Source organism: Cupriavidus sp. YR651, assembly GCF_900101625.1.
Taxonomy (GTDB): Bacteria; Pseudomonadota; Gammaproteobacteria; order Burkholderiales; family Burkholderiaceae; genus Cupriavidus.
Window position 1 is genome coordinate 112,672 of sequence record NZ_FMYZ01000002.1, and the last position, 112,706, is coordinate 225,377.

The 112,706-nt window shown below is 65.9% G+C and carries 108 protein-coding genes and 1 tRNA gene (2 of these 109 only partly in view); 74 read left to right on the forward strand and 35 right to left on the reverse strand.

Translation table 11 applies throughout. The features are described 5' to 3' along the window. Positions 1–718, forward strand: the 3' portion of a protein-coding gene (locus tag BLR29_RS06620) for a multifunctional CCA addition/repair protein (RefSeq protein WP_092135646.1). 515 nt of this gene lie to the left of the window's left edge; only the last 718 of its 1,233 coding nucleotides appear in the window; its start codon lies beyond the left edge, outside the window; the stop codon is at positions 716–718. Between the two features lie 27 nt (positions 719–745). Here BLR29_RS06620 and BLR29_RS06625 read toward each other — a convergent pair whose 3' ends face one another. Next, a complete protein-coding gene (locus tag BLR29_RS06625; protein ID WP_092135648.1) occupies positions 746–1,183 on the reverse strand; it encodes a universal stress protein in 438 nt (145 codons plus the stop codon). Positions 1,184–1,647: 464 nt separating this feature from the next. Between BLR29_RS06625 and BLR29_RS06630 the strand changes: the two genes are divergently transcribed. The 4 genes from BLR29_RS06630 to BLR29_RS06645 are packed head-to-tail and all read left to right on the forward strand — an operon-like array spanning position 1,648 to position 5,703. Beyond that, positions 1,648–2,841 (forward strand): ABC transporter substrate-binding protein, encoded by a 1,194-nt coding sequence (locus BLR29_RS06630; protein WP_255371126.1) that lies wholly within the window; start codon positions 1,648–1,650, stop codon positions 2,839–2,841. 33 nt (positions 2,842–2,874) lie between these two features. Next, on the forward strand, positions 2,875–3,903 hold the full coding sequence (locus BLR29_RS06635) for an ABC transporter ATP-binding protein (RefSeq protein WP_092135649.1): 1,029 nt from the start codon (positions 2,875–2,877) through the stop codon (positions 3,901–3,903). A gap of 38 nt (positions 3,904–3,941) precedes the next feature. Beyond that, the gene (locus BLR29_RS06640; protein WP_369804575.1) at positions 3,942–4,847 is read left to right on the forward strand and encodes a carbohydrate ABC transporter permease; all 906 of its coding nucleotides are present in this window, start codon (positions 3,942–3,944) and stop codon (positions 4,845–4,847) included. 1 nt (position 4,848) lies between these two features. Then, the gene (locus BLR29_RS06645) at positions 4,849–5,703 is read left to right on the forward strand and encodes a carbohydrate ABC transporter permease (RefSeq protein WP_092135651.1); all 855 of its coding nucleotides are present in this window, start codon (positions 4,849–4,851) and stop codon (positions 5,701–5,703) included. A 7-nt stretch (positions 5,704–5,710) separates the two neighbouring features. Here BLR29_RS06645 and BLR29_RS06650 read toward each other — a convergent pair whose 3' ends face one another. Both BLR29_RS06650 and BLR29_RS06655 read right to left on the reverse strand, forming a co-directional pair. Further along, the gene (locus BLR29_RS06650) at positions 5,711–5,905 is read right to left on the reverse strand and encodes a DUF2905 domain-containing protein (protein ID WP_092135652.1); all 195 of its coding nucleotides are present in this window, start codon (positions 5,903–5,905) and stop codon (positions 5,711–5,713) included. Between the two features lie 6 nt (positions 5,906–5,911). Further along, positions 5,912–7,108 (reverse strand): class I SAM-dependent methyltransferase, encoded by a 1,197-nt coding sequence (locus tag BLR29_RS06655; RefSeq protein ID WP_092135654.1) that lies wholly within the window; start codon positions 7,106–7,108, stop codon positions 5,912–5,914. A 16-nt stretch (positions 7,109–7,124) separates the two neighbouring features. Between BLR29_RS06655 and BLR29_RS06660 the strand changes: the two genes are divergently transcribed. The 3 genes from BLR29_RS06660 to ttcA all read left to right on the forward strand — a co-directional run bounded on the left by BLR29_RS06660 (position 7,125) and on the right by ttcA (position 9,462). After that, on the forward strand, positions 7,125–7,943 hold the full coding sequence (locus BLR29_RS06660) for an SDR family oxidoreductase (RefSeq protein ID WP_092135655.1): 819 nt from the start codon (positions 7,125–7,127) through the stop codon (positions 7,941–7,943). Between the two features lie 89 nt (positions 7,944–8,032). Beyond that, positions 8,033–8,431: a dihydroneopterin aldolase gene (locus BLR29_RS06665; protein ID WP_092135657.1), complete on the forward strand. Its 399-nt coding sequence runs from the start codon at positions 8,033–8,035 to the stop codon at positions 8,429–8,431. Positions 8,432–8,517: 86 nt separating this feature from the next. After that, the gene (gene ttcA, locus BLR29_RS06670; protein WP_092135658.1) at positions 8,518–9,462 is read left to right on the forward strand and encodes a tRNA 2-thiocytidine(32) synthetase TtcA; all 945 of its coding nucleotides are present in this window, start codon (positions 8,518–8,520) and stop codon (positions 9,460–9,462) included. A 200-nt stretch (positions 9,463–9,662) separates the two neighbouring features. Here the strand turns inward: ttcA and BLR29_RS06675 are convergent, their stop codons facing one another. Next, a complete protein-coding gene (locus BLR29_RS06675) occupies positions 9,663–10,484 on the reverse strand; it encodes a DUF6279 family lipoprotein (protein ID WP_092136615.1) in 822 nt (273 codons plus the stop codon). Between the two features lie 326 nt (positions 10,485–10,810). On the opposite strand from BLR29_RS06675, the gene glmU reads away from it, so the two are divergent. From glmU to BLR29_RS06725, 9 genes are all read left to right on the forward strand, one after another. Next, on the forward strand, positions 10,811–12,175 hold the full coding sequence (gene glmU, locus BLR29_RS06680) for a bifunctional UDP-N-acetylglucosamine diphosphorylase/glucosamine-1-phosphate N-acetyltransferase GlmU (RefSeq protein WP_092135660.1): 1,365 nt from the start codon (positions 10,811–10,813) through the stop codon (positions 12,173–12,175). A 96-nt stretch (positions 12,176–12,271) separates the two neighbouring features. After that, positions 12,272–14,110 carry a glutamine--fructose-6-phosphate transaminase (isomerizing) gene (gene glmS / locus BLR29_RS06685; RefSeq protein WP_092135661.1) on the forward strand — a complete coding sequence of 613 codons (1,839 nt, stop codon included), beginning with the start codon at positions 12,272–12,274 and terminating at the stop codon, positions 14,108–14,110. A 476-nt stretch (positions 14,111–14,586) separates the two neighbouring features. After that, positions 14,587–15,183, forward strand: a complete 597-nt coding sequence (gene ribA / locus BLR29_RS06695) for a GTP cyclohydrolase II (RefSeq protein WP_092135664.1) — start codon at positions 14,587–14,589, stop codon at positions 15,181–15,183. Positions 15,184–15,383: 200 nt separating this feature from the next. Then, positions 15,384–15,839: a PA2169 family four-helix-bundle protein gene (locus BLR29_RS06700; RefSeq protein WP_092135666.1), complete on the forward strand. Its 456-nt coding sequence runs from the start codon at positions 15,384–15,386 to the stop codon at positions 15,837–15,839. A 32-nt stretch (positions 15,840–15,871) separates the two neighbouring features. After that, positions 15,872–16,105 carry a hypothetical protein gene (locus tag BLR29_RS06705; protein WP_092135667.1) on the forward strand — a complete coding sequence of 78 codons (234 nt, stop codon included), beginning with the start codon at positions 15,872–15,874 and terminating at the stop codon, positions 16,103–16,105. A gap of 91 nt (positions 16,106–16,196) precedes the next feature. Beyond that, positions 16,197–16,673 carry a bacterioferritin gene (gene bfr, locus BLR29_RS06710; protein ID WP_092135669.1) on the forward strand — a complete coding sequence of 159 codons (477 nt, stop codon included), beginning with the start codon at positions 16,197–16,199 and terminating at the stop codon, positions 16,671–16,673. Positions 16,674–16,762: 89 nt separating this feature from the next. Further along, positions 16,763–16,837: transfer RNA gene (locus BLR29_RS06715), tRNA-Cys, on the forward strand. Between the two features lie 317 nt (positions 16,838–17,154). After that, entirely contained in the window at positions 17,155–17,595 is a 441-nt protein-coding gene (locus BLR29_RS06720; protein WP_092135670.1) for a GNAT family N-acetyltransferase, read from the forward strand. 74 nt (positions 17,596–17,669) lie between these two features. After that, positions 17,670–18,653 (forward strand): quinone oxidoreductase family protein, encoded by a 984-nt coding sequence (locus BLR29_RS06725; protein ID WP_092135672.1) that lies wholly within the window; start codon positions 17,670–17,672, stop codon positions 18,651–18,653. A gap of 69 nt (positions 18,654–18,722) precedes the next feature. On the opposite strand, the gene dmeF is transcribed toward BLR29_RS06725, so the two are convergent. Together dmeF and BLR29_RS06735 are read right to left on the reverse strand one after the other, a co-directional pair. Next, a complete protein-coding gene (gene dmeF, locus BLR29_RS06730) occupies positions 18,723–19,697 on the reverse strand; it encodes a CDF family Co(II)/Ni(II) efflux transporter DmeF (protein WP_092136617.1) in 975 nt (324 codons plus the stop codon). Between the two features lie 191 nt (positions 19,698–19,888). Next, positions 19,889–20,806, reverse strand: a complete 918-nt coding sequence (locus BLR29_RS06735) for a LysR family transcriptional regulator (protein ID WP_092135673.1) — start codon at positions 20,804–20,806, stop codon at positions 19,889–19,891. A gap of 140 nt (positions 20,807–20,946) precedes the next feature. On the opposite strand from BLR29_RS06735, the gene leuC reads away from it, so the two are divergent. The 4 genes from leuC to BLR29_RS06755 all read left to right on the forward strand — a co-directional run bounded on the left by leuC (position 20,947) and on the right by BLR29_RS06755 (position 25,091). Next, positions 20,947–22,365, forward strand: a complete 1,419-nt coding sequence (leuC, locus tag BLR29_RS06740; RefSeq protein ID WP_092135675.1) for a 3-isopropylmalate dehydratase large subunit — start codon at positions 20,947–20,949, stop codon at positions 22,363–22,365. Beyond that, on the forward strand, positions 22,358–23,020 hold the full coding sequence (leuD, locus tag BLR29_RS06745) for a 3-isopropylmalate dehydratase small subunit (protein WP_092135677.1): 663 nt from the start codon (positions 22,358–22,360) through the stop codon (positions 23,018–23,020). The genes leuC and leuD overlap by 8 nt, the downstream gene beginning before the upstream one ends. Before the next feature lie 12 nt (positions 23,021–23,032). Then, positions 23,033–23,911 carry an alpha/beta fold hydrolase gene (locus BLR29_RS06750; protein WP_092136619.1) on the forward strand — a complete coding sequence of 293 codons (879 nt, stop codon included), beginning with the start codon at positions 23,033–23,035 and terminating at the stop codon, positions 23,909–23,911. A 595-nt stretch (positions 23,912–24,506) separates the two neighbouring features. Next, entirely contained in the window at positions 24,507–25,091 is a 585-nt protein-coding gene (locus BLR29_RS06755) for an acyloxyacyl hydrolase (RefSeq protein ID WP_255371127.1), read from the forward strand. 26 nt (positions 25,092–25,117) lie between these two features. Here BLR29_RS06755 and BLR29_RS06760 read toward each other — a convergent pair whose 3' ends face one another. Then, the gene (locus BLR29_RS06760) at positions 25,118–26,572 is read right to left on the reverse strand and encodes an aminotransferase-like domain-containing protein (RefSeq protein WP_092135680.1); all 1,455 of its coding nucleotides are present in this window, start codon (positions 26,570–26,572) and stop codon (positions 25,118–25,120) included. Between the two features lie 300 nt (positions 26,573–26,872). Between BLR29_RS06760 and BLR29_RS06765 the strand changes: the two genes are divergently transcribed. Together BLR29_RS06765 and BLR29_RS06770 are read left to right on the forward strand one after the other, a co-directional pair. Further along, complete coding sequence (locus BLR29_RS06765; protein WP_092135682.1) at positions 26,873–28,204, forward strand: omega-aminotransferase AptA; 1,332 nt, start codon at positions 26,873–26,875, stop codon at positions 28,202–28,204. 40 nt (positions 28,205–28,244) lie between these two features. Then, positions 28,245–29,762: a CoA-acylating methylmalonate-semialdehyde dehydrogenase gene (locus BLR29_RS06770; RefSeq protein WP_092135683.1), complete on the forward strand. Its 1,518-nt coding sequence runs from the start codon at positions 28,245–28,247 to the stop codon at positions 29,760–29,762. 73 nt (positions 29,763–29,835) lie between these two features. Here BLR29_RS06770 and BLR29_RS06775 read toward each other — a convergent pair whose 3' ends face one another. Beyond that, complete coding sequence (locus BLR29_RS06775; RefSeq protein WP_092135685.1) at positions 29,836–30,393, reverse strand: Lrp/AsnC family transcriptional regulator; 558 nt, start codon at positions 30,391–30,393, stop codon at positions 29,836–29,838. Positions 30,394–30,532: 139 nt separating this feature from the next. Here BLR29_RS06775 and glmS (BLR29_RS06780) point away from each other — a divergent pair, with 139 nt between their 5' ends. After that, positions 30,533–32,362 carry a glutamine--fructose-6-phosphate transaminase (isomerizing) gene (glmS, locus tag BLR29_RS06780; protein WP_092135687.1) on the forward strand — a complete coding sequence of 610 codons (1,830 nt, stop codon included), beginning with the start codon at positions 30,533–30,535 and terminating at the stop codon, positions 32,360–32,362. Between the two features lie 146 nt (positions 32,363–32,508). After that, positions 32,509–33,918 carry an amino acid permease gene (locus BLR29_RS06785; RefSeq protein WP_092135689.1) on the forward strand — a complete coding sequence of 470 codons (1,410 nt, stop codon included), beginning with the start codon at positions 32,509–32,511 and terminating at the stop codon, positions 33,916–33,918. On the opposite strand, the gene BLR29_RS06790 is transcribed toward BLR29_RS06785, so the two are convergent. Next, positions 33,915–35,321, reverse strand: a complete 1,407-nt coding sequence (locus BLR29_RS06790) for an aminotransferase-like domain-containing protein (RefSeq protein WP_092135690.1) — start codon at positions 35,319–35,321, stop codon at positions 33,915–33,917. The genes BLR29_RS06785 and BLR29_RS06790 overlap by 4 nt on opposite strands. 158 nt (positions 35,322–35,479) lie before the next feature. Between BLR29_RS06790 and BLR29_RS06795 the strand changes: the two genes are divergently transcribed. From BLR29_RS06795 to BLR29_RS06810, 4 genes are all read left to right on the forward strand, one after another. Continuing rightward, on the forward strand, positions 35,480–35,818 hold the full coding sequence (locus BLR29_RS06795) for a DUF2917 domain-containing protein (protein WP_092135692.1): 339 nt from the start codon (positions 35,480–35,482) through the stop codon (positions 35,816–35,818). Between the two features lie 308 nt (positions 35,819–36,126). Continuing rightward, a complete protein-coding gene (gene icmF / locus BLR29_RS06800; RefSeq protein ID WP_092135693.1) occupies positions 36,127–39,426 on the forward strand; it encodes a fused isobutyryl-CoA mutase/GTPase IcmF in 3,300 nt (1,099 codons plus the stop codon). 80 nt (positions 39,427–39,506) lie between these two features. Next, entirely contained in the window at positions 39,507–39,944 is a 438-nt protein-coding gene (locus BLR29_RS06805; RefSeq protein WP_092135695.1) for an HIT family protein, read from the forward strand. Between the two features lie 60 nt (positions 39,945–40,004). Next, positions 40,005–40,859 carry a 3-hydroxybutyryl-CoA dehydrogenase gene (locus BLR29_RS06810; protein WP_092135696.1) on the forward strand — a complete coding sequence of 285 codons (855 nt, stop codon included), beginning with the start codon at positions 40,005–40,007 and terminating at the stop codon, positions 40,857–40,859. 94 nt (positions 40,860–40,953) lie between these two features. On the opposite strand, the gene BLR29_RS06815 is transcribed toward BLR29_RS06810, so the two are convergent. Further along, complete coding sequence (locus tag BLR29_RS06815) at positions 40,954–41,622, reverse strand: Crp/Fnr family transcriptional regulator (protein ID WP_092136621.1); 669 nt, start codon at positions 41,620–41,622, stop codon at positions 40,954–40,956. Positions 41,623–41,870: 248 nt separating this feature from the next. Here BLR29_RS06815 and BLR29_RS06820 point away from each other — a divergent pair, with 248 nt between their 5' ends. The 7 genes from BLR29_RS06820 to BLR29_RS06850 all read left to right on the forward strand — a co-directional run bounded on the left by BLR29_RS06820 (position 41,871) and on the right by BLR29_RS06850 (position 50,537). Further along, a complete protein-coding gene (locus BLR29_RS06820) occupies positions 41,871–43,835 on the forward strand; it encodes an AMP-dependent synthetase/ligase (protein WP_092135698.1) in 1,965 nt (654 codons plus the stop codon). After that, positions 43,832–44,821, forward strand: coding sequence for an ABC transporter ATP-binding protein (locus tag BLR29_RS06825; RefSeq protein WP_369804565.1), 990 nt, complete (start codon positions 43,832–43,834; stop codon positions 44,819–44,821). The genes BLR29_RS06820 and BLR29_RS06825 overlap by 4 nt, the downstream gene beginning before the upstream one ends. 21 nt (positions 44,822–44,842) lie before the next feature. Beyond that, entirely contained in the window at positions 44,843–45,757 is a 915-nt protein-coding gene (locus BLR29_RS06830) for a branched-chain amino acid ABC transporter permease (protein WP_092135701.1), read from the forward strand. Positions 45,758–45,772: 15 nt separating this feature from the next. Next, positions 45,773–46,849, forward strand: coding sequence for a branched-chain amino acid ABC transporter permease (locus tag BLR29_RS06835; RefSeq protein ID WP_092135702.1), 1,077 nt, complete (start codon positions 45,773–45,775; stop codon positions 46,847–46,849). Positions 46,850–47,037: 188 nt separating this feature from the next. Next, a complete protein-coding gene (locus tag BLR29_RS06840; protein WP_092135704.1) occupies positions 47,038–48,381 on the forward strand; it encodes an ABC transporter substrate-binding protein in 1,344 nt (447 codons plus the stop codon). Positions 48,382–48,458: 77 nt separating this feature from the next. After that, positions 48,459–49,274 (forward strand): ABC transporter ATP-binding protein, encoded by an 816-nt coding sequence (locus BLR29_RS06845; protein ID WP_092135705.1) that lies wholly within the window; start codon positions 48,459–48,461, stop codon positions 49,272–49,274. A gap of 12 nt (positions 49,275–49,286) precedes the next feature. Continuing rightward, positions 49,287–50,537, forward strand: coding sequence for a phenylacetate--CoA ligase family protein (locus BLR29_RS06850; protein WP_092135707.1), 1,251 nt, complete (start codon positions 49,287–49,289; stop codon positions 50,535–50,537). 13 nt (positions 50,538–50,550) lie between these two features. On the opposite strand, the gene BLR29_RS06855 is transcribed toward BLR29_RS06850, so the two are convergent. From BLR29_RS06855 to BLR29_RS06885, 7 genes are all read right to left on the reverse strand, one after another. Then, on the reverse strand, positions 50,551–51,015 hold the full coding sequence (locus BLR29_RS06855) for a YbaN family protein (RefSeq protein ID WP_092135709.1): 465 nt from the start codon (positions 51,013–51,015) through the stop codon (positions 50,551–50,553). Between the two features lie 29 nt (positions 51,016–51,044). Next, positions 51,045–52,022, reverse strand: a complete 978-nt coding sequence (locus BLR29_RS06860; protein ID WP_092135711.1) for an NAD(P)H-dependent flavin oxidoreductase — start codon at positions 52,020–52,022, stop codon at positions 51,045–51,047. 347 nt (positions 52,023–52,369) lie between these two features. After that, positions 52,370–53,563: a class I SAM-dependent rRNA methyltransferase gene (locus BLR29_RS06865; protein ID WP_092135712.1), complete on the reverse strand. Its 1,194-nt coding sequence runs from the start codon at positions 53,561–53,563 to the stop codon at positions 52,370–52,372. Between the two features lie 4 nt (positions 53,564–53,567). Next, positions 53,568–53,873, reverse strand: a complete 306-nt coding sequence (locus BLR29_RS06870; RefSeq protein WP_092135714.1) for a YbeD family protein — start codon at positions 53,871–53,873, stop codon at positions 53,568–53,570. Positions 53,874–53,895: 22 nt separating this feature from the next. Then, positions 53,896–55,101 (reverse strand): D-alanyl-D-alanine carboxypeptidase family protein, encoded by a 1,206-nt coding sequence (locus BLR29_RS06875; protein ID WP_092135715.1) that lies wholly within the window; start codon positions 55,099–55,101, stop codon positions 53,896–53,898. Positions 55,102–55,145: 44 nt separating this feature from the next. Further along, entirely contained in the window at positions 55,146–55,790 is a 645-nt protein-coding gene (locus BLR29_RS06880; protein WP_092135717.1) for an alpha/beta hydrolase, read from the reverse strand. A gap of 148 nt (positions 55,791–55,938) precedes the next feature. Continuing rightward, on the reverse strand, positions 55,939–56,259 hold the full coding sequence (locus BLR29_RS06885) for a (2Fe-2S) ferredoxin domain-containing protein (RefSeq protein WP_092135718.1): 321 nt from the start codon (positions 56,257–56,259) through the stop codon (positions 55,939–55,941). Positions 56,260–56,757: 498 nt separating this feature from the next. Here BLR29_RS06885 and BLR29_RS06890 point away from each other — a divergent pair, with 498 nt between their 5' ends. From BLR29_RS06890 to cmdF, 4 genes are all read left to right on the forward strand, one after another. After that, a complete protein-coding gene (locus BLR29_RS06890; RefSeq protein ID WP_092135720.1) occupies positions 56,758–58,050 on the forward strand; it encodes a dicarboxylate/amino acid:cation symporter in 1,293 nt (430 codons plus the stop codon). Positions 58,051–58,177: 127 nt separating this feature from the next. Then, positions 58,178–60,265, forward strand: a complete 2,088-nt coding sequence (locus tag BLR29_RS06895; protein ID WP_092136623.1) for a sensor histidine kinase — start codon at positions 58,178–58,180, stop codon at positions 60,263–60,265. Between the two features lie 5 nt (positions 60,266–60,270). Next, the gene (locus tag BLR29_RS06900) at positions 60,271–61,596 is read left to right on the forward strand and encodes a sigma-54-dependent transcriptional regulator (protein WP_092136625.1); all 1,326 of its coding nucleotides are present in this window, start codon (positions 60,271–60,273) and stop codon (positions 61,594–61,596) included. 326 nt (positions 61,597–61,922) lie between these two features. Beyond that, positions 61,923–63,539 (forward strand): tyrosine 2,3-aminomutase, encoded by a 1,617-nt coding sequence (gene cmdF, locus BLR29_RS06905; RefSeq protein WP_092135721.1) that lies wholly within the window; start codon positions 61,923–61,925, stop codon positions 63,537–63,539. A gap of 249 nt (positions 63,540–63,788) precedes the next feature. Here the strand turns inward: cmdF and BLR29_RS06915 are convergent, their stop codons facing one another. The 3 genes from BLR29_RS06915 to BLR29_RS06925 all read right to left on the reverse strand — a co-directional run bounded on the left by BLR29_RS06915 (position 63,789) and on the right by BLR29_RS06925 (position 67,292). After that, the gene (locus tag BLR29_RS06915) at positions 63,789–65,918 is read right to left on the reverse strand and encodes an ATP-dependent helicase (RefSeq protein WP_369804576.1); all 2,130 of its coding nucleotides are present in this window, start codon (positions 65,916–65,918) and stop codon (positions 63,789–63,791) included. A 144-nt stretch (positions 65,919–66,062) separates the two neighbouring features. Further along, complete coding sequence (locus BLR29_RS06920; RefSeq protein WP_092136628.1) at positions 66,063–66,596, reverse strand: TlpA disulfide reductase family protein; 534 nt, start codon at positions 66,594–66,596, stop codon at positions 66,063–66,065. A gap of 186 nt (positions 66,597–66,782) precedes the next feature. Further along, positions 66,783–67,292: a SoxW family protein gene (locus BLR29_RS06925; RefSeq protein ID WP_092135723.1), complete on the reverse strand. Its 510-nt coding sequence runs from the start codon at positions 67,290–67,292 to the stop codon at positions 66,783–66,785. A gap of 181 nt (positions 67,293–67,473) precedes the next feature. Between BLR29_RS06925 and BLR29_RS06930 the strand changes: the two genes are divergently transcribed. Continuing rightward, positions 67,474–68,076: a hypothetical protein gene (locus BLR29_RS06930; protein WP_369804566.1), complete on the forward strand. Its 603-nt coding sequence runs from the start codon at positions 67,474–67,476 to the stop codon at positions 68,074–68,076. Positions 68,077–68,133: 57 nt separating this feature from the next. After that, entirely contained in the window at positions 68,134–68,778 is a 645-nt protein-coding gene (locus BLR29_RS06935; RefSeq protein WP_092135725.1) for a LysE family transporter, read from the forward strand. A 318-nt stretch (positions 68,779–69,096) separates the two neighbouring features. Here the strand turns inward: BLR29_RS06935 and BLR29_RS06940 are convergent, their stop codons facing one another. Then, positions 69,097–70,635 carry a YifB family Mg chelatase-like AAA ATPase gene (locus tag BLR29_RS06940; RefSeq protein ID WP_092135727.1) on the reverse strand — a complete coding sequence of 513 codons (1,539 nt, stop codon included), beginning with the start codon at positions 70,633–70,635 and terminating at the stop codon, positions 69,097–69,099. Positions 70,636–70,724: 89 nt separating this feature from the next. Beyond that, complete coding sequence (locus BLR29_RS06945; protein WP_092135728.1) at positions 70,725–71,000, reverse strand: accessory factor UbiK family protein; 276 nt, start codon at positions 70,998–71,000, stop codon at positions 70,725–70,727. A 541-nt stretch (positions 71,001–71,541) separates the two neighbouring features. Between BLR29_RS06945 and BLR29_RS06950 the strand changes: the two genes are divergently transcribed. The 10 genes from BLR29_RS06950 to bfr (BLR29_RS06995) all read left to right on the forward strand — a co-directional run bounded on the left by BLR29_RS06950 (position 71,542) and on the right by bfr (BLR29_RS06995) (position 80,897). After that, positions 71,542–72,345 carry a TorF family putative porin gene (locus BLR29_RS06950; protein WP_092135730.1) on the forward strand — a complete coding sequence of 268 codons (804 nt, stop codon included), beginning with the start codon at positions 71,542–71,544 and terminating at the stop codon, positions 72,343–72,345. 54 nt (positions 72,346–72,399) lie between these two features. Next, the gene (locus BLR29_RS06955) at positions 72,400–72,738 is read left to right on the forward strand and encodes a P-II family nitrogen regulator (protein ID WP_011296481.1); all 339 of its coding nucleotides are present in this window, start codon (positions 72,400–72,402) and stop codon (positions 72,736–72,738) included. A 32-nt stretch (positions 72,739–72,770) separates the two neighbouring features. Then, entirely contained in the window at positions 72,771–74,315 is a 1,545-nt protein-coding gene (locus BLR29_RS06960; RefSeq protein ID WP_092135731.1) for an ammonium transporter, read from the forward strand. A gap of 499 nt (positions 74,316–74,814) precedes the next feature. Continuing rightward, positions 74,815–76,110 carry a glutamate--cysteine ligase gene (gene gshA, locus BLR29_RS06965; protein ID WP_092136632.1) on the forward strand — a complete coding sequence of 432 codons (1,296 nt, stop codon included), beginning with the start codon at positions 74,815–74,817 and terminating at the stop codon, positions 76,108–76,110. A 78-nt stretch (positions 76,111–76,188) separates the two neighbouring features. Further along, a complete protein-coding gene (gene gshB, locus BLR29_RS06970) occupies positions 76,189–77,142 on the forward strand; it encodes a glutathione synthase (RefSeq protein WP_092135733.1) in 954 nt (317 codons plus the stop codon). Positions 77,143–77,231: 89 nt separating this feature from the next. After that, positions 77,232–77,687: a PTS sugar transporter subunit IIA gene (locus BLR29_RS06975; RefSeq protein WP_092135734.1), complete on the forward strand. Its 456-nt coding sequence runs from the start codon at positions 77,232–77,234 to the stop codon at positions 77,685–77,687. Continuing rightward, entirely contained in the window at positions 77,656–77,925 is a 270-nt protein-coding gene (locus tag BLR29_RS06980; RefSeq protein WP_092135736.1) for an HPr family phosphocarrier protein, read from the forward strand. The genes BLR29_RS06975 and BLR29_RS06980 overlap by 32 nt, the downstream gene beginning before the upstream one ends. 49 nt (positions 77,926–77,974) lie before the next feature. Beyond that, positions 77,975–79,732, forward strand: a complete 1,758-nt coding sequence (gene ptsP, locus BLR29_RS06985; protein WP_092135737.1) for a phosphoenolpyruvate--protein phosphotransferase — start codon at positions 77,975–77,977, stop codon at positions 79,730–79,732. Between the two features lie 226 nt (positions 79,733–79,958). Further along, on the forward strand, positions 79,959–80,264 hold the full coding sequence (locus BLR29_RS06990; protein ID WP_092135739.1) for a (2Fe-2S)-binding protein: 306 nt from the start codon (positions 79,959–79,961) through the stop codon (positions 80,262–80,264). Positions 80,265–80,417: 153 nt separating this feature from the next. After that, the gene (gene bfr, locus BLR29_RS06995) at positions 80,418–80,897 is read left to right on the forward strand and encodes a bacterioferritin (protein ID WP_092135741.1); all 480 of its coding nucleotides are present in this window, start codon (positions 80,418–80,420) and stop codon (positions 80,895–80,897) included. Positions 80,898–81,214: 317 nt separating this feature from the next. On the opposite strand, the gene BLR29_RS07000 is transcribed toward bfr (BLR29_RS06995), so the two are convergent. The 3 genes from BLR29_RS07000 to gpmA all read right to left on the reverse strand — a co-directional run bounded on the left by BLR29_RS07000 (position 81,215) and on the right by gpmA (position 84,592). After that, complete coding sequence (locus BLR29_RS07000; protein WP_092135742.1) at positions 81,215–81,964, reverse strand: HesA/MoeB/ThiF family protein; 750 nt, start codon at positions 81,962–81,964, stop codon at positions 81,215–81,217. Positions 81,965–82,038: 74 nt separating this feature from the next. Beyond that, a complete protein-coding gene (locus tag BLR29_RS07005; protein WP_092135744.1) occupies positions 82,039–83,640 on the reverse strand; it encodes a S41 family peptidase in 1,602 nt (533 codons plus the stop codon). 205 nt (positions 83,641–83,845) lie between these two features. Continuing rightward, positions 83,846–84,592 carry a 2,3-diphosphoglycerate-dependent phosphoglycerate mutase gene (gpmA, locus tag BLR29_RS07010; protein WP_092135745.1) on the reverse strand — a complete coding sequence of 249 codons (747 nt, stop codon included), beginning with the start codon at positions 84,590–84,592 and terminating at the stop codon, positions 83,846–83,848. Between the two features lie 129 nt (positions 84,593–84,721). Between gpmA and BLR29_RS07015 the strand changes: the two genes are divergently transcribed. The 5 genes from BLR29_RS07015 to BLR29_RS07035 all read left to right on the forward strand — a co-directional run bounded on the left by BLR29_RS07015 (position 84,722) and on the right by BLR29_RS07035 (position 88,348). Further along, the gene (locus tag BLR29_RS07015; protein WP_092135747.1) at positions 84,722–85,135 is read left to right on the forward strand and encodes a rhodanese-like domain-containing protein; all 414 of its coding nucleotides are present in this window, start codon (positions 84,722–84,724) and stop codon (positions 85,133–85,135) included. A gap of 91 nt (positions 85,136–85,226) precedes the next feature. Beyond that, the gene (gene grxC / locus BLR29_RS07020; protein WP_092135749.1) at positions 85,227–85,484 is read left to right on the forward strand and encodes a glutaredoxin 3; all 258 of its coding nucleotides are present in this window, start codon (positions 85,227–85,229) and stop codon (positions 85,482–85,484) included. A 218-nt stretch (positions 85,485–85,702) separates the two neighbouring features. After that, complete coding sequence (secB, locus tag BLR29_RS07025; RefSeq protein WP_092135750.1) at positions 85,703–86,218, forward strand: protein-export chaperone SecB; 516 nt, start codon at positions 85,703–85,705, stop codon at positions 86,216–86,218. Between the two features lie 106 nt (positions 86,219–86,324). Continuing rightward, positions 86,325–87,344 carry an NAD(P)H-dependent glycerol-3-phosphate dehydrogenase gene (locus BLR29_RS07030; RefSeq protein WP_092135752.1) on the forward strand — a complete coding sequence of 340 codons (1,020 nt, stop codon included), beginning with the start codon at positions 86,325–86,327 and terminating at the stop codon, positions 87,342–87,344. Between the two features lie 11 nt (positions 87,345–87,355). Next, positions 87,356–88,348 carry a Bug family tripartite tricarboxylate transporter substrate binding protein gene (locus BLR29_RS07035; protein WP_092135754.1) on the forward strand — a complete coding sequence of 331 codons (993 nt, stop codon included), beginning with the start codon at positions 87,356–87,358 and terminating at the stop codon, positions 88,346–88,348. A gap of 13 nt (positions 88,349–88,361) precedes the next feature. On the opposite strand, the gene trmL is transcribed toward BLR29_RS07035, so the two are convergent. Together trmL and BLR29_RS07045 are read right to left on the reverse strand one after the other, a co-directional pair. Then, positions 88,362–88,832 carry a tRNA (uridine(34)/cytosine(34)/5-carboxymethylaminomethyluridine(34)-2'-O)-methyltransferase TrmL gene (trmL, locus tag BLR29_RS07040; RefSeq protein ID WP_092135755.1) on the reverse strand — a complete coding sequence of 157 codons (471 nt, stop codon included), beginning with the start codon at positions 88,830–88,832 and terminating at the stop codon, positions 88,362–88,364. A 114-nt stretch (positions 88,833–88,946) separates the two neighbouring features. After that, positions 88,947–89,816 (reverse strand): ComF family protein, encoded by an 870-nt coding sequence (locus BLR29_RS07045; protein WP_143018419.1) that lies wholly within the window; start codon positions 89,814–89,816, stop codon positions 88,947–88,949. Here BLR29_RS07045 and BLR29_RS07050 point away from each other — a divergent pair. The 8 genes from BLR29_RS07050 to BLR29_RS07085 all read left to right on the forward strand — a co-directional run bounded on the left by BLR29_RS07050 (position 89,805) and on the right by BLR29_RS07085 (position 96,572). Next, positions 89,805–90,743 (forward strand): methyltransferase domain-containing protein, encoded by a 939-nt coding sequence (locus tag BLR29_RS07050; protein ID WP_092136634.1) that lies wholly within the window; start codon positions 89,805–89,807, stop codon positions 90,741–90,743. The two genes, BLR29_RS07045 and BLR29_RS07050, sit on opposite strands and share 12 nt — an antisense overlap. 249 nt (positions 90,744–90,992) lie before the next feature. Then, positions 90,993–91,508, forward strand: coding sequence for a DUF2244 domain-containing protein (locus BLR29_RS07055; RefSeq protein ID WP_092135757.1), 516 nt, complete (start codon positions 90,993–90,995; stop codon positions 91,506–91,508). 61 nt (positions 91,509–91,569) lie between these two features. Next, positions 91,570–92,847 carry a cytochrome c oxidase subunit II gene (gene coxB / locus BLR29_RS07060; RefSeq protein WP_092135758.1) on the forward strand — a complete coding sequence of 426 codons (1,278 nt, stop codon included), beginning with the start codon at positions 91,570–91,572 and terminating at the stop codon, positions 92,845–92,847. A 41-nt stretch (positions 92,848–92,888) separates the two neighbouring features. Beyond that, positions 92,889–94,496 carry a cytochrome c oxidase subunit I gene (ctaD, locus tag BLR29_RS07065; RefSeq protein ID WP_092135760.1) on the forward strand — a complete coding sequence of 536 codons (1,608 nt, stop codon included), beginning with the start codon at positions 92,889–92,891 and terminating at the stop codon, positions 94,494–94,496. Between the two features lie 90 nt (positions 94,497–94,586). Continuing rightward, a complete protein-coding gene (locus BLR29_RS32385) occupies positions 94,587–94,733 on the forward strand; it encodes a cytochrome oxidase small assembly protein (protein WP_176860894.1) in 147 nt (48 codons plus the stop codon). A 39-nt stretch (positions 94,734–94,772) separates the two neighbouring features. After that, positions 94,773–95,366, forward strand: a complete 594-nt coding sequence (locus BLR29_RS07075) for a cytochrome c oxidase assembly protein (protein WP_092135763.1) — start codon at positions 94,773–94,775, stop codon at positions 95,364–95,366. A gap of 10 nt (positions 95,367–95,376) precedes the next feature. Next, the gene (locus BLR29_RS07080; RefSeq protein WP_092135764.1) at positions 95,377–95,580 is read left to right on the forward strand and encodes a DUF2970 domain-containing protein; all 204 of its coding nucleotides are present in this window, start codon (positions 95,377–95,379) and stop codon (positions 95,578–95,580) included. 131 nt (positions 95,581–95,711) lie between these two features. Then, positions 95,712–96,572, forward strand: coding sequence for a cytochrome c oxidase subunit 3 (locus BLR29_RS07085; RefSeq protein WP_092135766.1), 861 nt, complete (start codon positions 95,712–95,714; stop codon positions 96,570–96,572). A 138-nt stretch (positions 96,573–96,710) separates the two neighbouring features. Here BLR29_RS07085 and BLR29_RS07090 read toward each other — a convergent pair whose 3' ends face one another. Further along, entirely contained in the window at positions 96,711–96,920 is a 210-nt protein-coding gene (locus BLR29_RS07090; RefSeq protein WP_092135767.1) for a twin transmembrane helix small protein, read from the reverse strand. 108 nt (positions 96,921–97,028) lie between these two features. Between BLR29_RS07090 and BLR29_RS07095 the strand changes: the two genes are divergently transcribed. From BLR29_RS07095 to BLR29_RS07115, 5 genes are all read left to right on the forward strand, one after another. Next, complete coding sequence (locus BLR29_RS07095; RefSeq protein ID WP_092135769.1) at positions 97,029–97,733, forward strand: SURF1 family protein; 705 nt, start codon at positions 97,029–97,031, stop codon at positions 97,731–97,733. Between the two features lie 10 nt (positions 97,734–97,743). Further along, positions 97,744–98,400 (forward strand): SCO family protein, encoded by a 657-nt coding sequence (locus BLR29_RS07100; RefSeq protein WP_092135770.1) that lies wholly within the window; start codon positions 97,744–97,746, stop codon positions 98,398–98,400. A gap of 6 nt (positions 98,401–98,406) precedes the next feature. After that, on the forward strand, positions 98,407–99,510 hold the full coding sequence (locus tag BLR29_RS07105; RefSeq protein ID WP_092135772.1) for a COX15/CtaA family protein: 1,104 nt from the start codon (positions 98,407–98,409) through the stop codon (positions 99,508–99,510). An 8-nt stretch (positions 99,511–99,518) separates the two neighbouring features. After that, complete coding sequence (gene cyoE / locus BLR29_RS07110; RefSeq protein ID WP_176860911.1) at positions 99,519–100,445, forward strand: heme o synthase; 927 nt, start codon at positions 99,519–99,521, stop codon at positions 100,443–100,445. 103 nt (positions 100,446–100,548) lie between these two features. Continuing rightward, positions 100,549–101,163 (forward strand): SCO family protein, encoded by a 615-nt coding sequence (locus tag BLR29_RS07115; protein ID WP_092135775.1) that lies wholly within the window; start codon positions 100,549–100,551, stop codon positions 101,161–101,163. Positions 101,164–101,248: 85 nt separating this feature from the next. Here BLR29_RS07115 and rpoH read toward each other — a convergent pair whose 3' ends face one another. Then, positions 101,249–102,184: an RNA polymerase sigma factor RpoH gene (gene rpoH, locus BLR29_RS07120; protein ID WP_092135777.1), complete on the reverse strand. Its 936-nt coding sequence runs from the start codon at positions 102,182–102,184 to the stop codon at positions 101,249–101,251. Between the two features lie 361 nt (positions 102,185–102,545). Here rpoH and BLR29_RS07125 point away from each other — a divergent pair, with 361 nt between their 5' ends. Continuing rightward, positions 102,546–103,421 carry a pirin family protein gene (locus BLR29_RS07125; RefSeq protein WP_092135778.1) on the forward strand — a complete coding sequence of 292 codons (876 nt, stop codon included), beginning with the start codon at positions 102,546–102,548 and terminating at the stop codon, positions 103,419–103,421. A 19-nt stretch (positions 103,422–103,440) separates the two neighbouring features. Here the strand turns inward: BLR29_RS07125 and ybiB are convergent, their stop codons facing one another. The 5 genes from ybiB to BLR29_RS07150 form a co-directional block, all read right to left on the reverse strand. Beyond that, positions 103,441–104,451 carry a DNA-binding protein YbiB gene (gene ybiB / locus BLR29_RS07130; protein WP_092135780.1) on the reverse strand — a complete coding sequence of 337 codons (1,011 nt, stop codon included), beginning with the start codon at positions 104,449–104,451 and terminating at the stop codon, positions 103,441–103,443. A gap of 118 nt (positions 104,452–104,569) precedes the next feature. Continuing rightward, entirely contained in the window at positions 104,570–105,373 is an 804-nt protein-coding gene (locus BLR29_RS07135; RefSeq protein WP_092135781.1) for an ABC transporter ATP-binding protein, read from the reverse strand. A gap of 15 nt (positions 105,374–105,388) precedes the next feature. Beyond that, positions 105,389–106,300 (reverse strand): nitrate ABC transporter permease, encoded by a 912-nt coding sequence (ntrB, locus tag BLR29_RS07140; RefSeq protein WP_092135783.1) that lies wholly within the window; start codon positions 106,298–106,300, stop codon positions 105,389–105,391. A 76-nt stretch (positions 106,301–106,376) separates the two neighbouring features. Continuing rightward, positions 106,377–107,684 carry a CmpA/NrtA family ABC transporter substrate-binding protein gene (locus tag BLR29_RS07145; RefSeq protein ID WP_092135784.1) on the reverse strand — a complete coding sequence of 436 codons (1,308 nt, stop codon included), beginning with the start codon at positions 107,682–107,684 and terminating at the stop codon, positions 106,377–106,379. A gap of 394 nt (positions 107,685–108,078) precedes the next feature. Continuing rightward, positions 108,079–108,714, reverse strand: coding sequence for an ANTAR domain-containing response regulator (locus BLR29_RS07150; RefSeq protein WP_092136638.1), 636 nt, complete (start codon positions 108,712–108,714; stop codon positions 108,079–108,081). Between the two features lie 190 nt (positions 108,715–108,904). On the opposite strand from BLR29_RS07150, the gene BLR29_RS07155 reads away from it, so the two are divergent. Continuing rightward, complete coding sequence (locus BLR29_RS07155; RefSeq protein WP_092135786.1) at positions 108,905–109,606, forward strand: fumarylacetoacetate hydrolase family protein; 702 nt, start codon at positions 108,905–108,907, stop codon at positions 109,604–109,606. Positions 109,607–109,610: 4 nt separating this feature from the next. Next, positions 109,611–110,258 carry a maleylacetoacetate isomerase gene (gene maiA / locus BLR29_RS07160; protein ID WP_092135787.1) on the forward strand — a complete coding sequence of 216 codons (648 nt, stop codon included), beginning with the start codon at positions 109,611–109,613 and terminating at the stop codon, positions 110,256–110,258. A 99-nt stretch (positions 110,259–110,357) separates the two neighbouring features. On the opposite strand, the gene ftsY is transcribed toward maiA, so the two are convergent. Beyond that, positions 110,358–111,659, reverse strand: a complete 1,302-nt coding sequence (gene ftsY, locus BLR29_RS07165) for a signal recognition particle-docking protein FtsY (RefSeq protein WP_176860895.1) — start codon at positions 111,657–111,659, stop codon at positions 110,358–110,360. Positions 111,660–111,719: 60 nt separating this feature from the next. On the opposite strand from ftsY, the gene BLR29_RS07170 reads away from it, so the two are divergent. Beyond that, positions 111,720–112,706 carry the 5' portion of a M16 family metallopeptidase gene (locus tag BLR29_RS07170; RefSeq protein ID WP_092135789.1) on the forward strand. Its footprint extends 567 nt past the window's final position, so 987 of the gene's 1,554 nt are visible here — the first part of the coding sequence; its start codon is at positions 111,720–111,722; its stop codon lies beyond the right edge, outside the window.

The window sequence follows — 112,706 nt, forward strand, 5'->3', positions numbered from 1 at the left end:
GGTCGATGCGCTGGTGCCCGAGCGCGTGTGGCAGGAAATCGCACGCGGCCTGATGGAGGCCAAGCCCTCGCGCATGTTTGAGGTGTTGCGCGAGTGCGGGGCGCTGGCGCGGCTGCTGCCGGAACTCGACAGGCTCTGGGGCGTGCCGCAGCGGGCCGACTATCACCCGGAGGTCGACACGGGCGTGCACGTCATGATGGTGATCGACTACGCGGCGAGCGTGGGCGCGGCGTTGCCCGTGCGGTTTGCCGCGCTCGTGCACGACCTGGGCAAGGGCACCACGCCCGAGGACGTGCTGCCGCGTCATATCGGGCATGAGCAGCGCAGTGTCGATCTGCTAGAGGCGGTTTGCCAGCGCCTGCGCGTGCCGAACGATTGCCGCGAACTGGCCGTGCTGGTGGCATGCGAGCACGGCAACATCCACCGTTCCACCGAATTCGGCGCCGCCGCGCTGACGCGCCTGATCGAACGCAGCGACGCCTTGCGCAAGCCGGCCCGTTTTGCCGAGGCCTTGCAGGCCTGCGAGGCCGATGCGCGTGGCCGGCTGGGTTTCGAGGATCGGGAATATCCGCAGACGGCACGCTTGCTGACGGCGCTCGAAGCCGCCGCATCCATTGACGCTGGCGCCATCGCACGGGCCTGCGGCGATGTCGCCCAGATCAGGGACCGCGTTCACGCGGCGCGCGTGGCGGCCGTCGCGGAGCGGCTCGGACTGTAGGCACTCCGGCGCAACGCCGGGCCGTGTCTACCGATAGACCAGCACCGGAATCGTTGTATGCGTCAGCACCTTTTGCGTTTCGCTGCCGATCAGCATCGCCTGCACGCCTCGCCGTCCGTGTGAAGCCATGACGATCAGGTCGCAGCGCCTGGCGCCGGCCTCGTCGACGATGGCCTGGAAGATGTGGTCCCGCGTGATGCAGGCGGTGTCGCATGCCACGCCCGCGGCGGCGGCTTCCTGCGCAATGGTCGCCAGATAGGCTTCGGCCTGCCGATAGGCCTCATGCATGTAGCGGTCCCTGCTTTCCGCCAGGATGGCGGTCTGCAGGCGCATCGTATCGAAATGTGGCACGACCTGGATTGCCGTGATGCGGGCGTGGATGGATCGCGCCAGTGCGATGGTCTTGCGGTAGGCCGCGTCGGACAAGTCTGAGCCGTCGACCGCTACCAGCAGATGCTTGAACATGTCAGTCTCCTTGCCAACCGGCGCCGGATGCCTTGCATGGATCCTCACCATTCCCAGCTTAGGACTCATTTTGGAAAGGGACAGGGAAGGGGGCGGCATGTATTCATTCCCGCACTTGCCGATGCGTGCCGTATTTCCTATTCCTCAAATGAGACCTACCCTTAAGACGACCGGGAGCCAACCGCTTTCTCGACGGGAGAAATGCCATGGCCAATTCAACGCATCCAGGTTCCGGCCGGGTCGGCGCCATCCGTAAGGCGGCGCGGGTCGCAACCCCTGACGCAATCCCTAGCGTAACCCCTAGCGCAACCCCCAACGCAACCGCTGGCGCGGACACTGACACCAACCGCCGCAGATTCATACAGGCCGCGGGCGGCGTTGGCCTTGCCGCTGGTCTCGGCGCCTTCCTTCCTCGCGCCCACGCAGCCAGGCGCACGCTGAAGATCCTGCAGTGGAACCACTTTGTGCCGGGTTACGACAAGTGGTTCGACGACGTCTATGTGAAGCAGTGGGGGCAGAAGAACGATACCGAGGTGGTGGTGGACCACGTCGGCATTCCCGCGCTGGCCACGCGCGCGGCGGCCGAGGTCTCCGCGCAGAAGGGGCATGACCTGTTCATGTTCCTGTCGCCTCCGCCGGTCTACGAGGATCAGGTCATCGACCATCGCGAGATCTATGAGGAATGCCAGCGCAAGCACGGCAAGCCGGTCGAGCTGGCGATCAAGAGCACGTACAACCCGAAGACGAAGAAGTACTTCGCGTTCTCCGACAGCTTCGTCCCCGATCCGATCAACTATCGCAAGGACCTCTGGGACGAGGCCGGCATGAAGCCGCCCGATACCTGGCTCGATGTCCTCGCCGCGGGCCGCAAGATCAAGGCCGGGCGTGGCATTCCAATCGGCGTCGGCCTGTCGGCGGAACTCGATACCGCGATGGCGGTGCGCGCCATCCTGTACGCCTTTGGCGGCTCGGTCCAGGATGACCGGCACACCGTGGTGCTGAACTCAAGGCAGACGGTGGAAGCCGTGAAGTTCGTCAGGGCGCTGTACCAGGAGACCATGACGCCGGAAGTGCTGGCATGGGACCCGTCGTCCAACAATCGCGCGATGCTGGCGGGCAAGATCTCGCTCTGCCTGAACGCCATCTCCATCACCCGCGAGGCCGAAAACAAGAACCTGCCGATCGCGCGCGACATCTGGCTCACGCAGGCCTTGCAGGGCCCGGTGCGACGCATCGCGCTGGAGCACGTGATGGACTGCTACGTGATCTGGAAGTTCGCCGAGAACATCGGCGGCGCGAAGCAGTTCCTGGTCGACTATATCGACAACTTCCGGCAAGGCTTCCTGGGCAGCGAGTTCTACAATTTTCCCTGCTTCCTCAGCACCGTTCCCGATCTGCAGAAGCTCATTGCCGACGACCCCAAGGCCACGCCGCATGACAAGTACAAGGTGCTCGGCGCACTGATGAACCAGGCGACCAACGTCGGCTATCCCGGCTATGCCAATGCCGCCGTCGACGAGATCTTCAATACCTGGGTGCTCAACACCATGTTCGCCAAGGCGGCCACGGGCGACGAGACGCCGGAAAACGCGGTCAGGATCGCCGACGCGACGTGCAAGCGCATCTTCGCCAAGTGGCGCGACAAGGGCATGGTGTAGCGGGCGTGGCGTAGCGCGGATGGAACGTGGCCCATGGCCTCCATAGAGGTTCGCTCGCTCACCAAGCATTTCGATGGCACCAACGCGGTGGACAACGTCGACCTGGGTGCCCGGGATGCGGAATTCCTGGTCCTGCTGGGGCCCTCCGGCTCCGGCAAGACCACCTTGCTGCGCCTGATTGCCGGGCTCGAGACGCCCACCCGGGGCGATATCCTGGTCGACGGGCGCGTTGTCACGGCGCTGCCCCCGAGGCTGCGCAACATGGCAATGGTGTTCCAGAGCTACGCCTTGTACCCGCATCTGAATGTCTTCGAGAACATCGCGTTTCCGCTGCGGGCCAGGGGTATCGCGCGCGGGCAGGTCAATGGCAAGGTGGACTGGGCTGCGCAGCTGTTCGGCATCGCGCATCTGCTGAAGCGCAAGCCGCGTCAGCTGTCCGGCGGGGAGCGGCAGCGGGTGGCACTGGCGCGCGCGGTGGTGCGCGAGCCGATCGCGTTCCTGCTCGATGAGCCGCTGTCCAATCTCGATGCGAAACTCAGGACTTCCGCACGCGACGAGCTGCAGCGGTTCCAGCGCCGGCTCGCCACCACCACCATCTACGTCACCCACGACCAGATCGAAGCGCTGGGCCTGGGCGACCGCATTGCCATCCTCGATCATGGCAAGATTCACCAGCTCGGCACGCCGCAGCAGGTCTATGAGCAGCCTGCCGACCTCTTCGTCGCTACCTTCATCGGCTCGCCGCCGATGAATCTGCTCGAGGCCGATGGCGTGGTGACAGGTTTCCGGCCCGAGCACTTCCTGCCTCGCGGGGCCTATGCCGCGGACGACGCGGTGCGGCCCTTTGTCCTGCGTGTCACGCGCATCGAGAACCTGGGCTCCGACCGCCTCGTGTACGGAGCGCTGGAGGCGCCGCTGCCGCAGGTCAGCGTGGTGTCGCGCATTCCCTGCACGGTGACGATCCCGATCGCGGCCGGCGATGCCTGCCCGTTCGCGGTGCGCGAGCGTGACCTGCATCGCTTCGACCTGAAATCCGGCGCGAATCTCGGGGCCGTATCGTGAAGCGCACATCCATTCTCACGGGGCAGCCGGCGCAGCAACTGGGAGAACAGCCGGCGCGCCGGCTGGCCGACGACGATCGCTGGCTGGGCCGCGCCATGCTGGCACCGGCGGTGATCTACATCGCGTTGCTGGTTGGCTTTCCGTTTGCGCTGTCGATCTACTACAGCCTCTCGGACGCCACGGTGGGCAGTCAGGTGCTGCACTTCGTCGGCCTCCGAAACTTCATCCGCGTGCTGGAGAACCCTACCTTCTGGCGCTCGCTGGGCAACGCGCTGGTCTTCACGCTGGTGTCGCAGGCCCTGGTGGTGGTGCTGGCAAAGATCCTGGCGATGGCCCTGTATCGGGACTTCCGAGGCAAATGGCTGGTGCGCTTGCTGATCCTGCTGCCGTGGGTGGCGCCGATCTCGCTCGGCACCATCGGCTGGCTGTGGATCTTCGACCCGGTCTACAGCGTCATCAACTGGATCCTGCGTGCGGCCGGCGTGCTGGGCCCGCACGTCTGGCCCGTGTGGCTCGGCCAGCCGAGCCTGGCGATGGCGTCGGTGATCCTGGTGGATGTCTGGCGCCTGCTGCCGCTGGCCACGGTGATCATCCTCGCCGGCCTCAGCGGCATTCCCCAGGACATCCATGATGCGGCCGCGATGGACGGCGCCGGCTTCTGGCGGCACCTGTTCCGCATCAACATCCCGCTGGTGATGCCGATCATGCTGGTGGCGCTGCTGTTCGGCATCGTGTTCACGTTCACCGACATGATCATCATCTATGTGCTGACCCGCGGCGGCCCCTATGACACCACCCAGGTGGTGGCCAGCCTGGCGTTCTTCACCGGCATCCAGGGCGGCGACCTCGCGGAAGGCGCCGCCATCTCGCTGTTCCTGTTTCCGGTGCTGGTTGCGGTCGTGATCGTGCTGCTGACCATCGCCCGCCGTACGGAGGTGACCTGAAATGGAATACGCCGCCATTGCCTTCCGACGCTGGGCCGCGCGCGGCGCCCATTTCGGGTGTATCGCCGCGTTCGTCGCGTTCTGCGCGTTTCCGTTCTACTGGATGCTGATCACCACCTTCAAGGATGTCCATGACCTGATCGACACCGCCAACAATCCGTTTCTCTTCAACCTGCCGCCCACGCTGGAGAACCTGCGGGTTCTGTTTGGCGAGACCCGCTACGTGCGCTGGGTGTTCAATACGCTGGTCGTCGGCGTGGGCGTGGTGGTGATCACGCTGTTGCTCGCGGTGCCCGCCGGCTACAGCCTGGCGCGCCTGTCGGGGCGGTGGGGGCGGCAGTGGGCCATTGGCATCTTCCTGACCTACCTCGTTCCCCCCACCATCCTGTTCATCCCGTTCTCGCGCATCATCGGGGCGCTGGGCCTGCAGGACTCGCTCTGGTCACTGGTGCTTGTGTATCCCAGCTTCACGGTGCCGTTCTGCAGCTGGCTGATGATGGGGTTCTTCAAGGCGGTGCCGCGCGATATCGAGGAAGCCGCCATGATGGACGGCCTGAGTCGCTTCGGCGCGTTCATGAAAGTGGTGGTGCCGTTATCGTCGAGCGGGATACTGACGGTGGTCATCTTCGCCATGACCCTGGCGATGCAGGAATTCGTCTACGCGCTGACCTTCATCACCACGTCTTCGCAATACACGGTAAGCGTCGGCGTGCCGACCTTCCTGGTGCGGGGTGACGTCTACTTCTGGGGCTCGCTGATGGGTGCGTGCCTGATCGTCAGCGTGCCGGTGGCCATGCTCTACAACGCCTTCGTCGACCGCTTCGTCGCCGGGTTTACCGTCGGAGCCGTGAAATAGCGCGGGGCTACAGCAGCTTGCCGATCAGCAGCGCGGCCAGCGACAGGATGATCGTCGAGGCGAATGGCAGCACGTAGTCGCGGCCGAACAGCCGGAATCGCACATCGCCCGGCAGGCGTCCAAGACCGATCTTCTGCAGCCACGGCAACGCGGCAGACAGCACGATCACGCAGAGAAAGATGGTGAAGGTCCAGCGCAGCATGATGCGTTACAGCGCGTGACTGCGGTCGCCGCGCGCGAACCCGGCGAGCGGCAGGGCGGCGTCGATCCCGCGCGCGAGGGCGATGACCTTGAACAGTTCGCCCATCTCGGCCTCCGACAACAGCTTCTGCACCGCATTGGCTTGCGGCAGGAAGGCGCGTGCATCGGACGGGTCCAGCTCCATCAGCAGGTCCGTGATACCCGCGTTCATCAGGAACCGCGCCTGGGACGCAAATCCGCTCACCTCCAGCCCCGCGTCCACGGCCGCATGCGCGATGCTGCTGAAGTTCACGTGTGCCGTAATGTCCTGCAGCCCGGGATACAGGAACGGATCGGGATGCGCGTGGTGGCGGTAGTGGCACATCAGCGTACCGCCCGCGCGCTGCGGATGGTAGTACTCCGCCGCCGGGAAGCCGTAGTCGATGAAGAACGCCGCGCCGCGCGCGAGCATCGCGCCCACCGCCCGGGCAAATCCTTCGGCTTCGGCATGCGTTTCGGTGACCACATCATGGTCGCCGGGGATCGCGTGCAGCGCCTCGGGCACGGCGTGGTCGGGCACCAGCCGGTCTTCATACCTGAACGCATGGGCGCCCTCGCTGCCGGCCACGCTGTGGGCCACGCCGCGCTCGTGCCAGCGACCGCCCGTGCGGGCAAACAGGCGCACCGGCATCGCGTCCAGCACCTCGTTGCCGACGATCACGCCTTCGAAGTGCTCGGGCAGCGCATCGAGCCAGGTTACGCGGCCGGCGAGGTGCGGCGCTCGCGCGGTCAGCGTTTCCTGCTGGCGCACCCGCAGTTCTCCGGACAGTTCGACGATGCAGTACTCGTCGGGCAGGGCGCCCTCGGCTTCCAGCGCCAGCAGCAAGTCGGCCGCCAGGCGACCGGTGCCGGCGCCGAATTCCAGCAGCCGGGGCAGGTTCATGGCGACCAGCGGCGCAATCTGGCGTGCCAGCGTGCGGGCGAAGAATGGGGTCAGTTCGGGGGCGGTGATGAAGTCGCTGCCGTCGCGGACATCGCGGCCAAACTTGGCCGAGCCGCCGCTGTAGTAGCCCAGCCGCGGGGCGTAGAGCGCCAGCGACATGTACCGGTCAAAGCCGATCCAGCCGCCGGCCGCATCGATGGCGTCGCCGATAGAGGTGGAAAGTGCCCTGGAGGCGGCCAGCGCGTCCGCGGGGGGAAGGGGTAGACTAGCGACTTTCTGCATACCGCGAATTGTAGCAATGCCAGACTCTTTGACTCCCGGTGCCGTCGGCGCCAAATCCGGCGCCTCGCGCGGCGTGGCGCTGGTCACCGGCGCGGCGCGTCGCCTGGGCCGTGCCATCGCCCTGGAGCTTGCCACGCAAGGCTGGGACGTGGCCGTCCACTGCAACCGGTCGCGCGAGGAAGCCGACGCGCTCGCCGTGCAGATCCGTGGCCTGGGGCGCCGCGCCGCGGTGCTGCAGGCGGACCTGTCCGACGAAGCCGCCACCGGGCGCCTGATCGCCGCCTGTGTCGAGGCGCTGGGCGTGCCGACCTGCCTGGTCAATAATGCGTCGCTGTTCCAGTACGACGTGGCGACCAGCTTCTCGTATGCCTCGCTCGATACCCATATGCGCACCAACGTGGCCGCCCCTTTGCTGCTGGCGCGTGAGATGCACAAGGCGCTTGGCGCCGATGGCAACGAGACCGACCAGCGTGGCGTGGTGATCAACCTGCTGGACCAGAAGCTGGACAACCTGAACCCGGATTTCCTGTCCTACACGCTGTCCAAGGCGGCGTTGCAGACGGCCACGCTGCAACTGGCGCAGGCACTTGCGCCGCGCCTGCGCGTGGTGGGCGTGGCACCGGGCATCACGCTGGTGTCCGGCGACCAGACCGATCCGGGCTTCGTGCGCGCCCATGGGATGACCCCGCTGGGCAAGTCCTCCACACCGGACGATATCGCCCAGGCCGTGGCCTACCTGGCCATCGCCCGGGCCGTGACCGGCACCACGCTGTACGTCGACGGTGGCCAGCATCTGATGCCGCTGGCCCGCGACGTGATGTTCCTGACCGAGTAAGCCGCGCGCGGGCCTTGTTCCAGGCCGCGCGCGTTTTGATCGTTGTTCGATTGCCGTTTGTTTCCGATTCCCCTGTCTGACGCGCTGCCATGACCTTTGCCGCCCTTTCCCATCCCAGCCTGCAAAACTGCCGCCGCATGTTCCTGCGCAACTACGAAGTGCAGATCAACATCGGCGTGCACGAATTCGAAAAGAAGGGCGAGCAGCGCGTGCTGGTCAATATCGACCTGTTCGTGCCGCTGGCCCAGAGCACGCCCCAGGCCGACAAGCTCGAAGAAGTCGTGGACTACGACTTCATGCGCAACACCGTGGCTGCGCGCATGGCCCAGGGCCACATCCACCTTCAGGAAACGCTCTGCGACGACGTGGCACGCGCGATGCTCCAGCATCCGAAGGTGCGTGCCGTGCGCGTGTCCACGGAAAAGCCGGACGTCTACCCGGATTGCGATTCGGTCGGCGTGGAGGTTTTCCACGTCAAGCAGGCCTGAGGGCGCCTCAAGTAGAATAACGGCCCGTTCTTCGGGTCCGCGCCGGGTCCGTTTTTGAGGCCCGCCTCTTGCATCAGGTATCTCCCATGAGTCACTCCGCTAACTTCTATCGCCTCGAAACCCGCTTGCAGTCGTTGACCGGCAAGGCTATTGGCGACTTCGGCATGATCGAGGACGGCGATACCGTGCTGGTCTGCATGAGCGGCGGCAAGGACTCCTACACGATGCTGTCGGTCCTGATGGCGCTACAGAAGCGCGCGCCCATCCAGTTCAAGCTGATCGCGATGAACCTGGACCAGAAACAGCCTGGTTTTCCGGAACACATCCTGCCGGAGTACCTGAAGTCGGTGGGCGTGGAGTACGTGATCGTGGAGGCGGACACCTATTCGATCGTCAAGGAGAAGGTGCCGGAGGGCAAGACCACGTGCTCGCTGTGCTCGCGCCTGCGTCGCGGAGTGATCTACCGTACGGCCAAGGAGCTGGGCGCCAACAAGATCGCGCTGGGCCATCATCGCGACGACATCGTCCAGACCTTCTTCCTGAACATGTTCTTCGGCGGCAAGATGAAGGCGATGCCGCCCAAGCTGTCGACCGACGATGGCCAGCACATCGTGATCCGCCCGCTGGCCTATTGCGCGGAGAAGGACATTGCGTCGTACGCGCGCGCCATGGAATACCCGATCATTCCGTGCAACCTGTGCGGATCGCAGGAAAACCTGCAGCGCAAGAAAGTCAGCGAGATGTTGCAGGGCTGGGAGCGCGAGAACCCCGGCCGTATCGACAATATCTTTGCGTCGCTGCGCAACGTCGTGCCGTCCCACCTGGCCGATACCGAGCTGTTCCCGTTCACGGGGCTGGCCACCGGCCTGGCCAAGATCGACGAGGCATCGCTGTTCGGCGAAACCACCTACAGCCAGCAGGCGCTGACGTTCACCGGCAGCACCGAGGCCAATCGCATGGAGTTCGTGCGATTCGATCGCCCGGCCAAGGCGCCGGCCAGTCCGGAGCAGGCACAGGCCGGCGCGGATTGAGTTCGAAGCCAGGACTTCACCAGCGCGATCCCGCCGGCCGTCAAGGCCGCATCCGCAAGACAGAACGCCCGCATGCAAGCGGGCGTTTTGCTTTTTGCCGTGCCGGCGATCACATCCGGCCCTGGCTGAAGGCCTTCGACTGAGGCCTACGACTGATGGCCTTCATTTCCCGCTGTCCATTGGGGCACCCCTTCCGTTCGTCACTTCGATGCCTGTGACGAGGCGCCGTTGCCCTCGCGCATCAGCGACCGCATATCGTCGATCCACTTCTGGAAGCGGGTTGCCGCATGGACCTTCTGCTCCGGTGTGGTCAGGTTGGCGATCGTCACCGTCAGCGCCACGCCGGCCTGGCTGGCGGCCTGGTACGGCTGGGCGCGTTCGGCCGGCGGGCGCTGCCAGTGGTCGGCGTACTTGCGCAGCCGGTCTTCCACCTGCGGCTTGGGCGGATGCGTGGTTGACACCTCGCGGGCCAGCGCGACCCATTCCTGCTGGCGCTTCACGCGCTCGGCATAGCGCGTTTCCGCGCCCTGCATGTACGGCCCCATCGCGTCACGGATTGCCCGCTCCTGATCGTCGGAGAACCGCCCATAGACCAGCCTGGCGTAGTCCATGATCTTGTCGAAACGAGCCTCCGTGCGCGCCCCCGGGTCGGACTTGAGGTATTCCTTGCGATACTTCGCGTTGCTTTCCGCAAACTTCGATTCCATGCGCCTGATCTGGTCGGGCGCCAGCGTCAGCATCAGGTCGGCGAGGTCAGGCACCGCGTTCTCGAAGGCCTGGCGGCCCAGCCGCTGGGTGTCCTGCTGGATCTGGCGGACCATCGCCGCGTCCACCGGGCCGGTCACTTCGCCCTTGACCCGTGTGAGTACGGTGGCGATCTCGGGCAACTGGGCCTGGCGGTGCCAGGCAAAGAACCGGGCGATGGCGTCCCGGGTCGGTGGTTCCTGGACGTCGGAGACATCCACATAGCGATCCACCCACCAGTAGGCGAGCCGGTCACCCTGCTGGTAGCCCAGTTTCATGGCGTTGCAGCCACTCAGCGCCCCCACCAGCGTCGCGGCGATGGTAAATGCTGCAAACCATGCAAAAACGCGCTTCGGCCAAATGTGAACATAAGAAACGGCCTGCCGTCGGGTGCAAGTCACCATGCTAAAATCGGCGCGCATGTTTTCCGTCGTGCCGGATCGCCCGCCAGCCCAGTCCTGGCAATGGCTTTGCGGGTTTGGTCGCAGCGCCGGCAGCCATCGGGCGCGCCAGGGCCGGAGGGCCCCGCGCAATGCCGGGCGCCTGGCATCGTGGCACGGAAATTCCAGCTTCTTCTCAGACACACTCACTTACGGACCTCCTTGTGAATATCGTCATTCTTGCCGCGGGCATGGGCAAACGGATGAACTCCGCACTCCCCAAGGTCCTGCACCCGGTCGCCGGACAGCCGATGCTGTCGCACGTGCTGGACACCGCCCGTACCCTGTCGCCCACGCGACTCGTGGTGGTGGTCGGTCACGGTGCCGAGCGGGTCCGCGAAGCCGTTGGCGCGCAAGACGTCGCCTTTGCCGAACAGGCCCAGCAGCTGGGCACCGGGCACGCCGTCATGCAGGCACTGCCGTTGCTCGACGACAGCCAGCCCACGCTGGTCCTGTACGGCGATGTGCCCCTCACCACGGCGGCCACGTTGCGGAGCCTGGTCCACGCTGCCGGCAGCGAGCGCATGGGCGTGCTCACCGTCGAGATGCCCGATCCTACCGGATATGGCCGCATCGTACGGGACGCCGCCGGGAACATCGTACGCATTGTCGAGCAGAAGGATGCCAGCGATGAAGTCCGCGCCATCCGCGAGATCAACACCGGCATCATCGTCTGCCCCACCGGCCACCTGCGCCGCTGGCTGAGCACGCTGCGCAACGACAACGCGCAAGGTGAGTACTACCTCACCGACACCATCGAACGCGCCGCCACGGAAGGGGTGGAGGTTGTGTCGGCCCAGCCGGCCGCGCTGTGGGAGACGCTGGGCGTCAACAGCAAGGTCCAGCTGGCCGAGGTCGAGCGCATCCACCAGCGCAACCTGGCGCAGCAACTGCTGGAAGCCGGCGTGACGCTGACGGACCCCGCGCGCATCGACGTGCGCGGCCAGCTGACCTGCGGGCGCGACGTGACCATCGACGTGGGCTGCGTGTTCGAAGGCCGCGTGCACCTGGAGGATGGCGTGCACATCGGGGCGAATTGCGTGATCCGCAACGCCACCGTCGGCGCCGGCACACGTATGCAACCGTTCTGCCACATCGAGGAAGCAAAGATCGGGCCGGCCGGCCGGATCGGGCCGTATGCGCGCCTGCGTCCCGGTACGGAGCTGGGCGAGGATGTGCATATCGGCAACTTCGTCGAGGTCAAGAACAGCCAGATCGCCGACCACAGCAAGGCCAATCACCTGGCCTACGTGGGCGATTCCACGGTGGGCCAGCGCGTCAATATCGGCGCGGGTACCATTACCTGCAACTACGATGGCGTCAACAAGCACCGTACCGTGATCGAGGACGACGTGTTTATCGGTTCCGACACGCAGCTGGTGGCGCCCGTGACGGTGCGCCGTGGCGCGACGATCGGCGCGGGCACGACGCTGACCAAGGAAGCCCCGGCGGACAAGCTGACGCTGTCGCGTTCGAAGCAGATGACCGTGGACGCGTGGCAACGCCCGGTGAAGCAGCCCAAGCCATAAACGCGATTCCATCGCGAAGCGGGCCCGGCGTCGGGCCCGACAATCATTCAGTGACAGGGCGCGCGGGACGTGCGCGCCAAATCGGGGGGTCCCAGCATGTGTGGCATCGTCGGCGCGGTTTCCAACCGCAATATTGTTCCGGTCCTGATCGAGGGCCTGCGTCGCCTCGAGTACCGTGGCTATGATTCCTGCGGCGTGGCCGTGGTGCGCGATGACATGCTCGAGCGTGCCCGTACCGTGTCGCGCGTGGCCGATCTCGACACCCAGACGCAATCGTCCGGCCTGGCAGGCCATCTGGGCATCGCCCACACGCGCTGGGCGACGCACGGCAAGCCCGATACGATCAACGCCCACCCGCATTTCTCGGACGAAACCATCGCGCTGGTGCACAACGGCATCATCGAGAACTACGAGCCGCTGCGCGACGAACTGCGCGCGGTGGGCTACGGCTTCGAGTCGCAGACCGATACCGAGGTGGTGGCCCACCTGGTTCACCAGGCCTACACCTATCCGAGCAGCGCCACGCGTGGCGACCTGTTCGGCTCCGTCCGCGCGGTCACCAAGCGCCTGCATGGCGCCTACGCCATTGCCGTAGTGGCCAAGGACCAGCCCGACGTCGTGGTGGGCGCCCGCGCCGGGTCGCCGCTGGTGGTGGCGCTGGGCGAGGGCGAGTCGTTCCTCGCATCCGATGCGCTGGCCGTGGCCGGCACCGCCAACCGGATCATTTATCTGGAAGAGGGCGATGTGGTGGAACTCACGCGCGCCGGCGCCACGATCCACGACGCAAACGACATCGAAGTCCAGCGCGAGGCGCGCGTGGTGGAAACCCACGCCGCCGCGGTGGAACTGGGTCCGTATCGCCATTTCATGCAGAAGGAAATCTTCGAGCAGCCGCGTGCGCTGGGCGATACGCTGGAAGGCATCGCCGCCATCACGCCGGACCTGTTCGGCGAGACCGCCGCGTCTGTGTTCGCGGGGATCGACAGCGTGCTGATCCTGGCCTGCGGCACCAGCTACTACTCGGGCTGCACGGCCAAGTACTGGCTGGAGTCCGTGGCGAAGATCCCGACGCAGGTGGAAGTGGCCAGCGAGTACCGCTACCGCGACACCGTGCCGAACCCGCGCGCGCTGGTGGTGGTGATCTCGCAATCGGGCGAGACCGCCGATACGATGGCCGCGCTGCGCCACGCCCGTTCGCTGGGTCATGCGCATACGCTGGCCGTCTGCAACGTGGCGACGAGCGCCATGGTGCGCGAGACGGAACTGCGCTTCCTGACGCGCGCCGGCACCGAGATCGGCGTGGCATCGACCAAGGCCTTCACCACGCAACTGGCAGCGCTCTACATGCTGACGCTGGCACTGGCGAAGGTGCGTGGCCACCTGACGGAAGAGCAGGAGTCGGCGGCGCTGACCAACCTGCGCCACCTGCCGTCCGCGCTGCATGGCGTGCTGGCGCTGGAACCGCAGATCATCGCGTGGTCGGAAGAATTCGCCCGTCGCGAGAACGCGCTGTTCCTGGGCCGTGGCCTGCACTACCCGATCGCCCTGGAAGGCGCGCTCAAGCTCAAGGAAATCTCGTACATCCACGCCGAAGCCTATCCGGCCGGCGAGCTCAAGCACGGCCCGCTGGCGCTGGTGACGGAGGCGATGCCAGTAGTGACGGTGGCGCCGAACGATGCGCTGCTGGAAAAGCTCAAGTCCAACATCCAGGAAGTGCGCGCGCGTGGCGGCCGCCTGTATGTATTTGCCGATGCCGACACGCATATCCAGTCGTCGGACGGCATCCAGGTGATCCGCATGCCGGAGCACTATGGCGCGCTCTCGCCGATTCTGCACGTGGTGCCGCTGCAACTGCTGGCGTATCACACGGCCTGCGCCCGGGGTACGGATGTGGACAAACCGCGCAATTTGGCGAAGTCCGTGACGGTGGAATAAGAGAGGTCGCTTCAAAAAGATCCTGGCGTCGTTGCGCGGCCTGGCCGTACCAGTTGTACTGTCTGCGGCCGCGCCCTTGCAGGGCGCGCATGCGCCAGCAGGCGCATGCCGCTACGCAGGCGGATCGCGTGCGATCCGAAACCCCTGCTTCGCCCTAGCCAGGACCGCTCCGCTTCATTTTGAAGCAACCTCCAAGCGCTCTCCATTACGGGGAGCGCCGGGGCGGCGCAGCCGGTGCATCGTTCGCCACTACGACTTTCACGCGCTCGGTAGTGGTGGCAAGTTTCGCAAGCGGCGGTAAATGCCCGCCGCGCCGTCCCACGCATCCTCCCCATTCCCGATAGGGTTGGCGGTTTCGGGGTATCCTTGCCGGCATGCCGCGCGCACGCCTCCCCGGGTGGCGCGCAGTGCGCCTGTCCCGGTGCCGCATCTTGCCGCCCCGGGCCCCACGGCGCTCCCAGCGATTCCACAGAAATATGAAAGACCTAGAAAGTGAGCTGATCGGCTCCGCCCGGCTGCCGACCCGCTATGGCGACTTCACGGCGCATGCCTTCCAGGGCGCCGACACCGGCACCGAACACCTGGCGCTCTCGATCGGCGATATCTCCGGCGAAAACGTATTGGTCCGGCTGCATTCGGAGTGCCTGACCGGCGACGTGTTCGGGTCCTGCCGCTGCGACTGCGGCGAGCAACTCGACCTGGCCATGCAGAAGATCGCCGAGGAAGGGCGCGGCATCCTGCTGTACCTGCGCGGCCATGAGGGCCGCGGCATCGGCTTGTCGAACAAGATTCGCGCCTACGCACTGCAGGACGGCGGGCTCGATACCGTCGACGCCAACCTCGCCCTCGGGCAAGCCATCGACGCACGTACCTATGCGTTCGCCGCCGACATGCTCCAGCAATGGGGCGTCAAGTCCGTCCGCCTGATGAGCAACAATCCGGTCAAGATCAAGGCGCTTGAAGATGCCGGCATCGCCGTGACCGAGCAGATGCGTCACATCGTGCCGCCGAACGCCGAGAACGAAAAGTACCTGGCGACCAAGCGGTCTCGCATGGGTCACCTGCTGGACTGATCCGCTGCCTCTCGCGCCGCCCGGCGCGGGGCATGTAGGCATCGACCGACAACCGCTTGCGAGGCCACCCGACAGCCTGCGCAGGGTCACTCCCCTATCTTGGAATCAAGGCCGCGCCATCTCTTGCTGAATGGCGCGGAATGTTCCATGACGCGTTGCGCTGGTTTCTCAGGCGGCGCGCTCGATGAGAGGAGCCCACTATGGCTGACAACAACGTTTCCGTGTTGAACGACCTGATCGAGGTTTCGCGCGATGGCGAGGAAGGTTTCCGCAAGGCGGCGGAGGATGCAAAGAATCCGGAACTGAAGACGCTGTTCTCCAGCCGTGCCACGGAAATCGGTGCCGCCGTGCGTGAGTTGCAGGGCCGGGTGACGGCGCTGGGCAGCAAGCCGGAAGAAAGCGGCAGCGTGGCCGGCGCACTGCATCGCGGCTGGGTCAGCCTGCGCACCGCCGTCGCCGACCGCTCCGACCTGGCCATTCTCGAAGACACCGAGAAGGGCGAGGACGTGGCCAAGAAGAAGTACGCCGACGCGCTGCAGGAGACCGACCTCAGCTTCGATATCCGCGCATTGATCGAACGCCAGTATCAGGGCGTGCTGCGCAATCACGACATGATCCGCGACCTGCGTAATCGCTACCGCGCCAGCGGTGAATGATTGCAAATCGGGATTGTCGATTGCCGATAGCCATGAGCGCTTCCTTCGGGAAGCGCTTTTTTTTTGGCGGGCGATTAATGGTCGAGGTCCGGAATGCCAGGCCTGTAACTGGCCTGCAACAGGGCTGCAACGATATGCGCTTCCCTTGTGCATCGTGCGAAATCGGAATCGCAATCATGCGCAAAATCATGTCCAAAATCATGCGCATTACCGCGAATGCCGCGTCGGATAACGCTTTCGTCCAGCACGCAGCCATTATCGTATAAGCCTTGACCTTCTGGCCATGGGAATTACCATGAAAATCTCCGGCGCTTTGTTTTCGACGCCAGTTTCGATGCGGTCACGGGAAACGATGTCATGAAAAGCGACAAGAAGGTAATTCAATTGCTCAACGGTCAGCTCAAGCACGAACTGACGGCCATCAATCAATATTTCCTGCATGCCCGCATGTATCGCCACTGGGGGCTCACCGCGCTCGGCAAGCACGAGTACGAAGAATCGATCGAAGAGATGAAGCACGCGGACAAGCTGATCGAGCGCATCCTGCTGCTCGACGGCCTGCCCAACCTGCAGGACCTGGACAAGCTGCTGCTGGGCGAGAACACCGAGGAGATGCTCGGCTGCGACCTCAAGCTGGAACTGGTGTCGCAAGCCAGCTGCAAGGAAGCGATCAAGTACTTCGAATCGGTGGGCGACTACGTGTCGCGCGAGGTCGTCAGCCATATCCTCGAAGACACCGAGAACCACATCGACTGGCTGCAGACGCAGCTGGAACTCGTGAACAAGGTCGGCCTGCAGAACTACCTGCAATCGGCGATGGGCGAGCCCGAGTGAGGGCCGACTGATGGGCCGTCTGCAGACTTGATCGACTTCGGCTACACTGCGCCCCGCAACATCGATTGTCCGCAAGGACGTCATTCCGGGGCGGGGTGGCAGAGTGGTGATGCGACGGCCTGCAAAGCCGTGTACGACGGTTCGATTCCGTATCCCCGCCTCCATTCCCCTCTGACTGTTCTGTCATCTTTCCCGGATATGCTTTTGGCCTGACCCCTTATCGGTCGGCTGGCGCATTTCATGCTCCGTTTTGCCCAGGCATGGCAAACGTCGCATTCGGTGAATCCCCTCTGGAAACTCCGCCCCGATTGCGATAATGTGGGGCCGCGCGTGCACCAACTGTCAGCATCTCACCGCTCCCGTGGCACGCGTCGTCGTACGACTTCCGATATTTCCCATCGGTGATCGACGACACAGTTCCACCATGCAGGGCTTCCATGGCATTTCCGTCTCAACGTGATGAGAAAAACAGAGGCTCCCGATGATTAAAGATCTGCGAGTCCGCGCGGCGCAGCCGTCGGATGCGCCCGCCATCGAGGCCGTTCTAGAGCGGTGCGGCCTTCCGGTGGACGATTTGCCGCGGCTCGTGGGGGGATTCCACGTCGCCCTGCTTGAATCCCAGCTGGTTGGATGTGCCTGCGCCGAGCTCTTCGGCGATACGGCCATCGTCCGCTCGGTGGCGGTGCTGCGCGAATGGCGCGACCAGGGCATTGCCAGCCACCTCGTCAACGCCGTGATGATGCGGGCCCGCGCCAACGGCAGCCGCCGCGCCGTGCTGCTGACCTCCAGTTGCCCGAGCTACTTCGCGCGCTACGGTTTCTCGCTGATCCATGCCTCCAAGTTGCCGAACGAGGTGCTGGAGAGCAAGGAGTTCCAGCGCCTGCGCAACACCAGCGCGCTGTGCATGAGCGCCGAGCTTTAACCGTCCTTCTGCAAGGTTTTACAAAAGCGTAAATAATCGGGTTCCCAAATTTGCGCTTGCAAGCAGGAGACAACATGCCGACGACCGTCCGCGCCGTACGCCTTCACGAGTTTGGTCCGCCGCAGGTCATGCGCCTCGAGCCCGTCGAGTTGCCGCCGCCGGCTGCCGGCGAGGCTCGCGTGCGGCACACCGCGATTGGCTTCAACTTCATCGACGTCTACCAGCGCAAGGGCACCTATCCGCTGCCGGTCGGCACGGGCCTTGGCCATGAGGCGGCCGGCGTGGTGGAAGCGGTCGGGGAGGGCGTGCGCGACGTCGCGGTGGGCGACCGCGTTGCGTACATGAATGCCGGCCTGGGCGCCTATGCCGAAGGCCGCAACGTGGCCGCCGACAAGCTGGTGAAGCTGCCCGACGGGCTCGGCGACGAGCAGGCCGCGGCCGTGATCTTCAAGGGCATGACCGCGCAGTATCTGGTGCGCCATACCCATGCGGTGAAGCCGGGCGACACGGTGCTGGTGCATGCGGCGGCCGGCGGCGTGGGCCAGATTCTCAGTGGGTGGGCGAAGGCACTCGGCGCGCGGGTAATCGGCACGGCCGGCTCCGCCGCAAAGTGCGAACGGGCGAGGGCGGCGGGCTGTGACGTCGCCATCGACTATAGCCAGGGCGACTGGGTGCAGCAGGTGCGCGCCGCCACGGATGGCCGCGGGGTGACCGTGGTGTACGACGCCGTGGGCAAGGACACCTTCCTGGGCTCGCTCGACTGCGCGCAGACATTCGGCATGGTGGTGCTGTACGGTGGGGCATCGGGTCCCGCGCCGGCCATCGAGCCCGAATTGCTCAACAAGAAGGGTTGCCTGTTCCTGACGCGTCCGTCGGTATTCCCGCACAACGCCGATCCGGCGCGTTTCCGCGCCAATGCGAAAGACCTGTTCGACGCCATTGCCGCGGGCCATGTGAAGGTGGAGATCGGTGCGCGCTTTCCGCTTGCCGATGTCGCCCGCGCGCACGAGGCCGCGGAGCGGCGGGAGACGACGGGAGCCATCCTGCTGTTGCCCTGAGACCACGCCGCGCTGACGCCATGCATGCATCCGGCGTCGCGCGGATCGGATCGCCCCCGGTAGGGCGTCCTACTGGTGCGGCGCCCCGTCGCAGAAACTGATCTCGACGCTCACGTGCACGAGTTCCTCGTGCACGGACAAGGCCTGCCGCACGCGCTGCGGTGTGAGCGTGGTGTCATGGGTGACCAGGCTGGCGATGCAGGCAAACTGCTCGCGGCCCACGCGCCAGATGTGCAAGTCCGCCACGCGCGTGCCGTCTTCGCCCCGATCGAATCCGGCCAGGACTTCGCGCACTTCCTCCACGACCGGATGGTCCATCTCGCGGTCCAGCAGGACCCTGCCGCTCTGGCGCATCAGGCCGATCGCCCATCGGCCGACCAGTACAGCGCCGACCAGCCCCATCACAGGGTCCAGCCAGCTCCAGCCCAGCCACCACCCGCCAGCGAGTGCCACGATGGCCAGCACCGAGGTGGCGGCATCGGCCAGCACGTGCACGTAGGCCGAACGCAGGTTGATGTCATGGTGATGGTGCCCGTGGTCGTGCCCGTGCGCATGGTCGTGATGATGGGCGTGATCGTGGTCGTGGGAATGCGCGCCGCCAAGGATCAGCGCGCTGACCAGATTCACCAGCAGGCCGAAGGCGGTGATGGCCAGGGCTTGCTGGTAGTGGATCGACTGCGGGCTGAACAGGCGTTCGACCGAGGCGAACACCATCAGCGCGGCCACGCCGAACAGGAATACTGCACTGGCAAAGGCGGCCAGCACTTCGATCTTCCAGGTGCCGAACGTAAACCGGGCGTCGCCGGCCAGCTTTCGTGCCGCCGCGTAGGCAAAGGCGGAGGCGCCGATGGCGACGGCGTGCGAGCTCATATGCCAGCCGTCGGCCAGCAGGGCCATGGAGTTGAACCAGAGGCCGGCCGTGATCTCGATGGCCATGGTGGCCAGCGTGATCCACATGACCAGGCGCGTGCTGCGTTCGGCGGCCTGGTTGCCGGTATCGAAGACGTGGGAATGGGTCCACGCGGACAGGTCGTGCGTGTGCATGGTGAAATCGGAATCCGTCGTGTTGAAGGGCGCACACGAAGCGTAGCAGCAATGCCGCGCCGCAGCGCGCTCGCCCATGCGGCCGGGATGGGGTTGGCCGCGCCTGTTCGATAACCCTGGCGCGCCAGTGGCGCATCGGCATGCCGCCCACGTGCCATCAACCGGTGGCTCGTTCCCCGTCTGCCAGACGCCTACCACCCATGATAGGGCGCCGACGCGTCGTAGGCGCCGAAGCGCTCGGCCAGGAAGTCGACAAACGCGCGGACGCGCGCGGACAGCTTGTCGCGCGACAGATACACCGCGTAGATATCCGCAGGCGGCGCCGCCCATTCGGTCAGCACCTGCCGCAGACGCCCGGAGCGCAGCAGCGGCGCCACTTCCCATTCCGATCGCAGCAGGATTCCATGCCCCTGCAGCGCCCAGCCGACCGCCACTTCGCCGTCGTTGGTCGCCGCCGGGCCACGTACCTTGACGGTCTCCTGCCGGCCCGCGGCGTGCAGGTGCCACGTGCCGTAGGCCGACTCGCTTTCGCGGATCACGATGCAGCGATGCTGCTGCAAGGCACGCGGCGATGCCGGCTCGCCATGCCGTGCGAGGTAGGCCGGGGATGCGCACAGCAGCCGGTTGTTGGGCGCGAGCCTGCGCGCGTTCAGCCGGGCATCGGGCAGGTCGCCGACGAGGATGCCCACGTCATAGCCTTCCTCGGCCAGGTTCATCGCCCGGTCGGTGAGCTGGAGCTGGATTTCCACGTCGGGAAACGCCTGCAGGAAATCTCCCACGGCCGGCGCAAGATGGCGCCGCCCGAATCCCAGCGTGGCGTTGACGCGCAGCAGCCCGCGCGGGGCCACGCGGCTGCCGCCCAGGCCTTGCTCCAGTTCTTCCAGTTCCGACAGGATTCGCCCGCCCTGCGCCAGATAGGCCTCGCCTTCGGGCGTCACCGACAGCCGGCGCGTGGTCCGGTTGAGCAGCCGCACGCCCAGGCGCGCCTCCAGCGCGGCCAGCCGCTTGCTGGCCGCGGACGGCGTGATGCCAAGCTGTTGCGCGGTGCCGGCCAGACTGCCGCGCTTGACCAGCAACACGAAGAAGGCGAGATCGGAAAAGGCGTCCATGCGGGGAAAAGTGGCGAATCTGGCGCTCTGGGGAATCGTGAATCCAGGGCATGAATGTCAGTCGATTCGCGAAATTATAGCGATGGATTCCGTGATTACACTGCCGCCATTCCCCCACTCAAGCAGGCAGAGCATTTCTCATGGCCGGTCTTACCCTCTATCGCAAACTGGTGGATTCGCACACCGTCGTCGCGCTCGATGCGGACAACGTGTTGCTCTATGCGGATCTGCACATCATGAACGAGTACACCAGTCCGCAGGCGTTTGCCGGGCTGGCCGAACACGGTCGCAAGGTGCCCGTGCCCGGGCAGCAACTGGCGGTGGTGGACCACATCATCCCCACGCATGCGGAAACGCCGCGCGTGATCCGGGACCCGGCGTCGGCGCTGCAGGCGCGCAACCTGAAGCGCAACTGTGATCTCCACGGGATTCCGCTGTTCGACACCAACGACCCGTTGCAGGGGATCGAGCACGTCATTACGCCGGAGCACGGCATGATCCGCCCCGGCATGGTCGTGCTCTGCGGCGACAGCCATACCACGACGTACGGCGCGTTCGGTGCGCTGGGGTTTGGCATCGGCACGTCCGAGGTGGAGCACGTGCTGGCCACGCAGACGCTGGTTTATCGCGTGGCGCGCGACATGCGCATTCGTGTGGATGGCCTGTTGCCGCACGGGACGACGTCGAAGGACCTGATTCTCCATATCATCGCCCGCATCAGCGCGCAGGGCGCGCGTGGCTATGCGGTGGAGTTCACGGGCGAGGCGATTCGCGCGCTGTCGATGGAAGCACGCATGACCTTGTGCAACATGACGGTGGAGGCCGGCGCACGCGGCGCGCTGATTGCGCCCGATGCCACCTCGATCGCCTACGTGCTGGATCGCGCGCCGGACATCGACGCCGCCATGGCGCAGCGCGCCCGCGCGGCGTGGGCGGAGCTGGTTTCCGATGACGACGCCCGATTCGATGCCGAACTCGTGTTCGATGCCGCCGTCGTCGAGCCGTACGTGACCTGGGGCACCAGCCCGGACCAGGCCATCCCCGTCGGCGCACGCGTGCCGCATCCCGCGGATGCCGCCGATGCGATTGCCCGAGCCTCCGCCGAGCGCGCGCTCGGGTATATCGGGCTCGCGGCCGGTGCGTCGCTGCAGGGCCTGCCCGTGCAACGCGTGTTCATCGGGTCCTGCACCAATGGCCGCATCGAGGACCTGCGCGCCGTGGCGGACGTCGTGCGTGGCCGCAAGGTGGCGCCGGGCGTGCGGGCGATGGTGGTCCCGGGTTCGGGGGCCGTGCGCGATCAGGCCGAAGCCGAGGGCATCGCCGCGCAGCTGAGGGCGGCGGGCTTCGAATGGCGCAAGCCGGGTTGCTCGATGTGCCTGGCCATGAACGACGACGTGCTGACGCCGGGCGAGCGCTGCGCGTCCACCACCAATCGCAATTTCGAGGGACGCCAGGGACGCGCGGGACGCACGCACCTGATGAGTCCCGCCATGGCCGCCGCCGCGGCCGTCACCGGCTACATCACCGACGTGCGCCGCCTGGAGATCCAACATGTCTGACTACACGCTGATCGAAGGCACCGGCGCACCGTTGCCGCTGCCGAACCTGGATACCGACCAGATCATGCCCAAGCAGTTCCTGCGCGGCATCGACAAGGCCGGCCTGGACAAGGGTCTGCTGTATGACATGCGCTTTGACGAGGCCGGCGGCCCGCGCGCGGATTTCGTACTGAACCAGCCGGCGTATCGCAATACGCGGGTGCTGGTGGCCGGGCCCAACTTCGGGTGCGGGTCCAGCCGCGAACATGCGGTCTGGGGGCTGCAGCAATATGGCATCCAGGCGGTGATCGCACCGAGCTTCGGCGAGATCTTCTACTCCAACGCGATGAACAACCGGCTGCTGCTGGTGATGCTGCCGCAAGCGGATGTGGACCGGTTGATGGCGGCCGTGTCGGACCCGGTGGCGCCGGCCACGCTCCGCATCGACCTGCGCGCCATGACGGTCAGCGCGGGCGATTTCAGCGTCGGCTTCACGCTGTCCCCGCGCCATCTGGACATGTTCCGGCTGGGGCTGGACATCATCGGACTGTCTCTGACCCATGCCGATGCGATCGCGGCGTTCGCCCGCGGCCATTACGCCGCCAGTCCCTGGCTGCGCGACGTGGCGGCCGTTACCATGGCAAGACTCAACGGCCAGCCAGTCGCCAACCGCTAAAGGAGCCACATGATGTTCGAGGGATTCACGGAGCGCCGCATCGACGCCAACGGCGTCGCCATCCATGCCGTCGTGGGTGGTCAGGGCCCGGCGCTGCTGCTGTTGCATGGTCACCCCCAGACGCATGTGATCTGGCACAAGGTGGCGGGCGAGCTGGCGCGCCATTTCACCGTGGTCGCGACGGACCTGCGCGGCTATGGTGACAGTGACAAGCCCGCCGGCGTGGCGGACCACAGCAACTACAGCAAGCGCGCGATGGCCGCCGACCAGCTCGCAGTCATGCGCGCGCTGGGCTTCGAGCGCTTCCGCGTGCTGGCGCACGACCGTGGCGCGCGCGTGGCGCACCGGCTCGCGGTGGACTATCCCGATGCGGTGGAAAAGCTGGTCACGCTGGATATCGCCCCGACGCTGGCGATGTATGCCCAGACCAACGAAGCCTTTGCGCGGGCGTACTACCACTGGTTCTTCCTGATCCGCCCGGCGCCGTTCCCGGAAACGCTGATCGAGGCCGATCCCGAGCTTTACATCCGCCAGACGATGGGCGGCCGCAGCGCGGGCCTGGCGCCGTTCACCGAGGCGGCGCTGGCCGAATATCTGCGTTGCCTGAAGACCCCCGGCGCCGCACATGGGCTGTGCGAGGACTATCGGGCCAGCGCGGGGATCGATCTGGAACACGATCGCGCGGACATCGCGGCGGGCCGCATGGTGGAGTGCGAGATGCTGGCGCTCTGGGGAGCCGACGGCGCGGTCGGCAAGTGCTTCCAGCCGCTGGAAGAGTGGCGCAAGGTGGCGCGCCGCGTCACGGGCCACGCGCTGCCGTGCGGCCACTACATCGCCGAGGAAGTGCCCGATCAGTTGCTCGAAGAAGCGTTGCCCTTCCTGAAGGGCTGAATCCCCCAGCGGCGCGGCGTGGGCTTGACCCCGCCGCGCCCGTCATCGCCCATTCGCCTCCTCATTCGCCTCACTCGCCTCATTCCCCGCTTCTGCCCGCTCGCGCCGACGGCGCATCCCCCGCACGTCCGACGCCGCCGCAGCGCCAATTTTTTTGAAACAACCATTTAATCATCGCTGTGCAGAGTGATCCGCACACTGGCATGATGGCGAACTGGTGGATTTCTGATGTGTCTGACGTTGCCATGCCACCGGCATTGGCAATTGCGCGCTAAACATACATACATGTATGGATGTATAATGCGACCCGTCCGAAAGCCCCCACGTAGTTAATTTTCATCATGACGTACCGATTTATTGCAGGCTGTCTCGCCGTCTGGCTCGGCATTTGTGTTGCTGCGAGCTGGCTCGTCGAGCGGCTTTGGGCCTGACTTGCCGGGAAATCCGGAAGGGGCCGGGTGCGACGCGCACCAGACGCGTTGCAAACGACACTTCACCGTGTGCCAGGCAGGTCAGGCTCGTTGCATTTCCGTTGCCGAGCCACTCTCTCTTCGTCGAAGCCTTCCATATGAAGAAAGAACAACAAGACCGCCGCATGCCCTCCTTTGCATTTCTCCGCAAGCGCTTTTCCTTCCCTATCGTCGCCGCGTCGTTGCTTGCCATCGCCAGTTCGGCCGTCAGTGCCGAAGAGCTGGTGGGCTGGAGCCATCCGGCCGTGCACGTGGCGTATGGCCGCGATACCAGCCATGACGTCAACAAGTACGAGCTTGGCGTCAACTTCAACACCCCCATCCAGTACGGCAACCCGCAAGGCTGGCTGTTCCGGCTCCAGGCGGAAGTCAACGTGGCCGGCTGGGACGCCCGCGGCGGCACCAACCAGCAGAACCTGTTCGAATTCGGCATCTCGCCGATCCTGCGCGTGGAAAAGCGCGGCAGCTACTTCGTGCCGTTCGCCGAGGCGTCGGTGGGCCTGCGCGTGCTGAGCCACACGGGCACGTCCGACGAACACCGCATGGGCAGCGCATTCCAGTTCTCCGACATGCTTGGCGTGGGCGTGGGCTTTGGCAAGAACGCCAATACGGAAGTGGGCTTCCGCTTCCAGCACATCTCGAATGCCGGGATCAAGGAACCGAACCCGGGCAGCAACTACTACACGGGCTACGTGCGTTATCGCTTCTGAGCGGTTTCCGGGCGCAGCGGCCGGATCTAGGCGGCGCGAGCGATCGCCGTCCGGCCGCTGCGCACCGCATCGAAGAACGTCCACAGCTCACCGGCGTCGCTGGTCGCCACATTGAAGCGGATCCACGGCGAATCCGTTTCGTCCGGTTCGAAGTAAGACCCGGGCGCCAGCCAGATGCCGTGCTCCAGCGCCAGCGTGGCCAGCTGGTTGCCGGTCAGGACGACACTGTCTTCCCCCGGCGCCAGTCGCGCCCACGCAAACATCCCGCCTTCGGGGCGCAGCAATACCTCCAGCCCGTGCGCTTCCATCTTTTCCGTCACACGATCCTGCTGCGCGCGTAGCCGCTCGGCGAGCGCCCCAACGTGTCGCCCGTAGTGGCCGCTGGTCAGCACCGAATAGACCAGCCGCTCGGTGACCTCCGATGACGTCAGACCCACCGCCATCTTCGTTCGCGCGAAAGCCTTGGCCAGGTCCGGGCTGGCCGCCAGATAACCCACGCGCAGCGACGGCGCGATGGTCTTCGAAAAGCCGTTCACATAGACCACCTGCGACAGGCCATCCATCGCCGCCAGCATCGGCGATCCGGCGGGCGCCAGCTCGCGGTAGATGTCGTCTTCCACCACCAGCAGCCGATGCTGCTCGGCCAGTTGCAGCACGCGGAACGCGTTCATGCTGGTCAGGCTGGCGCCGGTGGGGTTCTGCAGCACGGTGTTGATGAACAACGCACGCGGCGCGTGCTGGCGGATCGCGTCCTCGAGCGCATCGGTATCCAGCCCCGCCGCAGTGCGCGCCACGCCGATCACGCGCAGCCCCGCCAGTCGCAGGATCTGCAGCAGGTTGCAGTAGCAGGGGGCTTCCACGAGCACGGTATCGCCAGGCCGCAGAAGCGTGCGCACCACCAGGTCCAGCGCTTGCGTGGCGCCCTGTGTGAGCACGACCTGCTGGGCCTGCACGGGCATGCCGTACTGGCTCAGGTGCGTGGCGATGTGTTCGCGCAACACGCCGAATCCGTACGGATGGCCATAGCCGGAGACCTGCGCGGCCGGCACGCGCGCCGCGCTACGCATGGCCTGGTGCAGACCCTCCTCATTGAGCCAGTCCCCCGGCAGCCAGCCGGCACCGGCCTTGATCGGCACCGAATGGTCGGCGAATACGTCGGACAGCAGCCACGCCGCGTTCAGGCCGGGGGCCTCCCAGTGCGAGGCGCGCGCGTGCCCGGACGGTGCGTGGCGATGCGCCACGGTGTAGCCCGACCCCGGTCGCGCCGCCAGGTAGCCGAGCGCGGTCAGCCGGCCATAGGCCTCCGCCACGGTAAACGTGCTGACGTTGTGTTGTTGCGCAAAGCGCCGCACCGAGGGCAGCGCGGCGCCGGCGCGCAACGCGCGGCGGTCCACCAGGCCGGCAATAGCGGCGACGATCTGTTCGGTCAGGGTTTCGCCGCCACGACGGCTGCGGGCAAGATTCAGGTTCAGGTTAAGCATGCAGCACTCTGCGGATTGCAAGACCTGTACAGTTTAACGACATACGACACACCGATCGGCAGAGTTTTAAAATGGTGCGCCGCAGCGCGAACCCGCGTAGACAAGCCGATGGAAGCCTGACACCGGTTGTCCGGTGCGCCGCGCGCCTGCTCGCCATCCTGTACGGTTGTCGCAGCCTAAACTGTACGGTGAGGTGGCGTTTTGCCGACCGTATATTTTGTCGGCCCAACCCCGCCGGTAGAGTTGCCGGAATCCGTGGCGTGTCGCCGCCACTCCTCCCCCATTGCCTCAGGAGAATGTATGGACGCCGCCAAGACCGTGATCCCCGATATGGAAGCCCTGTGGATGCCGTTCACCGCCAACCGCCAGTACAAGGCCGCTCCGCGCCTGCTGGCATCGGCCAGCGGCATGTACTACACGACCCACGACGGCCGCAAGATCCTGGACGGCTGTGCCGGTCTCTGGTGCGTGGCCGCGGGCCATGCGCGCAAGGAGATTGTCGAGGCGATCGCGCAACAGGCGGCCACGCTTGACTACGCCCCACCGTTCCAGATGGGCCATCCGCTGGAATTCGAAGCCGCCACCAAGGTGGCGTCGCTCATGCCACAAGGGCTGGACCGCATCTTCTTCACGAACTCAGGTTCGGAATCCGTGGATACCGCCCTGAAGATCGCGCTGGCGTACCACCGCGCGCGTGGCGAAGGCCAGCGCACGCGCATCATCGGCCGCGAGCGCGGCTACCACGGCGTGGGCTTTGGCGGGCTGGCGGTGGGCGGCATTGGCCCGAACCGCAAGATGTGGTCGGCCAACGTGATGCCGGGCGCCGATCATCTCCCGGCCACGCTGAACATTGCCGAGGCCGCGTACTCGAAGGGCCAGCCGCAATGGGGCGCCCATCTGGCCGATGAACTCGAACGCATCATCGCGCTGCATGACGCCTCGAACATCGCCGCCGTGATCGTCGAGCCGCTGGCCGGCTCCGCCGGCGTGCTGGTGCCGCCGGTGGGCTATCTGGAAAAACTGCGCGCCATCACCAGCAAGCACGGCATCCTGCTGATCTTCGACGAGGTGATCACGGCCTTTGGCCGCCTGGGCGCGGCCACTGCCGCCGAACGCCTGAACGTCACGCCGGACCTGATCACGATGGCCAAGGCCATCAACAATGCCGCCGTGCCGATGGGCGCCGTGGCGGTGCGTCGCGAAGTGCATGACGCCGTGATCAACGCCACGGCCCAGGGCGGCATCGAACTGCCGCACGGCTACACCTATTCGGGCCACCCGCTGGCGATGGCGGCCTGCATCGCCACGCTCGACATCTACCAGCGCGACAAGCTGTTCGCGCGTGCCGCCGAGCTGTCGCCGAAGTTCGAAGCCGCCGTGCATGGCCTGCGCGGCGCGCCGCATGTGAAGGACATCCGCAACCTGGGCCTGGTGGCCGGCGTGGAACTGGAATCGCGCCCCGGCGCACCGGGCGCCCGCGCCTACGAGGCCTTCCTCAAGTGCCTGGAGCGCGGCGTGCTGGTGCGTTACACCGGCGATATCCTGGCGTTCTCGCCGCCGCTGATTATTTCGGAGGCCGAGATCGACCAGTTGTTCGATACCGTGAAGCAGGCGCTGCAGGACGTGCAGTAAGACCTGCGCCCACGCCAAAGAGACTGAGAGGAAGACCGCAGTGAACATCGCAGAAAACCGGCAGATCGCCGAGATCCACCACTACATCGGCGGCGCCATGCGCAATGGCGGCGCGGGCCGCTTCGCCGATGTCTTCAACCCGGCTACGGGCGAGGTCGCCGCGCGCGTGGCGCTGGGCTCCGCCGAGGACGTGGCCAGCGCCGTTGCCGCGGCCCGCGCGGCATTTCCGGCGTGGGCCGAACTGGCGCCGCTGCGCCGCGCGCGCATCCTGTTCAAGTTCAAGGAGCTGCTGGACAAGCATCATGACGACCTGGCTGCGCTGATCACGCGCGAGCACGGCAAGGTGTTCTCGGACGCCAAGGGCGAGGTCACGCGCGGGATCGAGGTGGTGGAGTTCGCCTGCGGCATCCCCAACCTGCTCAAGACCGATTTCACTGACAACATCGGCGGCGGCATCGACAACTGGAACCTGCGCCAGCCGCTGGGCGTGGTGGCCGGCATTACGCCGTTCAACTTCCCGGTGATGGTGCCGATGTGGATGTTCCCGGTGGCGCTGGCCTGCGGCAACACGTTCGTGCTCAAGCCGTCCGAGCGTGACCCGTCGCCCAGCCTGCTGATCGCCGATCTGCTCAAGCAGGCCGGCCTGCCCGATGGCGTGTTCAACGTCGTGCAGGGCGACAAGGTGGCCGTCGACGCGCTGCTAGCGCACCCGGACGTGCAGGCGCTGTCGTTTGTCGGCTCCACGCCGATCGCCGAGTACATCTACACGGAAGGCACGAAGCACGGCAAGCGCGTGCAGGCGCTGGGCGGCGCGAAGAACCACCTCGTGGTGATGCCTGACGCCGACCTCGATCAGGCCGTCGACGCGCTGGTGGGCGCGGCCTACGGATCGGCGGGAGAGCGCTGCATGGCGATCTCGGTGGCGGTGGCCGTGGGCGATGTGGCCGACAAGCTCGTGCCGCGCCTGGCCGAACGTGCCGCGTCGCTCAAGATCCGCAACGGCATGGATGCCGACGCCGAAATGGGTCCGCTGGTGACGGGCGTCCACAAGGCGAAGGTGGAGGGCTATATCGCCAAGGGCGTGACCGAGGGCGCGACGCTGGTGACCGACGGACGCGGCCACAAGGTGGAAGGCCATGACAACGGCTTCTTCGTCGGCGGCACGCTGTTCGACAACGTCAAGCCGGACATGACGATCTACAAGGAAGAGATCTTCGGCCCGGTGCTGTCGGTGGTGCGCGTGCATGATTTTGCCGAGGCCGTGGACCTGATCAACCGCCATGAGTTCGGCAACGGCGTGTCGTGCTACACCAGCGACGGCGGCATCGCGCGCGCGTTCTCGCGTCAGATCCAGGTGGGCATGGTCGGTATCAACGTGCCGATTCCCGTGCCGATGGCGTGGCATTCGTTCGGTGGCTGGAAGCGCTCGCTGTTCGGCGATCACCACGCCTATGGCGAAGAGGGCGTGCGCTTCTACACGCGCTACAAGAGCATCATGCAGCGCTGGCCGGACAGCATCGGCAAGGGCGCGGAATTCACGATGCCGGTGGCGAAGTAACGCTGCATTGGCCTGCGGGCTTTACCGCCCGTTCGCCCTGTCACGCTTGAGCGCCCCTTCGCGGGGCGCTTTTTCATGGCCGTGTGGCGGAGCTCGCGCTGGCCCCGCCGGGCGCGTGCGTCGGGCTGGCATCCTGCGCGCCGCCGACCGGCGCATTGGCTTCGAACTTCGCGCGATGTGTGGAAAAGAACGTGCGGACATTGCGCACGTTGGAGGCACCCGTGAAAAGCCGGCGCGCGAAGGCGTCGTAGGCGGCCATGTCGGGCATCTCCGTGAGGACGACAAAGTCCGGCCCCGGTGACACGCGATAGCACTGGGTGACGACGCTCTCGCCGCAGACGTACGCCTCGAACGCGTCGTAGTCCTCGGCGGTCTGCCGGTCCAGCGTGATCTCGATGATCGCCGTCAGCCGCACGCCGAGCCTGGCGGGGTCGAGGATGGCGATTTCGCGCTGGATCACGCCCGACTCCCGCAGCCTGCGCACACGGCGCAGGCAAGTCGGTGCCGAGGCGAACACCTGCGCGGCAAGCGCGGCATTCGACAGCGACGCATCCGCCTGCAGTGCGCGGAGAATGCGGCGGTCGAGATCGTCCAGTTCGACGTCGATCACGGGGCGACTCCTGCGCCGCATGGTGTGAAAGAAAATTTCATCACGATAGGAATGACTCCTGTGATTTCATAAAGGCGGAAAATCTGAAAGAAAATTTCACGGGAGCAACTCTACCATCGCAGCCATCGGTTCATACGAACCCATCAAACGGAGCGGCGACATGTGTGGAATTGTTGGGGCGGTGGCGCAACGAAACATCCTGCCTGACCTGGTGGATGGCCTGAAACGGCTGGAGTATCGCGGCTACGACTCGTGCGGCGTGGCGCTGCACCTGGACCGCCGGCTGGTGCGGGCGCGCAGTGTCGATCGCGTGGCGCGGCTTGCCGAGGATATCGCCGCGCAGGCGCTGTCCGGCTACACCGGGATTGCCCACACGCGCTGGGCCACGCATGGCATGCCCGTCACGGCCAACGCCCATCCGCACTTCTCGCCCAGCGACGCCGCGCCGCGCATCGCGCTGTCCCACAACGGCATCATCGAAAACCATGAGGCGCTGCGCGAGGAACTCGAGCGCCACGGCTACGTGTTTGCCAGCCAGACCGACAGCGAGGTCATCGCCCATCTGGTCGATCACCTCTACAACGGCGACCTGTTCGAAGCCGTGCGCCAAGCCGTGGCCCGCCTGCGCGGCAGCTACGCGATCGCGGTGCTGTGCCGCGACGAACCCCATCGCCTGGTCGGTGCGCGCAGCGGCATGCCGCTGGTGATCGGCGTGGGCCAGGGCGAGAACTTCCTCGCCTCCGATGCGATTGCACTGGCGAACGTGACCGACCAGATCGTCTACCTGGAAGATGGCGATGTGGTGGACGTGCAGCTGCATCGCTACTGGATTGTCGATGGCGACGGCCAGCGCGCCGAACGTCGCGTCCACACCGTTGCCGCCCACAGCGCCGCCGCCGACCTCGGGCTGTATCGCCACTACATGCAGAAGGAGATCTTCGAGCAGCCCCGCGCGGTGGCGGATACGCTCCAGGACATCACGTCGATCATGCCGGAGCTGTTCGGCGATGGCGCGTGGCGCGCGCTCAATGGCGTGGAGGATGTGCTGGTGCTGGCGTGTGGCGGCAGCTATCACGCGGCGCTGACCGCCGGCTACTGGATCGAAGGCCTCGCGAACCTGCCGGTGCGGGTGGAGATTGCGAGCGAATACCGCTATCGCGACTCGGTGGTCAATCCCAATACGCTGGTCGTGGCGGTGTCGCAGAGCGGGGAAACCGCCGACGTGCTCGGCGCGGTGCAGGTGGCGAAGCAACGCGGCATGACCCGGACGCTGGCGATCTGCAACGTCGCCACCAGCGCACTGGTCCGCGAATGCGCCTTGCACTTCATCACGCGTGCGGGCGTGGAGATCGGCGTGGCATCGACCAAGGCGTTCACGACGCAACTGGTGGCGCTGTTCCTGCTGGCGCTGACGCTCGCAAAGATGCGCGGTCGCCTCTCCGACCAGGAGGAACAGGAGCACCTGCGCGCGCTGCGTCACCTCCCTGACGCGATGAGCCGCGTGCTGGCGCTGGAGCCGCATATCATCGGCTGGGCGGAGCAGCTGACCCGTAAGGAGAACATCCTGTTCCTCGGTCGCGGCATGCACTATCCGATCGCACTCGAAGGCGCGCTGAAGATGAAGGAAATTTCCTACATTCACGCGGAAGGCTATGCCGCCGGAGAACTGAAGCATGGACCGCTGGCGCTGATCAGCGACGAGATGCCCGTGGTGGCCGTGGCTCCCAGCGACCGTCTGCTCGAAAAGCTGAAGTCCAACATGCACGAGGTCAGCGCGCGCGGCGGCCGGCTCTTCGTCTTCGCGGACATGGATGGCGCGCTGTCGTCGGCAAACGGCGTGGAGATCATCCGGCTCACCGAACACCATGGCCTGATGTCTCCGATCCTTCATACGATTCCGATGCAGTTGCTGGCCTACCATGCCGCGCTGGCGCGCGGGACAGACATCGACAAGCCGCGAAATCTTGCAAAATCGGTGACGGTCGAATAGTTCCAGATCTGTCGCAGTTCGACCCGCTTCGCTCCGCATGCGCACCTCGCTTGCGTTATCGCAATCGGCTCTCGTCGATTCCGCTATCGCATTCGGCCGGCAAGTACAACAATAGTCGTCTTGACTGGATTCCGGCCGGAGCACCCATGAGCCTCTTTCGTACCAAGAACATCGAAGCCATGCTGGAGGTCAGCGAGCATGACGGGTTGCGCAAGGTGCTCGGGCCCGTCGATCTGGTGCTGATGGGCATCGGCGCCATCATCGGCACCGGCATCTTCGTACTGACCGGGACCGGTGCGCTGACGGCCGGCCCGGCGCTGACAGTCTCCTTCGTGATCGCGGCCATGGCGTGCGGGTTTGCCGCGCTCTGCTACGCGGAGTTCGCTTCCGCGATTCCGGTGTCCGGATCGATCTATACCTATAGCTACGCCACGCTGGGCGAGATCGTGGCGTGGATGATCGGCTGGGACCTGTTGCTGGAGTATGGGCTGGCGACGTCGGCGGTGTCGGTCGGGTGGTCGGGATACTTCCAGTCGCTGATCGCCGGATTCGGTTTTCACCTGCCCGTGGCACTGACCGCTGCGCCGGGTTCGGTGCCGGGTGCCGAGACGATCCTGAACCTGCCGGCCTGCCTGATCATGCTGGCGATCACCTGGGTGGTGTCGTACGGCGTGCGCGAGTCCACGCGGCTGAACAACGTCATGGTGGCGATCAAGATCAGCGTGGTGCTGTTGTTCATCGTCGTGGGTGTCTGGCATGTGCAGCCGCAGAACTGGCAGCCGTTCGCGCCGTTCGGTTTCGACGGCGTCTTCAACGCCGCGGCGCTGGTGTTCTTCGCGTTCATTGGTTTCGATGCCGTGACGTCCGCCGCCGAAGAAGTGCGCAACCCGCGCCGGGACCTGCCGATCGGCATCATCGGATCCCTGGCCGTCTGCACCATCCTCTATGTCACCGTGGCGGCGATCATGACCGGCATCGTGCCGTACATGAAGTTCGAAGGGGTCGATCACCCGGTCTCGCTGGCCTTGCAATATGCGGGGCAGAACTGGGTGGCGGGGTTTGTCGACCTCGGCGCGATCCTCGGCATGACCACGGTGATCCTGGTCATGACCTACGGGCAGACCCGCATCATCTTTGCAATGTCGCGCGACGGCCTGCTGCCCGAGCGGCTGTCAGCCGTGCATCCGGTCCACGCCACGCCTTTCGTCGCCACGTGGACGGTCGGGCTGGTGTTCGCCGCGATCGCGGCGTTCGTGCCGCTGAACGTGCTGGCCGAGCTGATCAACATCGGCACGCTGGCGGCCTTCACGCTGATCTCGATTGCGATCCTGGTGCTGCGGCGCACGCGGCCGAATCTGCCGCGCGCGTTCCGCTGCCCGGGCGTGCCGGTGATTCCGTTGCTGGCGGTGGTGTTCTGCCTGTTCCTGATGGCACACCTGCAGGCGCTGACGTGGATTGCCTTCCTGTGCTGGCTGGCGCTGGGGCTGGTGATCTACTTCGCGTATTCGCGCCGCAACGCCGTGTTGCATAACCACGGCGGCGACGCCGAAGGCTAGCCGCCGCGCGACCCCGCATCCTGCAGGAACGCCCGCGAGCGGGGTTCGCCCGCGTAGGCGGAGTTGATGCGCACCCACGGCGTGGTGTCGCCGCCCGGCCGGAAGAAATGGCCGGGTGCCAGCGCGATCCCGTATTGCTCGCCCAGTGTCACCAGTTCGCGGGAATCCTCGATGCCGCGCGGGCGCGCCCACAGGAAATTGCCACCGGCGGGTTCGCAGAACACGTCCCATCCGCTCTGGCCGAGGATCTTGACCGCATCGGCGGTCACCTCGCGCGTGCGCACGCGCAGCCGCTCCACGTATTTGCGATAGGCGCCGCGCTCCAGCATCGTCGCCGTCACGGCCTCCGCGAAGTGCGATCCGGCTACGCTGGTCAGCACTTTCACGTCGATCAGGTCCTTGATGAGCGTCTTGTCGGCGACGAGGTAGCCCACGCGCAGCGCCGCCGACACCGTCTTCGAGAATCCGCCGATATAGATCACGTGCTCGAGCTGGTCGAGCGTGGCGAGCCGGTCGGTGAAGTGGAGCTGGAAGTCGGAAAAGATGTCGTCCTCGACGAAGCGGAAGTTGTGCTTGCGCGCGAGTTCGAGCAGGCGGAATGCGACCGGCGGCGACAGCGTCGAGCCGGTGGGATTCTGCAGGATGCTGTTGGTGAAGAACAGCTTGGGCTTGTGGTCGCGCAGCAGCCGCTCGCAGGCCTCGGGATCGGGCCCGTTCGGCGTGTGCGGCACACCCACCAGCTGCACGCCATGCATGCGCAGGAGCCCGAACAGGTTGTAGTAGCCGGGGTCCTCGACAAACACGGTGTCGCCGGGCTTGAGCAGGTGGCGGACCACGAGGTCCAGCGCCTGGCTGGCGCCCGAGGTGATCAGCACCTGCGACAGTTCCGCCTGGATGCCGACCTGCCGCACGCGCATCAATACCTGCTTGCGCAGCTCGGGATGCCCCAGCGGGGTGGCGTAGTGGATCACGCTGTCGATGTCGTGACGCGCGATATGGCGAATGGCCTGGGTCAGTCCCTCCACGTCGCGCCATTCCTCGGGGACGAAGCCACCCGCCAGCTTCAGCGCGCCGCTCGGATGGTGGAACTGGTCGATGATGTGGAGCGACAGGTCCTCGGCCAGGCTCGGGTCCGACCAGCCGCGCCCGCTGCGCCCGGCGAGCGGGCTATCCGCCACGTAGAAGCCCGACCCCTGCCGCGAGTCGACCAGCCCCTGCGACACCAGCCGGTCATAGGCCTCGATCACCGGGAAGCGGCTGATCTTGTGCTCGGCCGCCATTTGCCGGATCGACGGCAGGCGTGCCCCCGGCGTCGCCTCGCGCGAACTGATCCACGATTTGACGGCAAGGACGATCTGCTCCGTCAGGGGCACACCGGTGGAGGGGTCGAGCATCAGTTTCATGGGGGCGGGGGCGGCAAGTGTCAGTAAAAACTACTGAACAGTTCAACGAAAACTGTTCGGAACTGTGCATGGGATTGTAGTCCGCGCCATGAATAATGGAAGCGTGGCGGAGGCGCCCCCAGGATCGCCGCTCCGCCGGGCATGACGAGGAGACACCGATGCGTGAACTCAAGACCTTTGAACTCGATGAACCCGGGTTGCCAGTCAGCTGGCGCGCCCCGCATGGGCAGAGCGTGACCGTGCTGGAGGGCCGGCTGTGGCTGACCGTGGAAGGCCAGATCGCGGACATGTGGCTGCGTCCGGGCGATGTCGTGGCGTTGCCGGAAGGTACGCGGGTCTGGCTGTCGGGCGAATCGCCCGTCGCCCGCTTCCGTCTGGCCGAGAGCGCGGCGCCGCTGTCGCTCCGGCGCATCGCCGCCATCGCGTGCCAGCTGGCCCGCCGCTGGGCGGAGCGCAAGACCGACGCCTTTGGCGACTGCCCCCAGATCAGCGCCTAATTCCACGCCCTGACCTCGCTGCACCGACCGGATGCCCGCCTGACCGGGCGTCCAGTACATCCGGCCTATCCGGCCTTCCCCTTTCGGCCAACGCACCACCCGGGCGCCGGCCACGCCACTCCGCGCCAGCCCGTCTGGCCCGAAACTCCCCGCTATGCGACGATGCCGTGATGGCGCGTGCAGGCATACTGTCTGCGCCCCTTGCCTTACGTTAACGTAAACGTCATATAATCGTCCGGCCCTCGTCAGTGCGATCGTCAGAATCGCCGGCGTGCGGCAGCCAGCCACATATCAGAGCGGTGGAGACAATGACTGATCTTTCCGATGTGAGCAGGACTGCGGCCGCTACGCCGCAGACGGCCGCGAGCCGGACCCCTGTCAACAAGGTGCGGTTCGTGACGGCGGCATCGCTGTTCGACGGCCACGACGCATCCATCAACATCATGCGGCGCATCCTCCAGTCCCACGGCTGCGAGGTCATCCATCTGGGCCACAACCGCTCCGTGCAGGAAGTGGTCACGGCCGCGCTGCAGGAAGATGCCCAGGGCATCGCCATCTCCAGTTACCAGGGTGGGCACGTCGAGTACTTCAAGTACATGATCGACCTGCTGCGCGAGAACGGCGGTGAGCACATCCAGGTGTTCGGCGGCGGGGGCGGCGTGATCGTGCCCGATGAGATCCGCGAACTGCAGGCCTACGGCGTGGCACGCATCTACAGTCCCGAGGACGGCCAGCGCATGGGGCTGGCCGGGATGATCGCGGACATGGTCCAGCGTTGCGACATCGACCTCACGCGCTATGCGCCGGCCACGCTCGATGCCGTGGCTGCGGGCGACCGCCGCGCGCTCGCGCAACTGATTACCGCACTTGAAAACGGCAAGGCCGACGCATCCCTGGTCAGTGCGCTCCACGCGCAGGCCAAGGCCGTGAAGACGCCGGTACTCGGCATCACCGGCACGGGCGGCGCGGGCAAGTCGTCGCTGACCGATGAACTGATCCGCCGCTTCCGCCTTGACCAGCAGGATGCGCTGTCGATCGCCGTGATTTCGATCGACCCGTCGCGCCGCAAGTCTGGCGGTGCGCTGCTGGGCGACCGCATCCGCATGAACGCGATCAACCACCCGAATATCTTCATGCGGTCGCTGGCCACGCGCGAAGCGGGATCGGAGATTTCGCAGGCGTTGCCCGACGTGATCGCCGCATGCAAGGCGGCGCGCTTCGACATGGTGATCGTGGAAACCTCCGGCATCGGCCAGGGCGACGCCGCCATCGTGCCGCACGTGGATCTCTCGCTGTATGTAATGACGCCCGAATTCGGCGCGGCCAGCCAACTCGAGAAGATCGACATGCTCGACTTCGCCGACTTCGTCGCCATCAACAAGTTCGACCGGAAGGGCGCGCAGGACGCGTGGCGCGATGTGGCCAAGCAGGTCCAGCGCAACCGCGAGCAGTGGCACAGCAAGCCGGACGAGATGCCGGTCTACGGCACGCAGGCGTCCCGCTTCAATGACGATGGCGTGACCATGCTCTATCAGGGCCTCAGTGCCGCGCTGGCGGAACGGGGTCTGCAGCTCAAGCCCGGTGTGCTGCCGGCGCCGGCCGGGCGGATCTCCACCGGCCAGAACGTGATCGTGCCGCCCGCGCGCAGCCGCTATCTGGCCGAGCTGGCCGATACGGTGCGCGCCTACCATCGCCGCGTGGCCGAACAGAGCAAGCTGGCGCGCGAACGTCAGCAGCTGCGTGCCGCGCGCGCGATGCTGCAGGCTGCTGGTGTGGACGGCAACGCGACGGCCGATGGTGCCGCGCTCGAAACGCTCGCCGCCGAACGAGATACCGCGCTGGGCAGCGTGGAGCGCAAGCTGCTGTCGATGTGGCCGCAGATGCAGCAGGCCTATAGCGGCGACGAATACGTCGTGAAGATCCGCGACAAGGAGATCCGCACCGGACTGGTGACCACCACGCTATCCGGCACCAAGATCCGCAAGGTGGTGCTGCCGCGCTTCGAGGATGACGGCGAAGTACTCAAGTGGCTGATGCGCGAGAACGTACCGGGCAGCTTCCCCTACACCGCCGGCGTGTTCGCCTTCAAGCGCGAAGGCGAGGACCCCACGCGGATGTTCGCAGGGGAGGGCGACGCGTTCCGCACCAACCGGCGTTTCAAGCTGGTCTCCGAGGGTATGGACGCCAAGCGACTGTCGACCGCGTTCGATTCGGTGACGCTCTATGGCGAAGATCCGCACGTGCGTCCCGACATCTACGGCAAGGTCGGCAACTCGGGCGTGTCGATCGCCACGCTCGACGACATGAAGGTGCTCTACGACGGCTTTGACCTGACCAGCCCGAGCACGTCGGTGTCGATGACGATCAACGGCCCGGCACCCACGCTGCTGGCGATGTTCATGAACACCGCCATCGACCAGCAACTCGACAAGTTCCGCACCGACAACCGTCGCGAACCCACCGCCGACGAGGAATCGAAGATCCGCGCCTGGGTGCTCCAGAACGTGCGCGGCACCGTGCAGGCGGACATCCTCAAGGAAGACCAGGGCCAGAACACCTGCATCTTCTCCACGGAGTTTTCGCTCAAGGTCATGGGGGACATCCAGGAGTACTTCGTCCACCATCAGGTGCGCAATTTCTACTCGGTGTCGATTTCGGGCTATCACATCGCCGAGGCCGGCGCGAATCCGATCTCGCAGCTGGCGTTCACGTTGTCGAATGGCTTTACGTATGTCGAGGCCTACCTGGCGCGCGGCATGCACATCGACGACTTCGCGCCGAACCTGTCGTTCTTCTTCTCCAACGGCATGGACCCGGAATACAGCGTGCTGGGCCGCGTGGCACGCCGCATCTGGGCCGTGACGATGCGTGACAAGTACGGCGCCAACGAGCGCAGCCAGAAGCTGAAGTACCACATCCAGACGTCCGGGCGGTCGCTGCATGCGCAGGAGATCGACTTCAACGACATCCGCACCACGTTGCAGGCGCTGATCGCGATCTACGACAACTGCAATTCGCTGCACACCAACGCGTATGACGAGGCGATCACCACGCCGACTGGAGAATCGGTGCGGCGCGCGCTGGCCATCCAGCTGATCATCAACCGCGAGTGGGGCGTCGCCAAGTGCGAGAACCCCAACCAGGGCAGCTTCCTGATCGAGGAGCTGACCGACCTCGTGGAAGAAGCCGTGCTGCAGGAGTTCGAGCGCATCGCCGAGCGTGGCGGCGTGCTTGGCGCGATGGAGACCGGCTACCAGCGCGGCAAGATCCAGGAGGAGTCGCTCTACTACGAGCAACTCAAGCATGACGGCACGTTGCCGATCATCGGCGTGAACACCTTCCGCAACCCGGATGGCGATCCGATTCCGCAGACGCTGGAACTGGCCCGTTCGAGCGAGGAGGAAAAGCAGAGTCAGCTGAACCGCCTGGCGGAATTCCAGCAGACCTGTGCGGGTGACGCGCCGGCCATGCTGGAACGCCTGCGGCTGGCCGTGATCGCCAACGAGAACGTGTTCGCGGTGCTGATGGATGCGGTGCGCGTGTGCTCGCTGGGGCAGATCACGCATGCCTTGTTCGAAGTCGGCGGGCAGTATCGTCGAAACATGTAGGGGAGGAGGTTCGCCGCGGAGGAGCGCTGCGTTACACTCAACGCTCCTCCGCCGCGAGGCGAGTTTTCTCCGAGACAGTCATGCAAGCCGAGTACGACAGCAACAATATCTTCGCCCGCATCCTGCGCGGCGAACTCCCGTGTTTCAAGATCTACGAGGACGCCGACAACATCGCGTTCCTTGACATCATGCCGCAGTCCGATGGCCACGCGCTCGTCGTGCCGAAGGAGCCAGCGGTGGACTTCTTCGGCCTGTCCGAAGCCGGCGCCGCGGCGGCGATCCGCGCGACCCAGCGCGTGGCGCGTGGTGTGCGCGAGGCGTTCCAGCCCGATGGCGTGGTGATCACCCAGTTCAACGGCGCCGCCGCCGGGCAGACCGTGCCGCACATCCACTTCCATATCGTGCCGCGCTACGTGGACCAGACGCTGCGCGGCCACGCGCGCGAGAAGCAGAGCATGGATGTGCTCCGGGAACACGCCGATCGCGTGATTGCCGCGCTGGCAAAACTGCCGGCCTGAGCGGAGTCCACCGGCTCTCGCTCCGAATGATTCTGAATCCCTGACCAAGCAAGGAAGTACATGGCAATCAAGACAGTAGGCATCGTCGGTGCCGGCACGATGGGCAACGGCATTGCGCAGGCATGCGCGGTGGTCGGCCTGGACGTCATCATGGTGGATATCAGCGACGCCGCCGTGCAGAAGGGCATCGCCACCGTGGCGGGCAGCCTGGACCGCCTGATCAAGAAGGACAAGGCCACCGAGGCCGACAAGGCCGCCGCGCTGGCGCACATCCACGGCAGCACGTCCTATGACGATCTGAAGCGCGCCGACATCGTGATCGAGGCCGCCACCGAAAACTACGAACTGAAGCTGAAGATCCTCAAGCAGATCGACAGCATCGTGGGGCCGGACGTGATCGTGGCGTCGAACACCTCGTCGATCTCGATCACCAAGCTGGCCGCCGCCACGTCGCGCGCGGATCGCTTCATCGGCATGCACTTCTTCAATCCGGTGCCGATGATGGCGCTGGTGGAGCTGATTCGCGGCTTGCAGACCAGCGACGCGACGCATGCCGATGTGGAGGACCTCTCCAGGCGCCTGGGCAAGTACCCGATCACGGTGAAGAACAGCCCGGGCTTCGTGGTCAACCGCATTCTCTGCCCGATGATCAATGAGGCCTTCTGCGTGCTGGGCGAGGGCCTGGCATCGCCGGAAGAAATCGACGAGGGCATGAAACTGGGCTGCAATCATCCGATCGGCCCGCTGGCGCTGGCGGACATGATCGGCCTGGACACGATGCTCGCCGTGATGGAAGTGCTCTACACCGAGTTCGCCGATCCGAAGTACCGTCCGGCCATGCTGATGCGCGAGATGGTGGCCGCCGGCTACCTTGGCCGCAAGACGGGCCGCGGCGTGTACGTGTACAGCAAGTAAGCTGTCGCAGCGACACCATCAACGCCGGCTACATGCCGGCGTTTTGCTTTCCTCGGTCCCACTCAGCCCGTTTCACACCCGTCGTCACCCGGCGTCACTCTCCGTACTGCCGCAGGCTCTCTAGATCGAGTACCTCGATCACGCCGTAGTCCACGCGGACCAGTCCCTGCTGTTCCAGCACCTTCAGCGCCTGGTTGGCGCGCTGGCGCGAGATGCCTGCCAGCAGGCCGATCTCTTCCTGTGAAATTTCCAGCGTATTGCCGAGGGCCGGATACAGGTGCTCGTTGAACAGCGACGACACGGCGCGTGCCACGCGGGAATCGATGTCGAGCAGGCGCTCATATTCCACCGCCGCGATGAACTGTCCGAGCCGCTCGTTGAACTGCATCAGCAGGAAGCGCGTGAACGGCAGGCTGGTATCCAGCAACCACTGAAAAGTGTCGCGCGGGATGAAGGCGATGCGCGAGCGCCGCAGCGACATCACGTCGTATTTGCGGATTTCCGACTTCAGCACCGCGCCTTCGCCAAACCAGCCGCCTGTCGGCACGCCGGTGAAGGTGACCGACTTGCCGGACGGCGATACCGTGGTGATCTTGACGATGCCTTCGACCACGCCAAGCCAGTGCTCCGCCCGGTCCCCCTTGTGGCAGACGTAGTCGCCCTGGGCGTACTCGCGCACGGTCGTCACGCGTTTGACACGCTCGCGCTGCTCGGGGCTCAGGTCGACGGCCCAGGCGCAACGGTCGATGAAATCGTTGGAAATCGCGTTAGACATCGCCAGTCTGTTCTCCCGTAGGGATTAACCCGGAATTGTCACCGGCGTGACAACCGGGGGGGTGGGCATCGGCTATCTTACGATCACGACGGAACCGCCCCAGCCAGATTCCACAAGGCATGGCGGGCTTGGTGCGGTGCGGTAACGCACGCTTCGCGCAAAGGCCCAGTATAGCGACCGGTCTGGCGGCTTGATACCCGGCGTGGCCCCTACGCCATCAGGGACAGGAGACAGCGATGCAGGAATCGTCGGCGACGACCTTTCCGCGATGGCTACTGGCGCATGCCAGTCAGCGCCCGGATCATCCGGCCTATCGCGAGAAGGATCTGGGTATCTGGCAGACATACAGCTGGTCGCAGGCCGCTCGCGAGGTACGCGCGCTGGCATGCGGGCTGGCCGCGCTCGGCTTCCGGCGCGGCATGAACCTGGCCGTGGTGGGTGACAACCGCCCGCGCCTTTACTGGGCCATGACCGCCGCGCAGGCGCTGGGTGGCGTTCCGGTGCCCCTCTATCAGGACGCCATCGCCAACGAGATGGTGTATGTGCTGGACGATGCCGAGATCGACTTCGCCATCGTCGAGGACCAGGAGCAGGTGGACAAACTGCTCGAAGTGGAAGCGCAGCTCGCCACGCGCGGTCGCGCCGTGCGCCATGTCATCTACGAAGACCCGCGCGGCCTGCGCGACTATGATCATCCGTCGCTGCTGTCGTATGAGCGCCTGCAGGAAATCGGCCGTGAGTACGACCAGGCGCATCCGGGTTTCTTTGACGCAGCCGTCGAGGCTGGCGCGCCCGACGACACCGCGATCATCCTCTATACGTCCGGCACCACGGGCAAGCCGAAGGGCGTCTGCCACGCGCACAGCGGGCTGATTGGCGCGGCCCGCAACGGCTGCCAGTTCGATGGGCTGGGCCCCGACGACGACGTGCTGTCCTACCTGCCGATGGCGTGGGTGGGCGACAACCTGTTTTCCTACGCGCAGGCCATGGTGGCCGGCTTCACCGTGAATTGCCCGGAATCGCGCGAAACCGTGATGACGGACCTGCGTGAGATCGGCCCCACGTATTACTTTGCCCCGCCACGGATCTACGAAGGCTTGCTCACGCAGGTCATGATCCGCATGGAAGACGCCGGCTGGATCAAGCGCAAGATGTTCCACTGGGCGATGGACGTGGCGCGCCGCTGTGGCGCCGACATCCTGGACAAGCGACCGGTGGCGCTGGGCGATCGCCTGCGCTACGCGCTGGGTGAAATGCTGATCTACGGCCCGCTGCGCAACGTGCTGGGCATGAGCCGGATTCGCGTGGGCTACACGGCCGGCGAGGCGATTGGCCCGGACCTGTTCCGCTTCTATCGCTCGATCGGCGTCAACCTGAAGCAGTTCTATGGCCAGACCGAGACCTGCGCCTACGTGTGCCTGCAACCGGACGGCCAGGTCAAGTTCGACTCGGTCGGGCCGGCGGCACCGGGCATGGAGATCCGCATCGCGGATAACGGCGAGGTGCTGGTGCGCGGCGTGGGGCTGCTCAAGTCTTACTACAAGCGCGAGGACGCTACCCGCGAGGCCATCAACGACGAGGGCTACTTCATGACCGGCGACGCCGGCGTGATCGATGCGGACGGCCACCTGAAGATCATCGACCGCGCCAAGGACGTCGGCAAGCTGGCGGACGGGTCGATGTTCGCGCCCAAGTACATCGAGAACAAGCTCAAGTTCTTTCCGTACATCAAGGAAGCCGTGGCGTTCGGCACGGACCGCGAGAGTGTCTGCGCGTTCATCAATGTCGACTTCGACGCCGTGGGCAACTGGGCCGAGCGCCGGCATCTGCCCTATGCGGGCTACGTCGACCTGGCCGCGCAGCCAGATGTGATCGCGATGATCGCCGAGTGCGTGGAACAGGTGAATGCGGATCTGGCGAACGATGCGATGCTGGCCGGATCGCAGGTCGCGCGCTTCCTGATTCTCCACAAGGAGCTGGATCCGGACGACGACGAGCTGACCCGCACGCGCAAGGTGCGACGCGGCTTCATCGCCGAGAAATACGCGGTGCTGGTGGACGCGCTGTACGCGGGCAAGCCAGAGCAGTTCATCGAGACGCGCGTGAAGTTCGAGGACGGGCGCGAGGGCAGTGTCTCCGCGACGCTGAAGCTGGTGGACGTCAAACGCTTTCCGCCCGCGGGCGGTGCGCGCGCGGCATGAACAGGGGCGATGGCATGACGCAAAGGGCTTGGCAAGGAGCGACCCGGCAGGCTGATGGCCGGCCGGCCTGGAGCGGCACGGCGCGCGTGGACGCCACCGGCACGATTGCGCCGGCTGGCCCGATTACCCCGTCCGGTCACGCCGAAGGGGTGCAAGGCGAGACGCTGCGTACCGGCGATGCGTGGCAGGCCGATTCCACGGCGCATGTCCACACGCGCGGCGATGTGATCCTGGATCTTCAGAACATCTCGCTGGCGTTTGGCGGCGTCAAGGCGCTGACCGACATCTCGTTCGATGTCTGCGAGCACGAGATCCGCGCGATCATCGGCCCCAACGGCGCGGGCAAGAGTTCGATGCTGAACGTGATCAACGGCGTGTACCACCCGCAGCACGGCCGCATCATCTTCCGTGGCGAGGAACGCCGCCAGATGCATCCGACCGCCGCTGCGCGGCAGGGCATCGCGCGCACGTTCCAGAATATCGCGCTGTTCAAGGGCATGACCGTGCTCGACAACATCATGACCGGTCGCAACACGCAGTTCCGCACCGGCCTGTTCGCCCATGCGCTCTGGTGGGGACCGGCCCGCGCCGAAGAGATGCGCCACCGCCGCAAGGTGGAAGAGGTGATCGACTTCCTGGAGATCCAGGCGATCCGCAAGACGCCGGTGGGCCGGCTGCCGTATGGCCTGCAGAAGCGCGTGGAGCTGGCGCGCGCGCTGGCCGCCGAGCCGTCGATGCTGTTGCTGGATGAGCCGATGGCCGGCATGAATGTGGAAGAGAAGCAGGACATGTGCCGCTTCATCCTCGATGTGAATCACCAGTTCGGCACCACGATCGTGCTGATCGAGCACGACATGGGCGTGGTGATGGACATCTCCGACCGCGTGGTGGTGCTGGACTACGGCAAGAAAATTGGCGACGGCACGCCTGAAGAGGTGAAGTCGAATCCCGATGTGATCCGCGCCTATCTGGGCACCTCTCACTAGCGCACAAGGCAGAGACCCATCATGACGTTTTTCATCGAAATCCTCATCGGCGGGCTGTTGTCCGGGCTGATGTATTCGCTGGTGGCGCTTGGCTTCGTGCTGATCTACAAGGCGTCCGGCGTGTTCAACTTCGCGCAGGGCGCGATGGTCTACTTTGCCGCGCTGGCGGTGGTGGGGCTGATGGACAAGGGCCTGCCGATGTGGGCGGCCGTGATCGGCGCGTTCGTCGTGATGATCATCGTCGGCATGAGCACCGAGCGCTTCGTGCTGCGCAAGCTGGTGAACCAGCCACCGATCACGCTCTTCATGGCGACCATCGGTCTGTCGTTCTTCCTGGAAGGGCTGGGGCCGCTGCTGTTCGGCAACGAGGTGCGCCCGATCAACCTCGGCATCGTCGACGAGCCGATCGAGTCGATCATGACGCGCTTCAATATCGTCCTGTCGAAGTTCGACCTGGCGGCCGCGGCCATCGCGGGGATCCTGGTGGGTTCGCTCGCGCTGTTCTTCCAGTACACGAAGGTGGGCCGCGCGCTGCGCGCCGTGGCGGACGATCACCAGGCGGCCTTGTCGCTCGGCATTCCGCTGCAGAACATCTGGGCCATTGTCTGGGGCGTGGCCGGCTTTGTCGCACTGGTGGCCGGCATGCTCTGGGGATCGCGCAACGGCGTGCAGTTCGCGCTGACGCTGACCGCGCTGAAGGCGCTGCCGGTACTGATTCTCGGCGGCTTCACCTCGGTGCCGGGCGCCATCGTCGGCGGGCTGATCATCGGTGCATCGGAGAAGCTGGCGGAGATCTACATCCCGCCCGTGTTCCAGTCGATGTTCGGCGGCAATTTCGGGGGCATCGAAGGCTGGTTCCCCTATGTGTTTGCGTTGTTGTTTCTGCTCGTACGGCCCGAAGGGCTGTTCGGGGAAAAACACATCGACCGCGTGTAACCGGAGGACCGAACGATGCTCTACCGCGAATCCGGCCAGTTCAAGACCAGCTACGTCGCCGACAGCCAGATCTTCCCCATCCGCCAGGACCGTATCGGCTTCGGGGTCCTGATGGCGGTGGCCTTCATCGGCATTCCGCTGGTCGGCTCCGAGTACTGGTTCACCGCCATCCTGACGCCCTTCCTGATTCTCGCGCTGGCGGCGCTGGGGCTGAATATCCTGACCGGCTACGCCGGGCAGTTGTCGCTGGGCACCGCCGCCTTCATGGCCGTGGGCGCGTATGCGGCCTACAACTTCCAGCTTCGCATCGAGGGCATTCCGGTGCTGCTGACGTTCATCCTCGCCGGGTTGTCCGCGGCGCTGGTGGGCGTCGCGTTCGGGCTGCCGTCGCTGCGGATCAAGGGCTTCTACCTGGCCGTGGCGACGCTGGCCGCGCAGTTCTTCGTGGTGTGGGCGCTGACCAAGTTTCCCTGGCTGTCGAACAACAGTTCGTCGGGCGTGATCACGGCGCAACGGCTCGATCTGTTCGGCATCGCCATCGACACGCCGGTCAAGCGCTACCTGTTCGTGCTGGCGATGGTCACCGTCCTGGCGCTGATCGCCAAGAACCTCGTGCGCTCCGCCACGGGCCGCGCGTGGATGGCCGTGCGGGACATGGATGTGGCCGCCGAGGTCATCGGCATTCCGCTGATGCGCACGAAGCTGCTCGCCTTCGCGGTCAGCTCGTTCTACTGCGGTGTGGCGGGCGCGCTGTACGCTTTCTGCTATCTCGGTTCGGTGGAGCCCGATGGCTTCTCGCTGGACCTGTCGTTCCGCATCCTGTTCATGATCATCATCGGCGGCGTGGGCAGCATCCTGGGGTCGTTCCTCGGTGCCGCGTTCATCCTGCTGCTGCCGATCTTCCTGGATAACGTGCTGCCGGGGCTGGCGGCGCTGCTGCACCTGCCGTTCACCAACGCCACCGTGTCGCACATCCAGCTCATGGTGTTTGGCGGCCTGATCATCTTCTTCCTGATCGTGGAGCCGCATGGCCTGGCGCGGCTCTGGCAGATCGCCAAGGAGAAACTGCGCCTGTGGCCGTTCCCGCACTAGAGGTCGTTTCAAAAAGATCCTGGCGTCGTTGCGCGGCCTTGCCGTACCAGTTGTACTGTCTGCGGCCGCGCGCCTAGCCAGGACCGCTTCGCTTCATTTTGAAACAACCTCTTCAGGCAATAGGAGTACCTGGAAAGATTTCTACGTCGTTCTTATAACAACGCCCGTCCGAGGTGAAGGAGACAGTCATGACAACCGTATTTCGCAATGTGCAGCGCGCCGCCCTGGTGGTCAGCGTCGCGGCTGCGCTGCTGGCGCCGTCAATACCGGCGCTGGCGCAAGCCAACGAGCAGTTCGTCGCGTTGCCAAGCTATCGCGTGGGCCCTTACGGTGCCAACGGGCAATCGTTCTATGGCGGCTTTGTCGACTACCTGAACTACGTCAACCTGAAGGATGGCGGCGTCAATGGCGTCAAGCTGTCGTGGGAAGAGTGCGAGACCGAGTACAACAACGCCAAGGGCGTGGAGTGCTACGAGCGGCTGAAGGCCAAGAACAGCACGAGCAAGGGCACGGCGTACCACACCATGTCCACCGGCATTTCCTACGCGCTGGTCGACAAGACCGCCGGCGACAAGGTGCCGCTGGTGATGATGGGCTACGGCCGCACCGACGCCGTCGATGGCTCGGTGTTCCCCTACGCGTTTCCGCTGGTGACCACGTACCAGATGCAGGTGTCGGCCATCGTCAGGTTCCTGGCGTCGAAGAACGGTGGCTCGCTGGCGGGCAAGAAGATCGTCTACCTGTATCACGACTCGGCGTATGGCAAGGAGCCGATCGTCGCGCTGGAGGCGGAGGCGAAGCTCGGCAAGTTCAACCTGGTCGAGATTCCCGTGGCGCACCCCGGCAACGAGCAGGGCGCGCAATGGCTGAAGATTCGCCAGGAGAACCCCGACTACGTGATCTTCTGGGGCTGGGGCGTGATGAACCAGACCGCGCTGAAGGCCGCGCAGAAGGTTGGCTTTTCGCGCGACAAGATGATCGGGTCCTGGTGGGCCGGGTCCGAGGAAGATACGGTGCCGGCCGGCGACGCTGCCAAGGGCTACATGAGCGCCACCTGGAACGTGGCGGGCAAGAGCGTGCCGCTGATCGCGGACATCGACAAGGTGGTGTATGGCGCCAGCAAGGGCAATATGCAGGACCGCAACAAGGTCGGGTCGGTGCTCTATAACCGCGGCGTGTCGGCGGCGGTGGTGACCGTGGAGGCCATCCGCGTGGCGCAGGCGAAGTTCGGCAAGGGCAAGGTGATGACCGGCGACGACATGCGCTGGGCGTTCGAGAACCTGAACCTGACCAGTGCGCGCCTGCAGCAGCTCGGTGCCACGGGCCTGCTGCCCGAGATCAAGACCAGCTGCGACAACCACGAAGGCTCGGGCAAGGTGAAGATCCAGCAATGGGATGGCACCAAGTGGGTGGTGGTGTCCGACTGGATCGAAGGCAACAAGAACCTGATCCACCCGCTGTTCAAGGCGACCGCCGCGCAGTACGCGAAGGAGAAGGGCATCACGCCGGCTTGCATGAAGTTGCAAGGCTAGTTTGTGATGGGTGTTCTCCCCTCTCTTGCATGGCGGGAGAGGGGAGCGAAACAGGTGGTCGAATCAGGAATGCCGACATGACCCTTCTCTCCGTCAACAACATCGAAGTTATCTACGATCACGTGATCCTGGTGCTCAAGGGCGTCTCGCTGGAGGTGCCGGAGGGCCGGATCGTGGCCCTGCTGGGCGCCAACGGCGCGGGCAAGACCACCACGCTCAAGGCCATCTCCAACCTGCTGCACGCGGAGCGCGGCGACGTGACCAAGGGATCGATCGAGTATCGCGGCGACCGTATCGACCAGCTCACGCCCAACGACCTCGTCAGGCGTGGCGTGATCCAGGTGATGGAGGGGCGCCATTGCTTCGCCCATCTGACCATCGAGGAAAACCTGCTCACGGGCGCCTATACGCGCGGACTGTCGCGCGGCGATACGCGCGATGAACTCGAAAAGATCTACACCTATTTCCCGCGCCTGAAGACGCGCCGCAAGTCGCAGGCGGGCTACACCTCGGGCGGCGAACAACAGATGTGCGCGATTGGCCGGGCGATGATGGCCAAGCCGGCGATGATCCTGCTCGATGAGCCGTCGATGGGGCTGGCGCCGCAGATCGTCGAGGAGATCTTCGAGATCGTGCGCGACCTGAACACGCGCGAGAGGGTCAGCTTCCTGCTGGCCGAACAGAACACGATGGTCGCGCTGCGCTATGCCGACTACGGCTACATCCTCGAGAACGGCCGCGTGGTGATGGATGGCGCCGCCGAATCGCTGCGCACCAACGAGGACGTGAAGGAGTTTTACCTGGGCGTGGCGGCTAACGATGCCGACGGCGCCGCGCGCAAATCCTTCCGTGACGTGAAGAGCTATCGCCGCCGCAAGCGCTGGCTGGCCTGACCCCAGGACATCATGGCTGAATATTTCGATTCGCTCGAGACGCGCGCGCCGGCCGAGCGCGAGGCGGCGTTGCTCGCCGCGCTGTCGCGCCAGGTGGCGCATGCCCAGTCGCACGCGCCGTACTTTGCCGAGGTGCTGCGCGAGGTCGATCCCCGCGCGCTGACGTCGCGCGAGGCGCTGGCTGCCTTGCCGGTCACGCGCAAGTCGGAGCTCACCGCGCGCCAGCGCACGATGCCGCCGTTGGGCGGGCTCAACGCCACGCCGTTGGGCGGCTTGCGGCATGTGTTCCAGTCGCCGGGGCCGATCAATGAGCCGGACGGCCATTCGGCGGACTGGTGGCGCACCGCGCGGGCGATGTTCGCGGCGGGCTTCCGTGCGGGCGACCTGGTCTACAACACGTTCTCCTACCACTTCACGCCGGCCGGGATGATGATGGAAGCCGGCGCGCACCGGATCGGCTGCTGCGTGTTTCCGGCGGGCGTCGGCCAGACGGAGTCGCAGGTGCAGGCGCTGGCCAGCCTGCGGCCATCGGCCTATGCCGGCACGCCGTCATTCCTCAAGCTGCTGCTGGAGCGCGGCGAGGAGATGGGAACACCCTGCGCGAGCCTGAGCAAGGCCCTGGTGTCCGGCGAGGCCTGCCCGCCGCCGCTACGTGCATGGCTGCAGGACCACGGCATCACCGCGCGGCAGATGTATGGCACGGCGGACCTTGGCCTGATCGCTTTCGAGACCGATGGGGGTGACGGCTGGGTGGTCGATGAAGGCGTGCTGGTGGAGATCGTGGAGCCGGGCGGCACGAAGCCGATGCCCGAGGGCGAAACCGGCGAAGTCGTCGTCACGGTGCTTGGCAACGGCGACTATCCGCTGATCCGCTTCGGGACCGGCGACCTGTCGGCGATCGTCACGGATTCCTCGCATCGCGCCAGTCCATGCGGCCGAACCAATATCCGGCTCAAGGGATGGCTGGGCCGGGCCGACCAGACCACCAAGGTCAAGGGCATGTTCGTGCATCCCGGGCAGGTGGCGGACGTGGTCCGTCGCCATCCGGAGGTGCGTGCGGCGCGGCTGGTGGTGACGGGTTCGGTTGGCGCGGACACCATGACGCTGCACTGCGACGCCACGCACGACGACGAAGGCCTGGCGCGCGCCATCGGCGAATCCATGCGCGAGGTCCTGCGCCTGCGCGGCGAGGTACGGTTCGTGTCGGCGGGATCGCTGCCGCAGGATGGCAAAGTGATCGAAGACGCGCGAGACTACAGCTGAGCTACGCCTTGAACTACGCCTGGGGGTCGCCCGTATTGGGATAGCCCCCGCGCGGTCGCGTCGGCAAGCGCACCATCCACACCGTGACGGCCAGGCCGATGGCCAGCAGCGTGAGCGACGATACCGGTCGCGCGCGCAGCAGCCAGGCCGTGGTGCCCATCGAGGTCCACATCATCGACAGCGCGAGGCACTTGGCGCGCAGCGGAATGCTGCGGTGGGCCTGCCAGTCACGCACGAGTGGCCCGAAGCGCTCGTGCGTGATCAGCCAGTTGTGGAATTTCTCCGACCCGCGTGCGAAGCACGCGGCCGCCAGCAAGATGAATGGCGTGGTCGGCAGCAACGGCAGGAAGATGCCGATGATGCCGAGGGCAAGGCTCAGGATGCCGCAGGTGACCCAGAATGCGCGAATCGCGCGCTCATGGGGCGTGCGCGCGTCGGGCGAGGCTTCGGTCTGGCGTTTGGGGTCGGTCGGCGGCAAGGGAGGGCGTGGCGAGGCGAAAAACGCCCTTATCGTACCAGCCCCAGGCGGGCGCGCGCCGCATCGTACTCGGCCGTCATCCGTGCCACGATTTCGCCGGCGGTGGGGATGTCGTGGATCTGGCCCACGCCCTGGCCGGCGCCCCAGATGTCCTTCCATGCCTTGGCCTTGGAGGCGCCGCTGGAAAAATCCATCTTGGTCTTGTCCGCCACCGGCAGGTTGTCCGGGTCCAGGCCGGAGTTGCTGATGCTCTCGCGGATGTAGTTGCCGTGCACGCCCGTGAACAGGTTCGTGTAGACGATGTCCGCGGCGGCGGAGCTGGTGATCGACTGCTTGTATTCGGTGCTGGCGTGGGCCTCTTGCGACGCGATGAAGCGGGTGCCCACATAGGCGAAGTCGGCGCCCATGGCCTGCGCGGCCAGCACGGCGTCGCCGGTGGTGATGGAGCCCGACAGCGCGATGGGGCCGTCGAAGATCTTGCGCACTTCACCCACCAGCGCGAACGGCGACAGCATGCCCGCGTGGCCGCCGGCACCGGCTGCCACCAGGATCAGGCCATCCACGCCGGCCTCGATGGCCTTCTCCGCATGGCGCAGGTTGATGACGTCATGCAGCACGATGCCGCCGTAGCTGTGCACGGCGTCGATCATTTCCTTGACAGGCGCGCGCAGCGACGTGATGAAGATCGGCACCTTGTGATCGACGCAAACCTTCACGTCGTGCTCCAGCCGCGCGTTGGACGTATGCACGATCTGGTTCACGGCGACGGGCCCCACGGGCTTGCCCGGGTTGGCCGCCTTGAACGCCGCCAGGTCTTCCTGGATCTGCGTGAGCCATTCGTCGAGCAGCTCCGCCGGGCGTGCGTTCAGCGCCGGGAAGGATCCGACGATGCCGGCCTTGCACTGCGCCAGCACCAGCTCGGGGTAGCTGACGATGAACATCGGCGACGCAATGACGGGCAGGGCCAGGTTTTGCAGGGCCGGTGGAATATGTTTGGCGGCAGGCATGGAGTCTCCTCAATCCACTGTGCGGATGCATCCGCATCCGTCTAATTGAACGATCGTTCGATTATAGGGAGTTTCGCTTCGCGCGGCGCTGTCGGGGCGCTAGAGGCTCCAATCTACGCCACTGGAGTTCGTCAGCGTTCGCGCAAAAAAATGCCCCGCGAAACCGCGGGGCAATTACCACGAAGACTGATAAGAAGAGACGGTAAGACAACCTGCCAATTGCCTCACCGCGAACCGAAGGATAGTCGGTGAATGTGACCGCCAAAAGACAGCGATGCCACATTTTCCGACCCCCCGGCGAGCGCCACGGCAAGTGCCGGACGCGTATCCGGCTCTCCTTCAGTTCCTCAGATCTTCTCCAGCAGCAGTCCCTTCAGATACTCGCCTTCAGGGAATGCGGCGGACATCGGGTGATCCGTGCCGGCCGACAGGCGGCGCAGGATGCGCGCATCGGTCCGTGCATCGGTGGCCGCGCCGGCCACGATCTTCTGGAACAGCTCCATGCTGATCGCACCCGAGCAGGAATACGTGAACAGCAGGCCGCCCGGACGCAGCAGTTGCATGCCGACCAGGTTGATTTCCTTGTACGCGCGCGCGGCACGGTCGATATGCTGGGCCGACGGTGCGAACTTGGGCGGATCCAGCACGATCAGGTCGAACTGGCGACCCTCGGCGCGGAACTCGCGCAGCATCTTGAACACGTCGGCATCGAGCCACGTGGCACGTGCGGCATCGAAGCCGTTCAGCGCGACGTTGGCTTCGGCGATCTTCAGCGCATCGCCGGACGAATCGATCGACGTCACCGACTTGGCGCCACCGCGCAGCGCCGCCAGCGAAAAGCCGCCCGTGTAGCAGAAGCAGTTCAGTACCTCGCGGCCTTCGGCCAGGTCCCCGACGAGCTTGCGGTTGTCGCGCTGGTCGACGTAGAAGCCGGTCTTGTGGCCGCTGCGCACATCCACGTAGTAGCGCACACCGTGCTCGGTGACGGACAGTTGCGGATCGGGCTCGGCGCCGGCCAGCACGCCGGTCACCAGCGGCAGGCCCTCGCGCTGGCGCACGGCCGCGTCGGAGCGCTCGTAGACGTTCGGGCAACCGGTCTCCCTGACCAGCGCCTGCACGAGTGCGTCCTTCCATTGCTCCACGCCGGCGGAGTTGAACTGGCAGACCAGCTGGCCGGTCTCGCCGGTGCCGTAGTAGTCGACGATCAGGCCCGGCAGCCGGTCCGATTCGCCGAAGATCAGGCGCACGGCATTGCTGTCGCGCACCCATTGCCTGCGGTGGGCGATGGCGGCGCCCACGCGGCGCTTGAACAGCGCGTGATCGACGGGTTCGTTCTCGTCGAACGTCCACACGCGGGCGCGGATCTGGGATTCGGGGCTGTAGGCACCCTTGGCCAGGAAGCGGCCATCGGCGGCGCGGATGGTCACGGTCGAGCCGGGCTCGCAGCGGCCTTCGGTGCTGGCGATGCCCGTGGCGTAGACCCAGGGATGGCGCCGGAGCAAGGACTTTTCCTTGCCGGGCTTGAGGGTGATGACGTTCATGCGGTTACAGCACCACCTTGACCATCGGGTGCGAAGTCAGCGCGCGATACAGGTCGTCGAGCTGCTCGCGGCTGGTGATCCACACCGTCACCGTCAGGCCGAGGTAGTTGCCATTGCGCGACGGACGCATCTCCATCTTGCCGGCGTGGAAGTCGGGGTCGAAACCCTGCACCAGGCTCACGATGGCTTCGGCAAAGCCGTCCTGCATCGCGCCCATGACCTTGATCGGGAAAGCGCTCGGGTACTCGATCAGCGAAGCCTGCGGCGGGATGTCGCCGGGCTGCTGACCGCCATTCGAATCGGTCGTCATGATCTGATCTCGCTTCGCGTGATTACTTGCGCTTGAACCACAGGCGGATGGTGTCCCACAGGCGGCCGAAGAAACCGGCCTCGGGCACCTCTTCCAGGGCCACCACCGGGAACTCGCCCACCTTGGTGGCGCCATCCATCAACTTGACGGTGCCCACCTGCTGGCCCGCGGCGATCGGCGCCAGCAGCAGTTCCTGACGCTCCAGCACCGGCTTGAGACGGCCGCCCGTGCCCTTGGGCACCGTGACGAAGGTCTCGTTGGCCACGCCGATCTTCACGGTGCCGGACTTGCCCTTGTAGATCTCGGGCGTGGCCAGCACCTGGCCCTTGTCGTACAGGCGCAGCGTGTCGAAGAACTGGAAGCCGTAGTTCAGGATCTTGAGGCTTTCCTGCGTGCGCACCTGCTCCGTGGTGGTGCCGATCACGATCGACACCAGGCGGCGCGAACCGTTGGGCACGTTGGCCAGCGGACGCTTGGCCGACGAAATCAGGCAGTAGCCGGCGGACTTGGTGTGGCCGGTCTTCACGCCGTCCACGGTCGGGTCGATGTACAGCAGCCGGTTGCGGTTGGGCTGCTTGATCTTGTTATAGGTGAACTCCTTCTGCGAGTACATGCTGTAGTACTCGGGGAAGTCCTTGATGATGCGCGTGGTCAGCGTGGCCAGATCCACCGCGGTGGTGTAGTGGTTCGGGTCGGGAATGCCGTCCGTGTTGGTGAAGTGCGTGTTCTTCATGCCCATGCGCTGGGCCTCGCGATTCATCATCGCGACGAAGCCTTCCTCGGACCCGCCCACGGCCTCGGCCAGCGCCAGCGCGGCGTCGTTGCCCGACTGGACGATCAGGCCCAGCAGCAGGTCCTGCACGCTGACCGGCTTGTTCGGCTCGATGAACATGCGGGACTCGTCGCTTTTCACCTTCAGCACCAGTGCGGTAGGCACCACGGTCTGGTCCAGCGTCAGGCGCTTTTCCTTGAGCGCCTCGAAGGCCAGATAGGCGGTCATCAGCTTGGTCAGCGACGCGGGCTCGATGCGCAGGTCGGCGTTCTGCGACGCCAGGGCCTGCCCGCTCGTCACGTCGTACAGCATCCAGGACTTGGCGGCCACCTGGGGCGTCGGTACGCCTTGCGCCAGGACGGTGGCGGGGGCGGCGGCAAGCGCGGTGGCGATCGTCGCGGCGACGGCAACGGGGGCAAGGGCGGACGCGAAACGCGGCGTGGCTCTGTTCAGCATGTGTGCGATTTCCAACAAGAAAAGGTTTGCGCGGACGGGACGGTTCACCGGTCCCACGCGTTGACGACGAGCTGCTTGATCAGGTGCAGCTTGCGATGAAAGAAATGATCGGCGCCGGGGATGACGATGACCGGCAATTCCTGCGGACGTGCCCAGTCCAGTACGCTGGCCAGCGGCACGGTGTCGTCCTGCTCGCCGTGGATCACGATGGTGTCCGCCGGCACGGTGGCGACTTCCCAGCGGCTCGCGGCGGTGCCCACCAGCACCAGGCGCTGCGCGGGCGTGCCGGCCTCGGCCAGGCGCCGCGCCACGTGCGTCTGCACGAAGCTGCCGAACGAGAAACCGCCCAGCGCCAGCGGCAGCGTCGCGGCCTCCGGCGACCACGCGGTCTGCGTGCGCATCCAGTCGATCACCGCCAGCAGGTCGTCCTGTTCGCCGATGCCCTTGTCATGCTCGCCGGCGGTGCCGCCCACGCCGCGGAAGTTCGGCCGCACCGTGGCGTAGCCCAGCGCAACGAAGGTGCGCGCCAGCGTCTGCGCCACCTTGTTGTCCTTGGTGCCGGCAAACAGCGGGTGCGGGTGCGCCACGAGCGCCAGCCCGCGCACTGGCGCGTTCTGCGGCAGGTCGATGGAGATATCGATGGCGCCGACGGGGCCGGCGATGGTGGTGACCTGGGTGTGCGCGTTCATGGTGGACAGGCGGGCGTTACGGGCGACTCGGGAAAGCAATCGGATGGCGGGACAGCAAGCCGGGACTACAAGCAGGGACTACGAACGGAACAACAAGCGGAACAACAAAAAACCGGGCGGAACCCGGCAGGGCACGACGGGCTACGGATCAGCGATCCACCATCAGGCGTTCGACGGGCTTGCCGTTCACCAGATGGCTGTCGATGATTTCGTCGATGTCCTGCTCGTCGACGAAGGTGTACCAGACGGCCTCGGGGTAGACCACGAGCACCGGACCGAGTTCACACCGGTTCAGGCAGCCCGCCTTGTTGATGCGGACGCGGCCTTCGCCGCCGGCAATGCCGAGCTCCTTGCAACGTTTCTTGGCGTACTCCTGCAGCGCCTTGGCGTTGTGGTCGGCGCAGCAGGCTTCGCCGTTTTCGCGCTGGTTCAGGCAGAAGAAGACGTGGTGTTGGTAGTAGCTGGTCATGCTGGGGCGGACGGGACAAACGGGGCGAACCAGACGGACTCGGGGGACGCGACGCGAACCGGCCCCGAGGGCACGTTCGGCCGGCGCGGGCCGGGGCGGTGGAACGGAAGCGTGGAATTATACGTGGTCGGACCCCCCATTCCGCCATGCGGAGGTGCCCGGATTTCCGGAATCTGACCCGCCAGCCGCCCCTCGCGCCCGCCGTCGCCGCGGTGAATGCAACCGCCGGAGCGCCTGATGCGGCACAAATCGCGATGCCGGGCCAGGTTTGGCGTCCGAAAGTCTGGAGTCGCCAATTCCGGATTTCCGGAATCCCGGAGCCCCGCGCCGCCAGGGATTTCCCACTTTCCTTGCAAATCAACGATTTGCCGAGCCCGGCGCCGATGGCACGGCTGTTGCAATTCGTTACGTCCAGACGCGCCGCATTTCGTGAGGCGTGCGAAGCGGTGCGCCACCCCGAGCGCCCCGGCACCGGTCACACACACCGAGGACGACATCATGAGGAAACCCTTCTACAAGATCCTGTATGTGCAGGTACTGTTCGCGATTGCCGTGGGCATCCTGCTAGGCCATTTCTGGCCCGATACCGGCGTGGAGATGAAGCCGCTGGGCGACGCCTTCATCAAGCTGATCAAGATGATCATCGGCCCGATCATCTTCTGTACCGTGGTGTCCGGCATTGCCGGCATGCGCGACATGAAGAAGGTGGGCCGCGTGGGCGGCAAGGCGCTGCTCTACTTCGAGATCGTGTCGACCTTCGCGCTGCTGATCGGCCTGCTGGCCGCCCATGCGCTCAAGCCGGGCGTGGGCTTCAACATCGATCCGGCGACGCTCGACACCAAGTCGATCTCGCAATACGTGTCGAAGGCGCATGGCCAAAGCACGGTCGAGTTCTTCATGCACATCATCCCGGACACGATCTTCAGCGCGTTCGCCAATGGCGACATCCTGCAGATCCTGCTGGTCTCGCTGTTCTTCGGCTCGGCGCTGGCCGTGGTCGGTGAGCGTGCCCGCATCATCCACGACATGGTGGACCAGGTGTCCAAGGTGTTCTTCCACATCGTGCACGTGATCACCAAGGTCGCCCCGATCGGCGCGTTTGGCGCCATGGCATTCACGATCGGCAAGTACGGCCTGGGTTCGCTGGTTCCGCTGCTCAAGCTGATTGGCACGTTCTACTTCACGGCCATCGTGTTCGTGCTGGTGGTGCTGGGCACCGTGGCGCGCATGACCGGCTTCTCGATCATCCGCTTCGTGGCGTACATCAAGGAAGAGCTGCTGATCGTGCTGGGCACCAGCTCGTCGGAAGCCGCGCTGCCGCACCTGATGGAGAAGATGGAGAAGCTGGGCTGCTCCAAGTCCGTGGTGGGCCTGGTCGTGCCGACCGGCTACTCGTTCAACCTGGACGGCACCAACATCTACATGACGATGGCGGTGATCTTCATCGCACAGGCCACCGGCATCGAACTGACGTTGATGCAGCAGCTGACGATCCTGGCCGTGGCGATGGTGACGTCCAAGGGCGCCAGCGGCGTGACGGGGTCCGGCTTCATCACGCTGGCGGCGACGCTGGCCGTGGTGCCGACGATCCCGGTGGCCGGCATGGTGCTGATCCTGGGCATCGACCGCTTCATGAGCGAATGCCGCGCGCTGACCAACATCATCGGCAACGGCGTGGCCACCGTGGTGGTCTCGGCCTGGGAGCATGAGCTGGACCGCGCACGTCTCGCCCGTGTGCTGCGCGGCGATGTTGACGACACGGTCGAACTCGCCGACGCCGGCGCACGCTGACGTGACCGGGGCGGTACCGGCCAGCCCGGCGGCGCCTGCCGCCGGCGCCGTGCCCACGCCGCCCGCCCCGCCCGCCGGCATCCCTCGCCAGCGGGTATCATCGGCGCGAGAAACTTCGCGCGTGCCGATGCCTCATTCCGACGATTTCCTTGCCGTGCATGACCCCGCCGCGCCCGGCCTGGTGCACGCGCCGGGGTCGAGCACGCGCTGGTGGAGCTTTGCCGCCGCGCTGCTGGCCGGGTTGCTGGCGCTCTGCGCGCTGACCTGGCTGGTGTCCGTGCAGCGCGGCATCGCCGCCCTGCAGCAGTCCGCCGTCATGCGCACGGATCGCTATGCGGCCACGCTGGAATCCACGCTCGACCGTTACGAATTCCTCCCCGCGCTGATTTCCCTGCATCCGTCCGTCCGCGCGCTGCTGGCCGCGCCAGACGACCCCGCGCGCATCGCGACCGTCAACGACTACCTCGTCGATGTCAACCGGCGCGCCCGCGCCTCCGCCACCTACGTGATCGCCGCAAACGGCCTGGCGCTGGCCGCGAGCAACCATGGCGAGCCCGGCAGTTTCGTCGGCACCGACTACCGTTTCCGGCCGTACTTCCAGATGGCGTCGAGCGGCCAGATCGGTCGTTTCTACGCCATCGGGGTCACCAGCGACGAGCCCGGCTACTACATTGCGCAGCCGATCGAATCCGGCGGCAAGGTGATCGGCGTCACGGTGGTCAAGCTCAACCTGGAGTGGTTTCAGCGCGCCGGCGCGGGTAGCGCCGAGCCGCTGGTGGTGTCCGACGATCATGGCGTGATCTTCCTGTCGTCGGTGCCGGCCTGGCAGTACCGCACGCTGCGGCCGCTGCCGGCGGCGCTGCAGGCCGAGCTGCACAAGACGCGGCAGTATCACGACCGGGACGTCACGCCGCTGCCGCTGCAGCCGCTGGCGTCGCCGGTGACGCGCTGGCTGGCCAACACCACGCTCAACGACGGCGTGCGGCTGGTGCGCGTCGGCCCGACCGTCGAGCGGCCACGCGCGCCGGATGGCATCGACGGGGAGAGCGGCCGGTTTGGTCTCGACGACGACGGCAGCGACCGCTATCTCGAAATCAGCCGCGGCGTAGGCCCGGCCGGCTGGACCATGCTGGTGATGGCTCCGCTGGAGCCGGTGCTGGCCAGTGCGCGCAGTGCCACCCTCGGCGCGGCGCTGGCCTATGCCTGCATCTGCCTGTTGCTGTTCAACCTGCGTCAGCGCCGCCAGCGCGCGCGGGACATGCAGTACAGCCGCCAGATGCTGGAGGCGGCGTACGACGAGCTGGAGCGCCGCGTGGAGGCCCGCACGGCGGACCTGATGGCGATCAACGAACAACTGGAAGGCGAGGTGGCCGAGCGCACCCGCACCGAGGGAGAGCTGCGCGCCACGCAGGACGAACTCGTGCAGGCCAGCAAGCTGGCCGCGCTGGGGCAGATGGCCGCCGGCATCACACATGAACTGAACCAGCCGCTGGCGGCGCTGCGCACGTTTTCTGACAACACGCGTGTGCTGCTGGAACGCGGCCAGCTGGATGCGGCCACCGGCAATCTGTCCGCCATCGCCGACCTGACCGAGCGCATGGGCAAGATCACCGGGCAGCTCAAGCTGTTTGCGGGCAAGGCCCGGCCGCGCCGCAACGCAGTGCGCATGCGCGCCGCGCTGGACCACGTGCTGCAATTGATGGCGCCGCGCCTGGATGGGGTGACGGTGGCGGTGCGCGGGCTGGACGTGAATGCGGATGGGGCTGCAGATGGGGCTGCAGATCGGGCTGCCATCGGGGACGATGTGGCGGTCTGGGCCGATGAACTCAAGCTCGAGCAGGTCTTCCTGAACCTGGTGGGCAACGCGCTCGATGCCATCGCCGGAGCAGGCACGGAAGGGCGCCCGGCCGGGCGCATCGACATCGTCGTGCAGGCCGGTCCCGACAGCAACACGGTCACGGTGGCCGTGCGCGACAATGGCGCAGGCATTCCGCCCGACGCGCTGCCGCGGCTGTTCGAACCCTTCTTCACGACGAAGGAGATCGGGCAGGGCCTCGGGCTCGGGCTGGCGATCTCGTCGTCGATCGTGCGCGAATTCGGCGGCCAGCTGGTCGCCGGCAATGTGGATGGCGGCGGCGCGGAGTTTGTGGTGACATTGCGGCGGGCCTACCAGCCGCCACCTGAGGCGCAGGCAATGATGGACGCAGGAAAATGATGGCGATGCAAGACGGATTGCGGGTGTTGTTTGTCGAGGATGAGCCGCTGGTGCGCCAGGCGACCGCGCAGAGCCTGGAGCTGGCGGGTTTCGCCGTGCTTGCGCTGCCCTCGGCGGAAGCCGCGATGCCGCACCTGACGGCGGATTTTCCCGGGGTGCTGGTGACGGATGTGCGCCTGTCGGGCGCCAGCGGGCTGGACCTGCTGCAGCACTGCCGCAATACGGCGCCCGGCGTACCCGTGATCCTGGTGACCGGCCACGGCGACATCACCATGGCCGTGCAAGCCATGCGCGAGGGCGCCTACGACTTTATCGAGAAGCCCTTCGGCGCCGACCGCCTGACGGATACCGTGCGCCGCGCGTTGGAACGCCGCGCGCTGGAGCTGGAAAACCTGGCGCTGCGCCGCGAACTGGCGGGGCCGGCGGCGGGCACCCGCATCATCGGCCGCTCGGCGGCCATCGCGCGGGTGCGCGACCTGGTGGCCAACGTGGCCGCCACCGACGTGCCGGTGATGATCAACGGCGAGACCGGCACCGGCAAGGAACTGGTGGCGCGCAGCCTGCACGCGCTGTCCACGCGCCATGACGCGCCGTTCATCGCGCTGAACTGCGGTGCCGTGCCGGAGGCGATCTTCGAGAGCGAGATGTTTGGCCATGAAGCTGGCGCGTTCACGGGCGCTGGCAAGCGTCGCGTCGGCAAGCTCGAGCACGCCTCGGGCGGCACGCTGTTCCTCGACGAGATCGAAAGCATGCCGCTGGCCTTGCAGGTCAAGCTGCTGCGCGTGCTGCAGGAAGGCACGCTGGAGCGGCTGGGCTCCAATACGTCGGTGCCCATCGACGTGCGCATCGTCGCCGCCGCCAAGGGCGACATGGAGTCGCTCGTCGCCCAGGGCGCGTTCCGCCAGGATCTGCTGTATCGCCTGAATGTGGTGACGATTCCGCTGCCGCCGCTGCGTGAGCGGCGTGAAGACATCGTGCCGCTGTTCGAGCATTTCATGCTGGTGGCCGCCGTGCGCTACCAGCGGCCCGCGCCGATCTTGTCCGAGCTGCAGCGCCAGCAGCTGATGCAGCGGCCCTGGCCCGGCAACGTGCGCGAGCTGCGCAATGCCGCCGACCGGCTGGTGCTGGGCGTGCCCGAAGGCGGGCAGGGCGGCGCCAGGATCGAACCTTCCGACGAATCCATGCCGTTGCGCGAGCGCATGGAGCACTACGAACGCGCGTTGATCGCCGACACGCTCGCCCGCACGGGCGGCGCGGTCAGCCAGGCAGCGGACTTGCTGCAGGTGGGGAAAGCCACTCTCTACGACAAAATCAAGCGATACGGCCTCTAGGAGGTCGCTTCAAAACGATCCTGGCGTCGTTGCGCGGCCTGGCCGTACCACTTGTACTGTCTGCGGCCGCACCCTTGCGGGGCGCGTATGCGCTCGCAGGCGCATACCTCTACGCAGGCGGATCGCGCGCGATCCGAAACCCCTGCTCCGCCCTAGCCAGGACCGCTGCGCTTCGTTTTGAAGCAACCTCCCAAGAGGCACCGATGCATGGCGTCTGCGGCAGCGGCCCGGACGCAACACGCGTGCGGACCGGGCTTGGTACACTCAGGCCCCTCGCGCCTGCGCGCGTACCCCTTACCCCACGATTCAAGCCACGGATTCGCCCCATGTCTGAAGTTTCCCGCTCCGCCATGCACGCCGCCGAGATCGACGGCCATCACCTGACTGCTCCTGCCGTGGTTGCCGTGGCTCGTGGCCGCCGCGCCGCACGCGTGCCCGGCGCCGTCATGGACAAGGTGGGAGAAGCCCGCGCGCGCTTCGAGCAGGTGGCCGCCGCGAATGTGCCGATCTATGGTGTATCCACCGGATTTGGCGAACTCGTCCACAACTGGGTCGATATCGAGCACGGCCGGGCGCTGCAGGAAAACCTGCTGCGCAGCCACTGCGCCGGCGTCGGCCCGTTGTTTTCGCGCGATGAGGTTCGCGCGATGATGGTGGCGCGCGCCAACGCCCTGTCGCGCGGCTATTCGGCCGTGCGGCCTGTTGTCATCGAGCAACTGCTGAAGTACCTGGAAGCCGGCATCACGCCGGCCGTGCCGCAGGTGGGGTCACTGGGCGCCAGCGGCGACCTGGCACCGTTGTCGCACGTGGCCATCACGCTGATCGGCGAAGGCAAGGTGCTGACGGCCGATGGCGGCACGGCGCCGACGGCCGATGTGCTGCGCGAGCATGGCATTGCGCCGATCGCGCTGGCGTACAAGGAAGGCCTGGCGCTGATCAACGGCACGTCCGCGATGACCGGGGTGTCGTGCCTGTTGCTGGAGACATTGCGCGCGCAGGTCACGCAGGCCGAGATCATCGCCGCGCTGGCGCTGGAGGGCCTGTCGGCTTCCGCCGATGCCTTCATGACCCACGGCCACGACATCGCCAAGCCGCACCCCGGGCAGATCCGCTCGGCCGCCAACATGCGCGCGCTGCTGGCCGATTCCGACCGGCTCGCGGGGCATGGCGAACTGTCCGCCGAGATGAAGACGCGTGCCGGTGACGAGAAGAACACCGGCACGGGCGTATTCATCCAGAAGGCGTACACGCTGCGTTGCATTCCGCAAGTGCTCGGCGCCGTGCGCGACACGCTGGAACACTGCGCCACCGTAGTCGAGCGCGAGCTCAACTCGTCGAACGACAACCCGTTGTTCTTCGATGATGGCGCGCTGTTCCACGGCGGCAATTTCCACGGCCAGCAGGTGGCCTTTGCGATGGACTTCCTGGCCATCGCCGCCACGCAACTGGGCGTGGTGTCGGAGCGCCGCCTGAACCGCCTGCTGAGCCCGCACCTGAACAACCGCCTGCCGGCGTTCCTGGCGGCCGCCAACGAGGGCCTGTCCTGCGGCTTCGCTGGCGCGCAATACCCGGCGACGGCGCTGATCGCGGAGAACCGCACGATCTGCAGCCCGGCCAGCATCCAGAGCGTGCCGTCGAACGGCGACAACCAGGACGTGGTGAGCATGGGGCTGATCGCGGCCCGCAACGCGCGCCGCATCCTGGACAACAACCAGTACATCCTGGCCATCGAGCTGCTGGCCGCGTGTCAGGCCGCCGAACTCGCGGGCGCCGTGGAGCAACTGGCGCCGGCCGGCCGCGCGGTGTTCGGGTTCGTCCGCGAGCGCGTGCCGTTCCTGGCGATGGACCGCTACATGACCGATGACATCGAATTGGTCGCCGCGCTGCTGCGCGACGGGGCAGTGCTGGATGTCGTCCGCCGCGCCGGCGTTGACGTCCACTAGAGATCGCTTCAAAAAGATCCTGGCGTCGTTGCGCGGCCTTGCCGTACCACTTGTACTGTCTGCGGCCGCACCCTTGCAGGGCGCGCATGCGCCGGCAGGCGCATGCCGCTACGCAGGCGGATCGCGTGCAATCCGAAACCCCTGCTACGCCCTAGCCAGGACCGCTTCGCTTCATTTTGAAGCGATCTCTGATGAGGCACTATCAGAGATCCCGGCGTCGTTGCCGGGATCTGAACGCGCCGGCTGGCGCTACTTCCACATATTGCGCATGCGGCTGGCGAGGTCGACTTGCGGCAGGGGCGTCTTCGCGGGCGCTTCGCCCGGCATGGGCGGCGGCGGCCAGGACCGGCTGTAGAAGTTCGGCATCACGCGGTTGGGCAGGAAGCGCGTGCGCGATGCGTAGACGTGACGATCGCCAAAGCCCACCTGCTGGTGCACGTAGAACCGCTGCGGCACCACGATGTCCAGATGATCCTTCGCGCGCGTCATTGCCACGTACAGCAGGCGGCGCTCCTCTTCGATTTCTTCCGTGGTGCCGGTGGCGAGGTCGGACGGCATGCAGCCGTCCACCGCGTTGAGCACGTACACCGCTTTCCACTCCTGCCCCTTGGCCGAATGGATCGTCGACAGGATCAGGTAATCCTCGTCGCGTGACGGCACACCGGATTCGTCGCTCGACGCGCTGGGCGGGTCGAGCGTCAGCTCGGTGAGAAAGCGTTCGCGCGATGCATAGGTGGCCGCGATGCGCTCGATCTGCTGCAGGTCCGCCTGACGCGCGGGGGCGTCGTCGTGGATGCGTTCCAGATGCGGCAGGTACCACGCGACGACCTGCTCGAACTCGGAAGGCCACGGCGAGGCGGGTGCCATCAGCGTGCGCGCCAGCGCGATCAGGTCCTCCCAGGCTGGCGCCGCCGCGGGCGGGGGCTCGAAGGCTTCCAGCGCCACGAGCGGCTCCTGCGCGGTCTCGAGTCCCTCCAGCACGCGTGCGGCCGTCTTCGGTCCGATGCCCGGCAGCAGTTGCAGCGTGCGGAACCCGGCCATGCGGTCGCGCGGATTTTCGAGCCAGCGCACCACGGCCATCACGTCCTTGACGTGGGTCGATTCCAGGAATTTCAGGCCACCGAATTTCACGAACGGGATGTTGCGCCGGGCGAGTTCGATCTCCACCTGCGCGCTGTGGTCGGCCGCGCGGAACAGGACGGCCTGTGCCATGAGCGACAAGCCGGCCTCGCGTCGGGCAAGAATCTGCTCCACCACGAAGCGCGCCTGATCGGCTTCATCGTTGACGACCACGACGCCCGGCTTTTCCGCCGATTCCCGGTCGGACCAGAGGTCCTTGGTGAAGCGTTCGGCCGCCAGTCCGATGACCGCGTTAGCAGCAGTCAGGATGGGCTGCGTCGAACGGTAGTTCCGGGACAGCGTGACCTGGTGCGCGGCAGGCGAGAAATGCGTGGGGAAGTCGAGGATATTGCGCACCGTGGCGCCGCGGAACGCATAGATCGACTGTGCGTCATCGCCCACCACGGTCAGGCCGCGTCCATCCGGCTTGAGCGCCAGCAGGATCGATGCCTGCAGCGCGTTGGTGTCCTGGTATTCGTCGACGAGCACGTGGTCGAACCGCGCGCCCATGTCCAGCGCCAGCGCCGGCTCGGTCAGTGCCTGCGCCCAATAGAGCAGCAAGTCGTCGTAGTCGAGCACCTGCTGCTTCTGCTTGGCGGCCACATAGCCGGCGAACAGGCCCTTGAGCGCATCCGCCCACATCGCATAGCGGGGAAACTGGGTCTTGAGCACCACCTCCAGCGGCAGCTGCGTGTTGACCACGCGCGAGTAGATCGCCAGGCAGGTCTCCTTGCGCGGAAAGCGCGAGGTCTGCTCCGACAGGCCCAGGTCGTGCCGCACGACATGCATCAGGTCGGCCGCGTCGCCGCGATCGCTGATGGTGAAGGTCGGCGCCAGCCCGAGCGTCTCCGCGTATTCGCGCAGCAGCCGCGCGCCGATTGCATGGAAGGTGCCCGACCATTGCAACGCGGCCCGGCCGGCGCCGGTCTGCGTGCCGAGTGCCTGGTCGAGGATGCGCTCCACGCGGCGACCCATCTCGGCCGCGGCGCGGCGGGAAAACGTCAGCAGCAGGATGCGGCGCGGATCGGCGCCCGCCAGCACCAGATGCGCCACGCGATGTGCCAGCGTATTGGTCTTTCCGGACCCCGCGCCGGCAATGATCAGCAGCGGCGCGTCGCCAGGGTGTTCCACCGCAGCCCGCTGCTCGGGGTTCAGCCGCGAGAGGTAGGCCGGCGGGGCGTCGGCATGGACGCCCGCGGGCTCGCTGGCGCGTACGTCGGCGAGGGCGATATCGACATCAGGGGCGAGATCCGGGGGCACGGGCAGGGTGGCGAGCGGCTGAGAAAAATCTGGCGCCCACTGTATATCCATACAGCCACACCAGGCAAGCCGCCCGTGCGGCGGCGCCGAAAAGCCAACAAAAAAGGTGCCGCATGGGCACCTTTCCAGTGAGGAGGCGTGGGGTCAGGCCGCGCTGGCCAGTGCGCCGTCGAGCAGCTTGTGCAGCGCATCCCACTCGGGCTCGCCGACGTAGCGCTTGAGGATCTTCCCGTTCTTGTCCACCACGAAGGTGGTCGGGGTCAGCTGGACATTGCCGAAGGCCTTGGCGGCGGCGCCGTCGGAATCCATCGCCACCTTGAACGGCAGTTCGCGGGTCTTGGCGTAATTCATCACGTACATCGGCGGATCGTAGTTCATGGCCACGGCCACGAACTCCAGTCCCTTGTCCTTGTACTGCTTGTAGGTGCGCACCATGTCCGGCATTTCCTTGACGCAGGTGGTGCAGCTCGTGGCCCAGAAGTTGACCAGGTAGACCTTGCCCTTGAGGTCGGCGGTGCTGACTTTTTCACCAGACAGCAGGGTGAAGGTGGCAGCCGGCACGGTGCTGGCCGGCGTCAGGGCGCGATAACCGAAGAAACCAAGCAGCGCGATCACCACGACGGCGGCGGCGATGGGCCAGCGCTTGCGCGAAGTGGCGGAAGAGGCGGAAGTCGACATGGAGTAGCGGTCCCGATGGGAAAAGTCGGCGAGCGGCGTGGCCCGGATCACCGGCCATTCTACTGCTGGCGGCGCCGGTCTGTGCTGCCGGCAGTCCGGTGCGGGTGACCTGCGGCAAATGGCCGCAAGGGCCGGGAGGCTTCAGCCGTATCGGCCGCCAGGCCGGCGTGCCTGTGGATCAGCGGATCACCGCGCCGGCGCGTTCGCGGCGATCCTGGCGCGTGCCTCGTCCAGGGCCTGTTCCAGGTACGCCCCGTAGAAATCGCCCTGCAGCCCCCGGAGCGGGCTGGCCGCATTCCGGCCGTTCCGGTCGAGGAACAGCACGGTCGGGGCCACTGAGATGTTGTGCGCGCGTGCCCACTGCTTTGCCGTGGTCATCGATCCGTCGACGTCGCGCATCGGCGTATCGGCGGTCATGTCGACTTCGCGGGCGGCAATTTCACCGGCCGCCAGCTGCGGCGCCAGGTAGTTGCGGCGTACGGTCTCGCAATACGTGCAGCCTGGCAGGCTGACCAGGACCACGAGCGGTTCGCCGTCCCGGGCGGCGGCGGTCGACTGGGCGGCCACGTCCGTCACGGGTGGCAGGTGTCCGGCGGCAAGGCTGGCTCCCGCGCCGAGCGCGAGCGCAAGGGCGGCAAGCCAGGGCACGGCGCGGCGGGACGCGGGCAGGCGATGCGTGGGCAGGCGAGGGGGCATGGGAGCTCGGAAAAAAGCGATGCCGGCGGCAAGCGGGCACGCACGGCTTCCGGGATAATAGCGGCTTGCGCCTGAAGGTGTGCGGGTGCGCGATGCGGCGCCCTCCGCGCCCGTCTTTCGAACCGGCCACTATCGGCCGCACGCCATCCGTCAACCCGCCCCCGAACTCCGGCCTGCCCCCATGCGCCGCCTGAATTTCCGCCTGCCCTTGCATTCCTCTGCCGCGCTATTGCCGCTATTGGCGCTGACGACGCTGATGGCGTTTGCAGGCTGCTCGCCGCGCTATGACTGGCGGACGATTGTCTCCAGCGATGGCCACTATGCGGCCCTCTACCCGGGCAAGCCAACCAGCGCCGCGCGCGATGTGGCCATCGCCGGGCGCAAGCTGCCCATGACGATGGAGGCCGCACGTGTGGATAACACGCTGTTCGCGGTCGGCGTCGTCACGTTGCCTGCCGACGATGCCGCGCTGCGGCGCGACGCGCTGGCGTCGATGCAGGACGGGTTGGTGGCCAACCTGGGCGCGCACCCCGAAACGCCGATGCGTGCGCGCGCGGTCGCGATCAAGTCCGCCGCCCAGCCGCCCGTCGTGCTCGATGGCGTGGAACTGACCGTGACCGGCGTCTCGCCGCAAGACAAGTCGCCGCGACGATTGACCGCGCGGCTGGTCGCCTCGGGCGTGCACGTCTATCAGGCCGTGGTGCTGGAGTCCGGCGATGCCGCGCGGGACGGCCGGCAGGCGGAGCAGGTCGATCAGTTCCTGAGCGGCTTTCATCCGTTTTGAATCGATGCGGAGTGCCGGCGGTCGGCGCTTTGCGAATCTGTAGCTAGGAGAGTGGAAATGCGTTGGGAAGTCTGGCTGGCCTATTTCGCCGCGTGCTGGGTCATCGCGATCTCGCCGGGATCGGGCGCGGTGTTGTCAATGAGCCATGGCCTGTCGTACGGGTTGAAGAAGACGTCGACGACGATCCTCGGCCTGCAGCTGGGGCTGGTCATCATCCTGCTGGTGGCCGGCGGCGGGCTGGGCGCGCTGCTGCTGGCGTCCGAGGAGGCGTTCCTGGTCGTCAAGACGGTGGGTGCCGCCTACCTGATCTACCTCGGCATCCAGCAATGGCGCGCCAGGGTGGAATCGGGCAAGGATGACGGAAAGGATGCGAGCGTGCGCATGGCCGTGATGAGCCCGCATCGCCGCTTTGCGACCGGGCTGCTGACCAACGTGACGAACCCCAAGGGCATCATCTTCATGGTCGCGGTGCTGCCGCAGTTCATCGACCCGACGCATCCGCTGGGACCCCAGCTGGCCATTCTCGCGGCCACGATGTGCGGCGTCGATTTGGTCGTCATGCACGGCTACGCGCTGCTGGCGTCGCGCATGCAGGGCCTGTTCCGCAACGCCCGCGCCGTGCGCTGGCAGAACCGGTTCTTTGGCGGCGTGCTGGTGGCGGTGGGCACCGCGCTGTTCTTTGTGCGGCGCCATCCGGCCTGACGCGTGGGCATCGGCCGAAAGATTCCGGCTGGCGCCCGCTGGCCGGGTTTGCTTCAATGGGGGTAGACCGGTTGCCTGGAGAGTCCGATGCGCGACGCCTTCCCCCTCAGTGCCCCTGTCACTGCACACCGGGAGCCTCCCCCCGAGGAGCCGATCCCGCCCGGCATTCCCCCGGATCTGCCGCCAATCGAGGAGCCACCCCCGCCGCCCGTCGAACCACCGGTGTGAGGGGGTGAGGGCGCGGAAAGTCACGCGTCCCCTTTTCACGCCTCCAGTTTCCACGTGCCCCGGTTGAGAGTGGGCCTTGCCGGACCGCTCTCATGCCGTGCGTAGCGCGCGCCGATACTGGATGGCCTCGGCGACATGGGCGGCGGTCAGCACGCTCGCCCCTTCCAGATCCGCGATGGTCCTCGCCACCTTCAGCACGCGGAAGTACGCGCGCGCGGACCAGCCGAGCGTCTGCATCGCGCCGCGCAACAGGTTCTGTGCGTCGTTGCCGAGCGGGCAATGGGCGTCGATCTCGCGCCCGGACAAATCTCCATTGGGCATTCCCTGGCGCGCCAGCTGACGCTCGCGCGCAACCGCGGCGCGCGCGCGTACTGCGTCGCTCGGCTCGCCGGGCGGTCCGTCGAACATGTCCTGCTGGCTTTGCGCGGGAACCTCGATCTGCAGGTCGACGCGGTCGAGCAGCGGCCCCGAAATGTGCGACTGGTAGCGCAGCACCTGGTCCGGCGTGCAGCGGCATGGCCGCGACGGATGCCCGAGGTAGCCGCAGGGGCACGGATTCATCGCGGCGACAAACTGGAAACGCGCCGGGAAGTCCGCCTGTGCCATCGCACGCGAGATCGTGATCCGGCCGGTTTCCAGCGGCTCGCGCAGGACCTCCAGCACCTTGCGTTCGAACTCCGGGAGTTCGTCGAGGAACAGCACGCCGTGATGGGCCAGCGAGATCTCGCCGGGCCTCGGGTTGCCACCACCGCCCACCAGCGCGGGCGCACTGGCCGTGTGGTGCGGGCTGCGAAACGGCCTGCGGCCCCAGAGCGCGGGCTGGAAACCGCCCGTGGTCAGGCTCTGCACCGCCGCGGCCTCCAGCGCCTCCTGCTGGGTCATCGGCGGCAACAGGCCGGGAAAGCGCTGCGCGAGCATCGATTTGCCCGTGCCGGGTGGGCCGAGCAACAACACCGAATGCTGGCCGGCGGCGGCGATTTCCATCGCGCGCCTTGCCTGCAACTGGCCGCGCACATCCCGCATGTCCGGGCCGCCGTCCGCGCGGGCGGCCAGCGCGGATGGCCGGGCCTGTGGCAGCCGGCGATCCGGCAGCGGGCTCAGGTGGTTGCAGATATCAAGGAGCGTCGCGCCCGGGTAGACCGCCAGGCCGTCGATCAGCGCCGCCTCGGGGCCGTTGCCGGCGGCGACGACGAACGCGCGCGCCGGCAAGCCGTCGGCTGCGCGCCGGGCGTTGTCGCGCGCCAGTCCCATGGCCATGGCCAGTGCACCCCGTACCGGGCGCAGGTCGCCAGCCAGCGACAGCTCGCCCGCGAATTCGAACGCATCGAGGCCGTCGGCGGGGATTTGCCCGCTGGCTGCCAGGATGCCCAGCGCGATGGCGAGGTCAAACCGGCCCGACTCCTTCGGCAGGTCGGCGGGGGCGAGATTGACGGTGATACGCCGGCTCGGGAATTCAAACTGGCTGTTGACGAGGGCAGCTCGCACGCGCTCCCGGCTCTCGCGGACCTCGGTATCGGCCAGGCCGACGATGTTGAAGACGGGCAAGCCGTTGGCGAGATGGATCTCCACCGAGACCGGGGGCGCCTCGATGCCGGTCAGGGCGCGGCTGCGCAGGACAGCGAGGCTCATACCTTTGCGAAATTGTTAACGACCGGGAATGAAAAAGGCCGCCGGAATCCGGCGGCCTTCTGGCGTGATGCGGTGTGGCGTGGGGGGTCTCATACCCCGCCGGTGGACGTCCCGCCGGCCCCCGGCGCCACGCCGGCGCGGCGTTCGAGTTCGGCCACGCGGGCTTCCAGTTCCTCCAGGCGCGCGCGCGTGCGGGCCAGCACCTGCGACTGGACATCGAATTCCTCGCGCGTGACCAGGTCGAGGCGCGCAAAGCCCTGGGTCATCATGCTGCGCACGTTTTTCTCGATGTCCTTGGCCGGCGAGTTGCGCAGCGCTTCGCTGACCTTGCTCTGCAGGTCGTTGAAGAGATCGGTCGGTTTCATGGTGGAACTCCTGTTGTGACCAATTAGATCCGGTTGAGAGGCCAGGCTGCGCCGCCATCCGCACTCCGGCACCGCAATGGTGCGAAAAGGCGGGGCTAAGGGCGGGCAACGCACCCATTGCGATGCACTTGTCTGGGGCGTACCGCGACACCGGCCGGCCAGACCGCACCTGGACCGCACCCAGACCGCACCTAGACCGCACCCATAGGGTCGGGCACGCCACGCGGGCAGCACTTGGCCCTGCATGAGGCGGATTATGGCCCTTTGGCGCCCGCCATGAAAGCGCCGGCAAGGGTTGCTCACATCTTTTAACGGAATCGCGTGTGTGCGAATGACGCGCTCGATCGTCTCCAAAGTGGTTCCGGCGACGCTCGTCGACGCTCGGTAGGGGTTTGCCCGCGATGCCTCGGGACGGGGCGGGAGGCTGGCACGGCTGTTGCAGTAGTAACGGTCAGGAGCGTCAGTACCCAAAGCAAGAAAACAAAAGTAGCAGTTCCCTCAATTCGAGCCCGCGAAGACTTAAGGAAAAGGAGAAACCCCGATGAAGAAGTTGAGCCTCGCAGCCAGCGCCACTGCGGCCCTGCTTAGCCTCGCCGCCCCCGCCGCGTTCGCACAGGCGGCCGCTGAAGCGCCGGCCGCCCCCGCAGCCGCGCCCGCCGCAGAGGAAGCATCGCCGCATACGTTCACGGCCAACGTCTCGCTGGTCACCGACTACCGCTATCGCGGTATCAGCCAGACCAACCGTCGTCCGGCGATCCAGGGCGGTTTTGACTACGCGCACTCGAGCGGCTTCTACCTCGGCAACTGGAACTCCAGCATCAGCTGGCTCGAGGACGCCGACTCGTCCGTATCGGCCCCGGTGGAAATGGACTTCTACGGTGGTTTCAAGAACACCTTCAAGGTGTCCGAGGTCGAGTTCAACTATGACGTGGGCGTGCTGCAGTACTACTACCCGGGCGGCTACACCACGACCCGTCCGTACACCACGGAGCTGTACGCCGGCATGGGCTGGGGTCCGGTGTTCCTGAAGTACTCGCACGCGGTGACCAACCTGTTCGGCTTCGACGACAGCAAGAACAGCTACTACATCGACCTGACCGCCAACGTGCCGCTGAACTTCTGGGACCTGACGCTGAATGCCCACGTGGGCTACCAGGGCGTCCGTCACTTCAGCGATGCGTCGTACACCGACTGGAAGATCGGCCTGACCAAGGATCTGGGCAAGGGCTTCTCGGTCGCGGTGGCGTACATCGACACCAATGCCGACAAGACCGTCTACACCAACACGCGCGGGCGCTACGTGGGCAAGGCGACGGCCTGGGCTTCGATCACCAAGACTTTCTAACAGCGTATGAGGCCGGGCGGCCCGCCTGAGGAGGCCGCCCCGAGGAGAAATCGGATGAAACTCATCATTGCAGTCATCAAGCCGTTCAAGCTGGACGAGGTGCGCGAGGCGCTCTCCGACGTCGGCGTGTCCGGTATCACCGTGACCGAAGTCAAGGGCTTTGGTCGCCAGAAGGGCCATACGGAGCTGTACCGCGGCGCCGAGTACATCGTCGACTTCCTGCCCAAGGTGAAGATCGAAGTGGCCGTGCCCGACGACGTAGTGGAACGTGCCATCGAGGCCATCGAGAAGTCGGCCCGGACCGGCAAGATCGGCGACGGCAAGATTTTCGTCGCTCCGATAGAACAAGTCATTCGCATCCGCACCGGCGAGACCGGCAGCGATGCCCTGTGACAACTGAGAGACAGAGACAAGAGGCTCACCCCATGAAAACCTGGTTCAAGCGAATCCTGACGGCTGGCGCAATGACGCTGGCAATCGGCACGGCCGGACTCGGCCTGTCCACGCACGCCGTGGCACAGGACAAGCCGGCCGCCGAGGCATCGGCTCCGGCCGCTTCCGCCGCCCCGGCTGCTGCGCCGGCCGCCGCTCCCGCAGCGGCTCCGGCTGCTGCTGCCGCCGCCGCCCCGGCCGATGCCGCCGCGGCCCCGGCAGCCCCGGTCCCCAACAAGGGCGATACCGCCTGGCTGCTGGTCTCCACGGCCTTCGTCATCCTGATGACGCTGCCTGGCCTGGCGCTGTTCTATGGCGGCCTGGTTCGCTCCAAGAACATGCTGTCGGTGCTGATGCAGTGCCTGGTGATCTTCTCGGTGGTATCGATCCTGTGGGCCGTCTACGGCTACAGCTTCGCGTTCACCGAAGGCAACGCGTTCTTCGGCGGCACCGACCGGCTGTTCATGAAGGGACTCACGGTTGACGCCGTGGCCGCCACCTTCAGCAAGGGCGTGGTCGTGCCGGAGCTTGGCTACTTCGCGTTCCAGTGTGCGTTCGCCGCCATCACCTGCGGCCTGATCATCGGCGCCTTCGCCGAGCGCGCCAAGTTCTCCGCCGTGCTGGTGTTCGTGGTGCTGTGGTTCACGTTCGCCTACATCCCGATGGCCCACATGGTCTGGTTCTGGCCGGGTCCGGATGCCTACACCGACGCCGCGGCCGGCACTGCCGCCACGGCCAAGGCGGGCTGGCTGTTCCAGAAGGGTGCGCTCGACTTCGCTGGTGGCACCGTGGTGCACATCAACGCAGCCGTGGCCGGCCTGGTGGGCGCATTCATGTTCGGCAAGCGCATCGGCTTCGGTCGCGAAGCGATTCGTCCGCACAGCCTGACCTTCACGATGGTGGGTGCCTCGCTGCTGTGGTTCGGCTGGTTCGGCTTCAACGCCGGTTCGGCCCTGGAAGCCAACGGCGGCGCCGCCCTGGCCTTCGTCAACACGCTGCTGGCCACCTGCGGCGCCGTGCTGGCCTGGACCTTCGGCGAGTGGATCGGCAAGGGCAAGCCCTCGATGCTGGGTGGCGCATCCGGCGCGGTGGCCGGCCTGGTGGCCATCACCCCGGCAGCCGGCTTCGTCGGTCCGATGGGTTCGATCGCGATCGGCCTGATCGCCGGCCTGCTGTGCCTGTGGGGCGTGACCGGCCTGAAGCGCATGCTCGGCATGGACGACTCGCTGGACGTGTTCGGCGTGCACGGCGTGGGCGGCATCCTCGGCGCGCTGCTGACCGGTGTGTTCGCATCGCCCAGCCTGGGCGGCACGGGCATCTATGACTACGTGGCCAACAAGGTGGCTGACGACTACTCCATCGCCGGCCAGGTCTGGATCCAGTTCGAAGGCGTGCTGACCACCATCGTGTGGTCGGGCCTGGTGGCCCTGGTGGCCTACAAGCTGGTCGATATGCTGATTGGCCTGCGCGTTCCGGAAGAAGAAGAGCGCGAAGGTCTGGATATCACCTCCCACGGCGAAACCGCCTACGAGGTCTGATATCAACGAAAGTGTTGTGCTGGAGAGCTGATTGGGAATCTTCTCTCAGGAGTTTTGCCCGGCCACGTGCCGGGCTTTTTTCTGCCTGCGAGGGGCGCCAGCCAAGCGTTGTCAAGGGGCCGCGGGATATTCGCAGGGTGCTTAAATCGGATCTTAAAAAGTCTCAATTGTCTTTAAGGGGGAGCGCACATACAGTGCCAGTGAGGCAGTTTCCTCCACCTGCAGAACGCTCCCCGTATCTGTCAGGCCATTTGAAAGCGCGGCGCCATGCCGCGCTTTTTTTTTGCCCCCCGCGCTCCGCCGCACCCTGACCCACCCGGCCGCGCAACCCCGGCGATCCCGGCATCGCCAGCCCGCCCTTTGAATTTCCCGGAGCCGTCCCCATATCGTTATCCCTTATGCCGGCTGCTGCATATGCTTATGTATGGCCTGCCTGCAGCCAGTTGGCCGTTCCTCTACAATCGGGGCGGACAACAAAAGATGATTAATTAGGATGGATATGGTCCCGCATCTCATCACCGCGCTGAACGGTCCGCTGCTCGAACTGGAAAAGAAGATCCTGGACGCCACGCCGTCCATCGAGCGCTGGTTCAGGCTGGAATGGCAGGAACATACCCCGCCGTTCTACTGTTCTGTCGACCTGCGCAACGCCGGCTTCAAGCTGGCGCCGGTCGACACCAACCTGTTCCCCGGCGGCTTCAACAACCTGGCGCCCGAGATGCTGCCGCTGGCCGTGCAGGCCGCGATGGCCGCCATCGAGAAGATCTGCCCGGATGCCAAGAACCTGCTGCTGATCCCCGAGCGTCACACCCGCAACATGTTCTACCTGCAGAACGTGGCGCGTCTGTCGCTGATCATGCGCCAGGCGGGCCTGAACGTGCGCCTGGGATCGCTGTCCGAAGACATCACCGAACCAACGCCGATCGAATTGCCCGACGGCCAGACGCTGGTCGTGGAGCCGCTCGCGCGCCTGGGCACCAAAGGCCGCCGGCTGGGGCTGAAGGACTTCGATCCCTGCTCGATCCTGCTCAACAACGACCTCTCGGCCGGCATTCCGCCGATCCTCGAGAACATCAACGAGCAATACCTGCTGCCGCCGCTGCACGCGGGCTGGTCCACGCGCCGCAAGAGCAGCCACTTTGCCGCCTATGACGAGGTGGCCAAGAAGTTCGCCAAGCTGATCGACATCGACCCGTGGATGGTCAACCCGTACTTCGCGCGTACCACCGGCGTGGACTTCCACGAGCGTGTGGGCGAGGAAGAGCTGGCCGATGCCGTCGAGGGCGTGCTCAAGAAGATCGCCAAGAAGTACCGCGAGTACGGCATCAAGGAAACGCCCTACGTGGTGGTCAAGGCGGATGCCGGCACCTACGGCATGGGCATCATGACCGTGCGGGACCCGTCCGAGGTGAAGGGTCTGAACCGCAAGGAACGCAACAAGATGAGCGTCGTCAAGGAAGGCCTTGAGGTCAGTGACGTCATCATCCAGGAAGGCGTGCACACGTTCGAGAAGGTGAACGAGGCCGTGGCCGAGCCGGTGGTCTACATGATCGACCGCTACGTGGTTGGCGGCTTCTACCGCGTGCACACGGGTCGCGGCAACGACGAGAACCTGAATGCGCCCGGCATGCACTTCGTGCCGCTGGCGTTTGCCCCGAATGGCATTCCGGACAGCCACGCCAAGCCGGGCGCGGCCGTGCCCAACCGCTTCTACATGTATGGCGTGGTGGCGCGGCTGGCGCTGCTGGCGGCATCGCTGGAACTCGAGAAGACCGACCCGAATCCGATTCTCTGATCCGCGGCTTGCGCCGCCTGCCGTCCGGGCATCTCCCGCCCGGACGTTTCCTTTCTGACGCGAACGCGACGAATCATCATGCGCATCCTCTTCATTACCGACCCGCTGGAGACCTTCAAGACGTACAAGGACTCCACCTACGCCATGATGACCGAGGCCGCCGCGCGTGGGCATGACCTGTTCTTCTGCCTGCAGTCGCAGTTGTCGCTGTCGGCCAACGTGGTCGAGGCCGTGGCGCAGCCGCTGGCTCTCACGGAAGACGCGCACGACTGGTTCCGCCTGGGCGAAGCCGCGCTGATGCCGCTGGGCACGTTCGATGCGGTGCTGATGCGCAAGGACCCGCCGTTCGACATGGAGTACGTGACCAGCACCTGGCTGCTGGAGCTGGCCGAGTCACAGGGCGCACGCGTCTTCAACAAGCCGCGCGCCATTCGCGATCACTCGGAAAAGCTGGCAATCGGCCAGTACCCTCAGTTCATCACGCCCACGCTGGTCACGCGCGACGCGGGACGCATCCGCGCGTTCCATGCCGAGCACAAGGACATCATCGTCAAGCCGCTGGACGGCATGGGCGGCATGGGCATCTTCCGCGTGGGCGCGGACGCCATGAACCTGGGCGCGATCGTCGAGACGCTGGGCGACAACGGCGCCCGCACGCTGATGATCCAGCGCTACATTCCAGCCATCAAGGACGGTGACAAGCGCATTCTGCTGATCGGCGGCAAGCCGGTGCCGTATTCGCTGGCGCGCATTCCGCAAGGCAGCGAGATCCGGGGCAACCTGGCCGCCGGTGGCCTGGGCCGGGCGCAGGAACTGAGCGCGCGCGATCGCGAGATTGCCGAGACGCTGGCGCCGGGCCTGTGGAAGCAAGGGTTGCTGCTGGTGGGACTGGATGTGATCGGTGACTGCCTGACCGAGGTAAATGTGACGAGTCCGACCTGTTTTCAGGAAATCACCCAGCAGACGGGGTTCCCCGTGGCGGCCATGTTCATCGACGCGCTGGAAGCAGCCGTCGCCGCTGACCGACGCTAACGCACCACAATCGTCCATACCCGGGCAATCATGGGAAGGGGCCGCTGGGCTGCCTGCTACAATTCGGGCAGTCCAACGGATTCACCATCATGGCAGGAATTCTGATCATCGCGCATGCGCCACTGGCTTCGGCGCTACGCGATTGCGCTGCCCACGTCTACTGCGGCCAGCCGCCGCGGCTCGAGGCCATCGACGTCATCCCTGACGCCGACCCCGCCGCCGTGCTGGCCGAGGCGCGCAGCCGCCTTGCCACCGTGTGCGAGGAAAACGGCGCCCTGGTGCTGACCGATATTTTCGGCGCCACGCCCGCCAATATTGCGGCGCGCCTGGCGGAGCCGGGCCGCGTCAAGGTGCTGGCCGGCGTCAACCTTCCCATGCTCGTGCGGGCTATCTGCTATCGCACCGAAAAGCTCGACCAGCTGGCGACCAAGGCGCTGGCAGGCGGCGCGCAAGGTGTACTGCAGGTCGGTACGACCACCGTCCAGAACCAAACCGCAAATCATCCCGACAAATATGCTGCAGAGGGACACAACCATCATCAATAAGCTCGGGCTGCATGCTCGTGCCTCCGCCAAGCTCACGCAACTGGCGGGCAATTATGTGAGTCAGGTCAAGATGTCCCGCAACGGTCGCCAGGTTGATGCCAAGAGCATCATGGGCGTGATGATGCTGGCGGCGGGCATTGGCTCCACGGTCACGATCGAAACCGACGGCCCCGACGAGCAGGAGGCAATGGACGCGCTGCTGGCGCTGATTGCCAACCGCTTCGGCGAGGGCGAGTGAGATTCGACGACACAACCCGCATTCTTAAACGTTCCTGACGGAGCGGTTCATGCCCTTTGCCTTGCACGGCATTCCGGTCTCGCGTGGGGTCGCCATCGGGCGTGCCCACATCCTGGCGCCGGCTGCGCTCGACGTTTCGCATTACCTGGTCGACGAAGACCGGCTGGATGCGGAGGTCGAGCGTTTGCGCGCGGCGCGTGCCGCCGTTCGCGCCGAGCTGATCGCGCTCAAGCGCGACCTGCCGCGCGATGCGCCCGAGGAGATGGGGGCATTCCTCGACGTGCACACGATGATCCTCGACGACGAGGCGCTGTCGCGCGAGCCGGAGGAGCTGATTCTCCATCGCCGCTACAACGCGGAGTGGGCGCTGACCACACGGCTCGAAGAGCTGATGCGGCAGTTCGAGGAAATCGAGGACGAGTACCTGCGCGAACGCAAGGCCGACATCCAGCAGGTGGTGGAGCGGATTCTCAAGGTGCTGGCCGGCGCGCCCGTGCTGGCGCCCGCACCGGTGCCGGCGCTGGCTGCTGACGGCGTGCCAGCACCAGGCGTGATCGTGGTGGCCCACGACATCGGCCCGGCGGACATGCTGCAATTCCGCCACACCGTTTTCCACGGCTTCGTGACGGATCTGGGCGGGCGCACATCGCATACCGCCATTGTCGCGCGCAGCCTGGACATTCCGGCCGCCGTGGGCGTGAAGAGCGCCAGCGAGCTGATCCGGCAGGACGACTGGATCATCATCGACGGCGATGCCGGACTGGTTATCGTGGACCCGTCGGCGATCATCCTCGAGGAATACCGTCACCGCCAAAGCGAGCGGGTGCTGGAGAAGAAGCGCCTGCAACGGTTGCGGCATACGCCGGCCGTTACGCTGGACGGGCTCGAGATCGAGCTGCTGGCCAACATCGAAATGGCCGAGGATGCCGGCGCGGCGCTGGCCGCCGGGGCGGTCGGGGTGGGGCTGTTCCGTTCCGAATTCCTGTTCATGAACCGGCGCGGCGAACTTCCGGACGAGGAAGAGCAGTTCACCGCCTATCGGGGCGCCGTGGAGGCCATGCACGGCCTGCCGGTGACGATCCGCACGATCGACATCGGCGCGGACAAGCCGTTCGACGGCCGCGGTGACGACTTTGAGACTGCGCTCAACCCGGCGCTGGGGCTGCGGGCGATCCGCTGGTCGCTGTCCGAGCCGGCGATGTTCCTGACCCAGCTGCGCGCCCTGTTGCGAGCCTCCGCGTTCGGTCCGGTGCGGCTGCTGATTCCGATGCTGGCCCACGCGAGCGAGATCGACCAGACGCTGGATCTGATCGCCCAGGCCAAGCGCCAGTTGGACGACCGCGGCCAGCCATACGATCCGGGTGTGAAGATCGGCGCGATGATCGAGATTCCGGCGGCGGTGCTGATGTTGCCGCTGTTCCTGCGGCGCATGGACTTCCTGTCGATCGGCACCAATGACCTGATCCAGTACACGCTGGCCATCGACCGGGCCGACAACGCGGTCGCGCACCTGTACGACCCGCTGCATCCGGCCGTGCTGCAATTGATCGCCCGCACGATCCGCGATGCCAATCGCGCCGGCGTACCGGTGGCCGTCTGCGGCGAAATGGCCGGGGACCCCCTCATGACACGCCTGCTGCTGGGCATGGGCCTGCGCGAGTTTTCCATGCATCCGGCGCAATTGCTGCGGGTCAAGCAGGAAGTCATCCACGCGCACTGCGAAAGCCTGGGTCCGATCGTTGATCGGGTGCTCAATGCCTACGAGCCCGATGAACTTGCCGCAGCGCTGAAGCAGCTGTCGGCGTAAGACAACCCTAAGACAACTGGGGTTTTTGTCTGCGGATCTGCAACGCCAACGCCGCGTTTCGGGCCGAAAAGTGGCGTTGGAAATCCATTCGAAAACCGTTTTGTGATCCTTCCGATACGGATTCCCGATGTGGCTTAATGGGAATTGTTATCATTTTCGATCTCTGATATTCTGCCTCTCATCGCGTTCGGCATGCCGGTGCCGACGCTGCCCCCAGGAGGCTTTTGTGTACGTCTGCATCTGCAATCAGGTCACCGATCATGAAATCCACGGCGCCGCCCACCTTGGCGTGTCGACGATGGACGAGCTGGCGGAAACGCTCGGCGTTGGGACTTGCTGCGGCCGTTGCCGCGATTGCGCGCAGCAGGTGCTGTGCGAAGGCGTGGCCGCCGTACAGAACATGAAGGCTTCCACGATCTCGACCATTCAGGTTGTCGAGATTTCGACCTGTTCCACGGCCACGTCACGTGCCATAATGGACACTCGGGACCCGGCAGTCGCGAATGACCAGCGTACCGAGCTGGTCGCCTGAAATACACCGAATAACGCGTGCATTGAGAAGCGCGCCCACGGACTGGCAAGTCCGCGGCGCGCTTTTTGTTGCATTCGTGATTTCCGACTGCACGGGGCGTCTTCGGACGCCCCGTCGTGCTTTTACGCGGGCCCGTTGCAACAGGAGCCCCGAATGAAAGGTGACAAGAAGGTCATCCAGCATCTGAATGCCCAGCTCAAGAATGAGCTGACCGCCATCAACCAGTATTTCCTGCACGCCCGCATGTACCGCCATTGGGGCCTGAAGAAGCTGGGCGACGTGGAGTACAAGGAGTCGATCGGCGAAATGAAGCACGCCGACCGCCTGATTGACCGCATTCTGATGCTCGATGGGCTGCCCAACCTGCAGGACCTGCACAAGCTGCTGCTCGGCGAAGATACGCCCGAAATGCTCAAGTGCGACCTGAAGCTGGAGCAGACCGCCCACGCCACCGTAAAGGAAGGCATCGCATATTGCGAATCCGTTGGCGATTACGTCAGCCGCGAGATCCTGGTCGATATCCTCACGGACACCGAGGAGCATATCGAGTACCTGGAAACGCAGCTGGACCTGATCGACAAGGTCGGCCTGCAGAATTACCTGCAGTCGCAGATGGAGCCGGGCGCGCAGTAAGCGCGCAGGCGACGTCAGCAAGGAATATGCGCCAGCCGCTGCCAGGGAAGTGAGGCGGTGGCCGGCGATCCGCGTGGCGTTGCATGACGCCACGTCCGAATGCGAGGCCGGTCATTAACCGTTCTCATTCGGATTCTTGTCTTCATCCAGTCGAATCGCGTCGGCTTGAGTGACTCAGCGGGGATGGGCTCCGCCGCATGGGTTGCTCGGGTCGATGCCGCGATGGCTGGCCCCAGGGCTCGCTTGAAGGGCCCGCCGCAACGCCACGATTCTGCGGGCGCTTCTTGGTGGCTCCCACGGTACCCAGCAGTGCCCCATCAATGGTGGCCGCAAACCTCGCAGTCCGGGGTGCGGGCCAGCCGCATCGTCGTCCACTCCATCGTCATCGCGTTGACCATCAGCAGCCGCCCAGCCAGGGTTTGACCGACGCCAGTCAGCAGCTTCAGGGCTTCCGCCGCCTGCACCGTGCCGACGATGCCGACCAGCGGCGCAAACACGCCCATGGTCGCGCACGCGGCCTCGGGCGCCGGCTCGGAGGGCGGGAACAGGCAGGCATAGCACGGCGCGTCCGGATGGCGCAGGTCGAATACGCTCACCTGGCCGTCGAAGCGCAGCGCAGCGCCCGAGACCAGCGGCTTGCGGTGCCGCAGGCAAGCGCGGTTCACGGCCTGGCGCGTGGCAAAGTTGTCGCAGCAGTCCAGCACCACATCGGCCAGCGCGACCAGTCCATCGAGTTCGGCATCGCCAACGCGCTGCGGTATGAGGGTGACGTCGACGCCCGGATTGATGCGCAACAGTCCTTCCTTTGCCGACTCCACCTTGGGGCGGCCGACATTGGCCGTCGTGTGAAGGATCTGGCGCTGCAGGTTGGTCAGATCGACGTCGTCGTTGTCAACGATCGTGATCCGCCCCACGCCGGCCGACGCCAGGTAGGGCAGTGCCGCTGCCCCCAGTCCGCCCGCGCCGATGACCAGGGCATGCCCGGCCAGCAGGCGTTCCTGACCTTCGATACCGAGTTCATCCAGCAGGATATGGCGCGAGTAGCGCAGAAGCTGATCGTCGTTCATGGTGCCCGTCAAACAAAAGCGGCCCGTCGGTCGTGCACCGCGGGCCGCGCAGGGGAGGGGTGGAAAAACGCCGCTTAGCGGTTCTTGCCGGTCGGCGTGCCGAGCGGATCGCCGATCGGGGCGCTTGCCGGCGGCTGGCTGGCCGGCTTGGGCGCCGCGGCCGGTTTGGCGGCCGGCTTGGCCGGGGCCTTGTCCGATACCTTTTCCTTGTCCGGCTTGCCCGCGGACTGGGCCGCCTCCAGGCGCGACTTCGAGCGCTGGACCGGCTTGCCGTTCAGTTGCGCGATCGCCTGCTGGAGCATGAAGTCATCCGCGGAGCCAAACTCCACCGGCTTCTTGCGGCGATCCTTCTCGCGCTCTTCCGGCGTCTTCTTCGCGTTCTCTTCTTCCAGGCGGCGCAATTCTTCCACGCGGCGCTGCTCGCGCTCGTTCATTTCCGGCTCTTCCGACTCCTGCTTGTTGTGCAGGTGGCGCTCGGTGTCGATCTCGCGCGTGATCAGCGCGTCGTCCGGATCGCCCTCGGGAGTCTGGTCGACCGGAATGTCCGGACGGATGCCCTTGGCCTGGATCGACTTGCCCGTCGGCGTGTAGTAGTACGCGATGGTCAGCTTGATGCCGGTGTCGTTGGTCAACGGGCGCACGGTCTGGACCGAGCCCTTGCCGAACGTCGTCTTGCCCATGATCAGCGCGCGGTGGTGATCCTGCAGCGCGCCCGCCACGATTTCCGACGCCGATGCCGAGTAGGCGTTGGTCAGCACGACCATCGGAATCTTCTTGAACGTTGCCGGCAGGTCCTTGAGCGGATCGTCCTCGATCGACGACAAGCGGTAGTTGTTGAACGATGCCTTGTAGACGCGCTTGGCGTCCGGCACCTGGCCGTTGGTGGAAACCACCGTGGCATCGTCCGGCAGGAACGCCGCGGCCACGCCGACCGCGCCTTGCAGCACGCCGCCGCCGTTGTTGCGCAGGTCCAGGATGATGCCCTTCAGGCCGGGATTCTTGTCGGCCATGTCCTTCAGGCGGCGCCCCAGGTCGGACACGGTGCGCTCCTGGAAGCTCGTCAGGCGCACCCAGCCGATGGTGTTGTTGTCGAGCATCTTGGTCTTGACCGACTGCACGCGGATTTCCGCGCGGGTGATCGAGACCGGGAACGTGCGTTCCTCGCTCTTGCGGTAGATGGTCAGCGTGACCTTGGTGCCGGGCTCGCCGCGCATGCGCTTGACCGCCTGCTCCAGCGGCAGGCCGCGCACGGGTTTGTCGTCGATGCGGGTGATCAGGTCGCCCGGCTGGATACCGGCGCGGAACGCGGGGGTATCCTCGATCGGGTTGATGACCTTGACCAGGCCTTCTTCCTGCGAGATCTCGATGCCCAGGCCGGCAAAGCGGCCGCGCGTGCCTTCCTGCAGTTCCTTGAAGTCCTTCTCGTCCAGGTAGGCCGAGTGGGGGTCGAGGCTGGCGACCATGCCCTTGATGGCTTCGGTCAGCAGTTTCTTGTCGTCGACCGGCTCCACATATTCGCGCTTGATCTGCCCGAAGATGTCCGACATCAGCCGCAGCTGGTCGAGCGGCAGCGGCCCGGACGAATTCTGGGCCGTCGCCGAGATCTGCAGCGTGGCGAGCACGCCGGCAACGACGCCGACTGAGACGAGGCTAATGTTCTTGAGCGTCTTACGCATGGGCAGCCTGAACGTGTGAGGATGTTGCAATATATCGCCCGGGCGCGGCCTGGGGGGCAGGCCGGGGCCGGATTCGAACCGACAGTATAAGAGGGTGCGCAGAAAAAGACCTGTGCGCCGCAAATCCGAGGTGGGCGCGGCCACACAAGCAGTCGGCGCCTACCCGGAGGACCCCCGGGCAGGCACTTCTACGCCACACGGACGGTCAGCGGGCCTTGCCCTGGTTGGCCACGGCGGCCAGCGATGCGGCGATGGCTTCCTGGTCGCCCAGGTAGTAATGGCGCAGCGGGCGCAGGTTGGCGTCCAGCTCGTACACGAGCGGGGTGCCATTGGGAATGTTGAGGCCGACGATGTCGTCATCCGAAATCTGATCCAGGTACTTCACCAGCGCGCGGATACTGTTGCCATGGGCGGCGATGACCACGCGCTTGCCGGATTGGATGTCAGGAGCGATCGATTCGTTCCACAGCGGCAGCACGCGGGCCACGGTGTCCTTCAGGCACTCTGTCAGCGGGATCAGCTCGCGCGGCACATTGGCATAGCGCGGGTCGTTGAACGAAGCACGTTCATCGGTCGCTTCCAGCGCCGGGGGCGGGGTGTCGTAGCTGCGGCGCCAGACCAGCACCTGCTCGTCGCCGTACTTCTTGGCGGTTTCCGCCTTGTTCAGGCCGGCCAGCGCACCGTAGTGGCGTTCATTCAGGCGCCATTCATTGCGCACGGGAATCCACATCTGGTCCATTTCGTCCTGCACGTGCCAGAGCGTGCGGATGGCGCGCTTGAGCACGGACGTGTAGGCCACATCGAAGGCGAAACCGGCTTCCTTGAGCAGCTTGCCGGCCAGGGTGGCCTGGGCGACGCCCGTATCGGTCAGGTCGACGTCGACCCAGCCGGTGAAGCGGTTTTCGAGATTCCACGTGGATTCGCCGTGGCGGATGAGAACGAGCTTGTACATGCTGCTTCCAGGGAGTAAGTGACCTGCGGCGCCCCTGCCTGGCCGGCTGGCGGCCACCGACAAATATCGGCGCGGGCGCGAAACCGCGTATTTTATAATGCCGCCGACCCAACCCAACGGAATGCCAACGTGAATTTCTTCGCCGATTACAACAACCTGGCCCTGATCGCCATCGCCGTGGTCTCCGGCGGCCTGCTGGCCTGGCCGCAGATCAAGGCTGGCACGGGCGGCAAGCGTGTCAATACGGCCGCCGCGACCCAGCTGATCAACAAGCGCAATGCCGTGGTGGTGGACATCCGCGACGCCGCCGAGTACGCCAAGGGCCACCTGCCGCAAGCGAAGAGCGCGCCCCTTGCCGACCTTCCCTCGCGGGCGCCCGGACTCGCAAAGGACAAGTCGGTCCCCATCATCGTGATCTGCCAGACCGGCCAGCGCTCGGGCAAGGCGCAAGCAGCCCTGAAGGAAGCCGGGTACAGTGAGGTCTACGCGCTGGAGGGCGGCATGGCTGCCTGGCAGCAGGCCGGCCTGCCGGTCATCAAGTAACCCAGTCAACGTCCAGTAATCATTGCAGTCACGGCGCGGATCCGCCCATGGCGGTCCGCGTCGTTGCATTTCAAAGTCAAGGAGAACACGCATGGCCCGCGTCGTCATGTACAGCACGGTGGTGTGCCCCTATTGCCAGATGGCCGAGCGCCTGCTGAAGCAACGTGGGGTCGGTGAGATCGAAAAGATTCTGATCGATCGCGAACCCGGCAAGCGCGAGGAAATGATGACGCGAACCGGCCGCCGGACCGTGCCGCAGATCTACATCGACGAGACACATGTAGGCGGCTTCGACGACCTCTCCGCGCTGGACCGCCAGGGCGGCCTCATGCCCCTGCTGGCGGCCTGACAGCGCCCCGGCCCGCGCCCGTGGGCCGGGGCTTCGTCTAGGAAGATTCTGATTCCGCTGGCGCCGGGTGAATTCGCCATCCGCGTCATGTACCATATGCGTTTTCCCAACCGGGCGCCGGCCCGCGCCGAAACGGCTCCGCCCCAGGCGTGGCTGTCCGTTCGCGTTGCCGGCCTCCATGGCGCAGTGCGCCCAAACCGACCATCCGGAAGCCTCATATGAGCGACCAGCAACAAGCCACCCAGCAGGACGACCAGCCCTTCTTCAACATTCAGCGCGTGTACCTGAAGGACATGTCGCTGGAGCAGCCGAATTCCCCGGCCATCTTCCTGGAATCGGAAGCGCCGTCGGTGGAAGTGCAGGTCAACGTGGCCGCCGCCCAACTGCAGGAAGGCATCTTCGAAGTGGTGGTGACGGGCACCGTGACGACCAAGGTGCAGGACAAGGTGGCATTCCTGGTGGAAGCGCACCAGGCTGGCATCTTCGACATCCGCAATGTGCCCGCGGAGCAGCTTGACCCGCTGCTGGGCATCGCCTGCCCGACCATCCTCTATCCGTACCTGCGCGGCAACGTGGCAGACGTGATCACGCGTGCGGGCTTTCAGGCCATCCACCTGTCGGAAATCAACTTCCAGGCGCTGTACGAGCAACGCCTGCAGGCTGCCATGCAGGAAGCCGGTCAGGGTGGCGAGTCCGGCATCGTCATGCCCGACGGCAGCCAGGCCCGCCACTGATCGGGACGACTGACCGCGGTCATCGCAAGAACGGGGCTTCGGCCCCGTTTTGGCTTTCTTTGACGTCCATACTGTCTTCATGACAGCGCCAACCGCCAGACCTGCCATGAAACTGACCTTCCTCGGAGCCGGTGCGTGGGGTACCGCCCTTGCCAGCCATGCGGCCGCCGTGCACGACGTGGTGCTTTGGGGCCGCGATCCCGAACAGCTTGCCGGCATCGCCCGGACGGGCACGAACGCGGCCTATCTCCCCGGAGTACCGCTTGCGCCGAAGCTGGCCTGTGAGCCGGACTTCGACCGGGCCGTCGACCATGCGCTTGCCGATCCGGATGGCCTCGTGATCGTGGCGACGCCAGTGTCCGGCCTGCGCGAGATGACGCGCCGGCTGGCGGCGCGCCGCAAGGGGCCGCTGGCGATGCTCTGGCTCTGCAAGGGCTTCGAGGCCGAGACCCACGCGTTGCCGCACCAGATGGTGCGGGAGGAACTCGATGCGCTGGGCGTCGCCGCCGGCGAGATCGAATACGGTGTGCTGACCGGCCCGAGCTTTGCGAAGGAAGTGGCCCAAGGCTTGCCATGTGCGCTGACCGTGGCCGGGTCTGCGCACATGCTGGCGGATCGCGCGCAGGCGGCGTTCCACCACCACGCGATGCGCATCTATGGCAGCGACGACCTGACTGGCGTCGAAGTCGGCGGTGCCGTGAAGAACGTGCTGGCGATTGCCACGGGCGCGAGCGATGGGCTCGGACTCGGCCTGAACGCCCGCGCGGCCCTGGTCACGCGTGGCCTGGCCGAAATGACCCGGCTTGGGCTGGCACTGGGCGGCCGCCTGGAAACCTTCATGGGCCTCGCAGGCATGGGCGATCTGATCCTGACGGCCACGGGTGACCTGTCGCGCAACCGCAAGGTCGGCCAGCAACTGGCCAGCGGCAAGACCCTTGACCAGATCCTGGCGGACCTCGGCCATGTGGCCGAAGGCGTGCGCTGCGCGCAGGCCGTGGCCGCGCTAGCTGCCCGGCACGGCGTGGACATGCCGATCACGCGCGCCGTCTGCGCGGTGTTGTTTGAAGGCCTGAATGCGGCCGATGCCGTCGCCCGTCTGCTGCAACGCGACGCCCGAGACGAATAAATCCCCCTCCCATGACTTCACGCCGCCGCGCCCTCGGGGCGCTCCTTGCCGCCTCCGCTACCGCCGCCGTCGCAGCCTGGGCGCCCGCCGCGCTTGCCGACACCTGGCCCGCGAAGCCGATCCGCATGATCGTGCCGTTCCCGCCCGGCTCGTCGCCGGACCTGATGGCGCGCCTGGTGACGGAGAAGCTGGCCGCCGTGCTCGGGCAGCCCGTGGTGATCGAAAACCGGCCCGGCGCCGGCGGCAATATCGGCACCGGCATGGTGGCCAAGGCGGCACCCGACGGCTACACGCTGCTGTTCACGATCAACGGTCCGCTCGTGACCGCGCCGTCGCTCTATCGCCATCTCAGCTATGACCCGGTGCGCCAGCTGGCGCCTGTGACGCTGGTGGCGACATCGCCAAACGTGCTGGTCGTCGATGCGCGCCTGCCCGTCCACAACCTGCGCGAGTTCGTGGCGTTGGCCAAGTCGAAGCCGGGCACACTGAACTACGGGTCGGTGGGCAACGGCAGCGCGGCCCATCTGGCGATGGAGCAACTCAAGACGATGGCCGGCATCGACCTGCAACATGTGCCGTATCCCGGCTTTCCGCAGATCACGACCGCCATGGTCGGTGGTCAGGTACAGGCCGGATTCATGGTCCCGGCGATCGCCATGCCGATGGTGACGGCTGGCAAGCTGCGGATACTGGCCGTGACCACGACGGGCCGCACTGCCGTGCTGCCTTCGGTCCCGACGGTAGCGGAATCCGGCTATCCGGGATTCGAGGCGATTTCCTGGCAGGCCGTGCTGGCCCCGGCCGGCACGCCGGCACCGATCATCGACCGGCTGTATCGCGAGCTGGTGGCCATCATCGGCAGCGACGACGTGCGGGAGAAGATGCGTGCGCAGTACTTCGTGCCAGCGGGCACGGCGCCGGCATCGCTGCGGCAGACGATGGCGAGCGAGAAGGTGCGTTGGGACAAGGTGATTCGCGCCGCCGGCGTGCAGCCGGAGGGTTGAGCGCGACGCAGCGTCAGGCGCCGCCGGCGAAGCCGTTCTGGCGCCACGCCTCGAACACGACCACGGCCACCGTGTTCGACAGGTTCAGGCTGCGGTTGTTGGGGCGCATCGGCAGGCGGATGCGCTGCGCGGCGGGAAACCACTCGCGGCGTTCAGGCGCCAGCCCGCGCGTCTCCGAGCCGAACACAAACCAGTCGCCCGGCGCAAAGCTAACCTGGCCGAACGGCGTGGCGCCATGCGTGGTGAGCGCGAACATGCGCGTCGGGTCGGGCTGCTCGGTGGCCATCAATGCGTCCCAGCTCTCGTGCACGCGCATCGTCGCGTACTCGTGATAGTCCAGCCCGGCGCGGCGCATGCGCGCGTCTTCCAGTGGAAATCCCAGCGGTTTGACCAGATGCAGCTGCGCGCCCGTGTTGGCGCACAGGCGGATCACGTTGCCAGTGTTGGGCGGGATTTCGGGTTCGACGAGGACGACGTTAAACATGGGATCTGGGGCTGGAAAACCGGAGCGCAGCTTACCGTGCGGCGCAGTGGCTGTCACGGAGCGACAGCCACCGGATCATTGTCACCGTTGTCACGGTTGTCACCGAATGCCCGGTCAGGGCGTGCGCAAGGCGGGGAGTGCGGTGACCCGCGACGCCCCGTGTGCCTTGAGCACACGGGCGGCTTCCCGCAGCGTGGCGCCCGTCGTCATGACATCGTCGACCAGGCCGATATGCAATCCGTCGAGCCGCTCATGGTGTCTGACCGCGAATGCGTCGCGCAGGTTGGCCCGGCGCGCCGGCAGGTCCAGTGTGCGTTGCGTGACGGTGTCGCGCCGGCGCGCCAGCAGTGTGGCGTCGGCGCGGATGTCGAGCCGGAGCGAGAGCGGGCGGGCGATCTCCCACGCCTGATTGAAGCCGCGTGCCGCCAGCCGCTGCGGCGACAGCGGCACGGGCACGAGTACGTCGGGAATGGTGTCGGACGCGGCGCAAAGGCGATCGGCCAGCCGGGCGGCGATCCATTCCGCCAGGGGCAGCGCGGCCCCGAACTTCAGGCGGAGCACCAGGGTGTCGAGCGGGCCCGCGTAGTCCCCGAGCGTCAGCGTCGCATCGAGCGGATCGTCGTCGACACAGGCGAGGCAGGCATGGCAAGCGAGCCCAAGTCCGCGGACATCGCCCGGACTGGCGCAGCGCGGACAGCGCGGCGTTGGCTGAAGCGCGATCTCCGCACACGCCGCACAGACCACTTCCGACTGCACGGCACCGCACAGCGCGCAGGCTGATGGCAGCAAGGCGCGCCACAGGCCGGCCACCAATCGCTGGCTGATGCCGCTGCCGGCACCCCCGGCAGCCTGCGCGGCGGGCGCGTATACTTGCGCTCCTGTTGCCGGCGCGCCATGCGTGGCCGACATTTTTCCGCGTGCGACACTTTGTCGCAGCGCCCGCCGATCCGTCTCTTGTTGCCCAGCTTGTCCGTGTCCCTGCATGCCACCGATTCCCCTGATGCCTGGTTGCCGCCTGCGCGGCTGACCCGGCTTGCCTTTGATCGCCGTAGCGCCAGGTTTGGTCAGCTCGATTTCCTGCTGGGCGAGATTGGCCAGCGCATGCAGGAGCGGATGGAAGTCATCCGGCTGGCACCGCGCCGGGCGCTCGATATCGGCTGCGGTCATGGCCAGGGCCTGGCGGGGCTGCGCGCACGCTTTCCTGATGCCCAGATTGCGGGACTGGATGTGTCAGGCGAGATGCTGCGGCAGGCCGGACAGCGTGATCCGCAGCGCAGGCCCGGCTGGATCGGACGCATGCTCGGCAAGCGCCCCATGTTCGACCTGGTGCAGGGCGATCTTGCCACACTCCCCTTCGACGCCGCCAGCTTCGACCTGCTCTGGTCCAACCTGGCATTGCACTGGCATCCGGAGCCACATCGCGTGTTCCCGGAATGGCATCGCGTCACCCGCGACGAGGGCCTCGTGCTGTTCTCGCTATTCGGCCCTGACACGCTGCGTGAACTGCGCGCGGCGTTTGGCGAGGTGGACCTCGATGCGCACACGCTGCGCTTCGTCGACATGCATGACATTGGCGACATGCTGGTCCACAGCGGCTGGTCGACGCCGGTGATGGACATGGAGACGCTGACCGTGACCTATGAATCGCCCGAAACGCTGCTGCGCGAAGTCCAGGCGTTCGGCGGCTTCCGCCGTCCCGGCCCGGTGGGCCTGCGCGGACGCCGCTGGCATGCCGCCGTGCTGGCCGCGCTGGATCGTCAGCGCAATGCCGACGGCGTGATCCCGCTGACGTTCGAAATTGTCTACGGCCACGCGTGGAAGCTGGCGCCGCGTGGCAAGCAGGCGGTCGACGACCAGGGGCGCGCCGTCGTGCCGGTCGACAAAATCGGTCGCGCGCAGCCGCGCCGGTAATCGGTCGCCCGACAATCCGCTGGCATCGATTGTGTTGACTATCGCGCGCGTCGAGGTCATGCACAAAAATTTGAATAGCGCAAGCGCTGCGGTCAAATCCGGCCTTGTTCGAGTATGCGAAGCGCCATATAATGCGCCAGTTTGTCGCAGTGGTCCCCTGGCACAAGAACGCCCCCGGAATGCACTTCGCACGTGCCGGACGGGAGCGCCATTCGTCCCGGGTGTGCATCCGATGCAGAGTGGTTGGCGATGCAAGACTTGGGTATCGCATTCCAGACGGCAGTAGGTGACTCCGGCGGAAATCTCGACGGACGACCTCCCTTGCCGAGCAACGACTGGCTGATGAAGCGAAATTGCTCGCTGTCTCCACGCCAGGTCGGCTGGTTTTACTTCTCCATCGTATGTTTCTCGACTGCCATCGCGGTGTTTCTTGCCGTGTGGCAGGGGGCCTGGCTCGTGCTGCCGTTTGCCGGGCTGGAGCTGCTCGGGCTGGGGATTGCCCTGCTGGTGTATGCGCGCCATGCGGCGGATTATGAACGCGTGAGTGTGACTGACGGGATACTGGTCGTGGAGACAGCCAGTGCCACGCGGGTCACGCGTGAGGAATTCAACCCGCGCTGGGTGCGGGTCGAACTGGGTGAATCGTTCCGGGCGCTGGTGGTCTTGCGGTCGGACAAGCGAGCCGTGCGGGTGGGGTGTTATCTGGACCCGAGGCGGCGACGCAAGTTCGCGCAGGAACTCGCAGCGGCCTTGCATCGCGTCTGAAAGGACGGGGTGCCGGGCAGGGCGGGGACAGATTTGAATCTGTAAATTGGGTAGATAAACAATGAAAATGTGGAAGAAGGCATCCGCAGCATGTCTGGCAGGCGCGTCCCTGCTTGTCAGCCAGGCGGCCTCCGCGGTCAGTGACATGCCAGGCGGCCCCGCCGTCCGACAGCTGAACCTGACCGAACCCGTTACAAAGATCGCCGAACAGATTCACTGGCTGAACTGGATGATGCTGATCATCTGCACGGTGATCTTCGTCGCCGTGTTCGGCGTGATGTTCTATTCCATCTTCACGCACCGGAAGAGCCGCGGCGCCAAGTCGGCATCCTTCCACGAAAGCATTACCGTCGAAGTTGTCTGGACCATCGTCCCGTTCCTGATCGTGATTGCGATGGCGCTGCCGGCCACCAAGACCGTGGTCGCGATGAAGGACACCACCAACTCCGACATCACCATCAAGGCCACCGGATACCAGTGGAAGTGGGGCTACGACTACCTGAAGGGCCAGGGCGAGGGGATTTCCTTCGTGTCCACGCTGACCACGCCGCGCGAGCAGATCAACAACCAGCAGGAAAAGTCGAACACCTACCTGATGGAGGTGGACAACGAGCTGGTGGTGCCGGTCAACAAGAAGATCCGCATCGTCACGACGGCCAACGACGTGATCCACGCGTGGATGATCCCGGCGTTCGGCGTCAAGCAGGACGCCATCCCGGGCTTCGTGCGCGACACCTGGTTCAAGGCCGAGAAGACCGGCATCTACCGCGGCCAGTGCGCGGAGCTGTGCGGCAAGGAACACGCCTTCATGCCGATCGTCGTGCGCGTCGTGTCTGACGCCGACTACACCAAGTGGGTCGACGAGAAGAAGAAGGCCCTGGCTGCGGCGGCGGATGATCCCAACAAGACCTGGACGCTCGACGAGATGAAGGTCCGGGGCGAGAAGGTCTATGCGTCCAACTGCGCGGTCTGCCACCAGCCGAACGGCAAGGGCGGCGGCGCGTTCCCGGCGCTCGACGGCTCCAAGGTCGTGAACGGGCCGAAGGCCGGCCAGATGCACATCCTGCTGGAAGGCAAGGGCGGCATGCCGTCGTGGAAGCAGCTCTCCGATACCGAGCTGGCCGCGGCCATGACGTACACGCGCAACAGCTGGAGCAACCGGACCGGCGAGGTGATCCAGCCGGCTGACTTCGTGAACGCCCGTGCGGGCAAGTTCCCCGAGGGCGGTGGCGCACCCACGGCCGGCGCAGGCGATGCCTCGCCCAAGGCCCAGGCCAAGCCGGCCGCCGCATCCACTGACAAGCAGGCCAGCCTCGCGGGCAACCGCGTCGCAGGCTGACCCGCGGAAGCACCCGCATCAGGAATTCAGGAGTCATCGCGATGAGTACCGCTACCCCGGAAGCACTGGGTCATCCGCACGATCACGCCCACGATGATCACGCACACGATCATCCGCACGGCTGGCGCCGCTGGCTGTTTGCCACCAACCACAAGGACATCGGTACGCTGTACCTGCTGTTCTCGTTCACGATGCTGCTCTCGGGCGGCGTGCTGGCCCTGCTGATCCGCCTGGAGCTGTTCGAGCCGGGCCTGCAGTTCTTCCGCCCGGAACTGTTCAACCAGTTCACCACCATGCACGGCCTGATCATGGTGTTCGGCGCGATCATGCCGGCCTTCGTCGGCTTTGCGAACTGGATGATCCCGCTGCAGATCGGCGCATCCGACATGGCCTTTGCCCGGATGAACAACTTCAGCTTCTGGCTGATGCCGCCCGCCGCGCTGCTGCTGGTCGGATCGTTCTTCGTCCCGGGCGGCGCCACCGCCGCCGGCTGGACGCTGTACGCGCCGCTGTCGGTGCAGATGGGCCCCGGCATGGACATGGCCATCTTCGCCATGCACATCATGGGTGCATCGTCGATCATGGGCTCGATCAACATCATCGTGACCATCCTCAACATGCGCGCGCCCGGCATGACGCTGATGAAGATGCCGATGTTCTGCTGGACCTGGCTGATCACCGCCTACCTGCTGATCGCCGTGATGCCCGTGCTGGCCGGCGCCATCACCATGGTGCTGACCGATCGCCACTTCGGCACGAGCTTCTTCTCGGCCGCCGGTGGCGGTGACCCGGTGATGTACCAGCACATCTTCTGGTTCTTCGGCCATCCCGAGGTCTACATCATGATTCTGCCGGCGTTCGGGATCGTCTCGCACGTCGTGCCGGCCTTCGCGCGCAAGCGCCTGTTCGGCTACAGCTCGATGGTGTACGCCACGGCCTCCATCGCCATCCTGTCGTTCATCGTGTGGGCCCACCACATGTTCACGACCGGCATGCCGGTGACCGGCCAGCTGTTCTTCATGTACGCGACGATGCTGATCGCGGTGCCGACGGCCGTGAAGATCTTCAACTGGATCGCCACGATGTGGCGCGGCTCGATGACGTTTGAGACCCCGATGCTGTTCGCGATCGGCTTTATCTTCGTGTTCACGATCGGCGGCTTCACGGGCCTGATGCCGGCCGTCGCCCCGATCGACATCCAGCTGCAGGACACGTACTTCATCGTGGCGCACTTCCACTACGTGCTGGTGGCCGGTTCGCTGTTCGCGCTGTTCGCGGGCTTCTACTACTGGGGGCCGAAGTGGAGCGGGTTCATGTACAACGAGACCCGCGGTCAGATCCACTTCTGGGGTTCGCTGATCTTCTTCAACGTGACCTTCTTCCCGATGCACTTCCTGGGCCTGGCCGGCATGCCGCGTCGTTATGCGGACTATCCGACCCAGTTCACGGACTTCAACGCGATCGCGTCGATCGGCGCGCTGGGCTTTGGCCTGATGCAGGTGTATTTCTTCTTCTTCGTGGTGCTGCCGTCGTACCGTGGCGGCCAGCAGGCCGGCGACAAGCCGTGGGATGGCGCCGAAGGCCTGGAGTGGACCGTGCCGTCGCCGGCCCCGTTCCACACCTTCGAAGAGCCGCCGCGGGTCAGGTAATGCCCGGCCAGGTATCACGCAGCAGACAGTAACTGGCAACGGGTGCGTGGGCAGGATGCCCATGCACCCGGCGCCCGAGCAGGTATCGACATGCAGCCCTCAGAAAAAAGCCCGTCACAGCAGGACCGTCAAGCCACGCAGCAAGCCGCCAATCGCCGGCTGGGCCTGATCCTCCTGTCCATCGTGGTGGTCTTCTTCCTGGGATTCTTTGCCAAGATGGTGTTCCTTGGCGGCTGAAACCTTCAAGTCGTAGCAGTACGGAAGCAGGAGACTGGCGTGGACGCGCAGGACAAGGCTCTCGAGAAGCGCTTCAACCGCGGCATGCTGTTGCGGCTGCTGGTGGTGGTGGGTCTGATGTTCAGCTTTGGCTATGCGCTCGTGCCGCTGTACAAGAAGATTTGCGACCTCACCGGCCTCAACGTGGTGACCACGCGCGATCTGTATGGCGGATCGGTGAAGAACACGCAGATCGACAAGAGCCGGACGATCACCGTCGAATTCGATTCCAACGCGCGCGGCCCGTTTGCGTTCCGCCCCGTGAAGAATTCGATGGAGGTCCATCCGGGCGAGCTGACGACGATCGTGTACGAAGTGGCCAACGGGCAGTCGCGCGATATTTCCGCGCAGGCAATCCCGAGCTACGCGCCAAAGCAGGCGACGGAGTACTTCAAGAAGGTGGAGTGCTTCTGCTTCAAGCAGCAGACGCTCAAGGCCAACGAGGCGCGCGAGATGCCGGTGGTGTTCGTGATCGATCCGAACCTGCCGAAGGATGTGAAGAACATCACGCTGTCGTACACGTTCTTCGAGGTCGGCACGCCGGTCGCGCAAGCGCCGCAGGGCGAGCTGGACGCCCCGCGGCAGGGTAGCTGAGGTGGGCAACATGGATGATCCGGTGCATCGCAAGGCATCGTTCATGCAGACCGTGCGGGCGGTGCTCTGGTCGTTCGTCGGGTTGCGCAAGGGGTCGGAGCATGAGACCGACATGGCGCGCCTGAATCCGGTGCACGTGATCATCGCCGGGCTGATTGCCGCGGCGGTGTTCGTGGCGATACTGATCGGCATCGTGCGCGCCGTGGTGGGGTAGGAGACCGCGGTCGCACGCGGAGCAGGGTTGGACAGAAGATAAGAAAGTAGAGCACGCCGCCGGCCAGCCGTTGGGGCCGGATGTGCGGATAACGACCACTGAATCAAAGACTCTGAGCTGGAGATAGAAGAATGAGTGCGAATCGCGCAAACGCTCCGTACTACTTCGTACCGGGCCCGTCGCGCCATCCGATCACGGCGGCATTCGGCCTGCTGATGACTGGCGCCGGCGCTGCCGGTTGGGTCAACGGGCAACCGTGGGCGCCGTATTTGTGCGGTTTCGGCCTGCTGTGGTTCCTGTTCGTGCTCAAGAGCTGGTTTGGCGATGCCATCCGCGAGTCCGAAGGCGGCCTGTACGGCAAGAACATCGACGTATCGTTCCGCTGGTCGATGGGCTGGTTCATCTTCTCGGAGGTGATGTTCTTCGCGGCGTTCTTCGGCGCGCTGTTCTATGCCCGCACCATCGCCATGCCGTGGCTGGGTGACCTGAACAACAAGATCATCTGGCCGGATTTCGCGGCCGTGTGGCCCAACGTCGGCCCGGCGGGTACGGTGGAGAGCTTCCAGACGATGGGCCCGTGGCCGATCCCGACGATCAACACGGCGCTGCTGCTGACCTCGGGTGTAACGCTGACCTGGGCGCACCACGCGCTGCTGGCCGGCAAGCGCAGCCAGCTGATCCAGGGCCTGGTGCTGACCATCCTGCTGGGCGCGATCTTCATGTGCCTGCAGGTCTACGAGTACATGCACGCGTACCACGAACTGAACCTGAAGCTGACCTCGGGTGTCTATGGTTCGACGTTCTTCCTGCTGACCGGCTTCCACGGCTTCCACGTGACGATGGGCGCGATCATGCTGGCGGTGGTGCTGGGCCGCGTACTGCGCGGGCATTTCACGCCGGAGCATCACTTCGCGTTCGAAGGCGCCGCCTGGTACTGGCACTTCGTGGACGTGGTCTGGCTCGGTCTCTACGTGGTGGTGTACTGGCTGTAAGCCGTCGACACGACGGATTGCAACCGATTGCGGCGGATGGCGGGAGATTCTCCCGCGCCCGCTGTGCATGCAGTACAAAAAAGAAGCGCCGCGAGAGACCTCCTCAGCGGCGCTTCTTTTTTGCGGAGCCTGCAACGCTCACGGCGACATCTGGATGCCGGTGCTTTGTATCCATCCCATCCAGTGCGAAAACAGGATGAACAGGAACAGCGCCACGGAGAAGCCGACGCGGAACATCAGCGATCGCATCATGTTGGGCGTGCGGCCCCGGTCGCGCATCATGAAAAATAGCGCGGAGGCAAGGCTGCCGATGATCAGGATGAAGGCAACGACGATGACGAAGCGCATGGGGGCCGTGATGGGGTCCGCTCTCGGAAGTGGTCATTATCGCACCGTGGTGGCCGGGGGGAAGTCGTGACGACCCGCAGGGGGTGGCGTGCACCGGGTCCGGTGCCGATGGTGGCGGCGCTGGTGGTGATCGCCGTCACGTGCGCGCTGGGCAACTGGCAACTGAAGCGCGCGCACGAGAAGATCGACCGTGCCGCACGCCTGGCCGCGCTGGCGGCGCAGCCGCCGGAGGAACTCGGCGCGGGCAATCGGGATGTGAGGCAACTGGCTGACCGCCGCGTTCGCGCGCGTGGCCGTCTCGATGCGGAAAAGACCGTGTTGCTGGACAATCGCCCGCACGGCAATGGCACCGACAGTCGCGCCGGCTTCCTCGTGCTGACCCCGCTGCAGCTTGCGGGCGGCGGGGGCAGCGTGCTGGTATTGCGGGGCTGGCTGCCGCGCGATGTACAGGACCGTACGCGCATCGCGCCGTTTCAGACGCCGTCGGGCGAGATCACGCTGGAAGGCACCGCGCTGGCGGCGGTTCCGCGCGTCTACAGCCTCGGGCAGGACGCTTCCGCCGAGGCCGGGCGAAAGATCCGTCAGAATGTCGACCTGGACGCGTATGGCAAGGAAATCGGCGCACCGCTGCTGCCGCTCGTGATCGAGCAGGCCACGGATAATGGCGACGGGCTGGCGCGCGACTGGGCACCTGCCGATCTTGGTGCCGATCGCCACTACGGATACGCCTTCCAGTGGTTCGGCCTGGCCGCGCTGACCGCGGTGCTGGTGGGCGTGCTGGGCTGGCGCCGCGCGCGGCGCGGCGAGAACTGACAACCGAACGATGAACGTACAGACGAACTCCATGTCGCAGCAAGACCCTACGGCCCCGCCGGATTCCCGCATCGACGCGCGCACGCGCCGTGGCCGCCTGCAGATGCTGATGCTGCTGCTGGTCTGCGCATCGCCAGTGATCTTTTCGTACTTCACGTTCTACGTGATCAAGCCGACTGGTGGCAGCACCAACTACGGCACGCTGATCGATCCGCAACGGCCCATGCCGGCCGTCCAGGTTGCCAACGAGCGCGCCGAGTCGGTGCCGCTGGCGGCGTTCCGGGGCAAGTGGCTGATGGTGATGACGGACCCGTCCGCCTGTGACGAAGCCTGCGCGAAAAAGCTCTTCACGATGCGCCAGATTCGCGCGGGGCAGGGCGAAGGCCGCGAGCGGATCGTGCCGGTCTGGCTGATTTCCGACAACGGCGCCGTGGACGAGCGGCTCTCCACTGCCTACAACGAACCCTATGCGGGCGTGCGGTTCCTGCGCATGGATCGCGAGGCGATCCGGCAGTGGCTGCCGGCGGAGTCCGGCGCGCGCATCGAAGACACGGTATTTCTGGTCGACCCGCTGGGCAACCTGATGATGCGCTGGCCGAAGGAGCCCGACCCCAAGCAGATGAGCAGTGACCTGAAGAAGCTGCTCAAGTATTCCCGAATTGGCTGATTTTCCATGCTGCTCCAACTCGCCATCATCGGCATCCTGATCGCGCTGCTGCCGCTGTCCTACGTACTGGTGCGCGGCGACCGCGACAAATACCGCAAGCTCGTCTGGATCACGGCGTTCCTGACGCTGGACCTCATCATGTTCGGCAGCTTTACCCGGCTGACCGATTCGGGCCTGGGCTGCCCGGACTGGCCGGGCTGCTATGGCCATTCGAATCCGCACGCGGCCATGGAGCCGATCCGCGCCGCCGAAACGGCGCTGCCCAGCGGCCCGGTGACGCTGGCGAAGGCGTGGATCGAAATGATCCACCGCTATTTCGCCATGGCGGTGGGGGTTCTCATCATCTCCCTGATGGTGCTGGCCTGGGTCAAGCGCCGCGAGTTGAAGCAGTCGCCGTGGTTTGCCACGGGCGTGCTGGTGCTGGTCTGCGTGCAGGGCGCGTTTGGCATGCTGACCGTGACCATGAAGCTGCAACCGGTCATCGTCGTCACCCACCTGCTGCTGGCGATGGCGCTGCTGGCGTCGCTGATCTGGCTGGGATCGCGTAACGATCCGCCGCATGTGGTGGCGCCGCAGGCGGCATCGCTGCGGTGGGCGGGCGCAATCGGGATCGTGCTGCTGGTGATCCAGATCTTCCTGGGCGGCTGGGTCAGCACCAACTACGCGGTGCTGGCCTGCACGGACTTCCCGCTCTGCAACGGGCAACTGGTGCCGGAGATGGACTTCCGCCATGGCTTCACGCTCTGGCGCCAACTCGGCATGACGGCGGATGGCGACTACATCCCGCATGCCGCGCTGGTGGCCATCCACTGGGTGCACCGCGGCTTTGCTTTCGTGGTGCTGGGCTACCTGGCGTGGTTCGGCCTGCGCGCCCGCCGGCTTGAGGGGCTCGCCCGTCATGCCAGATGGCTGTTGGCCGTGCTGGCGCTGCAACTGGCCACGGGGATGTCGAATATCGTGTTCGACTGGCCGCTGGTGGCGGCGGTCGCCCATAACGGCGGAGCAGCCCTGCTGCTGATGCTGTTGCTCCGTCTCAACTACAATATCGGCCTCGCGACCCGTTTCGCCGGCGCCGCCGCCCAATCGTCCATTGCCGCGCGCGCCACATGAAGGACAAGATGCCCCCCGTGGTTACTGCTACCCACCCCCACTCTTCCGTGGGCCGATTACGTCATCTGGCCCGCCAATACGCCGCCCTGACCAAGCCGCGCGTGACCCAGCTTGCGGTCTTCTGCGCTGTCATCGGCATGTTCCTGGCCACGCCCGGCATGGTGCCCTGGTCCGTGCTGATCGGCGGTGCCGCCGGCATCTGGCTGCTGGCCGGCGCGGCGTTCGCCATCAATTGCCTGGTCGAGCAGAAGATCGACGCACTGATGCGCCGAACCGCGTGGCGGCCGTCCGCCACGGGCGAGATCACCACCACGCAGACGCTGATCTTCTCGGCCATCCTGGGTGGCGCGGGCATGTGGCTGCTGCACGTGTTTGCCAACGACCTGACGATGTGGCTTACCTTCGCCACGTTCCTGGGCTATGCGGTGGTGTACACGATCCTGTTGAAGCCGGCCACGCCGCAGAACATCGTCATCGGCGGCCTGTCGGGCGCCATGCCGCCCGCGCTGGGTTGGGCCGCCGTCGCCGGTACGGTGCCGGCCGAGGCCTGGTTCCTGGTGCTGATCATCTTCACATGGACGCCACCGCACTTCTGGGCGCTGGCGCTGTATCGCCGTGCGGACTACGCCAAGTCCGGTCTGCCGATGTTGCCGATCACGCACGGGGAGCGCTACACGCTGCTCCATATCCTGCTGTACACGCTCGTCATGATCGCCGCCACGCTGCTGCCGTTCGTGTACGGCATGTGCGGCTACATCTACCTGGCGGCTGCGCTGGGGCTGGGGCTGGTGTTCCTCGGCTACGCCTGGAAGCTGTTCCGCAACTATTCGGACGGGCTGGCGCAACGCACCTTCCGCTACTCGATCCTGTACCTGTCGCTGCTGTTCGCCGCGCTGCTGGTGGATCACTACTTCAAGTTCGTGCCGCAGGTCTGAGCACGGCCCGCAGGGGCCATGTCCTGCGGCATCTTGCCGCGCCCGGAGGCCAGTGCCGGTTCCATCGGCGATACTTCCGGGCAACCTTTCCCGACGACCGCGCATGCCGACCTCTTCCCAAGGCCTCCTGGCCATGATCCGCCGCTTCTGCCTGCTGGCGCTCTGCACGGCCTTGCTGGCCGCCTGCGGGCAACCGAAGCCCTCGTTCCGCAACGTCGATATCTCCGGCGCCACCGAGTTCGGCAAGGACTTCGCCCTGACCGATCCGGCCGGCAAGACCCGCACGCTGGCGGATTTCAAGGGCAAGGCCGTGGTGATGTTCTTTGGCTACACGCATTGCCCGGATGTCTGCCCGACCACGATGGCCGAGCTGAAGGCCGTCATGGAGCAACTGGGGCCGGATGCGGACAAGGTGCAGGTGCTGTTCGTGACCCTGGATCCGGAGCGCGATACCGGCGCGTTGCTGGGCCAGTACGTTCCGGCCTTCGATGCGCGTTTCCTGGGCCTGCGCCCTGCCGACGAGGCGGCGCTGAAGAAGGTGACCAAGGACTTCAAGGTCTACTACGCCAAGGTGCCGGGCACGTCGCCCAACAACTACACGATGGATCATTCGGCGGGGAGCTATGTCTTTGATCCGAACGGCCAGCTGCGCCTGTTCATCCGCCATGGCCAAGGCCCGGAGCCGATCGCTCACGACCTGAAGCAACTGCTCTCGTAGAATGTGCAAGCGCCGCCAGGCGCGCGCCAGAAACAAGAAGGGCCGGTCACATGACCGGCCCTTCGTTTTTGCTGCGACGGTGGAATCAGGCGAAAGCCGCCAGCGCACCCTTCATCTTCTTCATCGCGGCCGCCTCGATCTGGCGGATGCGCTCGGCTGAGACGCCGAATTCGTCGGCCAGCTCATGCAGCGTGGAGCCGCCCGAGCCGTCGTCGTTCACGTCCAGCCAGCGTGCCTCGATGATGCGGCGGCTACGCGCGTCCAGGCGCTCCAGGGCCTCTTCCAGGCCTTCCACCTGCATGCGGTCCTGGCGCTTGGCCTCCAGCACGCGAGTCGGCTCGTTATGGTTGTCCGCCAGATAGGCGATGGGGGCGAATTCCTCCTCGCCGTCGTCGATCTGGCCTTCCAGCGCCAGGTCGCCGCCCGACAGGCGGGTTTCCATCTCCATCACTTCCTCGGGCTTCACGTTGAGCTCGCGCGCAACGGCTTCCACCTGTTCGGGTGTGAAGGTGTGAGCACCCTGCTTGTGGCTGCGCAGGTTGAAGAACAGCTTGCGCTGGGCCTTGGTGGTCGCCACCTTGACCATGCGCCAGTTCTTCAGCACGTACTCGTGGATTTCGGCCTTGATCCAGTGCATCGCGTACGACACGAGACGCACACCCTGATCCGGGTCGAAGCGCTTCACGGCCTTCATCAGGCCAATGTTGCCTTCCTGGATCAGGTCCGCGTGCGGCAGGCCGTAGCCCAGGTACTGACGCGCGATGGACACCACCAGGCGGAGGTGGGACATCACCAGGCGACGGGCGGCATCGACGGAATCCGTGTCGCGCAGGTCACGTGCCAGACGCTGCTCTTCCTCATGGGTGAGCAGCGGAATACGGTGGACAGCCTGGATGTAGCTGTCCAGATTTCCCAGCGTACCGGGGAACGTCAGCGCGAAGCTGGCCGCGGCAGTACTCTGGGGCGCCGTCGGCAGACGGCGGGAAACTTGATTCTGATCGGCAGACAGGACTGCGTTCACTCAATTGCTCCTTTCGCATCCGGCGGTGGGTTGCCGGTGTGTCCCGTCAAAGGCGAAGGGACACCGCATTGCAACGCATATTAGCACTCAGGCCGGGTGAGTGCTAAGTTGGAGAAGTTATAGGGGTGATAGTTCCCGACGATCAAAAGGCATTTTCAAATAGCGAGAAAACTATCGCCCGAATCGGCATGCCGCGTCCGATAAGGACTTGCGGGCAGGCCGTCTGGGGTACGAGGATTAGAGGGGAGCGGAGCCCGTCAGTTTCGCTTCGATTCCGGGATTCTGTATTGCGCGATTCGCTACACTCGAGTTGTTTTCTGATCTCACCGACAACGTTTATCTCATCCACGGAGTACCCGTCATGTCTGCCATCGAACACTTGCTAAAGCCCCATGTGCGGGACATCGGCGAATTCACGGTGCGGCGCTTGCTGCCCGCCGCCACCACCCAGACCGTTGGACCATTCATCTTCTTCGATCACATGGGGCCGGTGGCGATGCCTCCCGGCAATGGCATGGATGTGCGTCCGCATCCTCATATCGGTCTGGCGACCGTCACCTACCTGTTCGAGGGGGAAATCATGCACCGGGACAGCCTGGGCAGCGAACAGGTGATCCGGCCCGGCGACGTGAACTGGATGACGGCCGGTCGCGGCATCACGCATTCGGAGCGTTCGCCCGATGGCGCCCGCGAAGCCGGCCCGCGGCTGCATGGCATTCAGACCTGGGTGGCGCTGCCCAAGGGGCACGAGAACGATCAGCCCTCGTTCCATCATCACCCGGGCGCGACCCTCCCCAAGCTGGAGCTGCCCGGCGTCCGGATGACGGTGATCGCCGGTGACGCATTCGGCGCCGAGTCCCCGGTCAGGGTGTATAGCCGGACGCTTTACGTGGCGATCGAGATGGATGCCGGGGCCAGCCTGGTGATTCCGCCCGAGCACGTCCAGCGGGGTGTCTATCCGGTCGACGGCAACCTGACGCTCGATGGCGAGACCCTGCCGGCCGAGCACCTCGTCGTGCTGGTGCCGGGTGAGAGCGTGACGATCACGGCGACGATCCCCTCGCGCGTGATGCTGCTGGGTGGCGATCCGACTGACGGCCGGCGCTTTATCTACTGGAATTTCGTGGCAAGCAGTAAGGAAGCCATCGAAGAGGCCGCCCAGCGCTGGCAGGACGACCAGTTTCCGCATGTGCCGGGCGAAACCGAGCGCATTCCGCTGCCGCCGCGCCGGTCATAAGCGGACGCAGGCCGAGCGCTCAGACTGGGCTGGCCCACGCCACCCGGGTCGCCTGCTTCAGGCAGTCCTTGATCGTTTCCAACTGGGTGACGATCGGCGCCGGTACTGGCACGGTGCCATCCATCACCTTGCGGATCCAGGCGGCGGTCTGGGCGGGGTCGTTGCCCGACGGCAGTTCCGGGACCTCGCCGATCGATCCGCCGACCGGGTCGACCATCGTGCGCTGATGGCCGTCGTGGAGCCAGTCGATGCGGCTGCTGCGGCGCGCATCGGCCACGACTTCGCCCTCGGTGCCGCGCGCCAGCAGTACGTTGGCCGGCTCGTGCGAAAAGTAGTCGGTCAGCGTCTCGCGATATTCGGGATGGGTGTAGCTGTAGAGGCGCAGCGCTTCGGCAGGCGTGTGGGCCCCGATGGGCTGCAGCATCTTGACGATCGTGTGCGACGAATTGCGCAGGCCGATGATCGATCGCTTCTCCAGCAGTCGCGCCAGTGCCGGTGACAGCACCTCGATCGGCAGCACGGCCAGCGGATTCGCCGCCGCACGCAACTGGTCCTGCGCCGCCTGGGTGGTCGTGCACAGCGGCACGCCCAGCGCTTCGAACAACGTCATGCTGGTCACGCGGCCATGAAACTGGCGCGTGCCATGCACCAGCGTCGGCACGCCATCGCGCGCCAGCAGCAATGCCAGCAGTGGTACCAGGTTGGGTTGCTTGCGCGCGCCGTTGTAGCTGGGAATCACCACCACGGGTTTGTCCGGCGGCGGCGCCAGCGGCGTGCAGTGGCCGTGAGCCGCCTCCAGCATGCCGGCCAGCTCATGGGGCGCCTCGCCCTTGATCCGGTACGCCATCAGCACGGCGCCCAGTTCGATGTCGGACACACGACCGGCCAGCATGGCATCGAACAGCGCCTGCGCATCCTCGCGCGGCAGCGCGCGGGCGCCATTCACGCCGCGTCCGATTTCCTTGATGAACTTCGCGGCGGGAAAGCTGTTGCCACCGGGGGTGGCGGGGGTGTCTGTGGAGGACGTCATGGCGCGGCGCTTGGATCGTGGAGTTTGGGGTTCATGATAGCGGAGCGGGGCGGCTTCGCCCACGCCTGCCTGATCCCATCGCCGCCGCGTCGGGTTGATCTGGGGTGTGCGGTCCCGCCTATGCGGCCTCCTGCAGCGCCGGATTGCGCTGCTTCCGGTACAGGAAGTCCAGCACGGCCGTGCGGCAAGCGTGGTAGGTCTTGTCGTCGGCCAGCGCCACGCGATCGCGCGGGCGCGGAATATCGACCTTCAGGATCTCGCCGATCGTCGCCGCGGGGCCGTTGGTCATCATGACGATACGATCGGCCAGCAGCACGGCCTCGTCCACGTCGTGCGTGACCATGACCACCGTGCTCCTGGTGCGGGCGACGATCTTGATCAGCTCGTCCTGCAGGTGGGCGCGCGTCAGCGCATCCAGCGCGCCGAACGGTTCGTCCATCAGCAGGACCTTGGGCTGCATCGCCAGCGCACGGGCAATGCCTACCCGCTGCTTCATCCCGCCCGAGATCTCGTGCGGATATTTGGCCTCCGCATGCGTCAGGCCAACCAGCGCGAGCGTGTCGTGGGTGCGCGCCTTCAGCTGCGCCTTGCTTTCGGTGGCGCCGAACACGCGCTCCACGCCCAGGTGCACGTTCTCGAAGCAAGTCATCCACGGCAGCAGCGAATGGTTCTGGAATACCACCGCACGCTCCGGCCCCGGGCCAGCGATCTCGCGGCCCGCGCAGATCAGTGCGCCGGAGGTCGGGCTGGTCAGTCCGGCAATCAGGTTCAGCAGCGTGGACTTGCCGCAGCCGGAGTGCCCGATCAGCGTGATGAATTCCCCCTCGGCGATGGAGAGGTGGATCTCGCGCAGGGCCACGAACGGCCCCTTGCGTGTCTTGAACGTCTGCCCGACGTTCTCGATGCTGACAAACTTTTCCATGACGTCCGTCCCCGATCAGGTGTTGCCGTAGCTGAAGCGGCGGGCCAGCGCCAGCAGCAGGTGCTCCAGCACCAGGCCGACCACGCCGATGATGAAGATCGCGATCACGATGTGCTCGACCTTCAGGTTGTTCCATTCATCCCAGAGCCAGAAGCCGATGCCGGTGCCGCCCGTCAGCATCTCCGCGGCGACGATCACGAGCCATGCCGTACCGATCGACAACCGCACGCCGGTAAGCATGTAGGGCAGCACGGCCGGGAACAGCACGCGGCGGAATACCTTCCATTCGGACAGATCCAGCACACGCGCCACGTTCAGGTAGTCCTGCGGCACGCGCGTCACGCCCACGGCGGTGTTGATGATCATCGGCCAGATCGAGCAGATGAAGATCGCCCAGATGGCGGCAGGGTTGGCCGCCTTGAACAGCAGCAGGCCGATCGGCAGCCATGCCAGTGGCGACACCGGACGCAGCAGGCTGATCACGGGCGCGGCCATCGCGTTCAGGAACGCAAAACGCCCGAGCAGGAAGCCGGCCGGAATGCCGACCAGCGCGGCCAGGCCAAAGCCCGCCGCCACGCGGGTCAGCGATGCCAGCACGTTCCAGCCGATGCCCTGGTCGTTCGGCCCGTTGCGGTAGAACGGATCGGAGAACAGCGGCACCGCCGCGTTCCACGTCGCGCCGGGCGTGGGGATGGCCGGGATCATGGTGGCGATGCCGTGCCACACGAGCAGGAACAACACAAAGCCAACCACCGGCGGTACGGCCTTGAGCACGACGCCGCCGAACGCGTCGCGTCGCGCGGCCTGGCGCTCCTGCGCGGCGATCTCCAGCTTGCGGCGGCGCGTCTGCTCCTTGATATCGGGGTCGACGGATTCCGCGTTTATGGCGGTGGCGCCTTCCGGCGCGGCTTGGGCAATTGCGTTCACGTCTGGCTCCTGAAGGGGCGGGCAGGGAAAGGTAGGCGGAGCAAGCCGGGCAGGCTGCGCCGCCAGCGGAGCAGCGTCAGGCCTTGATCTTGAAGCCGTCGGCGTAGGCCTTCGGGTCCTTGGTCGCATCCCACGTCACGCCGTCGATCAGCCGGGCGGTGCGGAAGTCGCTCTTGGGCACCGCTACCTGCGCGGCTGCGGCCGCTTGCTTGAATACGTCGATCCGGTTCACCTGCCTGGCCACGGCGAGGTAGTCCGGGTGGTCCTTCAGCAGGCCCCAGCGCTTGTGCTGGGTCAGGAACCACATGCCGTCTGAGAGGAACGGGTAGTTCGCCGTGCCGTCCTGATAGAACTTCATGGAATCGGGGTCGTCCCAGGTCTTGCCCAGGCCGTTGCTGTAGCGGCCGAGCATGCGGTCCAGGATGATGTCCATGTCGGTATTGACGTAGGACTTGGCGGCGATGGTTTCCGCCGTCTTGCGACGGTTCGAAGCCGATGCGTCGATGTATTTCGACGCTTCCAGGATCGCGGCCACCATGGCACGCGCCGTGTTCGGATTCTTCTGAACGAAGTCGGCGGTGGTGCCGAGCGTCTTTTCCGGGTGATCCTTCCAGATGGCCTGCGTGGTTTCCACGGTGAAGCCAATCTTGTCGGCGATGGCGCGCGCGCCCCAGGGTTCGCCGACGCAGAAGCCGTCCATGTTGCCCACGCGCATGTTGGCCACCATCTGCGGCGGCGGCACCGTGATCGCCTTGGCGTCCTGCATCGGATTGATGCCGTTGGCCGCCAGCCAGTAGTAGAGCCACATCGCGTGCGTGCCGGTGGGGAAGGTTTGCGCGAACGTGTAGTCGCGCTTCTCCTTGGCCATCAGCGCGCGCAGGCTGGCGCCGTCGCGGACGCCCTTCTCGGACAGCTTGGACGACAGCGTGATGGCCTGGCCATTGTGGTTCAGGTTCATCAGCACGGCCATGTCCTTCTTGGGGCCGCCGATGCCCAGCTGCACGCCGTAGATGAGGCCATACAGCACGTGGGCGGCGTCCAGTTCGCCATTGACCAGCTTGTCGCGCACGGCCGCCCAGGATGCTTCCTTGCTCGGCGTGATCTTGATGCCGTACTTCTTGTCCAGGCCCAGCGTCGATGCCATGACGACGGACGCGCAATCGGTCAGCGGGATGAAGCCGATCTTCACCTCGGACTTCTCCGGCGCGTCGGAGCCCGCCGCCCAGGCACCGCTGCGCACCAGCGGGTCCACCAGCGTCATCACGCTGGCACCGGCGATGGTGGCCAACGCGCGGCGACGGCCGTGGCTCGCGGGGGCCGTTTCGGCGGCGGCGGATTCCACGGCGGCGCGCGGGGTCTTGGCAATCTTCAGGCGAGAGGGCATTGCGATGGCTCCAGAAAGAAAAAGGCGTCCCGATCCGCATCCCGCCTTCGCCAGAAATCAGGGTGCAGTTCAGGACGCCGTTGTCCGATGCCGCGCGGTCGTCGTTGACCGCGTGCATATGTTGTTCGGTGATGCTTCAGACTTCGTACCGCGCAACCGTCGTTGGTCGCGACATCGATAACGCAAGCGACGTGCCAGCGGGATGGCGGAGGACGAAACGCGGGAAATTCACCACGCGGATGCGGCACGCTCGCAAGCGGTGCCGACGGCGTACCGCGAACGGGCACGCCGGCTTTGCTGTCGGGCGCGAAGTGGGCGCGAAGTCGTGCGGGACGACCGGCCGGTGGCGCCGAAATTGTGCATTGCACCAGCCGCGTGCGGCCGGTGCGGGCGATCAGGTCATCACATCGATGACGCGCTGGGCAGCTTCCACCAGCTTGATGCCGCGCTCCATCGCCATGTTGCGCAGGCGCTTGAAGGCCTCTTCCTCGTTGATGCCGCGCGCCTCCATCAGCAGCCCCTTGGCGCGCTCGACCGTCTTGCGCTCGGCCAGCTTGAGCCTGGTGGCGTCCAGCTCCGCGCGCAGTTGCTGGTCGAGTTCGAAACGGGCATAGGCAACGTTCAGCACCGTCTTCACGCGCTCGGCGCGCAGGCCGTCGACGATATAGGCGGTGATGCCGGCGGACAGCGCCCCCTTGATGCGCTGGGCGTCGTCGTTATCCGTGAACAGCACGATCGGGCGCGGCGCGTGCTGCGTGGAAACGCAGACGTGCTCGATGGTGTCGCGGGCGGCCGATTCGGAGGCAATGATGACGAGGTCCGGCTGGCTGGCGGCGATCACGTCGGGCAGGCGCAGGTCGGCATCGACGGTCTCCACCTCCGGGAAGCCGGCCTGCGCCAGTCCGGCGCGGATGGTCTCCACGTTGAGCGGATCGGCGTCATGCGGATCCCGCACCAGCAAGATGCGGAGCTGGCGGGGTGGAGCGGCCGGTGGTGCATTGGCGGATGGGGGCGGGTGGCGGCGGGTCATGGCGGTCGCTTGGTTGCGGTGCAATATGCAAGATTCGCGCCGGGACTACCTGTACTGTATGCCGCGGTACGCAAGGTGTATGCTTTTGCCCTGCTGCGCCGGGCGCGGCGCTCCCGTGGCACACCTGCCGCGGGAGGTGCCGGATGCGTCCGCCCAGCGTTCCATCAGAAAAAAGAGTCTGGAGAGTTGGATGACCGAGTTCGTATTCGCCCCGCAAGCCCCCGTCGGCGTTCCCGTGCGAGGCAGCAGCGCCGCGTTTCCTGTGCGCCGTGTCTATTGCGTGGGCCGCAACTATGCCGCACACGCCCGCGAGATGGGTTCGGATCCCGATCGCGAACCGCCGTTTTTCTTCTGCAAGCCGTCTGACGCCGTCAGCTACATTGCCGACAACACCGAGGGCACCTTCCCGTACCCCCCCGGCACCGGCAACTGCCACTATGAAGTGGAACTGGTCGTGGCCATCGGCAAGGGTGGCAAGGACATCTCCGTGGAGCAAGCCGCCAGCCACGTCTATGGCTACGCCATTGGCCTGGACATGACGCGCCGCGACCTCCAGAACGAATCGAAGAAGACCGGCCGCCCCTGGGAGACCGGCAAGGCCTTCGACAAATCGGCGCCGATTGGCCCGATCGTGCCCGTGTCCGCCATCGGCCATCCGGAGAAGGGCGCGGTGACGCTGGCCGTCAACGGTGCCGAGAAGCAGCGCGGCGACCTGTCGGACCTGATCTGGTCGGTGCCGGAGATGGTGTCGTATCTGTCGAAGCTGTTCGAGCTGCAGCCGGGCGACCTGATCTATAGCGGGACGCCTGAAGGCGTGGGCCCGGTGGTCAAGGGCGACGTCATGCAATGCCACATCGAGGGTGTGGGCGACCTGACCGTCAAGGTGGTCTGACGCGATGCTCAAGCTTTACAGCTACTTCCGCAGCTCGGCCTCCTTCCGGGTGCGCATCGCCCTCGGCCTGAAGGGCCTGCCCTATGAGTACGTGGGCGTGCATCTGCTGAAGGAGGGCGGCATGCAGCTGAAGCCGGAATACCGCGCGCTCAACGCAGATGGCGTGGTGCCGACGCTGGTCGTCGACGGTCAGCCGCTGATCCAGTCGATGGCGATCATCGAGTATCTGGACGAGGTACACCCGGAGCCGCCGCTGTTGCCAAAGGATGCGCTGGACCGCGCCATCGTGCGTGGCCTGGCGCAGGAGATCGCGTGCGAGATCCATCCGCTGAACAACCTGCGCGTGCTGAAGTACGTGAAGCACAAGCTGGGCGCGACGGACGAGGTCAAGGACGCGTGGTACAAGCACTGGGTCGAGGAGGGCTTTGCGTCGCTGGAGGTCAACCTGTCGCAGCTCGGCCGTGTGGGCCGGTTCGCGTTCGGCGACACGCCGACGCTGATCGACCTGTGCCTGGTACCGCAGGTCTTCAACGCGCAACGCTTCAACGTCGACATGAGCCGTTTTCCGACGATCGCGAAGATCAACGATGCGTGCATGGCGCTGGAGGCGTTCCAGAAGGCGGCACCGGGCGTGCAGCCGGATAGCGAGTAAGCGCGAGCGCGCGCCCAGCGCGAGGCAAGGAAAAACCCCGGTAGCGATACCGGGGTTTTTTCTTTCGGTGGCTTGTGCGGCGCGGCGCGCTATCCCACGCTATCCCAGCAGCGCCTCCGCGAACTCGTCGGCCCTGAACGGCTGCAGGTCTTCCACCTTCTCGCCCACGCCGATGAAATACACCGGCACCGGGCGCTGGCGGGCGATCGCCGCCAAGATGCCGCCCTTGGCAGTGCCGTCGAGCTTGGTGACGATCAGGCCGGTCAGACCGAGCGCATCGTCAAACGCGCGCGTCTGGGCCAGGGCGTTCTGCCCCGTGTTGGCGTCGATCACCAGCAGGCACTCGTGCGGTGCCGTGGGCATGGCCTTGGCGATCACGCGCTTGACCTTCTTCAGCTCTTCCATCAGGTGAAGCTGCGTGGGCAGGCGGCCAGCGGTGTCGGCCATCACGACATCGATCTTGCGGGCGCGCGCCGCGTTCACCGCATCGAAGATCACCGCGGCCGGATCGCCGCTCTCCTGGGCGACCACCGTCACGTTGTTGCGTTCGCCCCAGATGGTCAGCTGCTCGCGCGCGGCGGCGCGGAACGTGTCGCCGGCGGCCAGCAGCACCGACTGGTGGTAGGCCTGGAAATGCTTGCAGAGCTTGCCGATGCTGGTGGTCTTGCCGGCGCCGTTCACGCCCGCGATCATCATGACCAGCGGCTGTTCGCGGCCCAGCTCCATCGTCTTCTCGAGCGGACGCAGCAGATCGGTCAACAGGTCCTTCAGCGCGGCTTTCACGCCCTCGGACGTCTCGATGCGCTCGCTCTTGACGCGGCGGCGCAGTTCGCCCAGCAGGTATTCCGTCGCCTCGACGCCCGCATCGGCCATCAGCAGCGCGGTCTCCAGTTCCTCGTACAGGGCTTCGTCGACCTTCACGCCAACGAACAGCGTGCCGATGTTCTTGCTGGTCTTTGATAACCCGGCGCGCAGGCGCGACATCCAGCCACGTTTGGCCTCAGGCGTCGGCGCGGGCGGCGGGGTCAGTTCCATGTCATCCGCCACCGGCGGATCGAAGGCAACCGGAGCCGGCCGGGGTGGCGGAACCTGCGCGGGGGCCGGTGCCGGCACTGGTGCTGGCACCGGAGCGAGGGCGGGAATGGGCGCGGGAATGGGGGCCGGAGCGGGAATTGGCGCGGGAATTGGCGCGGGAACTGGCGCCGGAACAGGGGCTGGCGAAGGGACAGGTGAAGGGGTTGGGGCCGCCGTCGGCGCAGGCGTGGGAGCCGGCGCGAGGGTCGGGGCGGGCGCGGGTGCGGCCAGGGGCGCCGGTGCCACGGCCGGCGCGGGCACGGCGGCCGGCGACTCGGCAGGCGCAGGGGCCGGCTCGGCCTTGCGCTTCTTCCAGAAACTAAACATTGGGAAAGGGGTCAATACCCCGGTAGAATCAATCGCCAAAATTCTAGCAGACGGGGTCGCATGAACCATTGCGCTGTCATGTCCGGACCGGGCGCCGCCCGTCCCGAATCGCTGCCCGCCGGCGCCGCCGCACTCGCGCGGCGCATCCATCCCACCATGATTGCCGCCGCGTTCGCCGCTGCCCTGGCCGGTCTGCCGGCCGGGCCGGCGCTTGCCCAGCCATCGAACGAGACTGCCCGGACGACGTCCGCGCCCGCCCCCCAGTCGCCGCCCTCGGGCGCCCGCACGGCGGCCGTGGGGCAGCCAGAGGCCGGCACCACGGAATTCCGCTTGTCCAACGGCATGCGCGTGATCGTCAAGGAAGACCATCGCGCGCCGACGGTGGCGCACCAGATCTGGTATCGGACCGGTGGCATCGACGAGGTCAGCGGAACCACCGGCGTGGCCCACATGCTCGAGCACATGATGTTCAAGGGGACGCCCAAGGTGCCGGTGGGCGAGTTCTCGCGCCAGATCGCCATGCTGGGCGGACGCGAGAACGCGATGACCAATCGGGACTTCACGCTTTATTACCAGCAGATCGCCAAGCAATACCTGCCGAAGATGATGGAGCTGGAGGCCGACCGCATGGCCAACCTCATCATCAAGAAGGATGAGTTCGACCGCGAGATGAAGGTCGTGATGGAGGAGCGCCGCCTGCGTACCGACGACTCCCCGCGCGGCACCGTCTACGAGCAGTTGCTGGCCACGGTCTACACGGCCGCGCCGTACCGCCACCCGGTGATCGGCTGGATGGACGACCTCGTGAACATGCGGGTCGAGGATGTGCAGGAGTGGTACAAGGCCTGGTATGTGCCCAACAACGCGATGCTGGTGGTGACCGGCGACGTCCGCCCGGACGAGGTCCGCGCGATGGCCGAGCGCTACTACGGCAAGCTCAAGCCGCGCACGCTGCCGCTGCGCAAGACGCAGCTGGAGGCCAAGCAGGAAGGCATCAAGCGCATCTGGGTCAAGGCGCCGGCCGAGAACCCGTACATGGTGATGGCC

Bases quoted from the DNA above. Each gene is read 5' to 3' on its own strand.
- BLR29_RS06885 (WP_092135718.1), bottom strand. From the start codon at position 56,259: ATGACCAGCTACTACCAACACCACGTCTTCTTCTGCCTGAACCAGCGC.
- BLR29_RS06865 (WP_092135712.1), bottom strand. From the start codon at position 53,563: ATGAACGTCATCACCCTCAAGCCCGGCAAGGAAAAGTCCTTGCTCCGG.
- ptsP (WP_092135737.1), top strand. From the start codon at position 77,975: ATGCCCTTTGCCTTGCACGGCATTCCGGTCTCGCGTGGGGTCGCCATC.
- BLR29_RS06655 (WP_092135654.1), bottom strand. From the start codon at position 7,108: ATGCAGAAAGTCGCTAGTCTACCCCTTCCCCCCGCGGACGCGCTGGCC.
- BLR29_RS06945 (WP_092135728.1), bottom strand. From the start codon at position 71,000: ATGAAACCGACCGATCTCTTCAACGACCTGCAGAGCAAGGTCAGCGAA.
- BLR29_RS06675 (WP_092136615.1), bottom strand. From the start codon at position 10,484: ATGAAACTGGGCTACCAGCAGGGTGACCGGCTCGCCTACTGGTGGGTG.
- BLR29_RS07095 (WP_092135769.1), top strand. From the start codon at position 97,029: ATGGTGGCGGCGCTGGTGGTGATCGCCGTCACGTGCGCGCTGGGCAAC.
- BLR29_RS06760 (WP_092135680.1), bottom strand. From the start codon at position 26,572: ATGCTTAACCTGAACCTGAATCTTGCCCGCAGCCGTCGTGGCGGCGAA.
- BLR29_RS06835 (WP_092135702.1), top strand. From the start codon at position 45,773: ATGCTCTACCGCGAATCCGGCCAGTTCAAGACCAGCTACGTCGCCGAC.
- BLR29_RS06850 (WP_092135707.1), top strand. From the start codon at position 49,287: ATGGCTGAATATTTCGATTCGCTCGAGACGCGCGCGCCGGCCGAGCGC.
- BLR29_RS07035 (WP_092135754.1), top strand. From the start codon at position 87,356: ATGACTTCACGCCGCCGCGCCCTCGGGGCGCTCCTTGCCGCCTCCGCT.
- BLR29_RS06755 (WP_255371127.1), top strand. From the start codon at position 24,507: ATGCCCTCCTTTGCATTTCTCCGCAAGCGCTTTTCCTTCCCTATCGTC.
- BLR29_RS06960 (WP_092135731.1), top strand. From the start codon at position 72,771: ATGAAAACCTGGTTCAAGCGAATCCTGACGGCTGGCGCAATGACGCTG.
- BLR29_RS06645 (WP_092135651.1), top strand. From the start codon at position 4,849: ATGGAATACGCCGCCATTGCCTTCCGACGCTGGGCCGCGCGCGGCGCC.
- BLR29_RS07135 (WP_092135781.1), bottom strand. From the start codon at position 105,373: ATGGAAAAGTTTGTCAGCATCGAGAACGTCGGGCAGACGTTCAAGACA.
- BLR29_RS06785 (WP_092135689.1), top strand. From the start codon at position 32,509: ATGAGCCTCTTTCGTACCAAGAACATCGAAGCCATGCTGGAGGTCAGC.
- BLR29_RS06625 (WP_092135648.1), bottom strand. From the start codon at position 1,183: ATGTTCAAGCATCTGCTGGTAGCGGTCGACGGCTCAGACTTGTCCGAC.
- BLR29_RS07115 (WP_092135775.1), top strand. From the start codon at position 100,549: ATGCCGACCTCTTCCCAAGGCCTCCTGGCCATGATCCGCCGCTTCTGC.
- BLR29_RS07055 (WP_092135757.1), top strand. From the start codon at position 90,993: ATGCAAGACTTGGGTATCGCATTCCAGACGGCAGTAGGTGACTCCGGC.
- BLR29_RS06890 (WP_092135720.1), top strand. From the start codon at position 56,758: ATGAGGAAACCCTTCTACAAGATCCTGTATGTGCAGGTACTGTTCGCG.
- BLR29_RS06930 (WP_369804566.1), top strand. From the start codon at position 67,474: ATGCGCCGCCTGAATTTCCGCCTGCCCTTGCATTCCTCTGCCGCGCTA.
- BLR29_RS06635 (WP_092135649.1), top strand. From the start codon at position 2,875: ATGGCCTCCATAGAGGTTCGCTCGCTCACCAAGCATTTCGATGGCACC.
- BLR29_RS06735 (WP_092135673.1), bottom strand. From the start codon at position 20,806: ATGGACGCCTTTTCCGATCTCGCCTTCTTCGTGTTGCTGGTCAAGCGC.
- cmdF (WP_092135721.1), top strand. From the start codon at position 61,923: ATGTCTGAAGTTTCCCGCTCCGCCATGCACGCCGCCGAGATCGACGGC.
- BLR29_RS06935 (WP_092135725.1), top strand. From the start codon at position 68,134: ATGCGTTGGGAAGTCTGGCTGGCCTATTTCGCCGCGTGCTGGGTCATC.
- BLR29_RS06895 (WP_092136623.1), top strand. From the start codon at position 58,178: ATGCCTCATTCCGACGATTTCCTTGCCGTGCATGACCCCGCCGCGCCC.
- BLR29_RS06660 (WP_092135655.1), top strand. From the start codon at position 7,125: ATGCCAGACTCTTTGACTCCCGGTGCCGTCGGCGCCAAATCCGGCGCC.
- BLR29_RS07090 (WP_092135767.1), bottom strand. From the start codon at position 96,920: ATGCGCTTCGTCATCGTCGTTGCCTTCATCCTGATCATCGGCAGCCTT.
- gshB (WP_092135733.1), top strand. From the start codon at position 76,189: ATGCGCATCCTCTTCATTACCGACCCGCTGGAGACCTTCAAGACGTAC.
- BLR29_RS07105 (WP_092135772.1), top strand. From the start codon at position 98,407: ATGCTGCTCCAACTCGCCATCATCGGCATCCTGATCGCGCTGCTGCCG.
- secB (WP_092135750.1), top strand. From the start codon at position 85,703: ATGAGCGACCAGCAACAAGCCACCCAGCAGGACGACCAGCCCTTCTTC.
- BLR29_RS06840 (WP_092135704.1), top strand. From the start codon at position 47,038: ATGACAACCGTATTTCGCAATGTGCAGCGCGCCGCCCTGGTGGTCAGC.
- BLR29_RS06665 (WP_092135657.1), top strand. From the start codon at position 8,033: ATGACCTTTGCCGCCCTTTCCCATCCCAGCCTGCAAAACTGCCGCCGC.
- cyoE (WP_176860911.1), top strand. From the start codon at position 99,519: ATGCCCCCCGTGGTTACTGCTACCCACCCCCACTCTTCCGTGGGCCGA.
- BLR29_RS07045 (WP_143018419.1), bottom strand. From the start codon at position 89,816: ATGCAGGGACACGGACAAGCTGGGCAACAAGAGACGGATCGGCGGGCG.
- BLR29_RS06920 (WP_092136628.1), bottom strand. From the start codon at position 66,596: ATGTCGACTTCCGCCTCTTCCGCCACTTCGCGCAAGCGCTGGCCCATC.
- leuD (WP_092135677.1), top strand. From the start codon at position 22,358: ATGTCTGACTACACGCTGATCGAAGGCACCGGCGCACCGTTGCCGCTG.
- gshA (WP_092136632.1), top strand. From the start codon at position 74,815: ATGGTCCCGCATCTCATCACCGCGCTGAACGGTCCGCTGCTCGAACTG.
- coxB (WP_092135758.1), top strand. From the start codon at position 91,570: ATGAAAATGTGGAAGAAGGCATCCGCAGCATGTCTGGCAGGCGCGTCC.
- ftsY (WP_176860895.1), bottom strand. From the start codon at position 111,659: ATGTTTAGTTTCTGGAAGAAGCGCAAGGCCGAGCCGGCCCCTGCGCCT.
- BLR29_RS06810 (WP_092135696.1), top strand. From the start codon at position 40,005: ATGGCAATCAAGACAGTAGGCATCGTCGGTGCCGGCACGATGGGCAAC.
- ribA (WP_092135664.1), top strand. From the start codon at position 14,587: ATGAAAGACCTAGAAAGTGAGCTGATCGGCTCCGCCCGGCTGCCGACC.
- BLR29_RS06980 (WP_092135736.1), top strand. From the start codon at position 77,656: ATGCTGCAGAGGGACACAACCATCATCAATAAGCTCGGGCTGCATGCT.
- BLR29_RS07005 (WP_092135744.1), bottom strand. From the start codon at position 83,640: ATGCGTAAGACGCTCAAGAACATTAGCCTCGTCTCAGTCGGCGTCGTT.
- BLR29_RS06955 (WP_011296481.1), top strand. From the start codon at position 72,400: ATGAAACTCATCATTGCAGTCATCAAGCCGTTCAAGCTGGACGAGGTG.
- leuC (WP_092135675.1), top strand. From the start codon at position 20,947: ATGGCCGGTCTTACCCTCTATCGCAAACTGGTGGATTCGCACACCGTC.
- gpmA (WP_092135745.1), bottom strand. From the start codon at position 84,592: ATGTACAAGCTCGTTCTCATCCGCCACGGCGAATCCACGTGGAATCTC.
- BLR29_RS06870 (WP_092135714.1), bottom strand. From the start codon at position 53,873: ATGACGACCGATTCGAATGGCGGTCAGCAGCCCGGCGACATCCCGCCG.
- BLR29_RS07000 (WP_092135742.1), bottom strand. From the start codon at position 81,964: ATGAACGACGATCAGCTTCTGCGCTACTCGCGCCATATCCTGCTGGAT.
- BLR29_RS06805 (WP_092135695.1), top strand. From the start codon at position 39,507: ATGCAAGCCGAGTACGACAGCAACAATATCTTCGCCCGCATCCTGCGC.
- BLR29_RS06875 (WP_092135715.1), bottom strand. From the start codon at position 55,101: ATGCTGAACAGAGCCACGCCGCGTTTCGCGTCCGCCCTTGCCCCCGTT.
- BLR29_RS32385 (WP_176860894.1), top strand. From the start codon at position 94,587: ATGCAGCCCTCAGAAAAAAGCCCGTCACAGCAGGACCGTCAAGCCACG.
- BLR29_RS06950 (WP_092135730.1), top strand. From the start codon at position 71,542: ATGAAGAAGTTGAGCCTCGCAGCCAGCGCCACTGCGGCCCTGCTTAGC.
- BLR29_RS06925 (WP_092135723.1), bottom strand. From the start codon at position 67,292: ATGCCCCCTCGCCTGCCCACGCATCGCCTGCCCGCGTCCCGCCGCGCC.
- BLR29_RS06790 (WP_092135690.1), bottom strand. From the start codon at position 35,321: ATGAAACTGATGCTCGACCCCTCCACCGGTGTGCCCCTGACGGAGCAG.
- BLR29_RS07150 (WP_092136638.1), bottom strand. From the start codon at position 108,714: ATGACCCGCCGCCACCCGCCCCCATCCGCCAATGCACCACCGGCCGCT.
- BLR29_RS06825 (WP_369804565.1), top strand. From the start codon at position 43,832: ATGAACAGGGGCGATGGCATGACGCAAAGGGCTTGGCAAGGAGCGACC.
- ttcA (WP_092135658.1), top strand. From the start codon at position 8,518: ATGAGTCACTCCGCTAACTTCTATCGCCTCGAAACCCGCTTGCAGTCG.
- BLR29_RS07125 (WP_092135778.1), top strand. From the start codon at position 102,546: ATGTCTGCCATCGAACACTTGCTAAAGCCCCATGTGCGGGACATCGGC.
- BLR29_RS06700 (WP_092135666.1), top strand. From the start codon at position 15,384: ATGGCTGACAACAACGTTTCCGTGTTGAACGACCTGATCGAGGTTTCG.
- BLR29_RS06845 (WP_092135705.1), top strand. From the start codon at position 48,459: ATGACCCTTCTCTCCGTCAACAACATCGAAGTTATCTACGATCACGTG.
- BLR29_RS07155 (WP_092135786.1), top strand. From the start codon at position 108,905: ATGACCGAGTTCGTATTCGCCCCGCAAGCCCCCGTCGGCGTTCCCGTG.
- bfr (WP_092135669.1), top strand. From the start codon at position 16,197: ATGAAAAGCGACAAGAAGGTAATTCAATTGCTCAACGGTCAGCTCAAG.
- bfr (WP_092135741.1), top strand. From the start codon at position 80,418: ATGAAAGGTGACAAGAAGGTCATCCAGCATCTGAATGCCCAGCTCAAG.
- BLR29_RS06820 (WP_092135698.1), top strand. From the start codon at position 41,871: ATGCAGGAATCGTCGGCGACGACCTTTCCGCGATGGCTACTGGCGCAT.
- ctaD (WP_092135760.1), top strand. From the start codon at position 92,889: ATGAGTACCGCTACCCCGGAAGCACTGGGTCATCCGCACGATCACGCC.
- grxC (WP_092135749.1), top strand. From the start codon at position 85,227: ATGGCCCGCGTCGTCATGTACAGCACGGTGGTGTGCCCCTATTGCCAG.
- BLR29_RS07080 (WP_092135764.1), top strand. From the start codon at position 95,377: ATGGATGATCCGGTGCATCGCAAGGCATCGTTCATGCAGACCGTGCGG.
- ybiB (WP_092135780.1), bottom strand. From the start codon at position 104,451: ATGACGTCCTCCACAGACACCCCCGCCACCCCCGGTGGCAACAGCTTT.
- BLR29_RS06830 (WP_092135701.1), top strand. From the start codon at position 44,843: ATGACGTTTTTCATCGAAATCCTCATCGGCGGGCTGTTGTCCGGGCTG.
- BLR29_RS07085 (WP_092135766.1), top strand. From the start codon at position 95,712: ATGAGTGCGAATCGCGCAAACGCTCCGTACTACTTCGTACCGGGCCCG.
- BLR29_RS06900 (WP_092136625.1), top strand. From the start codon at position 60,271: ATGCAAGACGGATTGCGGGTGTTGTTTGTCGAGGATGAGCCGCTGGTG.
- BLR29_RS06775 (WP_092135685.1), bottom strand. From the start codon at position 30,393: ATGCGGCGCAGGAGTCGCCCCGTGATCGACGTCGAACTGGACGATCTC.
- BLR29_RS06795 (WP_092135692.1), top strand. From the start codon at position 35,480: ATGCGTGAACTCAAGACCTTTGAACTCGATGAACCCGGGTTGCCAGTC.
- BLR29_RS06880 (WP_092135717.1), bottom strand. From the start codon at position 55,790: ATGAACGCGCACACCCAGGTCACCACCATCGCCGGCCCCGTCGGCGCC.
- dmeF (WP_092136617.1), bottom strand. From the start codon at position 19,697: ATGCACACGCACGACCTGTCCGCGTGGACCCATTCCCACGTCTTCGAT.
- BLR29_RS06725 (WP_092135672.1), top strand. From the start codon at position 17,670: ATGCCGACGACCGTCCGCGCCGTACGCCTTCACGAGTTTGGTCCGCCG.
- BLR29_RS06750 (WP_092136619.1), top strand. From the start codon at position 23,033: ATGTTCGAGGGATTCACGGAGCGCCGCATCGACGCCAACGGCGTCGCC.
- maiA (WP_092135787.1), top strand. From the start codon at position 109,611: ATGCTCAAGCTTTACAGCTACTTCCGCAGCTCGGCCTCCTTCCGGGTG.
- BLR29_RS07145 (WP_092135784.1), bottom strand. From the start codon at position 107,684: ATGCCCTCTCGCCTGAAGATTGCCAAGACCCCGCGCGCCGCCGTGGAA.
- BLR29_RS06765 (WP_092135682.1), top strand. From the start codon at position 26,873: ATGGACGCCGCCAAGACCGTGATCCCCGATATGGAAGCCCTGTGGATG.
- BLR29_RS06705 (WP_092135667.1), top strand. From the start codon at position 15,872: ATGAGCGCTTCCTTCGGGAAGCGCTTTTTTTTTGGCGGGCGATTAATG.
- BLR29_RS06975 (WP_092135734.1), top strand. From the start codon at position 77,232: ATGGCAGGAATTCTGATCATCGCGCATGCGCCACTGGCTTCGGCGCTA.
- glmS (WP_092135661.1), top strand. From the start codon at position 12,272: ATGTGTGGCATCGTCGGCGCGGTTTCCAACCGCAATATTGTTCCGGTC.
- BLR29_RS06860 (WP_092135711.1), bottom strand. From the start codon at position 52,022: ATGCCTGCCGCCAAACATATTCCACCGGCCCTGCAAAACCTGGCCCTG.
- BLR29_RS06720 (WP_092135670.1), top strand. From the start codon at position 17,155: ATGATTAAAGATCTGCGAGTCCGCGCGGCGCAGCCGTCGGATGCGCCC.
- BLR29_RS07030 (WP_092135752.1), top strand. From the start codon at position 86,325: ATGAAACTGACCTTCCTCGGAGCCGGTGCGTGGGGTACCGCCCTTGCC.
- glmS (WP_092135687.1), top strand. From the start codon at position 30,533: ATGTGTGGAATTGTTGGGGCGGTGGCGCAACGAAACATCCTGCCTGAC.
- BLR29_RS06650 (WP_092135652.1), bottom strand. From the start codon at position 5,905: ATGCTGCGCTGGACCTTCACCATCTTTCTCTGCGTGATCGTGCTGTCT.
- icmF (WP_092135693.1), top strand. From the start codon at position 36,127: ATGACTGATCTTTCCGATGTGAGCAGGACTGCGGCCGCTACGCCGCAG.
- trmL (WP_092135755.1), bottom strand. From the start codon at position 88,832: ATGTTTAACGTCGTCCTCGTCGAACCCGAAATCCCGCCCAACACTGGC.
- BLR29_RS06940 (WP_092135727.1), bottom strand. From the start codon at position 70,635: ATGAGCCTCGCTGTCCTGCGCAGCCGCGCCCTGACCGGCATCGAGGCG.
- BLR29_RS07100 (WP_092135770.1), top strand. From the start codon at position 97,744: ATGAACGTACAGACGAACTCCATGTCGCAGCAAGACCCTACGGCCCCG.